Origin of the sequence: Pseudomonas sp. CROZ-RG-20F-R04-15 (genome assembly GCF_022662375.1) — a bacterium.
In the GTDB taxonomy this organism is placed as follows: domain Bacteria; phylum Pseudomonadota; class Gammaproteobacteria; order Pseudomonadales; family Pseudomonadaceae; genus Aquipseudomonas.
In genome coordinates this window covers 1-99,167 of the sequence record NZ_JAKNQL010000022.1, presented here as the reverse complement: position 1 = coordinate 99,167, position 99,167 = coordinate 1, and the positions used below count along the sequence as shown (strand labels likewise).

Annotated in this window: 98 protein-coding genes, 2 tRNA genes, 3 pseudogenes and 1 riboswitch; of the genes and pseudogenes, 47 read left to right on the top strand and 56 right to left on the bottom strand. The window is 59.2% G+C overall.

The features are described 5' to 3' along the window. The 3 genes from L8H52_RS24340 to L8H52_RS24330 all read left to right on the top strand — a co-directional run. Positions 1 to 2,512 (top strand): Ig-like domain-containing protein (locus L8H52_RS24340; RefSeq protein WP_242209066.1); only part of this gene is annotated, 2,512 nt, incomplete at its 5' end. 366 nt (positions 2,513 to 2,878) lie between these two features. Beyond that, positions 2,879 to 3,154, top strand: a complete 276-nt coding sequence (locus L8H52_RS24335; RefSeq protein WP_242209065.1) for a DUF3077 domain-containing protein — start codon at positions 2,879 to 2,881, stop codon at positions 3,152 to 3,154. Next, a complete protein-coding gene (locus L8H52_RS24330; RefSeq protein WP_242209064.1) occupies positions 3,151 to 3,417 on the top strand; it encodes a short-chain dehydrogenase in 267 nt (88 codons plus the stop codon). Before L8H52_RS24335 ends, L8H52_RS24330 begins: the two co-directional genes overlap by 4 nt. Before the next feature lie 106 nt (positions 3,418 to 3,523). Here the strand turns inward: L8H52_RS24330 and L8H52_RS24325 are convergent, their stop codons facing one another. The 15 genes and pseudogenes from L8H52_RS24325 to L8H52_RS24255 form a co-directional block, all read right to left on the bottom strand. Continuing rightward, positions 3,524 to 4,504, bottom strand: a complete 981-nt coding sequence (locus L8H52_RS24325; protein WP_242209063.1) for a LysR family transcriptional regulator — start codon at positions 4,502 to 4,504, stop codon at positions 3,524 to 3,526. A gap of 50 nt (positions 4,505 to 4,554) precedes the next feature. Continuing rightward, positions 4,555 to 4,668 (bottom strand): annotated as a pseudogene (locus L8H52_RS24320) (metal ABC transporter ATP-binding protein); the annotation flags it as partial. Continuing rightward, positions 4,668 to 5,615: a peptidylprolyl isomerase gene (locus L8H52_RS24315; RefSeq protein ID WP_242209062.1), complete on the bottom strand. Its 948-nt coding sequence runs from the start codon at positions 5,613 to 5,615 to the stop codon at positions 4,668 to 4,670. The pseudogene L8H52_RS24320 and the gene L8H52_RS24315, both read right to left, overlap by 1 nt. Then, positions 5,612 to 6,082, bottom strand: a complete 471-nt coding sequence (locus tag L8H52_RS24310) for a YbjN domain-containing protein (protein ID WP_122595734.1) — start codon at positions 6,080 to 6,082, stop codon at positions 5,612 to 5,614. Before L8H52_RS24310 ends, L8H52_RS24315 begins: the two co-directional genes overlap by 4 nt. A gap of 17 nt (positions 6,083 to 6,099) precedes the next feature. Further along, on the bottom strand, positions 6,100 to 6,729 hold the full coding sequence (locus L8H52_RS24305; RefSeq protein WP_242209061.1) for a DNA repair protein: 630 nt from the start codon (positions 6,727 to 6,729) through the stop codon (positions 6,100 to 6,102). Between the two features lie 17 nt (positions 6,730 to 6,746). Beyond that, complete coding sequence (locus L8H52_RS24300; protein ID WP_242209060.1) at positions 6,747 to 8,444, bottom strand: putative porin; 1,698 nt, start codon at positions 8,442 to 8,444, stop codon at positions 6,747 to 6,749. 39 nt (positions 8,445 to 8,483) lie between these two features. After that, positions 8,484 to 9,188 carry an energy transducer TonB gene (locus tag L8H52_RS24295; protein WP_007915486.1) on the bottom strand — a complete coding sequence of 235 codons (705 nt, stop codon included), beginning with the start codon at positions 9,186 to 9,188 and terminating at the stop codon, positions 8,484 to 8,486. Between the two features lie 3 nt (positions 9,189 to 9,191). Next, on the bottom strand, positions 9,192 to 9,617 hold the full coding sequence (locus L8H52_RS24290) for a biopolymer transporter ExbD (RefSeq protein WP_007915482.1): 426 nt from the start codon (positions 9,615 to 9,617) through the stop codon (positions 9,192 to 9,194). Positions 9,618 to 9,628: 11 nt separating this feature from the next. After that, positions 9,629 to 11,425: a MotA/TolQ/ExbB proton channel family protein gene (locus L8H52_RS24285; protein ID WP_242209059.1), complete on the bottom strand. Its 1,797-nt coding sequence runs from the start codon at positions 11,423 to 11,425 to the stop codon at positions 9,629 to 9,631. A 12-nt stretch (positions 11,426 to 11,437) separates the two neighbouring features. Next, positions 11,438 to 13,036: a ShlB/FhaC/HecB family hemolysin secretion/activation protein gene (locus tag L8H52_RS24280; RefSeq protein ID WP_242209058.1), complete on the bottom strand. Its 1,599-nt coding sequence runs from the start codon at positions 13,034 to 13,036 to the stop codon at positions 11,438 to 11,440. Between the two features lie 56 nt (positions 13,037 to 13,092). Further along, a pseudogene (locus L8H52_RS30460) lies at positions 13,093 to 13,422 on the bottom strand (transposase); the annotation flags it as partial. Between the two features lie 565 nt (positions 13,423 to 13,987). Beyond that, positions 13,988 to 14,407 (bottom strand): hypothetical protein, encoded by a 420-nt coding sequence (locus L8H52_RS24270; RefSeq protein ID WP_242209057.1) that lies wholly within the window; start codon positions 14,405 to 14,407, stop codon positions 13,988 to 13,990. Positions 14,408 to 14,662: 255 nt separating this feature from the next. Continuing rightward, on the bottom strand, positions 14,663 to 15,871 hold the full coding sequence (locus L8H52_RS24265; RefSeq protein ID WP_242209069.1) for a DSD1 family PLP-dependent enzyme: 1,209 nt from the start codon (positions 15,869 to 15,871) through the stop codon (positions 14,663 to 14,665). 74 nt (positions 15,872 to 15,945) lie between these two features. Then, on the bottom strand, positions 15,946 to 17,274 hold the full coding sequence (locus L8H52_RS24260; protein WP_242209068.1) for a D-arabinono-1,4-lactone oxidase: 1,329 nt from the start codon (positions 17,272 to 17,274) through the stop codon (positions 15,946 to 15,948). 76 nt (positions 17,275 to 17,350) lie between these two features. Next, positions 17,351 to 17,704 carry a c-type cytochrome gene (locus L8H52_RS24255; RefSeq protein WP_242209056.1) on the bottom strand — a complete coding sequence of 118 codons (354 nt, stop codon included), beginning with the start codon at positions 17,702 to 17,704 and terminating at the stop codon, positions 17,351 to 17,353. A 352-nt stretch (positions 17,705 to 18,056) separates the two neighbouring features. Between L8H52_RS24255 and L8H52_RS24250 the strand changes: the two genes are divergently transcribed. The 4 genes from L8H52_RS24250 (at position 18,057) to L8H52_RS24235 (ending at position 22,218) form a co-directional block, all read left to right on the top strand. After that, a complete protein-coding gene (locus L8H52_RS24250) occupies positions 18,057 to 19,682 on the top strand; it encodes an NADP-dependent glyceraldehyde-3-phosphate dehydrogenase (RefSeq protein ID WP_242209055.1) in 1,626 nt (541 codons plus the stop codon). Positions 19,683 to 19,798: 116 nt separating this feature from the next. Beyond that, a complete protein-coding gene (locus L8H52_RS24245; RefSeq protein WP_242209054.1) occupies positions 19,799 to 20,155 on the top strand; it encodes a DUF3302 domain-containing protein in 357 nt (118 codons plus the stop codon). A 2-nt stretch (positions 20,156 to 20,157) separates the two neighbouring features. Continuing rightward, complete coding sequence (locus L8H52_RS24240) at positions 20,158 to 21,117, top strand: HlyD family secretion protein (RefSeq protein WP_242209053.1); 960 nt, start codon at positions 20,158 to 20,160, stop codon at positions 21,115 to 21,117. A gap of 60 nt (positions 21,118 to 21,177) precedes the next feature. Then, complete coding sequence (locus L8H52_RS24235; protein WP_242209052.1) at positions 21,178 to 22,218, top strand: FUSC family protein; 1,041 nt, start codon at positions 21,178 to 21,180, stop codon at positions 22,216 to 22,218. Between the two features lie 3 nt (positions 22,219 to 22,221). Here L8H52_RS24235 and L8H52_RS24230 read toward each other — a convergent pair whose 3' ends face one another. Continuing rightward, positions 22,222 to 23,115 (bottom strand): DMT family transporter, encoded by an 894-nt coding sequence (locus L8H52_RS24230; RefSeq protein ID WP_242209051.1) that lies wholly within the window; start codon positions 23,113 to 23,115, stop codon positions 22,222 to 22,224. A 137-nt stretch (positions 23,116 to 23,252) separates the two neighbouring features. Here L8H52_RS24230 and L8H52_RS24225 point away from each other — a divergent pair, with 137 nt between their 5' ends. Together L8H52_RS24225 and L8H52_RS24220 are read left to right on the top strand one after the other, a co-directional pair. After that, the gene (locus tag L8H52_RS24225) at positions 23,253 to 23,690 is read left to right on the top strand and encodes an Lrp/AsnC family transcriptional regulator (RefSeq protein ID WP_064381847.1); all 438 of its coding nucleotides are present in this window, start codon (positions 23,253 to 23,255) and stop codon (positions 23,688 to 23,690) included. Positions 23,691 to 23,748: 58 nt separating this feature from the next. Continuing rightward, positions 23,749 to 24,075, top strand: a complete 327-nt coding sequence (locus L8H52_RS24220) for a YceK/YidQ family lipoprotein (protein ID WP_242209050.1) — start codon at positions 23,749 to 23,751, stop codon at positions 24,073 to 24,075. Between the two features lie 78 nt (positions 24,076 to 24,153). Here L8H52_RS24220 and L8H52_RS24215 read toward each other — a convergent pair whose 3' ends face one another. Then, the gene (locus tag L8H52_RS24215; protein ID WP_008081508.1) at positions 24,154 to 24,825 is read right to left on the bottom strand and encodes a Bax inhibitor-1/YccA family protein; all 672 of its coding nucleotides are present in this window, start codon (positions 24,823 to 24,825) and stop codon (positions 24,154 to 24,156) included. A 122-nt stretch (positions 24,826 to 24,947) separates the two neighbouring features. Between L8H52_RS24215 and L8H52_RS24210 the strand changes: the two genes are divergently transcribed. Next, positions 24,948 to 25,035 (top strand) — tRNA-Ser (locus L8H52_RS24210). 154 nt (positions 25,036 to 25,189) lie between these two features. Here the strand turns inward: L8H52_RS24210 and L8H52_RS24205 are convergent. Next, positions 25,190 to 25,570 (bottom strand): hypothetical protein, encoded by a 381-nt coding sequence (locus L8H52_RS24205; protein WP_242209049.1) that lies wholly within the window; start codon positions 25,568 to 25,570, stop codon positions 25,190 to 25,192. A gap of 141 nt (positions 25,571 to 25,711) precedes the next feature. Here L8H52_RS24205 and L8H52_RS24200 point away from each other — a divergent pair, with 141 nt between their 5' ends. Both L8H52_RS24200 and L8H52_RS24195 read left to right on the top strand, forming a co-directional pair. Then, positions 25,712 to 26,923 carry an MFS transporter gene (locus tag L8H52_RS24200; RefSeq protein WP_242209048.1) on the top strand — a complete coding sequence of 404 codons (1,212 nt, stop codon included), beginning with the start codon at positions 25,712 to 25,714 and terminating at the stop codon, positions 26,921 to 26,923. Further along, complete coding sequence (locus L8H52_RS24195) at positions 26,898 to 27,107, top strand: hypothetical protein (RefSeq protein WP_242209047.1); 210 nt, start codon at positions 26,898 to 26,900, stop codon at positions 27,105 to 27,107. The genes L8H52_RS24200 and L8H52_RS24195 overlap by 26 nt, the downstream gene beginning before the upstream one ends. A 9-nt stretch (positions 27,108 to 27,116) precedes the next feature. On the opposite strand, the gene L8H52_RS24190 is transcribed toward L8H52_RS24195, so the two are convergent. Together L8H52_RS24190 and L8H52_RS24185 are read right to left on the bottom strand one after the other, a co-directional pair. After that, positions 27,117 to 27,530 carry a cupin domain-containing protein gene (locus tag L8H52_RS24190; RefSeq protein WP_242209046.1) on the bottom strand — a complete coding sequence of 138 codons (414 nt, stop codon included), beginning with the start codon at positions 27,528 to 27,530 and terminating at the stop codon, positions 27,117 to 27,119. 124 nt (positions 27,531 to 27,654) lie between these two features. Beyond that, entirely contained in the window at positions 27,655 to 28,554 is a 900-nt protein-coding gene (locus L8H52_RS24185) for a transcriptional regulator GcvA (protein ID WP_242209045.1), read from the bottom strand. A 110-nt stretch (positions 28,555 to 28,664) separates the two neighbouring features. Here L8H52_RS24185 and gstA point away from each other — a divergent pair, with 110 nt between their 5' ends. From gstA to L8H52_RS24170, 3 genes are all read left to right on the top strand, one after another. Next, the gene (gene gstA / locus L8H52_RS24180) at positions 28,665 to 29,276 is read left to right on the top strand and encodes a glutathione transferase GstA (RefSeq protein WP_242209044.1); all 612 of its coding nucleotides are present in this window, start codon (positions 28,665 to 28,667) and stop codon (positions 29,274 to 29,276) included. 84 nt (positions 29,277 to 29,360) lie between these two features. After that, complete coding sequence (locus L8H52_RS24175; protein WP_150652891.1) at positions 29,361 to 29,741, top strand: RidA family protein; 381 nt, start codon at positions 29,361 to 29,363, stop codon at positions 29,739 to 29,741. A 212-nt stretch (positions 29,742 to 29,953) separates the two neighbouring features. After that, a complete protein-coding gene (locus L8H52_RS24170) occupies positions 29,954 to 31,942 on the top strand; it encodes a U32 family peptidase (protein ID WP_242209043.1) in 1,989 nt (662 codons plus the stop codon). Between the two features lie 113 nt (positions 31,943 to 32,055). Here the strand turns inward: L8H52_RS24170 and L8H52_RS24165 are convergent. Continuing rightward, a tRNA-Gln gene (locus tag L8H52_RS24165) sits at positions 32,056 to 32,130 on the bottom strand. A gap of 319 nt (positions 32,131 to 32,449) precedes the next feature. Between L8H52_RS24165 and L8H52_RS24160 the strand changes: the two genes are divergently transcribed. Continuing rightward, entirely contained in the window at positions 32,450 to 33,478 is a 1,029-nt protein-coding gene (locus L8H52_RS24160) for an alpha/beta hydrolase (RefSeq protein WP_242209042.1), read from the top strand. A gap of 52 nt (positions 33,479 to 33,530) precedes the next feature. Here the strand turns inward: L8H52_RS24160 and L8H52_RS24155 are convergent, their stop codons facing one another. Then, a complete protein-coding gene (locus L8H52_RS24155; protein ID WP_160040417.1) occupies positions 33,531 to 33,887 on the bottom strand; it encodes a DUF6124 family protein in 357 nt (118 codons plus the stop codon). A 119-nt stretch (positions 33,888 to 34,006) separates the two neighbouring features. Beyond that, positions 34,007 to 34,372: a DUF6124 family protein gene (locus L8H52_RS24150; protein ID WP_242209041.1), complete on the bottom strand. Its 366-nt coding sequence runs from the start codon at positions 34,370 to 34,372 to the stop codon at positions 34,007 to 34,009. A gap of 497 nt (positions 34,373 to 34,869) precedes the next feature. On the opposite strand from L8H52_RS24150, the gene L8H52_RS24145 reads away from it, so the two are divergent. After that, positions 34,870 to 35,775 carry a LysR family transcriptional regulator gene (locus L8H52_RS24145; protein ID WP_242209067.1) on the top strand — a complete coding sequence of 302 codons (906 nt, stop codon included), beginning with the start codon at positions 34,870 to 34,872 and terminating at the stop codon, positions 35,773 to 35,775. A 7-nt stretch (positions 35,776 to 35,782) separates the two neighbouring features. Here L8H52_RS24145 and L8H52_RS24140 read toward each other — a convergent pair whose 3' ends face one another. From L8H52_RS24140 to L8H52_RS24105, 8 genes are all read right to left on the bottom strand, one after another. Next, positions 35,783 to 36,205: a VOC family protein gene (locus L8H52_RS24140; protein ID WP_242209040.1), complete on the bottom strand. Its 423-nt coding sequence runs from the start codon at positions 36,203 to 36,205 to the stop codon at positions 35,783 to 35,785. Between the two features lie 67 nt (positions 36,206 to 36,272). Then, positions 36,273 to 36,992, bottom strand: a complete 720-nt coding sequence (locus L8H52_RS24135) for a hypothetical protein (protein ID WP_242209039.1) — start codon at positions 36,990 to 36,992, stop codon at positions 36,273 to 36,275. Between the two features lie 188 nt (positions 36,993 to 37,180). Further along, a complete protein-coding gene (locus L8H52_RS24130; RefSeq protein ID WP_242209038.1) occupies positions 37,181 to 37,759 on the bottom strand; it encodes a DMT family transporter in 579 nt (192 codons plus the stop codon). Between the two features lie 383 nt (positions 37,760 to 38,142). Next, entirely contained in the window at positions 38,143 to 39,168 is a 1,026-nt protein-coding gene (locus L8H52_RS24125) for a GlxA family transcriptional regulator (RefSeq protein WP_242209037.1), read from the bottom strand. A 50-nt stretch (positions 39,169 to 39,218) separates the two neighbouring features. Next, positions 39,219 to 40,340: an agmatine deiminase family protein gene (locus L8H52_RS24120; RefSeq protein ID WP_242209036.1), complete on the bottom strand. Its 1,122-nt coding sequence runs from the start codon at positions 40,338 to 40,340 to the stop codon at positions 39,219 to 39,221. A 48-nt stretch (positions 40,341 to 40,388) separates the two neighbouring features. Continuing rightward, positions 40,389 to 41,492 (bottom strand): extracellular solute-binding protein, encoded by a 1,104-nt coding sequence (locus L8H52_RS24115; protein ID WP_242209035.1) that lies wholly within the window; start codon positions 41,490 to 41,492, stop codon positions 40,389 to 40,391. 1 nt (position 41,493) lies between these two features. Continuing rightward, entirely contained in the window at positions 41,494 to 42,402 is a 909-nt protein-coding gene (gene aguB, locus L8H52_RS24110; RefSeq protein ID WP_242209034.1) for an N-carbamoylputrescine amidase, read from the bottom strand. Positions 42,403 to 42,406: 4 nt separating this feature from the next. Then, a complete protein-coding gene (locus L8H52_RS24105) occupies positions 42,407 to 43,459 on the bottom strand; it encodes an agmatine deiminase family protein (protein ID WP_242209033.1) in 1,053 nt (350 codons plus the stop codon). A 111-nt stretch (positions 43,460 to 43,570) separates the two neighbouring features. On the opposite strand from L8H52_RS24105, the gene L8H52_RS24100 reads away from it, so the two are divergent. Then, on the top strand, positions 43,571 to 44,479 hold the full coding sequence (locus L8H52_RS24100; RefSeq protein ID WP_242209032.1) for a LysR substrate-binding domain-containing protein: 909 nt from the start codon (positions 43,571 to 43,573) through the stop codon (positions 44,477 to 44,479). Here the strand turns inward: L8H52_RS24100 and L8H52_RS24095 are convergent. Both L8H52_RS24095 and L8H52_RS24090 read right to left on the bottom strand, forming a co-directional pair. After that, positions 44,428 to 45,588, bottom strand: coding sequence for a radical SAM/SPASM domain-containing protein (locus L8H52_RS24095; RefSeq protein ID WP_242209031.1), 1,161 nt, complete (start codon positions 45,586 to 45,588; stop codon positions 44,428 to 44,430). The two genes, L8H52_RS24100 and L8H52_RS24095, sit on opposite strands and share 52 nt — an antisense overlap. A gap of 52 nt (positions 45,589 to 45,640) precedes the next feature. Continuing rightward, on the bottom strand, positions 45,641 to 46,606 hold the full coding sequence (locus L8H52_RS24090; RefSeq protein WP_242209030.1) for a LysR family transcriptional regulator: 966 nt from the start codon (positions 46,604 to 46,606) through the stop codon (positions 45,641 to 45,643). 115 nt (positions 46,607 to 46,721) lie between these two features. On the opposite strand from L8H52_RS24090, the gene L8H52_RS24085 reads away from it, so the two are divergent. From L8H52_RS24085 to L8H52_RS24055, 7 genes are all read left to right on the top strand, one after another. After that, on the top strand, positions 46,722 to 47,114 hold the full coding sequence (locus L8H52_RS24085) for a RidA family protein (protein WP_242209029.1): 393 nt from the start codon (positions 46,722 to 46,724) through the stop codon (positions 47,112 to 47,114). 89 nt (positions 47,115 to 47,203) lie between these two features. Beyond that, positions 47,204 to 47,923: an SDR family oxidoreductase gene (locus L8H52_RS24080; protein WP_242209028.1), complete on the top strand. Its 720-nt coding sequence runs from the start codon at positions 47,204 to 47,206 to the stop codon at positions 47,921 to 47,923. Between the two features lie 129 nt (positions 47,924 to 48,052). Next, positions 48,053 to 48,916 carry a putative selenate ABC transporter substrate-binding protein gene (locus L8H52_RS24075; protein WP_242209027.1) on the top strand — a complete coding sequence of 288 codons (864 nt, stop codon included), beginning with the start codon at positions 48,053 to 48,055 and terminating at the stop codon, positions 48,914 to 48,916. Continuing rightward, entirely contained in the window at positions 48,913 to 49,710 is a 798-nt protein-coding gene (locus L8H52_RS24070) for an ATP-binding cassette domain-containing protein (protein WP_242209026.1), read from the top strand. The genes L8H52_RS24075 and L8H52_RS24070 overlap by 4 nt, the downstream gene beginning before the upstream one ends. Then, positions 49,704 to 50,528, top strand: a complete 825-nt coding sequence (locus tag L8H52_RS24065; RefSeq protein ID WP_242209025.1) for an ABC transporter permease subunit — start codon at positions 49,704 to 49,706, stop codon at positions 50,526 to 50,528. The genes L8H52_RS24070 and L8H52_RS24065 overlap by 7 nt, the downstream gene beginning before the upstream one ends. Continuing rightward, positions 50,525 to 51,292: a phosphonate ABC transporter, permease protein PhnE gene (gene phnE, locus L8H52_RS24060; RefSeq protein ID WP_242209024.1), complete on the top strand. Its 768-nt coding sequence runs from the start codon at positions 50,525 to 50,527 to the stop codon at positions 51,290 to 51,292. The genes L8H52_RS24065 and phnE overlap by 4 nt, the downstream gene beginning before the upstream one ends. A 188-nt stretch (positions 51,293 to 51,480) precedes the next feature. Then, positions 51,481 to 53,160 carry an MFS transporter gene (locus L8H52_RS24055; RefSeq protein WP_242209023.1) on the top strand — a complete coding sequence of 560 codons (1,680 nt, stop codon included), beginning with the start codon at positions 51,481 to 51,483 and terminating at the stop codon, positions 53,158 to 53,160. Positions 53,161 to 53,214: 54 nt separating this feature from the next. On the opposite strand, the gene L8H52_RS24050 is transcribed toward L8H52_RS24055, so the two are convergent. Next, on the bottom strand, positions 53,215 to 53,571 hold the full coding sequence (locus L8H52_RS24050; protein ID WP_242209022.1) for a lysozyme inhibitor LprI family protein: 357 nt from the start codon (positions 53,569 to 53,571) through the stop codon (positions 53,215 to 53,217). Positions 53,572 to 53,723: 152 nt separating this feature from the next. Between L8H52_RS24050 and L8H52_RS24045 the strand changes: the two genes are divergently transcribed. Beyond that, complete coding sequence (locus L8H52_RS24045) at positions 53,724 to 53,942, top strand: hypothetical protein (protein ID WP_175554183.1); 219 nt, start codon at positions 53,724 to 53,726, stop codon at positions 53,940 to 53,942. A 294-nt stretch (positions 53,943 to 54,236) separates the two neighbouring features. Here the strand turns inward: L8H52_RS24045 and L8H52_RS24040 are convergent, their stop codons facing one another. The 6 genes from L8H52_RS24040 to L8H52_RS24015 all read right to left on the bottom strand — a co-directional run bounded on the left by L8H52_RS24040 (position 54,237) and on the right by L8H52_RS24015 (position 59,515). Further along, positions 54,237 to 54,632 (bottom strand): DUF1801 domain-containing protein, encoded by a 396-nt coding sequence (locus L8H52_RS24040; protein WP_242209021.1) that lies wholly within the window; start codon positions 54,630 to 54,632, stop codon positions 54,237 to 54,239. Between the two features lie 69 nt (positions 54,633 to 54,701). After that, the gene (locus tag L8H52_RS24035) at positions 54,702 to 56,729 is read right to left on the bottom strand and encodes an LTA synthase family protein (protein WP_242209020.1); all 2,028 of its coding nucleotides are present in this window, start codon (positions 56,727 to 56,729) and stop codon (positions 54,702 to 54,704) included. Positions 56,730 to 56,749: 20 nt separating this feature from the next. Next, complete coding sequence (locus L8H52_RS24030) at positions 56,750 to 57,361, bottom strand: hypothetical protein (protein ID WP_242209019.1); 612 nt, start codon at positions 57,359 to 57,361, stop codon at positions 56,750 to 56,752. After that, positions 57,358 to 58,653: a sialidase family protein gene (locus L8H52_RS24025; protein ID WP_242209018.1), complete on the bottom strand. Its 1,296-nt coding sequence runs from the start codon at positions 58,651 to 58,653 to the stop codon at positions 57,358 to 57,360. Before L8H52_RS24025 ends, L8H52_RS24030 begins: the two co-directional genes overlap by 4 nt. A 50-nt stretch (positions 58,654 to 58,703) precedes the next feature. Next, entirely contained in the window at positions 58,704 to 59,249 is a 546-nt protein-coding gene (locus L8H52_RS24020) for a cytochrome b/b6 domain-containing protein (RefSeq protein ID WP_242209017.1), read from the bottom strand. Beyond that, entirely contained in the window at positions 59,249 to 59,515 is a 267-nt protein-coding gene (locus tag L8H52_RS24015) for a PepSY domain-containing protein (RefSeq protein ID WP_007960465.1), read from the bottom strand. Before L8H52_RS24015 ends, L8H52_RS24020 begins: the two co-directional genes overlap by 1 nt. Before the next feature lie 169 nt (positions 59,516 to 59,684). Between L8H52_RS24015 and L8H52_RS24010 the strand changes: the two genes are divergently transcribed. From L8H52_RS24010 to mntP, 3 genes are all read left to right on the top strand, one after another. Beyond that, positions 59,685 to 60,347, top strand: a complete 663-nt coding sequence (locus L8H52_RS24010; protein WP_016984482.1) for a response regulator — start codon at positions 59,685 to 59,687, stop codon at positions 60,345 to 60,347. Beyond that, complete coding sequence (locus tag L8H52_RS24005) at positions 60,344 to 61,717, top strand: ATP-binding protein (RefSeq protein ID WP_242209016.1); 1,374 nt, start codon at positions 60,344 to 60,346, stop codon at positions 61,715 to 61,717. The genes L8H52_RS24010 and L8H52_RS24005 overlap by 4 nt, the downstream gene beginning before the upstream one ends. A gap of 65 nt (positions 61,718 to 61,782) precedes the next feature. Next, positions 61,783 to 61,955: riboswitch (yybP-ykoY riboswitch) on the top strand. A gap of 6 nt (positions 61,956 to 61,961) precedes the next feature. After that, on the top strand, positions 61,962 to 62,525 hold the full coding sequence (gene mntP / locus L8H52_RS24000) for a manganese efflux pump MntP (protein WP_016984480.1): 564 nt from the start codon (positions 61,962 to 61,964) through the stop codon (positions 62,523 to 62,525). 1 nt (position 62,526) lies between these two features. On the opposite strand, the gene L8H52_RS23995 is transcribed toward mntP, so the two are convergent. Both L8H52_RS23995 and L8H52_RS23990 read right to left on the bottom strand, forming a co-directional pair. Next, entirely contained in the window at positions 62,527 to 63,243 is a 717-nt protein-coding gene (locus L8H52_RS23995) for a DUF72 domain-containing protein (RefSeq protein ID WP_242209015.1), read from the bottom strand. A 69-nt stretch (positions 63,244 to 63,312) separates the two neighbouring features. Next, the gene (locus L8H52_RS23990) at positions 63,313 to 65,100 is read right to left on the bottom strand and encodes a thiamine pyrophosphate-requiring protein (RefSeq protein ID WP_242209014.1); all 1,788 of its coding nucleotides are present in this window, start codon (positions 65,098 to 65,100) and stop codon (positions 63,313 to 63,315) included. Positions 65,101 to 65,273: 173 nt separating this feature from the next. Between L8H52_RS23990 and L8H52_RS23985 the strand changes: the two are divergent. Then, positions 65,274 to 65,375, top strand: a pseudogene (locus L8H52_RS23985) (APH(3') family aminoglycoside O-phosphotransferase); the annotation flags it as partial. A 138-nt stretch (positions 65,376 to 65,513) separates the two neighbouring features. On the opposite strand, the gene L8H52_RS23980 reads toward L8H52_RS23985, so the two are convergent. Continuing rightward, entirely contained in the window at positions 65,514 to 65,789 is a 276-nt protein-coding gene (locus L8H52_RS23980) for a DUF2798 domain-containing protein (RefSeq protein ID WP_242209013.1), read from the bottom strand. A 123-nt stretch (positions 65,790 to 65,912) separates the two neighbouring features. Here L8H52_RS23980 and L8H52_RS23975 point away from each other — a divergent pair, with 123 nt between their 5' ends. From L8H52_RS23975 to L8H52_RS23945, 7 genes are all read left to right on the top strand, one after another. Beyond that, the gene (locus L8H52_RS23975; RefSeq protein ID WP_242209012.1) at positions 65,913 to 66,830 is read left to right on the top strand and encodes a LysR family transcriptional regulator; all 918 of its coding nucleotides are present in this window, start codon (positions 65,913 to 65,915) and stop codon (positions 66,828 to 66,830) included. Positions 66,831 to 66,908: 78 nt separating this feature from the next. Continuing rightward, on the top strand, positions 66,909 to 67,985 hold the full coding sequence (locus L8H52_RS23970) for an alpha/beta fold hydrolase (RefSeq protein WP_242209011.1): 1,077 nt from the start codon (positions 66,909 to 66,911) through the stop codon (positions 67,983 to 67,985). 2 nt (positions 67,986 to 67,987) lie between these two features. Beyond that, the gene (locus L8H52_RS23965) at positions 67,988 to 68,398 is read left to right on the top strand and encodes a GFA family protein (protein ID WP_242209010.1); all 411 of its coding nucleotides are present in this window, start codon (positions 67,988 to 67,990) and stop codon (positions 68,396 to 68,398) included. A gap of 107 nt (positions 68,399 to 68,505) precedes the next feature. Continuing rightward, a complete protein-coding gene (locus L8H52_RS23960; protein ID WP_242209009.1) occupies positions 68,506 to 68,994 on the top strand; it encodes a hypothetical protein in 489 nt (162 codons plus the stop codon). A gap of 123 nt (positions 68,995 to 69,117) precedes the next feature. Further along, entirely contained in the window at positions 69,118 to 69,957 is an 840-nt protein-coding gene (gene yghU / locus L8H52_RS23955; RefSeq protein WP_242209008.1) for a glutathione-dependent disulfide-bond oxidoreductase, read from the top strand. 274 nt (positions 69,958 to 70,231) lie between these two features. Then, on the top strand, positions 70,232 to 72,409 hold the full coding sequence (locus L8H52_RS23950; protein WP_242209007.1) for a TonB-dependent siderophore receptor: 2,178 nt from the start codon (positions 70,232 to 70,234) through the stop codon (positions 72,407 to 72,409). 130 nt (positions 72,410 to 72,539) lie between these two features. Then, positions 72,540 to 73,733: a GAF domain-containing sensor histidine kinase gene (locus tag L8H52_RS23945; RefSeq protein WP_242209006.1), complete on the top strand. Its 1,194-nt coding sequence runs from the start codon at positions 72,540 to 72,542 to the stop codon at positions 73,731 to 73,733. Here the strand turns inward: L8H52_RS23945 and L8H52_RS23940 are convergent. From L8H52_RS23940 to L8H52_RS23930, 3 genes are all read right to left on the bottom strand, one after another. After that, on the bottom strand, positions 73,730 to 74,371 hold the full coding sequence (locus L8H52_RS23940; protein WP_242209005.1) for a LysE family translocator: 642 nt from the start codon (positions 74,369 to 74,371) through the stop codon (positions 73,730 to 73,732). The genes L8H52_RS23945 and L8H52_RS23940 overlap by 4 nt on opposite strands. Before the next feature lie 838 nt (positions 74,372 to 75,209). Next, a complete protein-coding gene (locus L8H52_RS23935; RefSeq protein ID WP_242209004.1) occupies positions 75,210 to 75,551 on the bottom strand; it encodes a hypothetical protein in 342 nt (113 codons plus the stop codon). An 86-nt stretch (positions 75,552 to 75,637) separates the two neighbouring features. Next, positions 75,638 to 76,282: an ATPase gene (locus L8H52_RS23930; RefSeq protein WP_175554164.1), complete on the bottom strand. Its 645-nt coding sequence runs from the start codon at positions 76,280 to 76,282 to the stop codon at positions 75,638 to 75,640. Positions 76,283 to 76,452: 170 nt separating this feature from the next. Between L8H52_RS23930 and L8H52_RS23925 the strand changes: the two genes are divergently transcribed. The 4 genes from L8H52_RS23925 (at position 76,453) to L8H52_RS23910 (ending at position 79,602) form a co-directional block, all read left to right on the top strand. Next, positions 76,453 to 76,701 carry a hypothetical protein gene (locus tag L8H52_RS23925; protein WP_242209003.1) on the top strand — a complete coding sequence of 83 codons (249 nt, stop codon included), beginning with the start codon at positions 76,453 to 76,455 and terminating at the stop codon, positions 76,699 to 76,701. Positions 76,702 to 76,753: 52 nt separating this feature from the next. Beyond that, entirely contained in the window at positions 76,754 to 77,782 is a 1,029-nt protein-coding gene (locus L8H52_RS23920; protein WP_016983038.1) for an NAD(P)-dependent alcohol dehydrogenase, read from the top strand. Positions 77,783 to 77,920: 138 nt separating this feature from the next. Further along, positions 77,921 to 79,078, top strand: a complete 1,158-nt coding sequence (locus L8H52_RS23915) for a GGDEF domain-containing protein (protein ID WP_242209002.1) — start codon at positions 77,921 to 77,923, stop codon at positions 79,076 to 79,078. An 8-nt stretch (positions 79,079 to 79,086) separates the two neighbouring features. Next, a complete protein-coding gene (locus L8H52_RS23910; RefSeq protein WP_242209001.1) occupies positions 79,087 to 79,602 on the top strand; it encodes a PaaI family thioesterase in 516 nt (171 codons plus the stop codon). Positions 79,603 to 79,871: 269 nt separating this feature from the next. On the opposite strand, the gene L8H52_RS23905 is transcribed toward L8H52_RS23910, so the two are convergent. Next, a complete protein-coding gene (locus tag L8H52_RS23905; protein ID WP_242209000.1) occupies positions 79,872 to 82,070 on the bottom strand; it encodes an OsmC domain/YcaO domain-containing protein in 2,199 nt (732 codons plus the stop codon). 221 nt (positions 82,071 to 82,291) lie between these two features. Here L8H52_RS23905 and L8H52_RS23900 point away from each other — a divergent pair, with 221 nt between their 5' ends. Next, positions 82,292 to 84,904 (top strand): EAL domain-containing protein, encoded by a 2,613-nt coding sequence (locus L8H52_RS23900; protein ID WP_242208999.1) that lies wholly within the window; start codon positions 82,292 to 82,294, stop codon positions 84,902 to 84,904. 25 nt (positions 84,905 to 84,929) lie between these two features. Here the strand turns inward: L8H52_RS23900 and L8H52_RS23895 are convergent, their stop codons facing one another. Beyond that, complete coding sequence (locus tag L8H52_RS23895) at positions 84,930 to 85,145, bottom strand: hypothetical protein (RefSeq protein ID WP_242208998.1); 216 nt, start codon at positions 85,143 to 85,145, stop codon at positions 84,930 to 84,932. A 171-nt stretch (positions 85,146 to 85,316) separates the two neighbouring features. Between L8H52_RS23895 and L8H52_RS23890 the strand changes: the two genes are divergently transcribed. Continuing rightward, entirely contained in the window at positions 85,317 to 86,150 is an 834-nt protein-coding gene (locus tag L8H52_RS23890; protein ID WP_242208997.1) for a suppressor of fused domain protein, read from the top strand. 38 nt (positions 86,151 to 86,188) lie between these two features. Here the strand turns inward: L8H52_RS23890 and ppk2 are convergent, their stop codons facing one another. Further along, positions 86,189 to 87,004 (bottom strand): polyphosphate kinase 2, encoded by an 816-nt coding sequence (gene ppk2, locus L8H52_RS23885; protein ID WP_242208996.1) that lies wholly within the window; start codon positions 87,002 to 87,004, stop codon positions 86,189 to 86,191. Positions 87,005 to 87,192: 188 nt separating this feature from the next. On the opposite strand from ppk2, the gene L8H52_RS23880 reads away from it, so the two are divergent. The 4 genes from L8H52_RS23880 to L8H52_RS23865 all read left to right on the top strand — a co-directional run bounded on the left by L8H52_RS23880 (position 87,193) and on the right by L8H52_RS23865 (position 91,664). After that, entirely contained in the window at positions 87,193 to 89,319 is a 2,127-nt protein-coding gene (locus L8H52_RS23880; RefSeq protein ID WP_242208995.1) for a TonB-dependent receptor, read from the top strand. A gap of 228 nt (positions 89,320 to 89,547) precedes the next feature. Beyond that, the gene (sseB, locus tag L8H52_RS23875) at positions 89,548 to 90,339 is read left to right on the top strand and encodes an enhanced serine sensitivity protein SseB (RefSeq protein ID WP_242208994.1); all 792 of its coding nucleotides are present in this window, start codon (positions 89,548 to 89,550) and stop codon (positions 90,337 to 90,339) included. An 89-nt stretch (positions 90,340 to 90,428) separates the two neighbouring features. Then, positions 90,429 to 91,079, top strand: coding sequence for a hypothetical protein (locus tag L8H52_RS23870; protein ID WP_242208993.1), 651 nt, complete (start codon positions 90,429 to 90,431; stop codon positions 91,077 to 91,079). Between the two features lie 129 nt (positions 91,080 to 91,208). Beyond that, positions 91,209 to 91,664, top strand: a complete 456-nt coding sequence (locus L8H52_RS23865; protein ID WP_242208992.1) for a hypothetical protein — start codon at positions 91,209 to 91,211, stop codon at positions 91,662 to 91,664. A gap of 105 nt (positions 91,665 to 91,769) precedes the next feature. On the opposite strand, the gene msrA is transcribed toward L8H52_RS23865, so the two are convergent. The 7 genes from msrA to L8H52_RS23830 form a co-directional block, all read right to left on the bottom strand. Continuing rightward, positions 91,770 to 92,276 (bottom strand): peptide-methionine (S)-S-oxide reductase MsrA, encoded by a 507-nt coding sequence (gene msrA, locus L8H52_RS23860; RefSeq protein ID WP_242208991.1) that lies wholly within the window; start codon positions 92,274 to 92,276, stop codon positions 91,770 to 91,772. Between the two features lie 178 nt (positions 92,277 to 92,454). Further along, entirely contained in the window at positions 92,455 to 92,850 is a 396-nt protein-coding gene (locus L8H52_RS23855) for a hypothetical protein (protein ID WP_242208990.1), read from the bottom strand. Positions 92,851 to 92,908: 58 nt separating this feature from the next. Continuing rightward, the gene (locus L8H52_RS23850; RefSeq protein WP_077572604.1) at positions 92,909 to 93,172 is read right to left on the bottom strand and encodes a PAAR domain-containing protein; all 264 of its coding nucleotides are present in this window, start codon (positions 93,170 to 93,172) and stop codon (positions 92,909 to 92,911) included. Between the two features lie 92 nt (positions 93,173 to 93,264). Further along, positions 93,265 to 93,606, bottom strand: a complete 342-nt coding sequence (locus L8H52_RS23845) for a hypothetical protein (protein ID WP_242208989.1) — start codon at positions 93,604 to 93,606, stop codon at positions 93,265 to 93,267. A gap of 204 nt (positions 93,607 to 93,810) precedes the next feature. Further along, positions 93,811 to 94,317: a DUF4265 domain-containing protein gene (locus L8H52_RS23840; RefSeq protein WP_242208988.1), complete on the bottom strand. Its 507-nt coding sequence runs from the start codon at positions 94,315 to 94,317 to the stop codon at positions 93,811 to 93,813. An 11-nt stretch (positions 94,318 to 94,328) separates the two neighbouring features. Continuing rightward, positions 94,329 to 98,945 (bottom strand): RHS repeat-associated core domain-containing protein, encoded by a 4,617-nt coding sequence (locus L8H52_RS23835; protein WP_242208987.1) that lies wholly within the window; start codon positions 98,943 to 98,945, stop codon positions 94,329 to 94,331. Further along, a partial coding sequence (locus L8H52_RS23830) for a hypothetical protein (RefSeq protein ID WP_242208986.1) occupies positions 98,942 to 99,167 on the bottom strand: 226 nt, incomplete at its 5' end. The genes L8H52_RS23830 and L8H52_RS23835, both read right to left, overlap by 4 nt.

Below are 99,167 nucleotides of genomic sequence, written 5' to 3'. Positions count from 1 at the left end.
CGTCACCGATCAACTGCTCAACGGGCCCGACCCGGATGCTGTGTGGTCGGTCGTGTTGGCAGTGCCCGAGGATCTCGACGGTACGCTATTGAACAAGGCGATTTTGCTGGAACGCATCGAGGATTATCCGGAACAAGGTAGCGGCAAAATCGAGTTGGACAAGTTGGGCAATAACGACTTGTCGCTGGTCATCCTCACCACTGACGATCGCTTCGTGGTGGATTACACGATCAACGCCACTTACACAGCGAAAATCAACGGGCAGCCAGACCGGGTGGTCCTCGTCGAAGGTAAAGTCGAAGCGGACCCGTTCGGCGCCAAAAAAACCTGCATTATCGAAGTGTTGAACGAGCATGTAATAGACGCCAGCAGCGTGACGGTGACTTACGAACTGCTGGACCTCAACGGCGCACTGGTGGCCAAATCCGCCCCCACTACTGAGCCGGTCGTTGGCACACACCTCGAACTTAAACCACCCAGCGTACTGCAGGCCAACGGCGCGACATTGGCGCCACTAGACGCCCTGACCCAACTCACCATCGTCGTGCCGCCAGGGCCCACGCGGCCCACTGACCTGCTCAGTGTGAGCTGGACTGCCAAACCGGGCACGCACGAGGACGGTTCGATTACCACCCCGCCTCGACCGATCAGCGAAATCGGTCTGAACATCCCGATTGCACCCGCACTGATGGCGTATTGTCTGGGCGACGAAATAACGGTCAGCTACAGCATCACCCGTGATGGCAATTCTCTGCCGTCCGAAACCCTGACCCTCGCGGTGCTCGACCTGCCGCAGTCCGCCCTCATCGCACCACGCCTGAAGGAAGCGGCGAATGCCGGTGAAGGCGCGGAGCTGAACCTCATTGACCTCACTCCCGAAGGCAAAATGTGGTGTCCGGGATTTCCCTTGATTGCTGAGGGTCAGCCTGTCTGGTTGTTGTTCAAAGGCACTAACGCCAATGACACGCCTTATGAACGATATGTGTGGGAGGGATCGTTTGCGTACGTGAATGCTGATTGGGTGAGAGAGAGTTTCTTTGAATCGACTGCGCCTTATGAGGATTTGCAGGGGTTGAAGGATGGGATGCCACTGACCATTGAGATGAGTGTGGGGTTTGGGAAGAGCAAGGACATAGCGCTGGCGAAGCGGTTTGTGGTGCGCAGTTATAGCGTGCGAGCGGTGGAGGATGTTCCGCCGACTATTACTTCAGTCAAAGGATCTTCCAGCGATAACGAAATTGAAGAAGGTGGCGTGACCGTTGAAACCAGCGTGACGCTAAGCGGCACGGCCGCCAATGGCAAGAACGTCGACATACTTGATGGGGCCGAGGTCCAGGGTGAGGCCACGGCGGATCCGGTTTCTGGAATCTGGACATGCACCGTGCGGGGGTTGAGTGTGGCACCTCACAGTTTTATCGCCAGAGAGGCGTTCGGGGAGGAGCGCCCCTCCGCTGCGCGCCGCTTCACTGTCACGGCATTGATTGTCCCGACGTTAGACAATGTGTTGGACGACAAAGGCATGGAGGTGCCTGACTGCCAAGCGACCATTAGCACCACACTGAAACTCAAAGGCACAGCAAGCCACGGCCAGCAGGTCGAGATTTACGATGGTTACGGGTCAAGTGCTGTGTCCAAAGGCATAGCAACGGCCGATGAAAAAACAGGAGTTTGGGAGCGTGAAATCGAAGTCGAAGTGCAGGATGCACTACACCGGCTATATGCACAGTCCCTGTATCACAGCGGCACGACATATTCGAATGTGCGTCATGTGAGCGTGATTGAAGATCTCGCCCCGACTATTGACTCTGTCACAGGCTCGCCGAGTGGCGACGAAATTCCAGAAGGTGGAACAACGGTGGAAACCGCCGTGACCCTGACCGGCAGCGCCGCTAAGGACCAGAACGTTAGGGTGCTTGACGGCACGACATCCAAAGGCGAACCCACTGCCGACGCGGCAACCGGGATCTGGACGTTGACCGTCACCGGTTTGACTGCCACCCCGCACAGCTTTACCGCCAAGGCCTTGTATGGTTCGGGCGCGACCTCGACGCCTCCTTGGAAAATTACCGTCGAAGCTTTTACCTCATTATATGACTTCACTAATTTCAACAATCGCCAACTCAATGGATGGAGAAAAGGACCGGCTGGCAGCGAATTACAATTTATTCAATCTGGATCTGGTTACTATCTTTTCAACAACACGTCTGCAGAGGATGACCATTCAGGGACAGTTTTATCGAAAACGTTCCGAACTTACCCTGGAGTAATATACGAGTTCAGAATCATGGCTAAATATGATAATTATCCACATGCGGGCACAAAGCTGAGGCTCCTTATCGGCAGCAGCTCCTCTCCGGTAAAGTGGATGACTCATAATTTTAAAGAGTACTCACATATAGCTAAAGCCACAGGCCGCGAACTTGTCTTCTTAATTCATAATGACGAAGGGAGAAGAGACGGCAATGATTTTAGCATTGACGATATCTTAGTACGTTCAATTTTACCGCAGTAGCCTTTCGTATGATCGTCTCCGCGAAATGCAGCTGAATCGTCATCGCGAGTAGCCTTTCTCTACAAGAAAGCCCGGCAAACTCAGGAATAATGCGGCGGTTGACTGACCCGTCCTCACTCCCTATCCTCGCGCCTGTCACGACTCATTCGTGATCGGGTTTGACGGCCTGAACAATCCAGGACGCACATTGCTTTCCAACGTGCGCGCGCACTCCTGTGTCCGACGCGCTGCTCAATGGTGACTGTGTGCGGGGCATCTTCGGGTGCGCCGGGTGTCTTGGACCGGTCCGTCAACCTGCACACAGTTGCCACCTATTCGTTTGACGGCGATGAAGTGGCAGTTCTCCGACTTCCAAGAGGCTGCACCATGACCGATCCAACCACAAAGTCCAAACCCTGCGACCAGGTCGCTCACCACCCTTTCAACGTCCGACCCGACATCTCCCTCCTCGACGCCCTAGAACACGCGGCCGTCTACCTCAACTGCGCCGAAACCCTCGCCCACCAGGCCCCGAGCGTTGCTCGCCCGGAACACAGCAGCTCGATGCGCTGGGCCAGCCAGCAAATGCTTGCCAATGCCCGCGCACTGATGCAGGCCGCCATCGCTCGTGTGCACGCCGCGCAGGCCCGGGGTGACGTATGAACCCGCACATTTCGATGACGCACAACGAGGACAGCATTCCGGTCCTCCTCGTTTCCACTCAAGCGCCGCTAGACGTATTGCACAGCAGCGCCGCCAGCCGCTTTCTCGCGGTAACGCAAATGATGGAAAGCCTCGCCAGCCTGGATATCTCCTCGGCCAAAGGCGCCGACGTGCAGCAACTGGCGCACGCGGCGGCGATGTTACTGCGTGATGGTTGTGATGTGATGGATGTGTTGGGGCGGCAGATTCGTTTGCGGGTTTGATCCGGGAATAACGATTCCCTTGCTCGCGAAAGCGGTGTGTCAGGCAACAGAGAAGTTGAATGTCAGATTGCTTTCGCGAGCAGGCTCGCTCCCACAGGAATTGTATTCAGGGCTGGAACCATTCGTGGCGTTCGTTGAAGGTGTGGTGGATGAGGTCGGTCAGGGTTTGGACTTCGCTGATATTTTGTGAGTCCGCGTTGACCGCCAGCCACGCCTGCAATTGCATGGGTTCGGCGAATAATCCGGGCAGTGCGATCAAGCCCCGATCGAAGCGGCTCATGTACGCCGGCAACAACCCGATGCACGCGCTGCAGCGAATCATCTCCAGCATCAATTCATAAGACTGCATCTGCACCACCCCGGCCAGACGCTGTTCAACCAGTTCATTCCACGGGCGAAAGCTGTCGATCTGCCGATCATGTTGCCACTGCACCAGCATGAAGTCGGCGAGGTCGTCGGGGGTGTCCGGGCGGGCGGTGACGCGGGAGTAGCGTTTGGCGATGTGTGGCAGGTAGTCGAGGCGTGCCAGCGCTTGCGGTTCGCTGGTGGCGAACGTCGGGCCGGGGTGTGGGGTTTCGCCGTGGGCGAGCCAGAGGACGATGTCGGCGCTGACGGCGCGCAGGGACAGTTCGCTGTCCAGCGCGATGATTTCCAGGCGCACGCTGGCGTTGCGGCGCAGCAGTGCGATGAGGTCGCGGCCGAGGATGTCGTGGAGGATCGATTCGGCGACGGCGAGGCGAATCAATGGTTGTTCGATCACCGGGAGTTTGCGTTCGTTGGCCAGCGCCACCAGTTTGGCCTGCAGTTGCTGGCCTTCGCGGGTCAGGCTCAGGGCGCTGCCCTGGAAGCTGAACAGGGTGTGTTGCAGTTCTTGCTCAAGCTGCGCCAGTTGTTTGCGCAGCAAGGTCGAGCGCACGTTGAGGCTGCGTGCGGCTTGCATGAAGCAGCCGCAGCGGGCGCTGACCAGAAAGTATTGGGCGACGTCGGCGTCGATGGTCGCGGCGTGTGCGAGCCACGGTTCGCTGTTGTCGTGTGGCCAGCGGTAATCGCTGGTGCCCGGTCGTCCTGCGGGTTCGGTGAATGACATCGATGACTCCCTGTCGATCTTTGTATTTGTCTTGAGTGCACCATGGATCCCTGTGGGAGCGAGCTTGCTCGCGAAAGCGGAGTGTCAGCCAGCGAACATGTTGAATGTGCAGACGCTTTCGCGAGCAGGCTCGCTCCCACAGGGGTTTGTGGTGAAGGTGAGATTAGTGTTTTCCCTCGAGGACTTTGTTGAGTTCAGCGCCGTCGATGCTCAGTGTTGCGGTGTTGAGCATGCCGTCGAGGTAAGCCTGGGCAATCTGCTCCTGGCGCTGTGCACGCAAGGCCTGGGTCAGTTGATCGCGCAGTTCATCGAGGGTCGCGGTGCGTGCCGGTTGCTGTTCGGTGAGTTTGATCACATGGAAACCGGCCGCGCTTTGTACAGGATCGGAAACCGCACCGACCTTGAGGCGCGCCACCGCACCCCGCACTTCCGGAACCAGTTGCTGCAACGGTTGCAGCCCACTGTCGCCGCCACGCTCAGCGGTGACGCGATCCTGCGAATATTGAGTCGCCAGCGCGGCAAACTCCGCTGGCGTCACCTGCGCTTTCTTGCTCAGATCAAGCGCCTGCTTGCGCACCGTTTCAAGATTCTGCGGATCATTTACACCGAGGAAAATCTGGCTGACCCGATACAGCGCTGGCGTCTGCCAATTGGCTTTGCCCGCGTCGTACGCCTGCTGGATATCGGCCGCACTTGGATAATCCGCCGGCACCTGGCTGACCGAACGCAAGTAATCACGGAATACGATCTGCTCAGTCGCCGCACGGGTCTGCCGTGCCACCTCCGGGCGCTGCGCCCAACCCTGCGCATCGGCCTGCTCCAGCACCGCTTTCTCGGCCAGACGCGTGCGAATCCAACGTTCCAGCGCCTCACGGTTGCCGCGCAATTGTTCGCGGGTTTCCGGCGGGACTGTCGCCAGCAACGCCTGCAATTCGTCAGGCGAAACCTGCTGATTACCCAACCGCGCCACCGCCGGCCCCGTTGCAACCGTCGCCAGCGGCGACGATTGCTGGGCGGCGACCGGGTCACTGCCCGGCCGCACCACCAGCGCCACGGCTACCACCAACAACGCCACCGCTGCGGCGCTGATCACCATGGCAGGCTTTTTCACAGCGCGACTTCCTCTTGCTCGGCGACGGCGACTTTGGCGGTCTGCGCGCTGCCGTTCTGGGTGAAATCACGCAGATAAACGATGAACTCCTGCAACAGGCGGTCCCACAATTCGAGGTTGCCGCGCAGGTGATCGTTGCTCACACCTGCCGCCACCACCACATCCATTTCCATCACCAGAAACTCGCCCTGCAACGACAACCGGGCAAAACGACGGCTGGCGTTCCACTGCTCGGCCACACCCTGTGGCAACTCACCCTGCACGCGCAGCGCACAGCTGAAAGTGAAATCGACGTAGCTGCCCTGCTCCACCGCCGGATTACCAAAACGCACGGCGTAACCGATGCCCTGACTGGCGCTGAGCAACTGGACGATGCCGTTCTGCTCGGTTTCGTTGACGCGATAACCGGCCGCTTGCAGGACTTCGGTCAGGGATTTTGGCGATACGTGGCTGATCAATTGAGTCATTGTTTCTTCCTTGTTCATCAGTGCGTGAGCGCAGCTTGCGGCGCGTCGAATTGAGTCTTGTAAAGGTCATCGCCGAACCCCTGGGCCAGTTCATCGAACTTGACCCGGGCGCTGCCCGCGAAGGGCTGGCGGATCTTCATCACCTCGGCCACGTCGATGTTTTCGTAGGCAGTGAGGATCTGTTTGGCGACGCCGTACATCTGCTGATTCTTGACTGAACATTGCTGCACTTGTGTGTCACGTTCAGTCAATTGCGCTTGAAGCTTAGACCGTTCTGCCTCTTTGGCTCGGGCCATCACCAGCAACTCGTCATAGGCCTTTTTGAACTTGCCGGTCTGCTCGGCGCTGGCCGCCACTTGTGCCTGCGCCTGGCTGTGCAGGCTCTGTTGCTGTCCGGCCAGTTGCTCGGCGACGCCTTTGGCCTTGGCCAGTTCGGCAGTCAATTGCTTGATTTGCGCCTGCGCAGCCTTGGCCTCGTTCTGCGCCGCCAGTTGCGCGGCGCTGGCCTGGGCCTGCTGACTTTGCAGGGCTTGCAACTGTTGCGTGGTGCTGCGCAATTGCGTGCGCAGGCGTTCTTCCATGCCTTCGGCATGCGCTCCAGTGGCGATCAAAAGCCCGAGCCCGAGCCACACAAATCGCGTTTTCATAACCCTCTCCCGGCGCCTTAGAAGCGCGTATTGATCTCAAGCTGCAAGACGTCGATGTCGAACGGCGCGCCGTACACCGCTTCGGTGCTCATCCAGCGACCGGTGGCATAAACGTTCTTCGCCAGACCGTAGTTGCCGCCAATGAAATAGCCCTTGGCGTTGGTGCCGCCGAGGTGGAACGACGAGTCGTTGAAGCCGTCCGGCAAGGCGTCGGGCTGGATGTATTTGTAGCCAGCGAACATGTTCCAGTCGCCCTGCTTTTTCAGGTCCAGCGCGCTGCCGAGGGTGAACTGCACCATCCACGCATTGGCGCCGCTTTCGATATCGCCGTTGCTGTCGAGGTTGTTGACGATCTGCCCGGCCGAACGCTTGCGCATGTCGCCTTCGTCGTAGGCGAGGTTGTGGATGTAGTTGCCCTGGCTGCGCAGTTTGAAGTCTTCCGGCAGATCGGCGTCCCACACTACGTTCAGATCCAGCAGATTGAATTCGGAGGCGAGGCCGACGTATTGCGGCTGCGGCGTGGTGGTCGGGTTGAGCGGGTTCGGCGTGATGTCGCGCAGCAGGAACACGCTGTTGCCCTTCTGCATGAACGCCGCACGGCTGCCGTCGCTGTCGCAACCCGGCGCGCCGGCCCACGGTTCGCAAGGGCTGGAACGCTGGCCTTGAATGTCGTCGAAGCGGTAGTAAGCCAGCGCACCTTTCAAGCGGTTGTTGCTGTTGATCGCCCATTTGGCGCCGATCTGCGCGCCGTACAACCACTTGTTGTCGCTCTCTTCCTTGTCGAAGCCGTTGCTGCTGGCGGTGTCGTTGGTGTAATCCACCGGGAACGCACCGACGGTGCCGAACACGCCCCAATCGCGGTTGAGTTTGTGGTCGAAAATCGCTGCGACGCCGTCGAAATTCAAGTCGTTGGAATAGAGCATGTCGGTGGACATGAACGGGTTGGCGAAACGCCCGCCGGTCAAGGTCAGCTCATCGGTAGGCTTCCAGTTCAGGTAACCCTGATCGAGCCAGATGTCCTTTTTGGCGAAGCCGCCGCCGAGGCTTTGTGTGGTGGACACCGGGTTGTTGTCGGAGCCGGTGCCGATGCGAATACCGGCAGTCCATTGCGGCGAGATTTCCGCTTTCATGCCCAGTCGCGCACGGATGCGGAACTGGTTGGTGCGGTCTTCGCGGGTGTTGAGCAGCGGCGGCAGATTGGTGCTGCTGTTGGGGTTTACGTCGTACGGGCCGTTGTTGTTGAGTTTGGCGAAGTCGACGATCTCGTTGCTGTTGCTGTCCGAGTAGTAGCGCGACTCGTCACGCAGACGAATGTCGCCATCGAAACTGATGCGCGCAGCCCATTCCGGGAAGCTGTTGGGCGCGGCCCAGTTTTCCTGTTTGGCGGTGGCCATGACTTCGGCTTTGACCTGATCGCGGATCTGGTCACGCACCGCTGCCGGCACGTATTGCACGCGGACATCGCCCGGCGCCGCCACTGGCCCGGCCGCCACGGCGGTGGATGCCGCAGCCTGTTTAGCCTGGGCCGCTTCGTTCTGCGCCTGAGCGATCAGTGCGTCAGCCTTGTCCTGTTTCAGAATGCCCTGCTCGACCAGCAAGCGGATCAGATTGATCGTGGCGTTCTCCGAGGGCGCAGGCGCTGCCACGGCCTGACCGACCAGGGTCGCAATGACCATGCCGACCGCCAGGGACAATCGATTCACGTTGGAAATCATCTGCACACAACTCCTTTTGGCAAAGCGTAAATAAGTGAATTAACCCGGACGCCGCCCTTGCAGGGACAGGCGCACAGGCAACGTGATGGAGGCCGGTGGCCGTTCGCTGAGGGCCGGGGCACCGCGCAGCGCCGCCAGCACCTGGGTATCGATTTCGGGGTTGCCGCTGGACTTGATCAGCTCGACCCGGGTGATCTCGCCAACGCTGCTCAGCCAGACATCGGCCTGCAGCGAAAACGCGAGGTTGCGCAGCTCAGGGTTCTCACGCAGCAAGCGCTGGAAGGTGAACGCCAGAAACTGGCTGTACGTCCCGGTGCCCAGACGCCCGCCGCCGGTCCCGGCCATGCCGCCACCCTTGCCTGCGCCGATGTTGAAGGCGTCGTTGCCGCTTTGAGCATCACCGTCCATTTGCATCGGGTTGGCCAGATCGTCCGCCGGCGATGGCGGCGCTTCTTCCTCGGGCTTGACCTCTTCGGGTTCCGGCGTCGGTTCTGGCTCGACGACTTTTTCTTCCACCGGGGTTTCCGGTTCCGGCGGCTTTTCCGGCGGCGGAGGTGGCGGTGGCGGCAACGGAATGATCGTCGGCACCTTCGGCGCTTCGCGGCGGATGCCGCTCATGTCGTTGGCCCACTGCCACAGAAACCACGCGGCGAGCGCGCCGATGAGCAATCCGGCGCCCCACTTCGCATAACGCAGCGCTGGTTTTTTCACCGGCAGCGGCTCGATCGGGAGTTGTGCGGTCATGACTCAGCCCTGACTCGGTTTGCCGGTCACAAGACCGACCTGGGACAGTTCGAGCCGGCGCAACAGATCCAGCACTTCGATGACTTTCTGGTACTGCACCGTCGCGTCGCCGCGCACGATCACCGGGAAATCCGGGCTCTGCGCCTTCTCGATGCGCAGGCGCTCTTCCAGCTCGGCCAGGGTCACCGGGTAGGCGTCGAGAAACACCTGGCCGCCGTCGTTGACCGAAATCGCCTTGGTCTTGGCCTCGGACAGCGACACCGAAGCGCTGGCCTTGGGCAGGTTGATCTGGATCCCCGAGACCTGCGCGGTGGCGGTGAGGATGAACATCACCAGCACCACCATCAGCACGTCGACCAGCGGGGTGATGTTGATGCTGTCCACCGCTGCATCTTCGTCATCGTCGTGGGAGGCATTTACAGACGCCATGTCAGTGCTCCTCAGGCCGGTACAGAGTGGTTGGCGTGATGGCCGCGATGCGACGACTCACTGAACTGGCTCTCGCCATGCATCTCCGCCAGACGCGTGATGAACTCGTCGACGAACACGCGCATGTCGGCGCTGACTTCCTTGTTGCGGGTGATCAGGCGGTTGTAGCCAAACAGCGCCGGGATCGCGACGAACAGGCCCATTGCCGTGGCCAGCAACGCAGCAGCCATACCCGGGGCGATGGCGTTGATATTCACGTCACCGGCCATCGCCGTGCCGAGGAACACCACCATGATCCCCAGCACGGTGCCGAGCAGGCCGATGTACGGACCGCCGGCGATGGCGTTGGACAGGGTCGAGAGTTTCGAGCTCAGTTGCTGGTTTTCGCGGGTGCGCACGCCGTCCATGGAGCAGCGAATGGCTTCGATGGTCGCGGCGGAAACCGAGGAGGTATCGGCGCCCTGCTCGCGGCGGGTGCGAATCTCTTTGACCGCCACCAGATACAAGCGCCACAGCGACGAGTGCTGCAGACGCTGCGCGAGTTGGGCGTCGTCGGCGAACATCTCCAGACGCGTGCCGACCTTGGCGAACTGCACGCGGAAGTCTTCGTTGGCGGCAGACACGCGGCTGAGGCTGCGGTTCTTGCGCAGCATGATGATCCACGACTGGAACATCATCAGCACCAGCACGGCGATGATCACCCAAGCGTCGATTGGCACGGCGTTGAGCAGGAAGCCGAGGCTGCCGAAACCGAAACCGGACTGTTCTTCGTCGACACCGTAAGCCACCAGTTTCGACTCGGCACCTTGCGAAGTCGCGTCGGCCAGCAACAGCGCTGCCGGGCGTGAAACCTTCGACAGGCGCAATTCATCGATAGCGCCCACGAACGGCTGGAACGGACCTTCGTGCACGTCAGCGCCGATGGCCATGACCGAGTTGAATGCCGGCATCGCCTGAGCGAGCGTGGCCGCTTCGCGACCGTTGATGAACAGGGTGACTTTGGAACCTTCAGCGGTCAGCGCGACATGCTGCCATTGGCCGGGATTGAGCGCTTGTGTGGCGACGGCACGATGGCCATCGATCTCTACAAACGGCACACCTTGGTTGGCACCGATCAGCAGGCTGTTGGCGCCTTCACGCCGGGCGAGAATCAGTTGTTCGCCGCTGGCCTGATCCAGACGCAGCCAGGCACTGAAGGTAAACGCACTGCCGGCGTTGTGTTGCAGCGAAGGACTGGCCGGTAGGAACAGCGGCTGGCCGCTGAACTGCAACGCACGCCCAACGACGCCGTCAATCGCCGCGCCGGTCGCACTTTGCGCGGTATTGCCGTAAGCGGTGGTGTCTTTGGCCGGGGTGCCGGTGGCGCCGTCGAAGTGATACAGCGCGGTGTAATTCGGGTCGAAAGTCAGCTGGCCGTTGCCGGTCGCCGGGGCCTTCTGATTGCCGTAATACATCCAGATGTCCTGGCGCTGACCGCCCTCGACATTCGGCACATCGACCCAGATCAGCGCCATGCCCATCAGTGCGTCGAAACTCTCGATCTGGTGGTTGAGCACGGTTTTGTCATCGGCAGCGACAAAGCGCAGATCCGCGCCGTCCTCCTTCACCCCGTCAAAGGTGAAGTTGCCGGTGTGCAGGCGTACCAGCAGCGCGGTGCGACCGAGGGCCTGATTGATGCCCGCGCCTTGCGGCGTGGTGTCGACGGCGATCTGTTTGCGGTAGTGCCAGTCGTCCTGCCACCAGGCCTGAGCCGTGGCCGGGAGCACGAAGCCCAGGCAGATCAACAACGAAAGAATGAGGCGCTGCATGAACGTGCTCCTTTAAAAAGTGGCTTGAAGGTTGAAGTGCAGGCGCGATTCCTGCTTCGAGGTGTTCGGCCCTTCGAGTAGCGGGTAGCCCCAGTCGAGGCTGCCGGACAGCCATTTGCTCAGGCTGGCGCGAGTGCCGAGGCCGACGCTGGCCAGGGCGTAATTGGCGTCCTGATCCGGCAGTTCGTCGCGCAGGTACAGTTGCGCACCTTCGGCGAAGGCATAGAAACGCCAGTCCTGCATCCACGTGCCGGCATACTTGGCCAGCGACGGCGTGCGCACTTCCTGACTGAGCAGCAAGCCGTCATCACCGGTGCGTTCAGCGGCCAGATAGCCGCGCACCGAAGTGGCGCCACCGGCGGAGAATTGCTCGTTGGAAACCAGTGGCCCGGACGCCAACTGGAACGCGGCTTTGCTTGCGCTCTGCCAGTCGCTGTCGAAGGTCCAGGTGTAATTGGTGTCGCCCTTGAGCACGGCGAAACTCGGTTTGGCGCGATAGCGTTTGTAGTCGAAATCTTCGTCGGAGCTGCCGTAGCCGAAAATGCTGCGGGTCGCCGCCACGAGGCTCAGGCCGAGGCCGAGCTGGCTCTTCTCGCTGTAGCGATAGCCGTTGTAGGCGAAGGTGAACGGCGCGTATTGCAACGGGACTTTGTCGCTCTCACCGGACAGGGTGAGGCGTTCGTCGAAGTCCTTGAAGTCGATGCCCGCCGACAGCGAGTTCGACCAGTTGCCGCTGGAAGGCAGCGTGTAAATCGCCGAGACGCCGTAGGAATGGCCCTTGCCCAACACGTTGCTGCCGCCGATGGTGGCGACGTTGCTGTCGGACTGGTAACCGGAGAACTGCACGCTCCAGCGCTCGGTCAGCGGCGCGGTGTAGGAGCCCGACCAGACCTTGGCGTTGTCGGTGTCCTGCGGCGCGGTGAAGTACGTCAGCGAGATGCTGTGCCCGAGTTGCCAGAGGTTGTTGTAGCCGAGGCTGGTGACGGTGCGCAGCTTTTCAGTGTCGGCGCTGTAGTCGTTGTTGAGGCCGACGCTGGCGGTCCACGGGTTCTGGTCTTCGACCTGCAGATCGACGTCCATGGTGCCGGGGCGCTGACCTTCGCGCACCAGCGGCATGACTTGCCGGCCCGGGGTTTTGTTGAGTTGCGCCAGTTCGCCCTGGACCTTGGCGAAGTCTGGTACCTCGCCTTCCTTCAGCGCCGGGACGTCGTCGCGGATGTCCAGCGGCGAGTAGTGTTTGGCGCCGACCACACGTACCCGGCCGACCTTGGTTTCGCTGACTTGCAGATAAACGATACCGTCGGCGACGGCTTGCTCCGGCAGCTCGACGAACACCGACTGATAGCCGTGTTCCTGATAGGCCTTTTGCAAGGCATCGCGCGCACCTTCGATATCCGTGAGGGCTTTTTGCGGGCCGAGGAACGGGTACACCGCCTCTTCAATCGCCCGCGCATCGAGCACGGTATTGCCGCGCACGAAGTATTCATTGACGTCGACCAGACGCTGCGCTGCGGTGTTTTGCGCAGCCTCTTCGGCCAACGCCGGCTGCGCGCCCGCCGTCACCAGCAGCCAGCCCCACAGCGCCAGCCGTGACTTGAAAATCGGTTCCACACTACCCCCTGAATTCGCGATGACCTGTTGGCGTTTCGAACGCCGCGTGTATGGCGTCAATTGCTGGCTGTCGAGGCACAGGCGTGTTTGCCCAGCCACGTGTGCAAAAGCGCGAAGTTCAGCGAGAACTCGGGCATTTGCAGCAAGGCACCGCAGAACACTTCGCCGATGATTTTTTGAATGAGCAGCACCGCGCGCGGCTCGTTGAGCAACGTGGCGATGTCACGACTGAGGGCGTTGAAGCTCCAGACTTTCTGGTTCAGGCCAAGGCCGACGAACCAGCGGAACAGCAGGTTGTAATTGAGCTGTTCATACAGTTGTTGCTCGCTGGGCACCGAATAGAGCAGTTGCAGGAGCAGGATGTGCATCACCGTTTGCGCGGGAATCAGCATGCCCGGCTCGGCATTGAGGTCGTGTAGGAGTTCGCGGTGGGCGTCGAGCAAGTCGTCGATCTGCGGGCGCAGCAACACCAGCGAATGGCCCGGCGGAATGTAGCTGGAGACCTCTTTCAAGGCGCCCTGCCAGTCATCCTGCGAGACAATCCAGACCCACGGCGCGCCGTAGCGATACACCGAAACCGGCTTCTTGCGCGCGGCTTCGACGATCTTCGACAGGCGTTGATCGAGTTCCTGCATGCCCACTTTCGAGTAGCGTTCCATAGTCCCCATTGCCTCACTCCCGGCGTCCCGCCTCGGCTTGTGAAAAGCGCCCCGTTGGGCCCCTCAAGCGCGTTACATAGGCATGACCGGACTGGCGATGTGCTACCGAACTTTTGTCATAAAAGCTTCATTACAGGATTGATCGAAAAATCACAGACACCACAAAACACTGTGGGAGCTAGCCTGCTAGCGATGGCGGTGAATCAGCCGAGTTGATGTCGGCTGACGGGACGCCATCGCTAGCAGGCTAGCTCCCACAGGTTTTACCCTTTTATTTGGATTTGGCTTTAAGTCAGCTTGGGGCGGACAGATCAAACCGACCATGCACCGTGATTTTAGGGTGAGGCGCGCCGTCCTGTTCCTTTGCCAGCTTCATATTCATATTGAAGACAGCACTTACTTTATTCGATGACTTTTCAATGAATGTATCGATGCCGCCTGAAGTCGGCTTGTATTCGTAAATGTAAAACTCACCATCTTCATCAAAATACGCCGCAGAAAACTTGTCGTATTCCAAGTGACTACTCTTCAAAGGAAATTTAAACCTGAAGTACTTGCTGATCAGCCTAAGAGTCTTCAGTACGACAACAACCTCAACAGCTTCGTGAGAAAACGCAAGAAAGGACCTGTCAACCTCATACGGCCCTTGTCCCTCAATCTCTACTTTCGCTTCGCCGACAGCGCTTGATTCTGATTTAATATCGATACTCATCTTAAACATCCTTATAAGCGGAGTGACGCACCTAAAGAACAACACTTTTTCGAGCCTTGTCATTGGATTCACAAACAAAGCCTTTTAAGCTTGGCTCTAGCGCAAATTAAATAAGCTCAAAACCTACTCTCGTCTACTGTAAAAGCTGACAGTAGACAGATGCGTCATTCCATGAAACTCGCGCCAGTCGGCTGATCAAGTCATTTATTTACTTCGTATCCATGCCTTTTCAACACACAACCGTCGAGGGCAAAATCAAGAGTAAACCGACCAAACCTCGACAATCCGTCCACCCCGCACCGCCAGTAAATCCCCAAACTGCAACAGCACCGCTTCAGTCTGCGTCGGACGCAGGAAGACTTGATCTTCCACCCCCAAGCCCACGGCATTCGACCCATTGACCATTTCCTGATTGGAGCTGCGTCCATACACGCCGTTGCTTTGCAAACCAGCGGGCGATTCAAACTCGGCCATCCAGTTACCGCCATAGATGAAAAAAGTCTGACGCTGATTCGCGTCCCACCACGAGAACAGCTTCGACTTGTCATCCAGCGCCGGAATATTCACCGCGCCTGTGCTTTTCAAAACAGGCGTGGCGATATAGGTAGCGGGCACATGCTCGCTGAGCGACGGCAAATCATAGTGCGTCGGCTTGAGCATCGCCGTGCCCACGGAAACCTCGCTGCTGAGCTTCTCGTTTTCATGAATCCGATAACTCGGGCTGCCAGCGGTGTTCAAGCACAAACCGTCATGCCACAACGCCGGGAACTGCTGCCGGGTGAAATCGACGCAACGCTGATAAATCACCATGACCTTGGCGAACAGTTCTTCCGGCGAGCCGAGAATCCCCGGCACGCCCATCCCTACGAACGGGTCGTAACCCATGAACCCGGCAAATTCCAGATGCTGCGGATTGGCGCTGATCAACGTGAGCATCTGCCCCAGAGCATTCACATCACTGACGCCGCCGCGATGCAGGCCGACATCCAGCTCGATGTTAATGCGCATCCGCGTGCCTAAACCCTGTGCGAGTTGCAGGTATTGCTGCGAACGTTCAGGACCGTCGAGCAACCATTGCAGTTGTTTCGCGGGATCGAACGGGCCTTTGTGGGATTGATAAAACAGCTCTGCCGAACGCACCGGCAACGGCTTGCCGAGCAGAATGTCGGACTGCGGAAAAACCTGCGCATCGTGATTGAGAAACGGCTGATGAAACGACATCAACTTCTGCGTGCCGGCACGTTGCGCGATGTAGCTCAACAGTCCAGGTGACGGCAGCGACTTCTCCACCAGCCGCAGGTGTTTGCCACCGCGTTTGACCGATTGCATGACGACATCGATGTTGTGATCAAGCCGATCGAGATCGATCAACAGCACCGGGCGCATCGGGCCTTTGTCCTTCAACTCTTTGTTCAGTGCGCGGAAATATTCGCTGTACGGCGCGCCTCGATCGCCCGGTCGCAGCCACGCGCCAACACCCACCAACAACGCTCCGACACCCAACGTACCGAGGAGAAAATCACGTCGATTAACCGCCATCAGCTCACCCCCAGAATCGACGTCAGATGCGCATTGAGAAAACGTCCGCTCGGATCCAGCGCCTGGCGCACGTCGACAAATTCGCGCCAGCGCGGATACAGCGGTTGCAGGTTTTTCGCGTTGAGCGTGTGCAACTTGCCCCAGTGCGGCCGGCCGTTGTACTTCCAGAAAATTGGCTCGACCGCCGCGAAGAAGTTGTGATGATCCATCTGATAATGCTGGTGCACCGAGATCGAACAGCTGTCGCGGCCTTCGAACATGCTCAGCGGAATATCATCGGCCTTGACGTAGCGGTACTCGATGGGAAACCAGGTGCGCAGGTCTTTGTCCTGAATCAACTTGAGAATTTCGCGCAGGCACGCCGGGCCGTGTTCGGCGGGCACCGAGTATTCCATCTCGTTGAAGCGCACCGTGCGCACGTTGGCATAGATGTTGAAAGAGTCGCCGACCCGATCATCGAAACTCGCCAAATGGCGCAGGCTGTTGAGCAGCGTGCGGCGCAGGTCGGGGAAGTCGCTGGCGTACTTGTCGATCTTCTCGATCAGGGTGACGAACTCGTTGCCGCCCTCCTCTTCAGGCGGAATCGGCGGCGTGGCCGGATCGTCGGTTTCGTTGAGGGCGATGGACAACGCGTAGTCGGAGTGAGTGACGACGAGCATTTCCCAGTGCTGGTTTTCACTTGTGTTTTTGTCGAGGTCTTCGAGCAGTTCTTCGGTCTTGGCGATCCATTGGCGCTCGCGCAGGCGATAGGCCGGGCGGTTTTGCAGGCGGATTTTTGTTGCCACACCGAGGGCACCGAGAGAAACCCGTGCGGCGTTGAATACTTCGGGATGGCGCTGGCTGTCACAGTCGAGCACCTCACCACTGGCGGTGACCAATTGCATGCCGCAGACGTGGGCCGAGTAGGACTGGAAGTTTTTGCCGGTGCCGTGGGTGGAGGTCGAAATGGCCCCGGCGAGGGTCTGGTAATCGATGTCAGCCATGTTTTGCAGGGCCTGGCCGATGTCTTTCAGCGGCAGGCCCATGCGTGACATCGGTGTGCCGGCGGCAAACTCGGCTTGCAGGGTTTTCGCATCGTGATCGAGCAGACCGTTGAAATAGCTCAATGACAAGAGCGTGCCGTCGGTGGGCACCAGCGCGCTAAAGGAATGTGCCGAACCGACCGGGCGGATCTTGCCTTGTGCCTGCTGGATAACGGTCACCAGCTCATCGAGATTCTTCGGCGCCAAGCGCGCCGCTGGCAGGCAACTCTGCCCGCCTGACCAGTTGCGCCACGGAATCAAGCGTGGCGCCCGCAGCAATTGGCCCAATGCCGGACTGCTCGCCAACGCACTGAACGCGCCGACAATACTTGCCCGTTGCAACAACTGACGCCGTGTCAGATCCATCGTCATGCCGGGCACCTTATTCTGGGAGGGGCTGGTCGGCCATGAAGCCGATCAATTGCAGGAATTGTTCTTCCGAGCACTCGACGCACTGGCCCATCGGCGGCATGCCGTTGTAGCCGTTGATAGCGTGGTCGAGCAGCGTGTCGGTGCCCTGCCGTATGCGCGGTTCCCAGGCTTTGCGGTCGCCGGTAAGCGGTGCGTTGGCCGCCGGGTTGGCGTGGCAGAGCTGACAACTGTTGGCGTAGATCTGCGCCAGTGCCGGATCCTTGGGGATGGCGTTATTGGTGGTGACCGGGGGTTTGGGGTCTTCGCCGCAGCCGGGCAGCGTCATGGCCAACGCCATCAGTAAAGTCAGTCGGATTGCCCGCATAACGGCCTCGCTTATTGTTGTGCTCACACCTTAAGGCAGCGGCTGCAACGGCTTGAGGGCATTGCGGGACAGCGAGGGGGGCAAACGGGGCCAGCCCTCTCCCCCGGTGATCGTTCCCACGCTCTGCGTGGGAATGCCTCAAGGGACGCTCCGCGTTCCAATGGGACGCAGAGCGTCCCGGGCTGCATTCCCACGCGGAGCGTGGGAATGATCATCATCAAGCACCCCGCTCTGCTCTGCGCCTTTGCGTGACATTCCGGTGACATTTGCGGGTTTAAATGTCGGCGCATTCAGGCGTATAACCTGTGAAGGCTTTTCGATCTGCATACGGACATCAACACGGGGTAGCGACATGACCACAGCAAACATCCTTGGCAATCTGTTCCCTTCTGTCAGCGACATCCCGGAAAAATACCGCCTCGACGCTCAGGTCGAGCAACGCGAATATCTGGTCGACGGCCAGTTGCGCCGCTGGGACGGCCCGCTCGCCACCGTGCGCAGCCCGGTCTATCTGAAAGGTGACAATGGCGACGAACAAGTCATTCTCGGCAGCACGCCGCTGCTTGATGCCGACACCGCCCTCACCGCCCTCGACGCTGCCGTTCGCGCCTACGACCGAGGCCAGGGCCTGTGGCCGACCATGCGCGTAGCCGAACGCATTCAGCACGTCGAAGCCTTCCTCGGCCGCATGCGCCAACAGCGCGATGCCGTGGTGAAGTTGCTGATGTGGGAAATCGGCAAGAACCTCAAGGACTCGGAAAAAGAGTTCGACCGCACCTGCGACTACATCGTCGACACCATCAATGCCCTCAAGGAACTCGACCGCCGCTCCAGCCGTTTCGAGCTGGAGCAGGACACCCTCGGGCAGATCCGCCGCGTGCCGCTCGGCGTAGCGCTGTGCATGGGCCCTTACAACTATCCGCTGAACGAAACCTTCACCACGCTGATTCCGGCGCTGATCATGGGCAACACCGTGGTGTTCAAACCGGCCAAGCTCGGCGTGCTGCTGATTCGCCCGCTGCTCGAAGCGTTCCGGGACAGCTTCCCGACCGGCGTGATCAACGTGATCTACGGCAGCGGCCGCGAAACCGTCAGCGCACTGATGGCCAGCGGCAGGATCGACATCTTCGCCTTTATCGGCACCAACAAGGCTGCCAGCGACCTGAAGAAACTGCACCCCAAACCACACCGCTTGCGTGCGGCGCTGGGGCTGGATGCGAAAAATCCGGGCATCGTCTTGCCGGAAGTCGACCTCGACAATGCCGTCAGCGAGGCTGTCACCGGTTCGCTGTCGTTTAACGGCCAGCGCTGCACCGCGCTGAAAATCCTCTTCGTGCATGAAGACGTGGTCGACAGCTTCATCGAAAAATTCAACGCAAAACTGGCCACGCTGAAACCGGGCATGCCGTGGGACAGCGGCGTGTCGCTGACACCGCTGCCGGAATCGGGGAAGGTCGATTACCTGCACGGGCTAGTCGCTGACGCGCGCAGCAAGGGTGCCGAAGTGGTCAACCCGAATGGCGGCGAATCACGCGAGTCGTTCTTCTACCCAGCGGTGCTGTACCCGGTGAATCCGCAGATGCGCGTCTATCAGGAAGAACAGTTCGGCCCGGTGGTGCCGATCGTCCCGTACCGTCATCTCGATACCGTGATCGATTACGTGCTGGAGTCGGATTTCGGTCAGCAGTTGAGCATCTTCGGCACCAACCCGGTGGCGGTCGGTCGTCTGGTCGACACCTTTGCCAACCAGGTCGGGCGGATCAACCTCAACGCGCAATGCCAGCGCGGCCCGGATACTTACCCGTTCAACGGCCGCAAGAATTCGGCGGAAGGTACGCTGTCGGTGCACGATGCGTTGCGGGTGTTCTCGATCCGTACCCTGGTGGCGACCAAGTTTCAGGACAGCAACAAGGACTTGATCAGCGAGATCATTCGCGGGCGTGATTCGAGCTTCCTGACCACCGACTATATTTTCTGACCGATTGGAAATAACCGAAGAGGACGTCATCAGCTTCGAGTCTAAAATCCTGAAGCCCCCGGCCATTCAGTGTCTACACTGATCCCAGCGCTGCGCTGGATGCCGGGAGGTCGATCATGCTTGATTACTTCGCGTTGGGTTTGTTGGTGTTTGTCGGGCTTGTGCTGTTTTACGGAATCATCGTCTTGCACGACATTCCGTACGAAATCGCTGTTCACCGCAATCACCCGCATCAGGATGCGATCCATGCCACTGGCTGGGTCAGCCTGTTCACTCTGCATGCGCTCTGGCCCTTTTTGTGGATCTGGGCGATGGCCTATCGCGAGGATCGCGGCTGGGGGTTTGGCGACGGCAAGCCTTTGCAGAACCACGTCCTTCGCCTGGAGCAACAAGTCCTTGAGCTACAAAGTCGCCTTGAGCGGCTTGAGACCCAGTCTGCGCTTGCGCCGCCCAACGACACAGAGGGGCGCTGAGCATGGATCTGCTCCTCATCCTCACTTATGCAGCGTTCTGCGTTGCCCTGTTCAAGATCTTCCGTATCCCGTTGAACAAATGGACGGTGCCCACGGCAGTACTGGGCGGGGTTCTGATCATTGGTGCGCTGATTTTCACCATGAACTACAACCACCCTTACTCCGAAGTGGCGCGCTCGTATTTTGTCTCGGTGCCGGTGATCCCCATCGTCAGCGGCCTGGTGATTGACGTACCCGTGCATCCCAACGAGCCGCTGGAAAAAGGCGATGTGCTGTTTCGCATCGACCCCACGCCTTTCGAAAACCGGGTGAAATCACTCAAGGCGCAACTGGTTGCTGCCAAGGGCGATCGCTATCGCATCACCGAGCTGATCAAGCGCAATTTCGGCACCCAACGCGAACTCGATGCAACGATTGCCCGCACCGATGATCTACAGGCGCAACTGGACAATGCCCAGTTCGAACTGGACAACACCATCGTTCGCGCCCCGAGCAAAGGTTTCGTCACGCATGTGTCGCTGCGTCCGGGAGTGATGGCGACCAAGCTGCCGCTGCGCCCGTCGATGGTGTTTATCCCTGAGGAGGGACACTATTTTGCCGCGTGGATGCGCCAGAACAGCCTGCTGCGTTTGACGGTGGGCGATGAAGCGGAAGTCGCGTTCGATGGCATTCCGGGCAAGGTGTTCGAGGGGCGCGTAAAAAGTGTCATTGGGGTGATCGCCGAAGGCCAGGTACAACCTTCCGGCACGCTGATCGGCTATACCGGCTCGCCACCGGCCGGGCGCGTGCCGGTAATCATCGAAATCACCGATCCGGACTTCGCCCAGTACAGCAAGCAAATGCCCGGCGGGGCTTATGGTCAGGCGGCGCTGTACAGCCAGCACTTTCACCATATCGGCGCGATGCGCAAAATCCTGCTGCGCATGTCGGCGTGGATGAATTACATTTTTCCATTCCACTAAACAGCTATTGATGACGAGAGGCCCGCACTGAGTACTTACAGCACCCATCGACTTCCGCCCTTGCTGCGTCGTGTCCTGCGTCCGTTGCTTGATCCTTATCGACGTTACCGGCACGCGCGGTTGATTCATGCGGTGCGCGTGGCCCTCGGGTTACTGGCGACGATCCTGTTGACCACCGGCATCAACCTGCCCCACGGCGAATGGGCCTCGGTGACCATGCTGGTGGTGATCGGCGGTTTGCAGCACCACGGCAACATCGGCAAAAAAGCCGCCGAACGCGCCACCGGCACCTTGATCGGTGCCGGCGTCGGCTTGTTACTGGTGGCGCAGCAAGCGTGGCTCGGCATGCCATGGCTGACGTACTTTGCGATGGCGGTGGTCTGCGGTTTCTTCTCTTATCACGCGATTGGCAAGGGTGGTTATACCGCCCTGCTCTCGGCAATCACCGTGTTCATTGTCGCCGGACATGGCGACAATCCGATCACCGACGGCTTGTGGCGCGGCGTCGATATTTTGATCGGCATCGCCCTGGCCCTGGCGTTTTCTTTCGCCTTGCCGCTGTACGCGGTGTACTCGTGGCGCTACAACCTCGCCGATGCCCTGCGTGATTGCGCCACGGTGTATGGGCGGATCATCAGCGGCCAAACGGTCAGCGCCGATGAGCATTTGAAACTGATGGGGCGCCTCGGCGCGGTGATGGTGCAATTGCGTTCGCTGATGCCGTCGGTGTCCAAGGAAGTGAAGATTTCCATGACCGAACTCGATGCCATCCAGCGCAATCTGCGCATGTGCATCAGCACGCTGGAAATCCTCGGCAACACCCGGCCGGATGCCAACGATCCCGAGGCCATGGCGCATCTGCAAGCGGCATTGAAAGCTGAGCACCGGCAGATTCGCGTGCAACTGATCGGCATGGCCCGGGCATTGAAAACCGGTGCCTCACAACGCCTGGACAGACCGCTGGAGTTGCCGGAAGGCAATCTCGATGCGCCGGTGTACAGCGCGCTGGATGGCTACCGGTTATTGACTCGACAACTGGCGGCGAACGTCGCCGAGATGCGCCAGCGCCTGGCGAAAAGCGCACCGCGCTGGAACATCTGAGGGTTACTGCGTGGCCAGTCGCCGACGCTTCAGGCCCCAGCCCTGTTGCATGCCGGTGGCGGCCAGCAGGATCGCCGCGACACCGATCCATTGCAGTATTTCCAGGCGATGGCCGAACGCAAACCAGTCGACGAAGATCGCCGCAATCGGGTAGATGAACGACAGTGCGCCGGTCAACGCGGTCGGCAATTTCTGGATCGCGCCGTACAGCAACACATACATCAGACCGGTGTGGACGATGCCCAATGTCACCAGACTGGCCCAGGCACTCGGCGCTTGCGGCAGCGCACTGAAATGCGCGAACGGCGCCAGCAGCAAAATCCCGGTGCACACCTGAATCAGCGCAATCAGATGCGGCGGCGTGCCAGTCAGGCGTTTGATGATCAACGCAGCAATCGCATAGAGAAACGCCGCGCCCAACGCCAATGCAATGCCCATCAGATAGTCGTTGCCGCTTTCACCCCGGGTGCCGTGGGCACTGACGATCGCCAGCATGCCCATGAACGAAATCGCCAGCCAGAACAACTTTTGCGGAGTGATTTTTTCGCCGAGAAACAGCGCCGCCAACCCGACCAGCATGAACGGCTGGACGTTGTACACCGCCGTGCCGATGGCAATCGAAGCGCGGGAGTACGAAGCAAACAACAGCACCCAGTTACCGACAATCGCCATCCCGCTGAGCACTGCGAGCAAAAACGTGGTGCGGGTCAGAATTCCCGGGCGTAAAAAGCCGAACGCCGCGCAAATCAACAGCAAGGTGCCGGCGCCAAACACGCAGCGCCAGAACACCACGTCCAGCACCGGTTGCCCGGATATCAGCACGAACCAGCCGATCGTCCCGGAAATCAGCATGGCAGCGGTCATTTCAAATGAGCCGCGACGGATTGTGTTGTCCATCTTCAATCTCCTGTCTTTGTGACAAAAGTATGCCAAGCAAACCCGCAGGCGCTCCAGCGTAAAAAGCAGGCTAAACTCGACATCTGCCTTTTTTATCGTGGGTAGTTTTCACCAATTGCCTAATGCTGGAGTTTTTCATGACTGACGATATTGATCAGATCCTCATCGGCGCATTGATGGAGGATTCGCGACGCTCGCTCAAGGCCTTGGCGCAAATCAGCGGATTGTCGTCGCCAAGCGTGGCTGAACGCTTGCGCCGGCTGGAAGAACGCGGCGTGCTCAAGGGCTACACCGTCGAGATCGACCCGAAATGCTTTGGTTACCAATTGCAGGCCATCGTCCGGGTGCGGCCATTGCCAGGGCAGTTGCAGGAGGTGGAACGACAGATCCTGTCGATTCCGGAGTTCACCGAGTGCGACAAGGTGACGGGCGAAGACTGCTTCATCGCGCGCCTGCATGTACGTTCGATGGAACAACTGGACACCCTGCTCGACCGCCTCAATACACTGGCCGAAACCAACACCGCGATCGTCAAGAAGACGCCGGTCAAGCGTCGTTTGCCGCCGATGGCCTAAATGCTTTTTCCGCACCTTTGGCGTAGATTGAGGTTTTTCCGGCGAAGGATTGGCGGTAATGAGAATTCAGGCAATGATGCTGGCAGCGTTGATGCTTGGTGGTTGCGGAACGGTGCAGACCGTTGTGCGCGGCGATAAGGAAGCCGCAGACAGCCTCAGGGAAGAAAAAACCTACTGCGGTGCCGTGCCACGAATCTATAGCGGCGTAACCTACGACTTCTGCATGATGCACGCCGAGCTGCGCGACGGTGTCGATGCATTCGACTACAACAATGCGAACTTCGGCATGCTGATTGATGCCGCCGCGTCCGGGGTACTCGATACCTTTCTGCTGCCCTACACCATCTACAGGCAGCACGCCGACGGCAGCATTGTGATCAATTAACCACGCGCCTGGCAGCACTTTCACGCAGACAACAAAAAACCCGCCGAGGCGGGTTTTTCGTTATGTCACAGACTGCGATCAGTCGTCGCGGCTCATGATGCCGAAGATCTGCAACAAGCTGATGAACAGGTTGTAGATCGATACATACAGGCTGATGGTCGCCATGATGTAGTTGCGCTCGCCGCCGTGGATGATGGCGCTGGTCTGGAACAGGATGCACACCGACGAGAACAGCACGAAACCTGCGCTGATCGCCAGTTGCAGGCCGCTGATCTGGAAGAAGAAGCTCGCCAGCGTTGCACCCAGCAGCACGAAGAAACCAGCGGTGATGAAACCACCGAGGAAGCTCATGTCCTTGCGGGTGATCAGCACGTAGGCCGACAGACCACCGAACACCAGCGCGGTCATCGCGAACGCCGAACTGACCACTTCAGCGCCGCCCTGCATGCCCAGGTAACGGTTGAGGATCGGGCCGAGCAGGAAACCCATGAAACCGGTCAACGCAAAAGCGGACACCAGGCCCCACGCGGAATCACGCAGCTTGTTGGTGAGGAAGAACAGCCCGTAGAAGCCGATCAGCACCACGAAAATATTCGGGTAGCCAACGCGCATCTGCTGAGCGACGAAAGCCATGACGCCGCTGAATGCGAGGGTCAGAGCCAGTAGGCCATAAGTGTTGCGCAGGACGCGGCTAACCTCTAGCTGCTCAGCCTGCACGCTGTTATTAACTGCGTAATCCTGTTCGCGCATGGCGACACTCCTGTTGGTTTGAAACGTTCAGTCGCAAAGATCATAACAGACGCTCTGTAACAAGCCATGCAGAGAGTTTGACAGTGTGTTTCATTCAGGTATTATGGCGCCCGCAACGCAACGGAGGTGTGGCCGAGTGGTTTAAGGCAACGGTCTTGAAAACCGTCGACTGTAACAGGTCCATGAGTTCGAATCCCATCGCCTCCGCCATCTTATGTACGACAAAGCCCTGATTATTCAGGGCTTTGTCGTATCTGGGGTTCACGAAAGCTTCCGCCCTTCTCATCGCGCTCCATGACTTCAATGGAGGTGAAGACGAAGATCGCACGATGCACCAGTCGTGTTTTCAGATCAGCACCCGCTATCACTCCGCCGAACGCCGCATCTCCTCCCGTGTAGGCATGGTCCAATCCGAGGCGCGTCGTTCATAAATAGAGTCGGGCTTCTGCTCTTCGTAGCTGAACATCAATAAATAAAGCCCCAGCGCCACTGCAGCCAATAGTGCCCTGCCGATTGGGTTGGCATCCTTCGGCAGTCCACCGGGGCCGATTGCTACCCAGCCCCCGCGAAGGTAAGCAAACACGGCTTGGGTAAACCACGCTTGCGCCACTACGCATGTCCAAAACTGACTCCACCCGCCTGTAAAGCGCCAGAACGCGTTTCCCAGTGACGCGATCACCATGACCGCCAGGATCAAAGAACGAAAACGTTTGAGAGCGCTCAGAATGCGGCCGTCCTGCTCCATGTTTGCCCTGTCCCACTTCAAGAAAAAAGATCCGATTATACCGTCGAGATTGCAAATACCGGCCAGCCGCCGGCAAACAGCTCGTTAAAATTGCTGTCACTCAGGCCGCGCGGCCAGACCGTCAATAACAAGGAGTTCACCTTGCGCAAGGATTACCTGGCATTTTTCACCTCGCTGTTCCTCTCGCGACTGGCGGATCAGATTCTGTTGTTCATCGTGCCGCTGGTGGTGTTCCAGACCACCAACAGTGCTTCTTGGGCTGGTTTGGCGTTTTTCGTCGAATCGCTGCCGCGCTTTCTCGCGTTTCCGCTGTGCGGCGCCTTGTGTGACAAGTTTTCGCCCATCAGGATTCTGCACATCAGCCAGATCTACCGCGCGCTGCTTTGCCTGCTGGCGGTTGGCATGTTTGCCCTCTTCGGCGGCATCGCCTGGGTAGTGGTGTTGTCGGCGCTGTGCGGCGTACTGACCACTCAGGGCATCATGGCCCGAGAGGTGCTGATGCCGCATATTTTCCAGCACTACAGCTACACCAAAACCTTGTCCTATTCGCAGATCGCCGATCAGACCGGGCTGGTGCTCGGACCGCTGGTGGCAGCGTTACTGCTGGAAATCTGGGCCTGGCACTGGGTGGTGCTGTGGGTCGCTGGTCTGTTCCTGTTGGCGGACCTGAGCATGCTGGTCTGGCAACGCCTCAGCCGTATCACACTGGAAGTGTTCGAGCAGCATCAGGACATCTGGCTGCAACCTCTGCGTATCGCTTTTGGCCACATCCGCGAACTGGCAGAACTGAAGAAAATCATCCTGCTGGCGGTCGGGGTCAACCTGATCGTCGGCGTCACCCTCGCCACTTCGGCGGCGATGGTGATCGGCGAGTTCAGTGCCGGCAAGGATGCGTACGCCGGACTGCAAGCCGCTGGCGCGGTGACCACCATCATCATTCTGTTCTTCCTCGCCCGGGTTGAACTGCCGCAACGGATACTGGGCGGGCTCGCTTATTCGATGATTGCCGCAGGCGCTTTGGTCAGTGCATTAAGTCCGAATATGGCGGGCTATGTGCTGGGGTTTCTGCTGATCGTGGGTTTCGACAAGATGTTCAACATCTACATGCGCAGCATCCGTCAGCGGGTGATTCCGGCCAAGGACTTCGGCAAGACCGTGGGCGTGATGACCTTGCTCAACAACCTGTCGCAACCCCTGGCTGGTTTGCTGGTGGCTTTGTTGGCGTCGAGCCTGGGCACACAAGGCGTAATCCTGATTCTGGCCGTGCTGACTATGCTGCTGGGCGCCGCAGCGGTATGGTGGTTTGCCGTCAGCAGAGGAACCCTGAATGCCGAAAAAACCACCGGTCCCTAAAGACAACGCAACCGCCGCCGACATCGAACGCTCGATCCAGGCCTTGAACAGAATGGCCGAGCGCTTGTGGGGCGAAGGTCGCGAAGCTGAGGCCAAAGCCCTTCTCGATGCCCTCGATGCGTTGAACCGGGCGCTCGACCGCATCCGGATTGGCGAAAGCCGCCGAGCGGCGACGCTCCACTGAGGCGCGGGCCTACGGTTTGAGTATGAGCAACGGCTCGCCTTTCTTCACGATATACGTCGCCAATTCCGAACCCTTGTCCGCACCAATGTTTTTGGCGACGTGCGCCACACCTTCAGGAATGAACAGCGAATTCCCCGCTTTCAGCGTCACCGGCACCCTGCCCTCCAGTTGATACTCGAACGTGCCGCTGATCACATACGCGACTTCAACACCGGGGTGCGCGTGTCTTGGCGAGGTCACGCCCGGTTCGAAATCGACACGTGCCTGAATCACTTCACGCTCGGCGGCCCCGAGATCCTGACGGACCAGATCGGTGCGGCTCAAGCCTTGTTGCCAACTCTTGGGCGGCGCGTCAGCCGCGTGGGTGATGCCGATCATTGAAGCGAGTAGCGCGGCGCTGGCCAGTAACAATGGACGATGCATGGTGTTGCCCTCTCGAACGTCGTGGTGTGGTGGCCTCTACCTTGAGCGGTGCATGTAGGGGGGATGTGTCGTAAACCCCAGGGTTTGTTGTTCACGTGTGTATCCACGGCAGATTGATACACGTTTATACAAAGGTTTCTCTGGCTGGCGGCTGCGCCAACAGCCATGCCCTGAAGGCGACGATTTTCTTCGCCTGCGCCGTTTCATGAGGCGTCACCAGATAAAAGCCCAATTCATCTTTCAAGCGCAGATCGAAGGGTACGACCAGACGCCCGGCCCGCAGATCGTCTTCGACATAGGTCGAACGGCCAATGCACACGCCCTGTCCGTCAACCGCCGCCTGTACCGCCATCATCGCCAGATCAAAGGTCAACCGTGGCCCCTCGGCGAGTTGCAGCGGTTGGCCCGCAGCGCTGAGCCAAGTGCTCCAGTCATTAGCTGTCACACCGCTGACCTGCAGCATTGTGTGCCTCGCCAGATCTGCAGGCGTGCTCAATGTCTTCGCCAGTGCGGGGCTGCACACCGGAAAGATTTCATCGGACATCAAAAAATCGGCCTGCAAACCCTTCCAGTCACCACGCCCGTAACGAATCGCCGCATCGATAGCGCCCTTGCGAAAGTCGACCAGCTCAGTGGACGCACTGATCCGCACATCGATGCCAGGGAACGCCTGCTGAAAGGATGGCAAGCGCGGCAACAACCACTTCGACGCCACGGACACCAGGGTGCTGATAGTCAGTACGCTTTTGTGGCGACCTTCGAGTAACTGTTCAGTCGAATAGCGCAGCTCCTGAAACGCCGCACGAACGCCCGGCAGATAGGCCTGCCCTTCTTCGCTGAGCGCCAACCCTTCGGCGAGCCGCAGAAACAGATGCACACCCAACTCCGCTTCGAGGCGGCGAATCTGGTGGCTGACAGCCGTTTGGGTGACGTTGAGTTCTTCGGCGGCCCTAGTAAAGCTCATGTGTCGGGCAGCCGCTTCAAAGGCTCGCAGGCCGTTGAGCGAAGGCAGTAAGACGGTCATGGAATTAAGGGTGCTCATGAGATTTTGTCATAAGCTAGCACCGTAAATGACCTTTGCGAAAGCTGCGCGGGTGCACGATTGTGGCGCCTTCGACATTGCAAGGAAGTGCCATGAAACTGTATTTCGCGCCGATGACCTGTTCGCTTTCCCCGCATATTGTGCTGCGAGAACTGGGTTTGCCCTTCGAACTGGTTCGCGTCAACAACCAAAGCAAACGCACCAGCGACGGGCGCGACTTTCGCGAGATCAACCCGAAGGGCTATGTCGCCGCGCTGTTATTGGATAACGGGGAAGTGCTGACGGAGGGCCCGGCGATCCTGCAGTTTCTGGTCGATCAGGTGCCCGGTAACACACTGGCGCCAGCACTTGGCACCTGGGAGCGCACGCGTCTGCAGGAGCATCTGAACTTCATCAGTTCGGAGATTCATGGTGGTAGTGCACCGCTGTTCAATGCCGACATTGCGCAATCGGTGAAAGCGATCTTCCGGGAGAGGCTGTTCAAGCGCCTGGACTACCTGAACCGGCAACTGGCGAATCAGGACTACCTCACCGGCACATTCGGCATCGCCGATGCCTATCTGTTTACCGTACTGACGTGGCTGCCCGTCTTCCACATCGACATCGCAGACTGGCCCGCCCTTGCCGCCTACAGTCGTCGCATCGCCGCCCGCCCCTGCGTCATTGCAGCGCTGGCGGCAGAAGCGGCGACGCTGCCGGTCTGACCATCATCAGGGCGTCGAGCGGGCCATCTCGTCCCTGAAGCTGTAAACTGCCGCGATCTTCACTCTCTCAAACAAGGGACCAGCATGGCCAACCAAGACATCATTTTCACTCCGGACCCGGACGCAGACTCGATCTCTTCGGACGTCACCACGTTCAACGGCATCATGGTCTCCACGCAGATCCCGACCCGCGCCGATGGCAGCCTGGAACTGGGCGACATCACCCTGCAAAGCGAATGCACCCTGCAAGCGCTGAAAGTTGCGCTGGAACGTGCCGGCAGTTCGATGGATCGGGTGATGCATCTGACCATTTACCTGACCGATATGGCCGATCGCGCGGCATTCAATGAGGTTTATAAACGTTACTTCGCCAAGCCGTGGCCGGTGCGTGCGGCGGTGGGTGTGGCGTCGCTGGCGGTTGAAGGGATGCGCGTGGAAGTGACTGCGATGGCGGCGAAGGCCTGATTTCACACCGCTAAACCCTGTGGGAGCGAGCCTGCTCGCGAAGGCTTCAGTTCAGGCGCCATTGATGCTGAATGTGATGGCCTCTTCGCGAGCAGGCTCGCTCCCACAGGGGGTTGTGCAGTGTCAGCCGCCATCGGGCAGCACGGACGTGCCGGGCGCGCGTTTCAGGGGTAGAATGCGCGCCTAACCGTGACAGCCTGACTAAAAAAACTATGTCCTTGCCCAAGCATCATCTGGAATTGCTCAGCCCTGCCCGCGATGTCGCCATCGCCCGTGAGGCGATCCTCCACGGCGCCGACGCCGTGTACATCGGCGGCCCGAGCTTCGGTGCGCGCCACAACGCCTGCAACGAAGTCGGCGAAATCGCTGAACTGGTGGAGTTCGCCCGCAAGTATCACGCGCGCATCTTCACCACCATCAACACCATCCTGCACGACAACGAACTGGAACCGGCGCGCAAGCTGATCCATCAGTTGTACGACGCTGGTGTCGACGCGCTGATCGTTCAGGATCTGGGCGTGATGGAGCTGGACATTCCGCCGATCGAGCTGCACGCCTCGACGCAAACCGACATCCGCACCCTTGAGCGAGCGAAGTTTCTCGATCAGGCCGGTTTCTCGCAGCTTGTTCTGGCCCGAGAGCTGAACCTGCAGGAAATCCGCGCGATCGCCGACGAAACCGACGCAGCCATCGAGTTCTTCATCCATGGCGCGTTGTGCGTGGCCTTCTCCGGCCAGTGCAATATTTCCCACGCGCAGACCGGGCGCAGCGCCAACCGTGGCGACTGCTCGCAGGCTTGCCGCTTGCCGTACACCCTGAAAGATGAAAAGGGTGGCGTGATCGCTTACGAAAAACACCTGCTGTCGATGAAAGACAACAACCAGAGCGCCAACATCCGCGCCCTGGTTGAAGCCGGTGTGCGCTCGTTCAAGATCGAAGGTCGCTACAAGGACATGGGCTATGTGAAGAACATCACCGCCTATTACCGCCAGCGCCTCGACGACGTGCTCGAAGACCGCCCGGATCTGGCCCGCGCCTCCAGCGGCCGCACCGCGCACTTCTTCCTGCCCGACCCGGAAAAGACTTTCCACCGTGGCAGCACCGATTACTTCGTCACCGACCGCAAGATCGACATCGGCGCTTTCGACTCGCCGACCTTCACCGGTCTGCCAGTCGGCATCGTCGAGAAAGTCGGCAAACGCGACATGCAGGTCGTCACCCAGGAGCCGCTGTCCAACGGCGACGGTTTGAACGTGCTGGTCAAGCGCGAAGTGGTCGGTTTCCGCGCCAACATCGCTGAAGCCAAAGGCGAGTTCGAAGAAGACGGCGAGAAGCGCTACCGCTACCGCGTCGAACCGAACGAAATGCCCGAAGGCCTGTACAAGCTGCGCCCGAATCACCCGCTCAATCGCAACCTCGATCACAACTGGCAACAAGCGCTGCAGAAGACTTCTTCCGAACGTCGCGTGGCCCTGAGCTGGGTCGCGCGTTTGCGTGAAGAACAACTGGAAGTGACCGCTACCAGCGAAGAAGGCATCAGCGCCAGCGTCACCCTGCCCGGTCCGTTCGGTGTGGCCAACAAACCTGAGCAAGCGCTGGAGCAATTGCGCGATCTGCTCGGCCAGCTCGGCACCACGCAGTACCACGCCACCGACATCAAACTGGATGCGCCACAGGCGTTCTTCATCCCCAACTCGCAGCTCAAAGCCCTGCGCCGTGAAGTGATCGAGAACCTGACCGCCGCCCGTGTCGCCGCTCATCCGCGTGGCGGCCGTAAAGCTGAAACCAGCCCGCCGCCGGTGTACCCGGATTCGCACCTGACCTTCCTCGCCAACGTCTATAACCAGAAGGCGCGCGACTTCTACCACCGTCACGGCGTCAAGCTGATCGACGCCGCGTATGAAGCCCACGAAGAGCCGGGCGAAGTGCCGGTGATGATCACCAAGCACTGCCTGCGCTTCTCCTTCAACCTGTGCCCGAAACAGGCGAAAGGCGTGACCGGCGTGCGCACCAAGGTTGCACCGATGCAGTTGATCCACGGCGATGAAGTGCTGACGCTGAAGTTCGATTGCAAGCCGTGCGAGATGCACATCATCGGCAAGATGAAAGGCCACATCCTCAACCTGCCGCAACCGGGCAGCGTGGTTGGCCACATCAGCCCCGAAGACCTGATGAAAACCATTCCGCGCGCACCGCACTGAGTGGATGACGTGCGCGGCGTTTCGGCGCCGCGCACGTCTGCCTTACCAAGCCTGGCCAAATCGCAGGCATAAAAAAACGCCAACTTCTTGCGAAGTTGGCGTTTTTTCGAATATGGCAGGGGCGGCTGGATTCGAACCAACGCATGGCAGGATCAAAACCTGCTGCCTTACCGCTTGGCGACGCCCCTACTGCTCTTTCCAGCTACTTCGTTAGGTTCGCTGTGAGAACGGGGCGCAATTTACCAAGGTTTTTTGCCTTTGGGAAGCGCGAAGTGAAATATTTTTTGTTTTAAAACAGCGACTTATTATTTTGGCCTGAATCGGGTCCAGGGTGGGTCGGTTTATCCGCTGTGTATCACACTGTGTACGAACCCCACCGCGACACATCGACTTTCAACAAAGCCGTTTTACGACACAGGCCAGATACGTCCCGACGCTCAAATGCACTCAAGGTTTCAAGGGTTCACCAAGCCCCCTCGGCCAACAGTTCGCAAAGGAGACGTCATCATGAAAAAGGCACTGCACACCCGCAACACCGCATTCGGCTTGTCGATTCTGGCTTTGTCGTTGTTCGGCGCTTTTGGCACTACTCAAGCGCAAACCAATGAGCCTGCGGCCGCCAATTATTCCGCGCCCTCGCCCTTCGGCCCGCTGAAACATGTGAAGGCTGGCGTGCTCGATGTCGCCTACGCCGAAACCGGCCCGGCGAATGGCCCGGTGGTTATCCTGCTGCACGGCTGGCCCTACGACATTCACAGCTACGACGACGTCGCGCCGTTGCTCGCAGCCAAGGGTTATCGGGTGTTGATGCCGTATGCGCGGGGTTATGGCGATACGCAGTTCCTCTCCAAAGACACCCTGCGCAATGGTCAACCGGCGGCGCTGGCGAGTGATGTCATCGACTTCATGGACGCGTTGAAGATCAAGCAAGCGGTGCTCGGCGGTTATGACTGGGGCGCACGGTCGGCGGACATCGTTTCGGCGTTGTGGCCGGAACGTGTGAAAGCGCTGGTGTCGGTCAGCGGTTATCTGATCGGCAATCAGGCCGCCGGGCAGAACCCGTTGCCGCCCAAGGCTGAGTTGCAGTGGTGGTACCAGTTCTACTTCGCGACGGACCGTGGCCGCGCCGGCTATGCGAAGAACACCCACGACTTCGCCAAGCTGATCTGGCAAACCGCTTCACCGCAGTGGAAATTCGACGACGCCACGTTCGACCGCAGCGCCAAAGCGCTGGAGAACCCCGATCATGTCGACATTACGGTGTTCAACTACCGCTGGCGTCTAGGCTTGGTCCAAGGCGAAGAGAAGTACGCAGCGCTGGAGCAGAAACTCGCTACCGCGCCGTCAATCAGCGTGCCGACCATTACCCTTGAAGGCGATGCCAACGGTGCGCCGCATCCGGCGCCTGAGGATTACGCCAAGCGCTTTACCGGCAAGTATCAGTTCCGTTTGATCAATGGCGGGATTGGCCACAACTTGCCGCAGGAAGATCCGCAGGCGTTTGCCAAGGCTGTGATCGACGCTGACCACCTGTAAAAACAAAAAGCAGTCAGCCGCAAAGGCTGACTGCTTGATCGTCAACGTGCGACTACTCGGTTGGCACAACCAGATCCAACGCCTTGTTCACCGCCAACTCCCCCAACATGACCACTTGCGCAATACCCAGCAGCGTATGGCGGTTCGATCCCTCCAGCACACCGGCAAAATTGCCGAGCATGACCGTGGCAGACGCGAGGGAACCGCTGGCATTGCTCAGCAAAGACTCGACGTCGGATTGCGGGTTGACCATGAACATCGTGCTGGGCGTGTAGGGTGTGGCCATGATTGCGGCAGGCAACAGGTAATGGTCAAGCGCACGCTCTGCTGCTTCGTGGAGCTTTCTTGAATTGGGCGAGGCGTACGGCGATACCAGGTCAGTGACCGGTGGTTCGGGTGGCTGAGACATCAGATGAAACTCCAGACAAGAACCGTTGGCGGCTCTTTGATAGAAGGCGTGAAGCGCCGCGAGCGCGGACGCTTCTGTGCAAATGAGGGGGCACGCCCCCTCACCCATCTGCATCGCGACTAGTGCGGCAAGCGCTGGTTATCCAGGACTCGGCCGACCACCAGTTCACTGAGCATGATCACCTGTTGCAGGATCAGCATCTTTTTACGCTGTGAAGGATCAATCGAATCGGCGAGATCGCGGGCCATGTCAGTGGCTGAGGACAAGGTTTCAGTGGCTTCGACGAGCAGGGTTTCGTTATCCACTGTGGGGTCGATGAGGTAGATCTTGCTGGTCTTGCGGGTGGGGGTTGAAGTCTTCAGCGCGGAAGGATTGAGGTAGAAGTTGATCGCGCGGTCGGAGGCCTCTTTGATGTTTTGAGGTTCGAGCGCGGCGTCGTAGGGGATTGGATCGGTTTCTGGCGGGTTTGGCGTAATTTTGAACATAGATGACACTCGCTTAGCAAAAAATAAGGAGCCATCACTCACGCTACCAAACGAGGTGGTGACCATTGCGCAGGTTGGTAGACCGGTCTAAGCGAGTAAACCCCGGCGCTCCCGAAGGAGCCCCACGCATGGCCACCATAAAAAACCGAGCCCCGAAAAGAGACTGCATATAGCGGCGCATAACGCTTAGAAAACGGGCTACCAAACCCGATCACTGTTTTGCAGTGACAGGGAAACGATACAGCCCGCCTCAAGGCGCGTAAGCCGGCGGATTCTGGCGTACGCGTAGGCAACGGCGCAAGGTGTTGTAGCCGTTATGGCGTAACAGTGCGTGTAAGTTAAACGTGTGTGCGGAATGGTGTTTACGCACTGTAGCGGTTGGAGACCCTTCACACCTATTTGATGAAAGTCTCAAATGCATCGTTTGATGCTGATCTGTCACCAACCAAAACGGTCTGATACGCTCCCCTGATAAATCATGCAGATCCGAGCCAATGCTGGAAGAGCTACGAAGAATCGACCTGAATCTATTGCTGACTCTCCACGCATTGCTTTTGGAGCGCCACGTAACCCGAGCATCGGTTCGTCTTCACAAAAGTCAGCCAGCGGTCAGTCATGCCCTCGCTCAGCTTCGCGCGCATTTTGACGATCAGTTGCTTATCCGCCGCGACGGGAGAATGGCGCTCACCGCCAGAGCGCAAGGCTTGCTAGCACCACTTGAGCAGGCACTCAGACACCTCAACGACTTGTTAGGGGCTTCTGACTTCGATCCCGGAAAGTCCCAAGCACGTTTCCGCTTATCACTGTCGGACTATGCCACTCGCCGAATACTGCCAAGACTGGTACGTCACGTTCGCAGCATCGCACCCGGCGTGGATCTAGCTGTGAGTCAAGCGAGCCGCGAAAGCATGATGGCCCAGCTTGCAGATGGTGAACTGGATGTTGCGCTGGGCATTTTTCCGGAATATCCAGAGGGCATCCATGTGCAGCGGCTATTCCCGGAGCACTTTGTCAGCCTTGCCGACGAAAAGGCCCTGCCGGAGTGTGGCCGCCTGACGCTGGAGGAATGGCTGGAGCGTCCACATGTAATGCTCGCGTTGCGGCCCGACGCTAATGACGAGATTGAAAGAGTGCTGGCAAGCATGGGGCTGCGCCGAAGAATCGCCGTGGCATTGCCTCACTGGAGTGCGGCAATCGAGCTGATTGCCGGTACGGATCTTATTCTCACCGTTGCCAGTTGGGCGGCTAGCGGGCTGGACAACTATCCGACGCTTCGAACATTCGATGCCCCGCTAGACCTGCCCGTTCTGTCGTATCAACAAGCTTGGCATACCCGTAAAGACGCGGACCCTGCCAATCGGTGGATCCGCCAAGCGATCCTGGACTGCAGCAAGGATACGTGACTCAGAGTTACAGGGTGACTGATTGCGCTGGGCCTTTCAGTTCGACTTGATTACCGTCTGGGTCAAAGCAGTAAATCGACGGGCCAACTCCCTCTGCTCCATACCGGGTCACTGCCTTCTCAGCGGCGACGCCATGATTGTGAAGGTGGGCGAGGATCGCCTTCTCATCGAACGGTTCGACACGAAGGCAAAAGTGATCGACGTTGCGTCGCTCTTTCCCAGGTGCCCCGCCGCCCATGGCACCCAGAGGGCCATCGATATCTACCAGATCTATCATTGAGCTTCCTGCTGCAAGGTGGATCATCGCGTACTGATCGTTGCGTTTCTTCACCAAGCACCCGAGAACCTCAATGTAAAACTCCAGACTTTTTTCCATGTCCTTAACGCGCAGGACAACGTGATCGATATGCTGAACTTTAAAAATGGACATTCGGTTTTCTCCTGAGGCAGAGACCGACCCTTCGTACCGAAGCGCGCGAAGGGTCGCTAAGGACGACTTAGTTGATGTTGTCAAACAAGGTCGGCATGTCGCCGGAGAAGTCCACCCAAGGGTTGGTGTTTAACAGTTGCGGATTCGGCGCAGTCGGCTCGTCGTAGTGCATGTCGAACTCTTCAGGGCCATGGGCATACGCCACGACCAATCCCTGTTTGGCATCCATGTAGCCTGCGTGGATACCCATGCCTGGGTAGCTCAAGCGAATCGCGGTTTCTTCAGTAGCCGGGCCAACAGTCAGTCGAACCACTACAGCGTCCGGGAGAACAAACATCCAGGTGAAGGGGCCGCCAGATACGACGGTCATCACTTCATCAATGCCTACACCGTTGCGCGCCATGTTGACGTGGAAGCGGCCGAAGGTTTCCAGGACCGTAGCGCGGTAATCATCCGGAATCGCCAGCATGTCGTAGACCTTGGGATAAGGGGCTATGCCAGGCTGACGCGTATTGAGCAGGCCTCCCCGCGGGGTTTCGGGCACACGGCCTGCCAGTTCGATCTGTTCCAGAAGCTGGGCGCGGTCCAGGCTGAACAGCTTGATCAGTTCTTCTTGCTCCGCCTCAGTGATGGTGCGGGACTGCGATGCCTTCAAGATGGGTTTGGCTGCGTCCGGAATGCTCAGAGTACTTGCACGGACACCTACGCTTCGCAGTACGGCGTTCACGTCTTCAAGGCCGACAGCGCTCGGACGGCCATCACTGAATTGCAGTTTAACGATATTCATAAATTCACCTGAATCAGTTAACGAAAATTGAGTGCTGAACGATCGTTCATATGCACCTCTTGCCACACGAGAACAACTTCTCGGCTTTTCGCACGCAAGCCGCATGCGTTGGTACGACTCATTGAGTCGACCGGAATAAAAAGGGCTAGCGCTTGGGAGCAAAAACCAGCCAAAAGGGAGGATTGGGTTTACTTCAGGCCCACGTTCGCGGTAGTGGCTTGAACCACGCTGTCGGAACTGGCAGGAGCTTTGTTTGAGCCGGCTTGAACCACGATCAGGCCGAGGAGGATGATCAGCACCCCTGTAATCCGGACTAAATTGATTGGCTTTGCAGTTAGGCCCAAGAGGCCAAAGTGGTCGATAAGCATTGCGGCTATGACCTGACCCACCATCACGAACAGGATGTAGTTCGAAGCCCCAAGTTTTGGCGGCAGGAAGGTGGCCATTGCCACATAAATGGCACCACTGAATCCGCCGATCCAAAGCCACCAGGGCCCCTGTAAGGCGCCCGCAATGTTGGGCTGCGGCAGACGAAGAACGACGATTGTTGCGCTCAATACAGCAGAGCTGACGATCAGCGAGGTGAGAGCAGCCCACAGCGGATGTCCAAGCTCACGGCCAAGGGCGCCATTGCTGGAGGCTTGAAGAGGAATCAAGGCACCGGCTAAAAGAGCCAGTCCCATTGGAACACTTGCGAGAATCGTTATTTTCCCAAACATGACCGTAACCTCTGGTGTTTCGGTGTCGATGAGGAAATATTGATTCATCCGGTATATGAATGGAAATCACATATATGCACATGCGGAATTCGTCTTACGAATAACTCCTTCGACCGCCTCAGCGCCCATGACCGGATCAAGGTTTCGATCCGGTTATTTTCGATGGGCACAGAATCATGTTCCGATTGTGGGTCAGTAAGTGCCCCTCACCCTAGCCCTCTCCCAGAGGGAGAGGGAACTGACCGTGGTGTTTGGGAGAGGTACGCCGACGTGGGATATCGAGGTGAACTCAGGTGAGGAAGCGGTTAGTGCAGCCTACCAATTCCCTCACCCTAGCCCTCTCCCAGAGGGAGAGGGGACTGACCGTGGTGTTTGGGGGAGGTACGCCGACGTGGGATACCGATGTGAACTCAGGTGGGTGACGGCTTGGGTTATTTGACCAGGCGTTTTTCTTTGGAAGGTCTGTAGCCGAAATATGAGCTGTAGCATTTGCTGAAATGACTCGGCGAGACGAAGCCGCATGCGACCAGCACTTCCACTTGCGAAAGCTCAGTGTGTTGCAACAACCGTCGCGCTTCGGTGATGCGCAGTTCCAGGTAATAGCGCTGCGGCGTGGTGCCCAGTTGTTCCTTGAACAAGCGCTCCAACTGGCGACGTGAGCGCCCCGCGTACACGGCCAGTTGCTCCAGCTCCAGCGGCTCTTCCAGATTGGCATCCATCAGCTTCACCACTTCACGCAGCGGCGCACTGACGCAAATGTTCTCGTCCGGTTTGATCCGGCGGTAACGCGACTCTTCGAAGGCGAGGATGTCTTCGATACCTTCGACCAGGGCTTTACCGTGCAGGCTCTTGATCCAGTCCAATGCCATGTGGAAAGCGCCGGACGGACTGGATGCCGTGAGCCGGTCGCGGTCGATCACGTAAGGCTCGCTGCTGACATGGGTGGTTTTAGCGATTTCGGTGAGTGCCGGGCGATGTTCCGGGTGGATCGCGCAGCGATAGCCGTCGAGCAATCCGGCGCGGCCGAGAAACCACGAACCGTTCCACAACCCCGCGAGGCTGATGCCGCGCTCCGCTGCCGATCTGAGCAGACCAATAAACTCCTCACTCGCCCGCAACTCGGTGCGATACCCGCCACACACCACCAGCAGATCCAGTTGCTGAAGCGCGGCCGAATCCAGACGTGCGTCAGGGCGGATCACCAGCCCCAGATCACTGATGACTTCGCCGTCGCCCAAACCAAACGTGCGCGAGGAAAACAACCCCGGACGCAGCAGGTTGGTGGTGACAACGGTGTCCAGCGCTTGGGTAAACGCCGGTAGCGAAAAGTGTTCAAGCAGCAGAAAACCGGTGCGGGTGATGCGCGGGTCTTCCGCGCTTTGCTCATTCAGATAGCGGAGGTTTTTCCCCTTCATGCCTCCGCTGAATTGGCGTCGTTCGATCAAGTTGTGGTCCATCGGTCATGTTGTTGTGCGCCGATAGTTGGCTTGATCCGCGTCAGAGTCAATCACGCCTGTGGTTGATGGCTGGTGACGCAGTGAATTCCGCCCCCGCCAGCGGCGATTGCATCGATGTTGAGCTGGACGATTTCGCGCTCCGGATACAGTTGCGACAACAGATCGAAAGCCTTCTTGTCCGCCGCTTTATCGCCAAATTCCGGGGCGATGATCGCGCCGTTGATCACGAAGTAATTGATGTAACCGGCGGCAAAGTCCGGATTGTTTTTGTTGAACTTGCTCTGGCGCGGCTTCAGCGGCGGCGACATCGTGTGGATCTGCAATTTGCGGCCATCAGCATCGGTGGCGTTCTTGAGGATTTCCAGGTGCGCCAGGGTGACCTTGTGGTCGTAGGATTGAGGGTCGGTGTCGAGGTTGGCGATGACCACGCCGGGCTTGATAAAGCGTGCGTAGAAATCGACGTGAGCATCGGTGATGTCCTTGCCCTTGATGCCCGGCAGCCAGATGATTTTGCGCAGGCCCAGGCGTTCCTTCAGTTCGGCTTCGACGTCAGCTTTGCTCCAGTCCGGATTGCGGTTGCTGTTGATCCAGCTGCTCTCGGTCATGATCCCGGTGCCGTGACCGTCAACCTCGATGCCGCCGCCCTCGCCCACCAGATCGGTGCGGATGTACGTGGCTTGCGCGTCGTCGGCGACCAGTGCGGCGATCTTCGAGTCTTTACTGTGCTGTTGTTTGCCACCCCAACCGTTGAAGTTGAAGTCCACCGCGCCCAGGCCACCCTTGTCGTCGATGACGAAGTTGGCGCCGATGTCGCGCATCCAGATGTCGTCGAGCGCGGCGGTGACGTAAGTGATGTTGTGCGTGCCGCAGAATTCTTCGGCGATGCTGCGTTCGTTCTTGCGGCAGAACACGGTGACCGGTTCAAACCGGGCAATGGCGCGGGCGATGCGGCCGAGGGCTTCCTGGACGTCTTCGGTGAAGTCTTCCCAAATCGCATCCTGCGCGCCGAAAGCGATATAGGCGCGCTCATGTTTGTCGCCTTCGTCGGGCATGAACCAGCGGCCTTGCGCAGCGGCGAGCACTTTGCCCGGCGACAGGCCAAGGCCCATAAATGCCGCGCCGACACCGGCGGCGACCGTGACTTGTTTGATGAACTCGCGACGAGTCGACATGTTGCTTTTCCTGTAAAAAAAGGGCCGGCGCAACACGCCGGCCATTGATCATTTGCCAGTGGCAGTCTTGAATTTGGTCCAGGTGCGCATCCGCGCGCGCATGTCGGCCTGAGGAATGTCCTTGCCCGGAATCAATCGAGCATAGGTTGCTTCGTCGAGGTAGATATCCGGGTTGTCGCGCATGCTTTCATCGACACTCGCCCGCGCCTTGGCGTTGGAGGTCGGGTAACCGGTGAAATTGCTGATCGCTGCCATGTTCTCGGGGCGCATGACGAAGTTGATAAACGCGTAGGCGTATTCCGGGTGTTTCGCGTCGACCGGAATGGCAATGGTGTCCATCCACACAGTGGTGCCTTCGCGGGGTACGCGATACTGAAACCTGGTGTGCTTGCCGGCACTGTCCGAGGTGCGCTGGGCCTGGGTCATGTCGCCGCTATAGCCGAGCGACAGGCACAGGTTGCCATTGACCAGATCGGTCACCGGTTGCGACTGGAACTTGCGGATGTACGGCCGCAACTTCATCAACAACTCGCTGGCCGCTGCGAGATCCTCGGCTTTGCCGCTGCGCGGATCGCGACCGAGGTAATTGAGCACCACCGCCAATGCCTCATCCGGCGAGTCGATCATCGAGATGCCGCAATCGGCAAACTTCGCCGCCAGTTCCGGTTTGAACAGCATGTCGAGGCTGCTGACCGGCGCGTCGGCCATGCGTTTTTTGATCTGCTCTTCGTTGTAGGTCAGGCCAATGGTGCCCCAGGTGTAAGGCACCGTGGCTTTAGCGGAGTGCTCGTAATGGCCGCGCAGCTTCTGCAAACCGGGTTCGATGTCGGCCAGTTCGGTCAGCTTCGCTTGATCCAGCGGCATCAGGCTGCCGGCGCGCATCAAGCGCTCGGCGACGGTGTCACCGGGGAAGATCAGGTCGTAGCCACTGCCGCCGGAGAGCATCTTGGCTTCCAGGGTTTCGCTGCCGTCCATGACGTCGTAGATCACCTTGATCCCGGTTTCGGCGGTGAAGCGACTCAAGGTGTCTTCGGCAAAATAGTCGGCCCAGTTATACAGCCGCAGGGTTTTGTCTTCGGCGTGCAGCGACGGTATCAAGCAGATCAGCGCCAGGCCGATCGCGCCGCGCAAGCGTTTGTAATGGATAGCCATGTCAAACCCCTTGGGTATTCCAGCGTGCATGAAGGTGGCGACCGTCCTGACTGAGTAGCGGCCCGTACATGTCCGGACGACGATCGCGATAGATGCCCCAGCTCAAGCGCTCTTCGCGCATGGCCGCCAGATCGAGGCGCTGCACCAGCACACCGCTGCTGTCGCGGTCAGCGCTGGCGAGCAATTGGCCTTTGTGGTCGCTGATGAACGACGAGCCGTAGAAGCTCATTTGCAGGCTCGGATCGGTGGTCGCGATTTCTCGACCGACACGGTTCGACGCTACCACTGGCAGCAGATTGGCAGCGGCATGGCCGCGCATGGTCATCTGCCAGTGATCGCGGGAATCCAGCGCCGCGCAGCCCGGTTCCGAGCCAATGGCGGTCGGGTACAGCAGCACTTCAGCGCCCATCAACGCCAGGCAACGGGCAGTTTCCGGGAACCACTGATCCCAACAGATGCCGACGCCGAGGCGGCCGAACGCGGTGTCCCAGACTTTGAAACCGGTGTCGCCGGGGCTGAAATATTCCTTTTCCTGATAGCCGATGGCGTTGGGGATATGGGTCTTGCGATACACACCCAACAGGCGCCCGTCAGCATCGGCCACGCTCAGCGAATTGAAGTAGGCGTTGCCGGCCTTTTCGAACCAGCTCAGCGGCAATACCACGCCCAACTCGCGGGCCAGTGCGGCGAAGCGCGCGAGCACACGGCTGTCGCGATACTCCTCGGCCAACGCCATGTGTTTATGGCTTTGTTCGATGCAGAAGTACGGTGTGGCGAACAGCTCCTGCAACAGGATCACTTGCGCGCCCTGCTGCGCTGCGTCACGGACGAGTTGCTCGGCGCGATCAAGGTTGCCGGGTAAATCCCAGGTGCACGGCATCTGGGTGCTGGCGATGGTCAGAATACTCATGCGTTCAACCTCTCAGCGGCCAAGCTGGCTGCTGCTGCGTGATGCAATGCACCCCGCCGCCGCCATGGGCCAGATGATTGATGCGTACCGGCACCACTTCGCGGCCGGGGAAGGCTTGCTCCAGCACTTTGGCGGCGACGTTGTCAGCCTCGATGCCATAGGCCGGCATGATGATCGCGCCGTTGGCGATGTAGAAATTGGTGTAGGACGCGCAGAACACTTCGGCTTCGGTGTCGACCGCATCGGTGGCTTCGAACAGTTCGATCAGCTCGAATTTGCGTCCTTGTGCATCGGTGGCCAGTTCCAGCGCACGGCGGTTTTCCCGCGCCACTTCGGCGTAGACCGAAGATTTGTCGTGGGTGGCGTCAACCAGCAACACACCCGGACGGGCAAAGGCGCAGACGCCATCAACGTGGCCGTCCGTCATGTCGCCAGTGACGTAATCAGGATCACCCGGCAACCAGATGGTTTTCTTCACGCCGAGCAAACGGCTGAAGATTTCTTCCATTTCGGCTTTGCCAATGCCGGGGTTGCGATTGGGGTTGAGCAGCACCGATTCGGTGGTGATCAGCGTGCCTTCACCGTCGACATGAATCGCCCCGCCCTCGTTGCTCAGCGGCGTGCCGAAGCATTCCAGGCCGAGGTGATTGAGCGCGCGGCGCGCCAGGCTTTCGTCCAGATCATGCGCCGACTTGCCGCCCCAGGCGTTGAAGCGCCAGCTCACACCGGCCAGCCCTTGCTGCGGATGACAGACAAAGGTCGGGCCGGAATCGCGGCACCAACTGTCATTCACTGCCAGCGGAATCAATTCAATGTTCGGCCCGCACAAGGCTTTGGCGCTGGCGATGGCCGACGGGTCGACCACCAGTTTCACCGGTTCGAAACGGGCGATGGCGTTGGCGACGCGAGCGAAATCTTCCTGCACCTGCGCCAGCGTCACGCGCCAACCGGATTCCCACAACGTCTGGTTGTGCGGCCAGACCATCCACGTCGCGGCGTGAGTTACCCACTCTGCCGGCATCATCCAGGCGCTGTTTTTATTGTCGTTGTGCTGCATGATAAGCCTCGTTAGTTAAGCCGTTGTGTTCAATGGGCTTATGCTACGGCCCATAAAAACGGCAAACAAACGATGGATTTTGCGGATAACTGATTAGAGGAGCTTATCGATATGCTTAAACACTGGCCGCCGCTCAGTTCCTTGCGTGGCTTCGAAGCCGCCGCCCGACTCGGCAGTTTTCACAAGGCTGCCGAGGAGTTGAGCCTCACGCAGTCGGCGATCAGTCAGCAGATCCGCAGCCTTGAGGCCTATCTGGAACAGCCGCTGTTCTTCCGCAGCGGTCGCAGCGTGGCGTTGACCGATGCCGGCCACGATTTGCTCAGCACCACGCAAGCGATGCTGCAGCAACTGGCGGTGGGGATTCGGCGTCTGGGCCAATATCAGAAACCCAATCAACTGGTGCTCAACACCACGCCAGCGTTTGCCCGGCATTGGTTGCTGCCACGCTTGGCGGACTTTCGCGCGCAGCATCCTGAGGTCGATCTATGGATTTACAGCACCGATGAAGTGCCGGACATGGCCACGCAGACCATCGACATCGCCGTGCGCGACGACATCAGTTCACAGGCCGAATGCAGCTTCAAAGTGCTGCACGCCGACCGGCTCTATCCAGCCTGCCATCCGAGGGTTTTAGCGTTGCCGGCGGCACAACGAACCACCTTGCATGGCGAGCGGGAAATGGACTGGAGTCATTGGGCGGTCGAGGCCGGGATCGACGTCGGCCAGCAGGATCAGGGGCTGAACTTCTCCGATCCAGGCTTGCTGCTCGACGCCGCGTGTTCGGGGCTGGGCATCGCGCTGGTCAGCCAATTGCTAAGCCGTCAGGCGCGCGCTGACGGCTTGTTGCAAGCCTTGGTCGAGGACACCATTCGTGGACCGAACTGGGCTTTGCTGACACACCGCGACAGTGAGCATGATCCGCTGGCGAAAAGCTTTATCGCCTGGTTATCAGCCCATCTGAGCCCAGATCAGACCACCGAGAACACACCGGCGCCCAATCTTCCTTCCAATCGACCGTGAAGCACATAGTGCTGGTAACCACTTGAGAATTCACCGGTCGACACTGCGCGCCTGACATCCTCGTTCAATTGGAAATACTGGGCCTCGTCGAAGTTTTCGGCACTGACTTCACCCGCACGCCCCAGCAACTCGCTGTCCACAGCAAGTCCCATGCTGCTGAGATTCTCGAAATCAATGATGCGATTGACCGCGTGTCGCTCCAGAACTCCCTGGTTGGGGAACATCGAGTAGATATGCATGCCCTTCTTGGCGCAGCGGCTGCACATGTCGACACAGTTTTTCTGGGTGTTTTTGCGCTGCATCAGTTCCGCGACCGGCATGTCGAGGTACTTGCCGACCTGATATTCGTTCTGATTGAAGATCGTGCAGCACAAGATCGTGTTGCCATTGCAGTCGATCACCAGCCAGTCATCCTTGAGCAGGCAATCCTGCTGATGGTACTGCTGGGCAACATTGACAATATCGTCGTAGGGCGGCAAAGCGAGTCTTTTCAGGGTTTCATAATCGGTATCGGTGACAGAAGGGGCGCGTTCGATAATGGCCAGCGTTTTCTCCAATGGCATCATCACCGAATAACCGGTGGTGAACTTGAAGCCGAGGCGCTCACTGAACTCACGCATCAGCGCTTCCTCTTCGATGTTATCGAGGTAGCGGTGATAGTAGACGTCGACACGGGTTTTCAAACCCAATCGTTGTTTGATCTCGTGCAGGGCAATCATGTTCTGTTTTACAACTTCGATATCACCGCCTACATGGCCCTTTTCGTAGGTTTCCTGGTAAAAGCCTGACAGCGAAATACGGAAGTAACCCGGCTCGGCCAGCAACGCCTTTTCCATATTCTTGGCGAGATTCAGATTGGTGCTGATACCGCTGCCCATACCGGCAGCGTTGATGATTTCGATAAATTCGCCAATTTTTGGATGAACCAAAGGCTCAGTCCAGTTGTACAGATAAATCGACTTGACCCCTTCTGTGCGGGCCTTCTCGACGATCTGTTTGAACATGTCGATCTGCATGGCTTTTTTGAAGTTGAGGTTTTCCGAGTTGCCCATTGGACAAGAGGGGCAGCTCAGGTTACAGGCGCCGACAATATCGATGTACATATTCATTGCGAGTGAAGCTCCTGGGTTCGAAAGCCGTGCATCTCATCACTGCACGCTTTCAGATCGCCGATCGAGTTGGTTTTTTGACGGCATTACCGCGCAGGGAAGCAATAACCGCACCACTTTTCTGATGTTCCATCAACGCCACCACCCAATCGATAAACACTCGCAACTTCAGGCTGACATGCCGGTTTGGCGGGTACGCGACGTAGAGCGGCATCGGCTCGAGTTTCCAGTCCGCGAACAGCGGCACCAACTCGCCGCGCGCCTCGTGTTCGGCAGACATGTATTTGGGCAGCCACAGCACGCCCAAGCCCGCCAGACCTGCCGCGAGGTAGGCATTACCGTCGTCGACGGCGAGCACGTGACGCCCTTTGATTTGCAGGTTTTCACTGGCGTTGTGCAAGGCGTACGGCACCGGTTTGCCGGTGCGGGCCCAAAGGAAACCGACCACCCGATGATGGCTGTCTTCCAGTTCCCGTGGATGCGCAGGTGTGCCCGCACGTGCCAGGTATTGCGGTGCGGCAAATACACCCAACGGCAGATCGGCGACCTTGCGCGCCATCAGCGACAAGTCCATAAGCTCGCCGCCACGCACCACGCAATCGACATTCTCATCAATGATGTCGACGATGCGGTCGCTGACGCCCATGTCGATCTGGATATCCGGATAACGCGCGTGAAACTCAGGCAGGGCCGGCACCAGAATCAACCGCGCCAGCGGGCTCGGCACGTCCACGCGCAGCCGGCCCTTGGGCAACGCCGCCGCGCCGGGCAAGCTGGTTTCAGCATCGTCCATGTCGGCCAACAGTTTGATCACCCGTTCGTAATAAACCGCGCCGTCGTTGGTGACGTTGACCTTCCGCGTGGTGCGATTGAGCAACTTGACCCGCAGGCGCGCCTCCAGTTGCTGCACCAGTTGGGTCACGGTGGTCTTGCTCATGTGCAAGGTTTCCGCTGCTTTGGTGAAACTCCCCGCCTCGACCACCCGGGCGAAGGCCTGCATTGCGTCAAAACGGTCCAAGGTGCGCCCTCGATTGTTTGGATTTCACAAACAGTGAACGCCAAGCTTGCGCGTTTATCCCCTGCCTGCAAATACCTACAGTGGCTCCATCAACTCAAATGAAGGAGACACCCCCATGACTCAGCGCGATGTTGTTTTCCCACCCGCACGCCGCACCCTCTATGAGCGCCATCGCTACTCGCCAGCCATTCGCTCCAACGGTTTTCTGTTTGTCTCGGGACAGGTCGGCAGTACCGAGGACGGCACGCCAGAGCCGGATCTGAAAAACCAGGTGCGTCAGGCTTTCACTAACCTCAATGCAATCCTTGCAGAGGCCGGTGCCAGCTTCGATGACGTGGTCGATGTCACCGTATTCATCGTTGACCCCCCGTCGAAATTCGAGACGATCTGGGATGTGGTGCTGACCGAGTTCTGGGGCGAGGCACCGCATCCGACGGTGACGGCGGTTGGGGTGACCTGGCTGCATGGGTTTGATTTCGAGATCAAGGTGATCGCCAGGTTGCCGTAAATATCCAGACACACCCATTCGTTTGCCATTTCAGAGGTCGTCTGTTTGCATGCTGCCCCACATCAGCATTCAGATCAGGGAGAGGATCGATGAACATTTTGGTGGTGGGAGCCAGTAAAGGCTTGGGTCGAGCGCTTATCGAAGGCTTGGGTAACGCGGGAGACACGTTGATTGGTGTGTCCCGCACGCGTCCCGAAGGTTTGGTGTCCGAGGCAGAGCGTCCTGTACGCTGGGTGGAAGCCGATCTGATGAACCCGGCCAAAGCCGCGCACGCCATCGAGCAGGCGGTCGTCGACGATGGGCTGGATACGCTGATCTACAACCTTGGCATCTGGGAAGAGTCGGCGTTCGATCCAGCCTATGACTTTCTCGACAGCCCGGACGACGAATTGCAAGCCATCGTCAGTTGCAACATCAGCGCAACGATCCTGTTGATCAAACGCCTGCTTCCCCTTCTGCTGAAAAGCGCCCATCCCAGAATCATCCTCACCGGATCAACCTCGGGCCTGCCACAAAGCGGGCGCCCGGAAGTCGCTTTCGGCGCCTCGAAATTCGCCCTGCGCGGGATCGCCGAAACGTTGCGCGAAGGCTACCGGCATCAGCGTCTGGCAGTCACCAGCCTCAATCTTGGCTATCTGAACACCGAAGACCTGCTGAGCACGCCACGGGACGTGGCGTCGCAGCGTGGCGAGGGTCAATTGATTCCCGTGCACGATGTCGTCGATGTGGTGCGCATGATCCTCAGTCTGTCCTCGGCCAGCTACATCAAGGAGCTCACGCTTCCGGCGATACTCGACGAACGTTTTTGACCCCTGCAGCCCTGATGGCGCTGGCCTTTGCGCGTGGGAATACGTATAACCTCGCCGATTCGTCTACCCTCACGTAGCGCCCTGGTTCAGCACTTCACACATTTTGACGCTCACGAAACGGAGAATTCCATGCTCAAACGAACACTGGCACTGACCGCCGGCCTGGCCCTGTCCTTTTCTGCATTCATGGCCCAGGCGGCCGACGTTTTGCGCGTCAGCGCGATTCCCGATGAAGCGCCGACCGAACTGCTGCGCAAGTTCGAACCGCTGGGCGCGTATCTGGAACAACAACTGGGCATGAAAGTGCAATTCGTGCCGGTAGCCGACTACCCGGCAGTGGTTGAAGCCCTGGCGACCGATCGCCTCGACATGGCCTGGCTCGGCGGTTTTACCTTTGTGCAGGCGCGTTTGAAGACGGATGCAACGACGCCTGTCATTCCGCTGGTTCAGCGCGAGCAGGACGCGCAGTTCACCAGCAAATTCATCACTGCCGACCCGAACGTACATAGCCTCGCCGACCTCAAGGGCAAGACCTTCGCTTTCGGTTCGGTGTCGTCGACCTCCGGCAGCCTGATGCCGCGTTACTTCATGCTGAAAAACGATGGCATCAAGCCTGAAGCGTATTTCAGCCGTGTCGCCTACTCCGGCGCCCATGACGCCACCGTGGCTTGGGTGCAGGCTGGCAAGGTTGACGCCGGTGTGCTGAACGCCAGCGTCTGGCAGAAACTGGTGGATGCCGGCAAGGTCGACACCAACAAAGTGAAAGTCTTCGCCACCACCCCGACCTACTTCGATTACAACTGGACCGTGCGCGGCACCCTCGACCCAGCGCTCGCGGCGAAGATCAAAAAAGCCTTCCTTGATCTGGACCCGGCCAACCCTGAGCAGAAAAAGATTCTTGATCTGCAAGCCGCCAGCCGCTTCATCGACACCAAACCCGAGAACTACAAGGGTATCGAGGAAGCCGCCCGCGCTGCCGAACTGCTGAAATGACCCTGAGCCTCAACCAGGGCAGCCTGCGCCACGCCAATGGAGTCGACGCCCTGCGCGGTGTCGATTTGCAGATTGGCGTCGGCGAACAGGTCGCCATCATTGGCCCGTCCGGGGCCGGCAAATCGAGTTTGCTCAACCTGCTGGCGACCGCGTTGCGGCCCAGCAGCGGTGAAATTGAAGTGTTGGGTGAGCGCGCCTGGCACTTGTCCGCCCGCCAGCGCCAACGCTTGCGCGCACGAATCGGTCTGGTGCATCAGGCACCGCCGTTGCCGCCGCGTCAGCGCGTGGTCACGGCGGTGCTGGCCGGCAAGCTCGGCCAATGGAGTCTGGGTAAAAGTCTTCTGAACCTGTTGCATCCACTGGATGTGGCGGGTGCGCGCGCGGCGTTGGCGCGGCTGGATCTGGGCGACAAACTCTTCGCCCATTGTCAGCAACTGTCTGGCGGCCAGTTACAGCGTGTCGGCATCGCCCGCGTGTTGTATCAGGCGCCGAAGATTCTGCTGGCTGATGAACCGGTGTCGGCGATGGACCCGGTGATGGCCGGGCACACGCTGTCGATCCTCTCGCGCCACGCTCGCGAGCACAACGTCACGCTGGTGGCGAGCCTGCACGCGGTCGATCTGGCGCTGTCGCACTTCCCACGGATCATCGGTCTGCGCGACGGGCAGGTTCTGTTCGACAGCCCTTCCGGGCAAGTCAGCCACGAGATGCTCGACGCGCTGTACGCCAACGAAAAACTGCAATCGCCGACCGCTGCGGTGGCGCCTCTGACTGTGCAGATCCCCCGATGCTGAAGGCTGATTCACGCGATCCGGCGGCGTGGCCACGACTGCTGCTGACGCTGTTGGCGATTGCCTTGCTGTGGCCGGGCGTTCAGCTCAGCGAGCTGAATCTGGGTGTGTTGCTGCCCGACAGCCAGAATGAAATGGGCCGTTTTGTCGCGCAATTCTGGCCACCGGCGCACGACGAAGCGTTTCTCCAGCTACTGCTCAAAGCCACCCTGCAGACCCTCGCTATCGCCACCGCTGGCATGGCCTTGGCGTTGTTGTTGGCGATACCGGCCGGCCTGATTGCCAGCCGCGCGCTGTCGCTGTCCGCTGCCTCGCGCGGTGGCGTGCCGAGCCGATTGGGACGTCTGCTGCGCTGGCCAGTTCGCGGTTTGCTGATCTTTTTGCGCAGCGTGCCGGAGATTGTCTGGGCACTGTTGTTTGTCCGCGCGGTTGGCCTTGGCCCGGCGGCCGGTGTGCTGGCCATCGCCATTACTTACAGCGGCATGCTCGGCAAGGTTTACGCGGAGATTTTCGAATCCACCGACCAGCGTCCGGCGCACGCGTTGTTGCAGGCTGGCAGCGGCCGGCTGGCGGCGTTTGCTTACGGCACCTTGCCCAATGTCGCGTCGGAACTGCTGTCGTATACGGTCTATCGCTGGGAGTGCGCGATCCGCGCATCGGTGGTGATGGGCTTTGTTGGCGCCGGAGGGCTGGGTCAGCAGATCGACCTGTCGATTCGCATGTTCGCCGGCGGTGAAGTCGCCAGTATTCTGTTGTGCTTCCTAATTCTGGTATTGGCCGCCGATCAACTCAGCCGCTTGCTGCGCTGGAGGCTGACATGAATCGCTTGATCAACCTGCTGCTGATCGCCGGCATTGCGCTGGCGGTGATCGCTTCCTTCGTCTATCTGGGGCTGGATCTTGGCGAACTCGGCAGCGCCACCAGCCTCAAGCAGATGGGCGCTTACGTGCAGCGCTTTCTCAGCCCGGACCTGAGCGCCGATTACCTCAAGGCAATCTTCCACGGCTCACTGGAAACCTTGGCCATGTCGGCCCTCGGCACGCTACTCGCCGCCGTGTTCGGCATCGTCCTGGCGCTGCCCGCCGCCGGGCGTTTCGGCTGGCCGCTGCAAAGTGCCTCGCGCTTGCTGCTCAACGCCTTGCGGGCGATTCCGGAACTGGTCTGGGCAGCGCTGATGGTGCTTGCCGCCGGTCTCGGCCCGAACGCCGGCACCCTCGCCCTCGCCCTGCACACCACCGGCGTGCTTGGCCGGTTGTTTGCCGAAGCGCTGGAAAATACCCCGCCGCAACCGGCCGAAGCGATTCGATTGCAGGGCGGCAATCCGATCCTGGCCTTCTGCTACGGCACCCTGCCGAACCTGGCGCCGCAACTGCTCGCCTACATTCTGTATCGCTGGGAAAACAACATCCGCATGGCCAGCGTGCTGGGTTTTGTCGGTGCCGGCGGGCTGGGTCAGATGCTCTATGTGAGCCTCAGCCTGTTTCAGGAAGCCCAGGCCAGCACGGTGATTCTGGCAATGCTGGTGCTGGTGTTTGTGGTCGACTGGTTGAGTGCGTGGAGTCGGCAGCGCTGGGTCAAGGCCTGATGCGCAGGCCGGCAAGTGGATATCTGGCAAAAGCTGATTATGCTCAAGGAAACCTTGCACACCTGCGAGGCGGTCAGACTGTGCAAGTTTCACGCGAGAGCAGTTGCGGCATTTGCCACAAGGCCAGAGTGCGATAAGCAGTAACGGGGGACTCCGGCCTACAACAATAAGCACGACGGAGAACACCCATGGCCACAATCGACACAGCATCCACCGGCAGTCCACCGCGCAGCGGCGGCATCACCAAGGAGGAGCGCAAGGTCATCTTCGCTTCGTCCCTGGGCACGGTTTTCGAGTGGTACGACTTTTACCTTTACGGTTCACTGGCGGCGATCATCGCCAAGCACTTCTTTGCCGGTGTCAACGAAACCACCGCGTTCATCTTTGCCCTGCTGGCTTTCGCGGCGGGGTTTGCGGTGCGGCCATTCGGGGCGATTGTGTTTGGCCGGCTCGGCGACATGATCGGGCGCAAACACACGTTCCTCATCACCATCGTGATCATGGGTGTGTCGACCGCGATTGTCGGTCTGCTGCCCGGCTACGCGACCATCGGCGTCGCCGCACCGGTCATCCTGATCACCCTGCGCTTGCTGCAAGGCCTGGCGCTCGGCGGCGAGTATGGCGGCGCAGCAACCTACGTGGCCGAGCACGCGCCACGCAACAGACGCGGGTTCTTCACCTCGTGGATTCAAACCACCGCGACCCTCGGTCTGTTTCTGTCGCTGTTGGTGATCCTCGCCTGCCGCACGGCGCTGGGCACGGAAGCCTTCGAAGCATGGGGCTGGCGGATTCCGTTTCTGCTGTCGATCCTGCTGCTGATCGTCTCGGTGTATATCCGCCTGCAACTGAGCGAGTCGCCGGTATTCCAGAAGATGAAGGCCGAAGGCAAGGCGTCGAAAGCACCGCTGACCGAATCCTTCGCCCGCTGGGACAACCTCAAAGTGGTGATCATGTCGCTGCTCGGCGGTACTGCCGGGCAAGCGGTGGTCTGGTACACCGGGCAGTTCTACGCGCTGTTCTTCCTGCTGCAGACGCTGAAGATCGACCCGCAGACCGCTAACTTGCTGATCGCCGGTTCATTGCTGATCGGCACGCCGTTCTTCGTGATTTTCGGCAGCCTCTCCGATCGCATCGGGCGCAAGCCGATCATCATGGTCGGCTGCATGCTGGCGGCGCTGACCTACTTTCCGATCTTCCACGCGCTGACCCAGTACGGTAACCCCGACGTGTTCATCGCTCAGGAGAAAAACCCGGTCAAAGTCATCGCCAACCCCGACCAGTGCTCGTTCCAGTTCGACCCGGTGGGCAAGGCCAAATTCACCAGCTCCTGTGACCTGGCGAAGACCCTGCTGGCAAAACGGGCGATCCCCTATGAGAACGTGATCGCCGAACACGGCACCGTCGCGCAAGTGCGCATCGGCGACAAAGTCGTCGAGAGTTTCGAAGGCAGCGCGCTGCCGGCCGCCGACTTCAAGACCCGCAACGATGCCTTTACCGCGACCCTCGGCAGTGCGCTCAAGGACGCCGGTTATCCGGAGAAAGCCGACCCGGCGAAAACCAACTATCCGATGGTGCTGCTCCTGCTCACCGTGCTGGTGATCTACGTGACCATGGTCTACGGCCCGATTGCCGCGTGGCTGGTCGAACTGTTCCCGACCCGCATCCGCTACACCTCGATGTCGCTGCCCTATCACATTGGCAACGGCTGGTTCGGTGGTTTCCTGCCGACGGTGGCGTTTGCCATGGTCGCCGCGACCGGGGATATCTATTACGGTTTGTGGTACCCGATCGTCATTGCAGTGATGACGGCGATACTCGGTACGTTCTTCCTGCCGGAAACCAAGGATCGCGACATTCTCAAGGACTGAACCTGAACCTTGCAGGAGCGGTTTACGGCCGCTCCTGCAAGGGCATCGCTGGTGTCAAAACGGGCCTTGGGTGACCACGCGGGTGTCGATGATTTGCTGCAGCACTTGAATGCGCTGCTGGTAGATATCCGTCAGGCATTTCACATCAGCGGCGCATTGGCTGCGCTTTTTCAGCCAGGCTTGTTGCTGCCCGATCAACGCATCACGCCCGCCCATCGGCAGAAAGCGCCGATCGAGTTTGTACAGCAGCTCCATGCTCACATCGAGGTCGTTGAGCGTGCGATTGGCGCACACCGCTTTTTCGTCGGGAACCTTGGCCTTGTCGCAGTCGAAACTGGCGGCGTGGCTGGCCTCGCCGATTATCAGAACAGCCACGCCGAGCAAGGCTGCAAACAGGGTTTTCTGGTGCATGGTGGCAAGCATCCGGGCAAAGGTGGATTGAATCAGCTTGGGCTCGTTTTCCGGCGCAAAGTTTCTGCACCGTTCATTCCACTGAGCCACAGAATTATCGAACGCTTACCGTACCGCCACCTCCAACGTTTACACCACTGGAGGTCAGCACAATGAACAACGATGACAACAAAACCCCGAATGCCCCACCAACCGACACGTCCGGTAAACCGGTGAATGTGGTCGAGCGCGATCTTGAAGACCGGGACGATGACACCAAAGCCGTGGATGAGGTCATCACGCCCTCGTCCACCCGAGTGAAAGAACAGGACGCCGAGGCGCTGCAACGCAAGGTCGATGAGATCGAACGTAAAGTGGCTGATGGTAATTAGTGTTTTGCAGGCGATCGCAACAGTCTGCGGGATCTACCCCCTCACCCCAGCCCTCTCCCCCAAGGGGGCGAGGGGGAAAGGGAGCCGATTTGTGTGCTTTTCACGATCTGAGTTCGACGCGCAATTGCACATCGGTAACTTGCATGAACACCTCGGTGAGTTCCCCCACCGTCCGGGAGAAGGGGAATGGGAGCCGATCTGTGTGCTTTTTGAATCTTCAGTTCCCCTCGGTATTTCAGGTCGGCGTAACTTGCATGATCACCCCGGTCAGTCCCCTCTCCCCCTGGGAGAGGGCTAGGGTGAGGGCTTCTTCGCCATATTGAGTTTCACGGCCGCCCGAATCAGCGCAATCAACGCTTTCTCATCAATCCGGTCACCCTCGTGGAAATCAATCGCCCGTCGCGTATTGCCCTCCAGACTGGCATTGAACAACCCCGCCGGATCGTCCAGTGACGCACCCTTGGCAAAGGTCATTTTCACCGCAGCCTTGTACGTCTCGCCGGTGCTGATAATTCCATTGTGCGACCACGTCGGCACACCCCGCCACTTCCATTCCTCAACCACTTCGGGATCAGCCCTATGCACGATCACGCGAATCTGCGCCAGCGTTTCACCGCGCCAGTCCCCCAGTTCGGCGATGCGTTGATCAATCAGAAGGGAAGCGGATTCGGTGCCCTCGGCTTTTTTCATCGCAGGATTCTCGACGGACAGGAGACCCACAACTCTAGTCCGCGCCCTTCCCCCTCGCCAGTGCAGCCCTCACCGCACATTCCGATACAACATCAATCGCGCACTTTCATGCAGCCCCCGCGTCAGCTCCACCAGCCGCTGAAACTCCTGTGGATGTTGCTCGGCGACGTTGTCCCGTGGCGTGGCGGAGCGCAGGTCGTGCAAGGTCGGCGCGCTGCCGTCGTGTTGCATTTGCAGCAGATGATGCTGGGTCACGCCGCCAATCAACGGGAACGTGCCTTCGCGCAACACCAGCGGCACCACGCGCTCACCTTCCGGCGCCGGCTGCTGAATATCGCGGCCCATCGCGCCGTTGCTGAACGGGATGCCGGCCATGCCTGCCACCGTCGGCAGCAAATCCACCAACCCCACCGCCTCATCGATCACCTTGGCTTTGAGCATGCCCGGCGCATGGATCAGCATCGGCACATGGTTGCTTTCCAGCCCCAATTGTTCGAAGGCTGGTGGCATGTGCGGGATCTGGCTGATGCGGGTGTTGTGGTCGCCGAAGAACACGAAAATCGTGTTGTCGTAGTAGCCGCCGGCCTTGGCCAGCTCCATCAGCTTGCCGATGTTGAAGTCCAGCAGGCGCACCGCGTTGTATTGCTCGACGCTGCGCGAGCCGGCGGCTTGCACTTGTTCCAGCGACAGATGACTGACCTGGAAGCCGTCGTTGTCCTTGGGAATGGTGAACGGCCGGTGGTTGCCCGAGGTTTGCACATAAGCAAAGAACGGTCGGTCCTTGGGCAGATCGCGCAGGATGCGGTCGCTTTCCTTGAACAGATCCAGGTCAGAAATGCCCCAGACATCCACCAGCGGCGAACGCCAGTCGCTCTCCTGATACAGCTTTACGCCCTCGATGCTTTGCTGGATCAGCGCATTGATATTCGCCCAGCCGGCATTGCCGCCGATCATGTAGAGCTTTTGATAATCGCTGAACGCGTTGATCAGTGTGTGCTGACGGGTGATCAACGGATGCCGAGTAGCGGTTTCCTGACGTGTGACGTCCGGCACCCCGGTGATGCTGGCCCAGACGGTTTTGGCGGTCCCGGTGACCGGCACGTAGAAGTGTCGGAAGAACCAACTCTCGGTGGCCAGTTGATCGAGGTTCGGCGTCGGGTTCAGCGGGTTGCCATAGGCGCCCACCGCGCTGGTGCCCAACGATTCGAGCATGACGAACATCACGTTCGGCGCGCCGGCGACCCGGTACGGTTGCACCGCTTGCTGGCGCTCGAATGTCAGGGTTTGCGCGTCCGCTTGTTCCACGCCCAGATAACGCGCAATCAGCGGGTAATGCTCGCGCACCTGCGCCTCATCGAACTGCGCCTGCCCGGCCTTGAGCGTGTCATAGAGGAACAGCACCGGGTTGAGGCCGACGGCGGCAATCTGCGCATTGCCCGAGAAAAACGCATCGCTCCAACGCAGCGGCACCGGGTTTTCCAGATTGAGATTTTCGACACGACCGAGCAACGCCAGCAACACGGCGACCAGGCCGAAAGCGCTGCCCACGACCAGCGAGGTACGGCGGATGGCGCGAGGTTCCCGCGCCAGTGTCGCGCGCTCCAGCCGCACGAATCCGTAGAACCACACACCGAGCACCGCCAGCCAGCCGAGGGCAATCCATAGCACTGGATAGCTTTCCCGGACCATTTGCTGCGAGATCTGCGCATCCTCCAGATAACGCAGTACCGTCGCGTTGATGCGCACGCCGAGGTAGGCGTAATGGCCGAAGTCGATGATGTAAATCAGACCGACCACGCCCAGCACCAGCAACCAATAACCCCGCGCCAGATGCCGCAGCAACGGCAGCTTCGTCAGATTCCAGCGAGGCAGCCATGCCAGAACGGCCAGCGGCAACATCAGCAACACTGCCAGACGCAGGTCGAAACGCAGACCGATGCCGAGGGTTTCGCGCAGTTGCGGGTCGTTGGCAAATGCGCTGATGTCGAGACCGGAAAAACCCAGCACGAACACCAGCCGCAGCAGGGCCAACAGTAAAAACACCAAACCTGCCGCGCCGACGCCGTAGCGCAGGCGCCGCGATTGCAACCAACCCATCGTAAACCTCTGTGTGGTGATCAGATTGAAGACGTCGGCACGGCCCGGACCGGCCGCAGCAGGCGCCAGACTTCGCGCACGCACAGCGCGGCACCGGCCACCAGGCAGTAACCCACCAGCAGCGGATCGATCAGGTAATCCCAATAGTTTTCCGAGGCTTTGAGGCGTAGCGCGAAGGCCAGCGTGCCGAGTGCCAACATCGCCACGCCCAAGCCATTGCGCAGCCACAACAGGGCCAATGTGCTCAGCCCGATCAGCACAATCATCGGCCGTGGATTAAAGCCCCAGCGATAAGGATCGACGTAAGTCAGGCCCATCGTTGCCGGATACAGAATCAGCGCCAACACGGTAAACAACACCAGCACCTGAGCGCGCTTGACCGTTGGCAACGGCTGAACCACGCCCAGGCGCAGCAGACAGACCCAGCCCAGCAACACCAGCGTGGTGATCGCCAGATCATCGGTAAAGCTGCGCACATAGGCCGCCAGCGGCAAATCGTTGACCGGAATAAAACCGGCCAGCGCCAACAACGGCAACAGCCACGGGCGCCATGGCCGGGTGAAATTAAATGTACTCAGCAGAACAAAACCGAGCAGGACAAAACTCAAATGGGCTTGCCAAAGAAACATCACAGACGCTCCGCCAGCCAGGCATCGTTGAAGCTGACATGTTTGATAAAGGTGTTATTCCACGAATACACCAGGTGATAGAGACCGTCCGAACCCCGGCTGAAATACGGATATTCGTACTCGAAATCACAGCCGCGCGGTTTGCACACGCGGTAGTCGAGATTGCTCAGAAAGCGCTGTTCCAACGGCAGGCGGCGCGCGCCACTGGAGGCCCGGAAGCCTTCGCCGATGATCGCTTTGTAGGCTTCAGGGGCGAACGGCTGGCCGAACGGATCGGGCGATTGATCGAGGTCGATGACGGCGCGCCAGTCATTGAGATTGGCATCGGTGCCGTACAGGCTCAATTTGAAACGCCCGTCGCGCAAATCGTTGAGCGCCACCAGCAAACCGTCGTCAGCCGTGCCTACCGCTGCCAGCGAGGAGTTGGGGTTGGCCGGTTCCAGCGGATACGGTTCGCTCCAGGTCTGGCCGGCATCGTCGGTGCGGCTGGCCAACACGCGATGATGGGTGTCACCGGCATAACGCAGCATCGCCACGGCGCGGCGGCCATCCAGCGGCACGATGGTCGGCTGCAACGAGTGCTTGCCGCGACTGATGCGGAATTTGTCGATGACTGCACCGTCGGCGCTCAGGTACAGGTACTCGGCGAACTTGCCCATGAACTCGTGATACACCGGCAAGCCGATCGAGCCGTCGGCATGGAACACCGGCGCCGCGCGTACCAGTGTGCTGATGTTGAAAAACGGCGAGGTGATCAACTGGCGCGGCGTCGACCATTCACGGCCCATGTCGGCAGAGACCATCACGTTGATCGCACTGGTGGCCCAACCGCCTACGGACACCGAGACGTAGAACATCCACAAGCGCCCGTCCGGCGCGAGCGCGATCACCGGGTTACCGAGCTTGCGGATATAGCGCTGGGTGCCGTCGCGGGTTTGCTCGCGGGTGGCCAGCACCTGTTCGGCGCCCCACTCCGCCGTTTTTGCATCAAAGCGCGCGGTGCGGATCTGCACGTCGGCAGCGCCTTCGCGCGAGCCGGCAAACCACACGGCCATCAGGTCCCCGCCAGGCAGCGCGGTGACCGAAGAGGAATGCACAAAATCATCCAGCTGCGAGGAAACGAAACGGCTGCTGTACATCGGCTCCGACGCTTGCAGCGCGCCATCGACCGGCGCTGTCGACAGCGCAAAGGGCGCCAGCACATGGGGTGGATGACTGCGCCACGCGGCCAGAAAGATCAGGCACACCGCGAGGCTGCCGAGAATGAACGTCAAGCGAAAGGACAACGCACGCATAAGGGGCTCGCGGCAAGGACAGGAGGATTAACAATGGGCAGACGTCCTTGTCAGCGCGTCGAATCATTTGGCAATCGGCGACGGCGCCCGGTGAGCATCGACAACGGCAAGTTGTCGCGAACCTGAAAGCTTTCAAACACGGCAGCAGCGATGTGAATGCACACCAGCACCAGCAGACTGTCGGCCGCCGTTTCGTGAACCGACAACGGCCAATCGGCACCCCACAAGGCGTCGACTTCTGCCATCGCCCAGCCACTGAGACCCACGGTGAACAACGCCAACAACATCAGGATCATCACCAGCGCACCGATCGGCGAATGGCCGAGGCGATGTTCGGGCCGCCCGGCGAGCAGTGAGCGCGCATGGGCCAGCAGGCGCGTCGGGGTCGGCCAGAAGTCCGCCCAACGGGCACTGCGCGGCCCGATAAATCCCCACACCGTGCGTACCAGCAACCAGCCCATGGCGTAATAACCGAGCCAGACATGCCAGTCGTCACCCGCTTCATTGAAGAAATAATTGGCGACGAAGACGCCCGCAATCGACAGATGAAACAGCCGCACTACGGGATCCCACAGGTGCAGGGACGCGCTCGGCATCAGCCCTTGATCTCGGTCTTGACCGCTTTACCGCTGACCGGGTCGTGGTAGATCTCGACCTTGCGCTTGTCTTTGTCGAAGCCGTAGATCTCGTAGCAGTTGCCGTCGGTAACCTTGAACTTGCTGATCTCGTAACCCTGGGCTTTCAGTTGTTCCTGAAAGGCCTTCTGGTCTTGCCATTGCGAACGCTCGGCGGTGGTGCATTGCGGGCCGGCGACGGCCAACGGGCTGGCGACGATCAAAGACAACAGCAGCAGTTTGCGCATGGAATCACTCTCGCTGGATGAGGAAGACCTCACTGTGCAAAAGCAACCTTAGTGAAAGCTTAGTTGGCAACGAGTCGTTACATCTTTCCCGTCGGGTGGCCTGCCACGACGCTCGGCGTGGCGGCATGATGCCGTCCATTCCAACCCGTTCCGCCAACAGAGAACCGCCATGCGCCTGCTTCTGGTCGAAGATGATCGTGCCCTCGGACAAGGCATTCGCGTTGCCCTGAGCAACGAAGGTTATACCCTCGACTGGTTGCAGGACGGGGTCAGTGCCCTGCATGCCCTGCGCAGTGAAAGCTTCGATCTGCTGCTGCTTGACCTCGGCCTGCCACGGCTCGACGGTCTGGCCTTGCTGCAACAACTGCGCAGCGAACAACAGGACTTGCCGGTGCTGATCCTCACCGCCCGCGATGGCACCGCCGAGCGCATCGCCGGCCTCGATGCCGGCGCCGACGACTACCTGATCAAACCGTTCGATGTCGATGAGTTGAAGGCGCGCATCCGCGCGTTGCTGCGGCGCAGTCAGGGCCGCGCGCAACCGGTGCTTGAACATGCCGGCGTATGCCTCGATCCGCTCAGCCAGCAAGTCACCTGGCTGGGCAACGAGGTAGTGATGACGCCGATGGAATATCAGCTGCTGCATCAACTGATGGCCCGGCCCGGCAAAGTCGTCACCCGCGAGCGCCTGTCCGGCGCGCTGTACGGCTGGCAGGAACGGGTCGAGAGCAACACCCTCGAAGTGCTGATTCACAACCTGCGCAAAAAACTTGCGAGCGAGTTGATCCGCACTGTGCGCGGGGTGGGTTACGTGATGGCGGTCAAACCATGATCTCGATACGTGCGCGAATTCTGGTGCCGGTATTGATCCTGGTATTGATGGGCGATCTACTGATCAGTTGGCTGGTGCTGCGCGACAGCCATCACGAAATCGAAGAAGTCTACGACGCGCAACTGGCGCAGAGCGCACGCCTGCTGCAGGGTGTGCTGGCGCAACGCGCTCCGGGCGATAACGACTGGCAGCGGCTGCATCAGGCCTTCGATGAAGCGATGAGCCGGGTCGGTGATGGCGAGGCGGCACACCCCTACGAAACCCGTTTGACGTTTCAGGTCTGGCGCAGCGATGGGCAATTGTTGATGCGCTCGGCCGAAGCGCCGGAACTCCCGGCGCCGCCGACTACTTTCGGTTCTCACGACCTGATGGAAAACGGCCGCGACTGGTGCGCGTTTCTGCTCAAGGACTCGCAGCAAGGGCTGCTGATCTGGGTCGGTGAGCGCGATGACATGCGCCAGGATTTGATCGAGCGCATCGTCGGTCACACGTTGTGGCCGAGCGTGATCGGCGTGCCAGTGCTGACGATGCTGATCTGGCTGGCCATCGGCTGGGGCCTGCAACCGCTGCGGACCATGGCGCAGACCATTCGCGGGCGCAACACCGACACCCTCAAACCGCTGAATCTGCGCCCCCTGCCCCACGACCTCGAACCGATGCAAACCGCGCTCAATCGCCTGCTGCAGCAGATCGACAACCTGCTGGCGCGCGAGCGACGTTTCATCGCCGACGCCGCCCACGAGTTGCGCACGCCGTTGGCGATTCTGCGCATCCATGCGCAAAACGCGCAGCTCGCCAGTACCGCGCAACAGCGTGAGGAAGCGCTGGAGTTTCTGGTCAGTGCGGTGGACCGTGCCACCCGTATCGCCAGCCAGTTGCTGACCATGGCGCGCATTGAGCCACGCCTGGCCAACCCGGAAAAAAGCCCGGTGGAGCTGACTGCGCTGGTGCGTGAAGAACTCGCCGAACTGGCGCCGCTGGCGCTGGAGAAAGACGTCGACCTGATCCTCGACAGCGACCACCACTGCCCCGTCGACACCGACCCGGTCGCACTCGCCATTGCCTTGCAAAACCTGGTCACCAACGCCTTGAACTTCGCCCCGCCCGGCAGCGAAGTGCGCGTACAGGTCCAACCGCAGGCATCCGGCGCGGTGTACATCAGCGTCGAAGATGCTGGGCCCGGCATCAAAGAAGAAGATTACGCACGGCTGTTCGAGCGTTTCTACAGCCACGGTCACGCCAATGGCGCCGGACTGGGACTGGCGATTGTGCAAATGATCGTCAGCAAGATCGACAGCACCTTGCAGCTGTACAACCTGCCCCGGGGTGGCTTGTGCGCAGAACTGCGCATCAACGAGCGTCCGGCGTGACGTGTCAAACCTGATTGCCAATGTCGTGGTTTTGACGAAATTTTCATGTTTGCCCGCATAAGATCCGCAGCCTCGTTGGGGAGTAGCCTGTTTCCGAGCCTTTCGGAAGCGTTCGTATCAACATTCTCGGCAACATGCCGTGGTGCGAACACCTTTTGGTTGGTGAGACCGACGACACATCCATGCCTAAAGTCGGGCGTGTGGTTGTGTCGTTGACTCATAGCCCGACTGGAAGTGTGCCCCCGTGAATCCTGTTTCCCTCATATTCCTCGCTCTGGCCATGTCCACGGATGCGTTCGCCGCCGCCATCGGCAAAGGCTCCAGCCTGCACAAACCGCGTCTCACTGAAGCCCTGCGTACCGGTCTGATCTTCGGTGTGATCGAAGCCATCACGCCCATCATCGGCTGGCTGATCGGCCAGGCGGCCACCCGCTGGGTCGCCGAATGGGACCACTGGATCGCCTTCACCCTGCTGGTGATTCTCGGCCTGCACATGATCTACAACGGCCTGAAACACGAAGAAGAGCAAGAAGAAAAACCCGGCTCGCACTCCTTCCTGATTCTCGCCGTCACCGCGTTTGCCACCAGCATCGACGCACTCGCCGTTGGCGTCGGTCTGGCGTTTGTCGACGTGAATATCTGGGTCGCGGCGGCAGCGATCGGTCTGGCGACCATGACCATGGTGACCCTTGGCGTGATGCTCGGCCGAGTGCTCGGCGCGGTCGTCGGCAAGCGTGCGGAAATCGTCGGTGGCGTGGTGCTGATGATTGTCGGTGCGACGATTCTGTATGAGCACCTGGCGGTCTGATTCAACCTGAAGTCAGCGCGGTCAGTGCCAAGGCGTTGCCCAGCGCTGCGCCGCTGGCGGTGTTGTCGAAAATGCACCAGGTCGCGGCACCTGCCGCGGCTGCTGATTGCAGGGCTTGCGCGAGGTTTTGCAGATAAGTGGAATCGTAGGCGCTGTAGTAAATGCGCGGTGAGCCGTGCAGTCGCCAGTATTTCGTTTGTGTCCAGCCGATTGGCGAAGCATCGGTGCTGATGCGCGAGGGATCGACTGCCGCTTGGGCAATCTGATGCGTCATTAGCATCGGCTCGGCGCTGACCCAAGATTCATGTCTTGGCTCAAGCACCACAGAACCGGAAAAACGCTGACGCAATGTCGTGAAAAAGGCTTCGGCGGCGACTTCGTCGAACACCAGTGACGGTGGCAACTGCACCAGCAAACAGCCCAGGCGCTCGCCCAGACCTGCGCACTCGGCGAGGAATTTATCCAGCGCTGGTTCACAACCCACCAAGCGCAATTCATGGCTGATGTGTTTGGGCATTTTCACCGAAAAGCGGAAGGCTTCCGGTACGCTATCCGCCCAGCGTGCATAGGTTTGCCGACGATGCGGACGGTAGAACGAGCTGTTGATTTCCACGCCGTTGAGACGCCCGGCGTAGCGCTGCAAGTGCGTGCCTTCTGCCGCAAATGCCGGCCAGTGTTCGCGCCCCAGACTCCAGCCTGCACAGCCAATGAAAATCATCAGTGCACCTTCCGATCATTGATCGTTCCCCACGCGGAGCGCGGGAACGATCAACCTGTGCGTGAACCGTCATTTCTTGCCGGGCAACACAGCGCCGAGTACCTGCTTCGCAGTTTGCATGATCACCCCGGCTTCATCCGGATCGCCCTTGAGCAAGGTCGTGGCGAATTTTTTCGCCTGCTCAAGCTTGATGTGCGGCGGCAACGGTGGCACGTTCGGGTCGGTCTTGAACTCGATCAGCACCGGCACCTCCGAGGCCAGCGCCTGCTCCCAGGCAGCGGCGACGTCTTCTTCGCGATCGACAAAAATGCCTTTCAGGCCAATGGAAATGGCGAACAAGTGGTACGGCACATCGGGAATGCTTTGCGAGGCTTCGAACTTCGGATCGCCCTCCATTACCCGCTGCTCCCACGTCACCTGATTGAGGTCCTCATTGTTGAACACCGCGCAGATCCACTTGGGGCTCGTCCACTGGCGCCAGTACTTGGCGACGGTGATCAGCTCGGCCATGTTGTTCATCTGCATCGCGCCATCGCCCACCAGCGCAATGACCGAACGCTCGGGGTGAGCAAACTTGGCGGCGATCGCATAAGGCACAGCGGCGCCCATGGACGCGAGGCCACCGGACAATGAGCACTGCATGCCACGGCGGATTTTCAGGTCACGGGCAAACCAGTTGGCGCAGGAGCCGGAGTCGCTGGTGATGATTGCGTTATTGGGCAGGCGCGGCGACAACTCGTACACCACTCTTTGCGGGTTGACCGGATCGGCTTTGGCCATGGCGCGTTTTTCCAGGGTTTTCTCCCAGCTACCGCGCCAGCCCTCGACTTTCTTGCGCCACTTGTTTGAGGTTTTCTGTTCAAGTAGCGGCAACAACGCGGCGAGGGTTTCCGCCGAATCGCCGACAAGATTGACCTCCATCGGATAGCGCAGGCTGAGCATGTCGGGTTGCAAATCGATCTGCACACCGCGCGCCTGGCCTTCCTTGGGCAGAAATTCAGCGTAGGGAAAGCCTGAACCGATCATCAGCAAGGTGTCGCATTCGTTCATCAGCTTGTAGCTCGGTTCGGTGCCGAGCAGGCCGATGCTGCCGGTGACCCATGGCAGATCATCCGGCAATACGGCTTTACCCAACAGGGCCTTGGCGACGCCGGCGCCGAGTTTTTCGGCGATGGCGATAACTTGCTCGGTTGCCTGCAAAGCCCCCGCTCCGACCAAAATCGCGACCTTTTCCCCGGCATTCAAAACCTCGGCGGCCCGCTGCAGATCCACGTCATAAGGCAGCACTTTGGGTTTCGTGTAACCGACCCCGGAATGCGCGGTGCCATGTTCGCGAGCCGGCGCTTCGTATTTCAGGTCCTGCAAATCGTTGGGCAGGATCAGCGCGGTTACCCTGCGCTCACCCACTGCCGTGCGCACTGCACGATCAAGCAGATGCCGTACCTGCGAAGGCACCGAGGCCTGTTGCACAAAAGCCCCGGCGACGTCCTTGAACATCGACACCAGATCCAGCTCTTGCTGGTAATGACTGCCGAGCGCTGTGCGCGCCTGTTGGCCGACAATGGCCAGTACCGGCATGTGGTCCATGCGCGCGTCGTAGAGGCCGGTGATCAGGTGCGAAGCGCCGGGGCCGGAAGTGGCGATGCACACCCCCAACTCGCCAGTGAACTTGGCATGCGCCGAGGCCATGAACGCAGCCATTTCTTCATGCCGCGCCTGAACGAATTCGATTTTGCCCTTGGCCCGGCTGAGCGCGCCGAACACGCCGTTGATGCCGTCACCCGGATAGCCAAAAATCCGTGTGACGCCCCATTGGCTGAGCCGCTCAACCAGAAAGTCTCCTACGGTCATCGTCATCTTGATCCTCGTCGTTTGCTGGTGCATGACGTATTCCCGACCGTGCCTGGGCCGGGAGCTGTAGAGGTCTGGACAATGACGGCGAAGGCGAAGTTTCGATTGTTTTCACCACCTGGACCCTTTGCGGTGAAGTCCGCCCGGACGGCAAACTGCGCATTTCGGGCACGGGCAAGGACCTTGGCGAGCAGTGGCTGCCGCTGTTTTTCGAGGTGTACGGCGTGGAACCGGATCAGCAGCGGATCGCTTTTTATCAGCTACTCGATGAGTTTTTCTGATTGCCTTTCACAAGACCTCTCGGTCGGCGGTGAGGCCATTCGCGAGCAGGCTCGCTCCCACAGGGAGCTTGCGTCGCAAATGTGGGAGCGAGCCTGCTCGCGAAGACGTCAGAACAGTCACTACTGACGTGAAGGCTTTCAACGATGCGGATGCACCGTCCACGCCACCAGTTTGATCACGATCGGCCGCACGACCAGGATGCACATAAACGCCGCAGGCATCGCCAGCTTGTAAGCGTGCAAGGCATTACCCAGATAATCGTTATCAATGCCGGAGTTGGCAGCGGTAATCACCAGCGACATCAAAAACGCCATGATCGTCGCCATGTACAGCGCAAACACATACGGCGTGGCGCGCGGTGACAGCTTGCGGCGGCTGATGATCAAGGCTTCGGCGTTGGTTCTTTGATTCATATCGCTTTTCCATCCAGTGACAGGGAGACCGCACGTTAGCAAGGCCGCCCTCGCGCAACTAGACGCTCAATCGCAGGTACTTTATAAAGCAGATCTTACGAATCAATCCTCAACGGGACATGGATGAATCTGTTAGCGGCGATTGCCAGTTTTATCAAAGTGGTCGAAGCCGGCTCGATTGTCGGCGCCGCCAGGATTCTCGGCGTCAGCGCAGCGGCGGTCAGCCAGACGATCAATCGACTGGAAGCGCACCTCGGCGTACGCCTGCTGCAACGCACCACGCGCAGCATGGCGCTGACCGAAAATGGCGCGGCGTACTACGAGAAAGTCCGGCGCATCGCTGCCGATCTGGAAGCCGCGCAAAGCTCGATCAGCCACGATGAAACCGAGCTGCAAGGCCGGCTGAGCATTGCCTCCACCTCAGCGTTCGGCCGCCATGTGCTGGCCTCGCTGATCGCCAGTTTCGGCGAGCTGCACCCGCGCCTGCTGATCGAGCTCTCGACCACCAACGGCAAGATCAACCACATCCAGGACGGCATCGATCTGAGCCTGCGGATCAAGCCACAACTGGAGGACGGCATCGTTGCGCGCAAGATCGTTTCGCTGCCCTTCATCATGTGCGCCGCGCCGGCCTATCTGCAGCGCGCCGGGTGGCCGCAATCACCCGATGACCTGCAAAACCATGCCTGCCTGGCGTTTCGTTACCCGTTGGACGGACGTTTTCTGCGCTGGAGTTTTGTTCGCGACGGCCAGCGTTTCGACGCCAATATCAATGCCACGGCCATCAGCGATGACATCGACGCGCTGGCGCAGATGGCGGTCCATGGCGCCGGGGTCACCCGTTTGGCGGAGTTCGTCGCCGCACCTTTTCTGGCGAGCGGGCAATTGGTGCAGTTGCTGGAACACAGCGACGCCGTCATCGAACCGATGGACATCTACGCCTGCGTGCAGGAACGCGCGGCGATGACGCCGAAGGTCAAAGCCTTTCTGGATTATCTGAGCGCGCATCTGGCCGCGCGCTGGCCGCTGGAAAATGTTTAAGACGCAGGGCTCGCTGAAGCGCGCGAAATCGGTCAAAGTCCACCTCGCCAAATCGCCCCGTCATGGAAGATTACAACAATGAAAAAGACTCTCGGCGCTCTGCTTCTGTTCTGCCTTAGCAGCCACGTATTCGCTGATGCCCAACCCGTTGGTTTCCAGTACGCCACGCTGGCGGATCCGCGCAACGAACGCCCGCTGGAAATGGTCGTCTGGTACCCGAGCTCGACCACCTCGACGACAACCAGACTGTTCGGCGACAACCCGGTCTTCGTCGGCGCTCCTGCGGTGCTCGATGCCCCCGCCGCCAGCGGCGCGCATCCATTGGTGGTGCTTTCCCACGGCAACGGCGGAAGCTGGATCAACCAGACCTGGCTGGCCAGTGCGCTGGCCCATCAGGGTTACATCGTCGCAGCGGTCAACCACCCCGGCACCACCAGCCGCGATCGCAGCCCACAAGCGGCGGCACAACTGTGGCAACGTCCGGTCGACCTCAGCCGGGCCATTGATGCTGTGACGGCGCAACCGGAAAAATTCGGCGCGGTGGCCAAGGATCGAATTGCCGTTATCGGCCACTCTCTCGGCGGCTGGACCGTGCTCGAAACCGGCGGCGCGCGCTTCGACCCCGAACGTTTTGTCACAGACTGCAAAGTCCATCCGCAACTGGCCAGTTGCACCGCCTACCAACAAATGAACACTGCAAGCACCGCGCAAGCGAAAGCACAATTGGCCGCCGACTGGCGTGACAAACGCGTCACCGCCGTGGTTTCTCTGGATCTGGGCCTGTCGCGCGGGATGACCGATGCCAGCCTTGCGACCTATCCCGTGCCGATTCTGGTGATTGCCGCCGGCGTACCGTCGAAAGATCTGCCCGCGCAACTGGAATCGGTCGACCTCGCCAAACGCTTGCCGAAAACTTCGTCGCGTTACGTCGAAATCAGCGATGCCAGTCACTTCACGTTCATGGCGATCTGCAAACCTGGCGCCGTGGCCATGCTTGACGAGGATGTGCCGGGTGACAGCATCATCTGCACCGATGGCGTCGGCGGTCGTCCGCGCGCGGTGATTCAACAACAAGTGATTTCCCTGATCAGCGATTTTCTGAAGCAATCACCCGGCAACCTGAAACCAGCCATCGCCTACAAGGACTCCCAATAATAATGCTCACGCCCTCCCCTCAGACCTTCCGGGGCAGTTGCCTGTGCGGCGCCGTGAAATACCAGATTCGCTCACGGCCCAAAGCGCTTTCGCACTGCCACTGCAGCCAATGCCGCAAAAGCCACGGCGCGGCATTCGCCAGCTACGGCAGCGTGCTGCGCCAGAACCTCGAATTGCTGGAAGGCGCTGACCAGGTCAAGTCGTATCAGTCGTCTGAATCGGTGCAACGCCAGTTCTGCACGCACTGCGGCTCGTCGCTGTTCTGGGCACGCAATCAGGGTGAATACAGCGACTGGATTTCGGTAGCGCTGGGCACACTCGACACGACGTTCACCACGGAAAAACAGCAGCATGTCGAAGTCACGTCGAAAGCACCGTGGTTTGAAATCAAGGATCAATGGCCGCAGCGCTGAGCCTGAAACCGCAATCGCGCGCCAATCTGCGCTGTCCACGGCGCACAACGGCTAAATTCTTCTGCTTAACTGGTTCGTTGCAGTTCTTGTATTTCAGGAGGCCAGCGATGACACCGGCAAAACTCACTGTCGTGCTCTTGGCCGCCAGCCTGCTCGGCTGTGCGGGCTCTTCGAACCCCGGGACCAACGTGCCGTTGACCGCCACCCGGCAAAACAGCGGGCAAATCGGCAATGTCACACTGGCCGACTGGGGCAAGGACACCGGATTCAGTTTCTTCATCAGTGGCGCACCCAACGGCGCCTCGCTGCCGCTGCGTCTGTACGCGTTCGTCTACAAGGGCAGTTGCGCGCAGCCCGGGCCAGTGGCCTACGCGATGAACGACAAGGTCACCACCGAACGCCAACCGGTGCGCGGCTGGGCCTTCTCGCGCACCGCGCCGGTGAGCCTGTCGACGTTGTTGACTGGCGAGTACGCCATCGTGGTGCGCACCGCAGCGACCGATGGCAACGTGGATATTTTCTGCGGCGATATCCCCCAGGCGGACAAGATGAATGACACGGCTAATCAAGCGCTGGCGAAACCGCCATCCAGCTGACGACTGCCAGCGCTCATCGCTTCGCTCAACCCATCGCCCTCTGGAATACACAGCGGGTTCTGTGGTGTCCTGTCTATTATCAGCGAGGTATTTTTTCCACTTGCCAACGATGAGGCCCCTTACATGAGCAAAGCGCCATACGTTCCGCCCCAGGTCTGGACAAACGAAGCACCGTCCGGCGGCCAGTTCGCCAGCATCAATCGACCGATTGCCGGGCCGACCCATGACAAAACCCTGCCGGTCGGCAAGCATCCCTTGCAGCTGTATTCACTGGCCACGCCCAACGGCGTCAAAGTGACCATTCTGCTCGAAGAGCTGCTGGCGCTGGGGCACAGCGCTGCCGAGTACGATGCGTGGTTGATCCGCATTGGCGAGGGCGATCAGTTCTCCAGCGGGTTTGTCGAGATCAATCCGAACTCGAAAATCCCCGCGCTGCTGGATCGCAGCGTCGAGCCGCCGATCCGTGTGTTCGAATCGGGCTCGATCCTGCTGTATCTGGCGGAAAAGTTCGGCGCCTTCCTGCCGAAAGACCCGGCCGGCCGCACTGAAACGTTGAACTGGCTGTTCTGGCAGATGGGCTCGGCGCCGTATCTGGGTGGCGGTTTCGGACATTTCTACGCCTATGCGCCGGAGAAGCTGGAATACCCGATCAACCGTTTCACCATGGAAGCCAAGCGGCAACTGGATGTGCTCGATCGGCGTTTGGCCGAAAGTGCTTATCTGGCCGGCGACAGTTACACCATTGCCGACATCGCGGTCTGGCCGTGGTACGGGCAATTGGTGCGCAACAATGTCTACTCGGCGGCCGAGTTTCTGGCGGCTCACGAATACACCCATGTGCAGCGCTGGGCAGAGGACATCGCTCAACGGCCGGCGGTGATTCGCGGGCAGCGGGTCAACCGTACGTGGGGCGATGAGGCCACTCAAGTGCCCGAGCGGCACGACGCCAGCGATCTGAACTGACAGCGCTTTTCGCCACATGCATCCACTGAGCAAGACCGTCAGCAGCGCCGATCACAGATATTTGTGAGCGGTCTGCTGCAGCTCATTCGCCCCGCCAGAAACCACGACTCTGCGCCAACCCGCGACGCAGAGCGATCGCACAAATGTGAAAAATTCGTTAACTAACTGAGCCGTACGGCTTTCTTCACCCGGAATGATCTGACAGACTAATGCGAATAATTCCTACATGCACTCGCACTAGATTCGTTTTCGTATCATTTGGGGAAGCAAATTGATGTCGTTTCACACCATTTACCGTCGCTCGAACCTTTCACCGAACCTTCTCGCGCTCGCCGTCTGCATGGCCAGCATCGCACCGGCGCTGGCCGATGAGGTAACGCCCGCCACGCCTGCCAAAGCCGCCCCGGCCACGCTGGAACTGGACGCCACCGAAATCGGCGCCACCCAGATGAGCAGCACCACCGAAGACACCCAGTCCTACACCACCGGCCCGATGCGCACGGCGACCAAGCTGTCGCTGACCATGCGCGAAACGCCTCAGGCGGTGACGGTGATTACCCGTCAACGGATGGACGACCAGAACATGACCAGCATCAACGACGTGGTGAAAGGCACGCCGGGGTTGTTCCTCAGCCAGGCCAGCGGCCCGGGTCGGCAGACGTACAGCTCGCGCGGTTTCGACATCGACACCATCATGTACGACGGCCTGCCGAGTTCGTACTCGCCGTTCTCGATGGCAGTGCAACCCAATCTGGCGATGTTTGACCGCGTCGAAATCGTCCGTGGTGCGACCGGTCTGGTCACCGGTGCCGGCAATCCTTCGGCGGCGATCAACCTTGTGCGCAAACGCCCGACTGCCGATCAACGCGTGACCCTCACCGGCGCCGCCGGCAGTTGGGATGACTACCGTGGCGAAATCGACGCCTCCAGCCCGTTGAACGAAAGCGGCACCTTGCGCGGCCGCGTGGTCAGCTCCTATCAAGGGGCCGACAGTTTCCGCGACAAGGAAGAAAACGACCATGGCTTGTTCTACGCCATCGGTGAAGCCGACCTGAGCGACAGCACCACCGCGACCCTCGGTTTCTCGCGGCAGAATGAACAGACCAACTATTTCTGGGGCGGCTTGCCGATCGGCACCAACGGCCATCACCTCGACCTGCCCCGCTCCACCTATCCGGGCACCGATTGGGAAAACCGCAAGCTGCAAATCGACACGGTGTTCGGTGAAGTGGAACATCGTTTCGACAACGACTGGAAACTGCACGTCGCCGGCTCGACCTCGACCCTCGACGGCGAGTTCTCCGGGACTTACCTGTCGCGTTACGCCGGCCCGCTGGAAACCACCGCCTATCAATCCCATAACACCGACAAGCAGCGCTCGCTCGACGTATTCGCCAGCGGCCCGTTCGAAGCGTTCGGCCGCAGCCACGAACTGGTCGTCGGCGCCAGCAACCGCGTGTATGACGCGACCACCAAGGAATACGACCCGTACACCACGGCCTGGCCGATTGGCGCACCAAAACCTGACTTCGTGCGGGACGGCAAAACCCGCACCGTCACCACTCAGGACGCCGTGTACCTGACCACCCGCCTGAGCCTGGCCGACCCGCTGACGCTGATCCTCGGCGGCCGCCTCGATTGGTACGACTACGATGACCGCACCGGCGATGGCGACTACAAGGTCACCAAGAACCTCACCCGCTATGCCGGTCTGATCTACAAGCTCGACGACCACTACTCGGTGTACGCCAGCTACACCGATATCTTCACCCCGCAGACCCAGAAAGATCTCGGCGGCAAAGTGCTCGAGCCGATCGTCGGTGAAAACTACGAAGTCGGCATCAAGGGCGAGTACTTCGACGGTGCCCTCAACGCCAGTCTGGCAGTGTTCCAGATGGACCAGACCGGCCGCGCCACCCAGGCCGACACTCAGTTCGGCTGCCCGGTCCTGACCTGCTACGGGTCATCGGGCAAAGTGCGCAGCCAAGGCGTCGACATGGAATTGCAAGGCGCCCTGACCGACAACTGGCAGGTCGGCGCTGGCTACACCTACACTCGCGCGCACTACATCAAGGACGAAAACCCGGCCAACAACAATCAGCGCTTCGAGACCGACACGCCTGAGCATCTGTTCAAGGTCTCCACCGTGTATCGCTTCCAGGGTCCGCTGCAACACCTGCGCGTGGGTGGCAACGTTTACTGGCAGAGCCGGATGTACAACGATGTCGCCCTGGCCAATAACGGCAGCTATCGCCTCGAACAGGGTGGCTACGCGGTGACCGACTTGATGGCCGGGTACGAAGTCAACAAACACCTGGATCTGCAAGTCAACGCGAACAATATCTTTGACCGCGTCTACTACTCCGCCATCGGCTCCAATGTCACCTGGGGGGCCAACGACAACTACGGCAACCCGCGCAGTTATATGCTGACGGCCAAGTACAAGTTCTGAGTCGCACCGGCAATAAAACACAAGGGCGCCCGAGAAATCCGTGGCGCCCATGTTCTTTCTTGATTACCGCATTAGTCATGCCTGGCAATAACAGATAGTCTCTGAGCGAACTCTTCAAGAAGCATCGCCCATGACCAATCCGGCATTCACCCCCGACATCGACGCCATCCGCAGCATAGATGCAGTGCCGGTCATCCTGAGCATGGTCAAGCACCTCACCGGCATGCGTTTCGCTGCAGTTGCCCGCGTCACTGACCGAAACTGGGTGGCCTGCGCCGTCGATGATTCGATTGATTTCGGGCTCAAACCCGGTGGCGAACTGGTGCTTGAGTCGACCATTTGCCATGAGATCCGCCAGCATCAGCAGCCGGTGATTTTCGGTCACGCCAGCGCTCATCCGATCTTTTCCCTGCACCACACACCGAAAACCTATGGACTGGAGAGTTACATCTCCATCCCGATCGTCAAAGCCAATGGCGACTTCTTCGGCACCCTCTGCGCCATCGACTCCGTGCCCGCCAATCTGGACGAACCGGCTATCGCCAAGACGCTCACCCTCTTCGCCCAACTGATTGCCATGAGCCTCGATACGCAAACTCATCTTGAGGCAACCAAGGTCGAACTGAGCAACGCCAATGAGCTGGGCCGCCTGCGCGAGCAGTTCATCGCCGTGCTCGGGCATGACCTGCGCACACCGCTGAGTGCGATTCGCATGAGCGCCGACCTGCTGGAAAGCAAAACCGCAGAAAAGCGCTCACTCAATCTGATTTCGGCGATCCGCAACAGCTCGGTGCGCATGGGCGTGCTGATCGAAAACATCCTCGACTTTGCCCGTGGACGCCTGGGCGGCGGGATTCCCGTGCAGCGTACGCTGGTCGACGACTTGCAACACACGCTGCAACTGACCCTTGCCGAGGTGCAAGCCTCGCATCCACAGGCAATGCTAATCGCGGAGCTGGATGTGCCGGCGGGCGTCTATTGCGATGCATTGCGCATCAGCCAATTGCTCTCCAACCTGCTGGGGAACGCCGTCACCCACGGCTCGAACGCCACGCCGATCATTTTCAAGGCTTACGCCGAGCGCGACGAAATTGTCCTCTCGCTGACCAATCAGGGCACGCCGATTCCCGCACAACTGATGCCACTGCTGTTCGAACCCTTCTCCCGCGCCGAAGCCGGGCAACGTTGCGAAGGCTTGGGCCTGGGGCTTTACATCGCCTCGCAGATCGCCACGGCGCACAACGGCACCTTGAGCGTGTCCTCAAACAGCGAGTCGGGGACCTGCTTTGTGGCGAGATTCCCGGCCAGGTTCAAATGGGTTTAAACCGTCTGCCGACGCATCGTCAGAATCGCCGCGCCAAAACCGATGAACGTTGAACCGACCACACGACTGACCCAACGCGACAAGGCCGGTCGGGTCAGCACGCCCTTGGCGCGCGAAGCCAACGCGGCGTACACGCTCAGCGACGACACCGACAACGCCATGAAAATCGAAGTCAGGATCAGAAATTGCGGCAGCAGCGCGGCGCCCTGATCGATGAACTGCGGAAACAACGCAGTAAAAAACATCGTCGCCTTGGGATTGGTCACCGCCGTCAGAAACGCCGACTTGTACAGCTTGCCGCGAGTCGGCCGCACCTTGCTCGCCTCCCCTTCCACGCCCTCCGGGAGCATCGGACCCTTTTTGAACAGCTGCTTGACGCCGAGGTAGAACAAATACCCGGCGCCGACGATCTTCACTGCGTTAAACAGAATTTCCGAACTGGCGAGCAATGCCCCCAACCCCAACATCGCCGCCGCCGACAGACAGAACAGACCACTGGCATTACCCAGCGACGACCAGATCGTACTGCGCTGCCCGTGTGCCAGACTATTGTTGATCGCCATCAAAGTCGCCGGCCCCGGGCTGGCAATGGCAATTGCCGCGACCAAAGTGAAGGTCAGAATCGAGTGAGAATCCATTTTCGCTGCTCGCCAATGTGAAGTTGCTGCATGTTACAGCAACCTGCGCGATAGCCCAGATCAAAAGCCCCTCACCCTGGCCCTCTCCCAGAGGTAGCGGGGACTGACCGAGTTGTTTGAGGGAGATACGCCGACGTGGAATATCGAGCTGAAATCACGCTCAGCAGCGGATCAGATCAAAAGCCCCTCACCCTAGCCCTCTCCCGGAGGGAGAGGGGACTGACCGAGGTGATTGTGAGAGGTACGCCGACGTGAAATACCGAGTCGAACTCAGGCATTGAAAAGCCCACAAATCGGCTCCCTCTCCTTGGGGAGAGGGCTGGGGTGAGGGGCAAATCCACCACAACCCCAAAGCCGACCGCACGCTCTTCACCACTCAACAGGATGAGCGTTAGCTCGGCTGCAGCTGTTGATCTTGATTCACAGGCCGCGTCGGCAGGCTGAGTGGAGGGATTGATCCGGGGGTGGGAGCGCAGCGACCGTTTGGCGAAGCCAAACACAGCGAGAGGAGGTGCAGCGAAGCAAACCGTAGGCGCTGCGCCCGGATCGATCCCGGAGCGAAGGAACCCCGAGCCCCAGCGAGCGGGCCGAACGCTGCGGCAAGCCTTTTTGGGTACTTTTTCGGCGTCTGGAAAAAGTGCCTCGCCGTAAGGGCGAAACCGCCAGCAGCACCACCCGAAGCAACAGATATACCCCCAAAACCCAGGAACATGGTCGGCCCAAAGGCCGCCAAGCCCAAACAAAAAAAAGCCCCGCAACCACACAAGGGCGCGAGGCAAAAAATTGGTTGGTTGCGGCCAACCAAAGGAGCTCAGTCAAATACGTACAAAAGCCAGAATCAGATGCAATCCTGCGCAGCCCGCTCAAAACTCGAAGGCAACAGATTCGAAGCCAACAAATGCCGCTCGTAGATAAACACCTTGCCGCCATTCCCGGCTTTATAAGCCTCAAGCACGTTGTCAGCCGAAATCTTGCTCGGCACCACAATCCGATAACTGCGCTGAGTCTGCGAAACCGTCGGGTTCAACGCACTGCCCTGCAACTTCGGCACCACACAATCGGCGTACTGCGCAGGCGTCTTGCTGGTCTGCAAAATCAGGCTCGGATTGTTCGGCGCCGAAGCGCAACCAGCGAGCAGCAAAGAGGCAAAGGCCAGAGCAGGCACAAAGAAAAGACGCATCGGTGTCATCCTGAAAATAAAAGTTCGGTTCAACCGGCAACGGTTCAGCCTCACGGAGCCGCCGTCGCCATTCATGTTTCAAGTGTTCAGCTCGACGCCACCAGCGCCTTGAGCGACACATCGAATTGCTTCAAGGCGTTGAGTTGCAGGTCACGCTGTTTATCGATCTGCGCAGCGATGGCCGGTGCTGCCTGGTTATGCACCCAGACCGATGGCAACTGTTTCTCGACAGCACCTTCAGCCTTGCCGATGTATTGCAGGTCGGCGTCGTAGAAACGCGCGGTAAAGCGTGCTTCGACCAGGCTGTTTTGCTGCGTCAGCAAGCGATTGAAGGTGTCGAGTTTCACCACCACGTCGGGATGCGCCTGCACCAATGCATCGAGGTTGTCGTAAACGGTCACCGACAAGAACTGTTGTTGCAGCGAACTCACCAGCCAGTCGATGGCCAGTTCCGGATCGGAACTGCTGACAAAGGCTTCACGAATTCGCGAGTCAAGCGCATCTTTCGCGCCGTTGACCGCCATGTCGTGGTAACGCTCAAGGTATTGCAGGTTGTCCAGGGTGTTCTCGCTGAGCAACACGCCGACGGTTTGCGAATGCTGCAATGTCGCGCTGCTGCCGGTGAGGGTCTGGAAGTGACACGACCCGGCGTCGGCCGCGAACGTCGGTGCAGTGAAGAGTGCTCCGCCCGTCAGCAGGGCGACCAAAGCCAGTCGAGTCAATGTGTTCATCGCGCAAATTCCTTAAGTGCGTGTTCGATGAAGGCGATTTTCCGCCGTTTACCGACAAAGCAGAACTTGCGTTTCTTGATGGTCACTATTACTTCTAGCAATAGTTGCGCGACATGCAGACTGGTACACACTCAACCACAACGAGAAAAACATGAAATGAGGAGTTCGCCTTGAGAACGTTTGACCTGATCCGTGACGCCGTTCTGCCCGATTTCCGCGAGCGTGTGGCCGATTATCTGGTTCAGTACGAAAGTGTCTTGTTGGACAAAGAAATCACCGACCCGCAGCTCATCAAAGACACCGCCAACCAGTTGCGCGGTTACCTGCGCGGGCTCAACACCACGCGAGTGCTGGGCATGGCCTACTGGGAAGAACTCGATCGCCGGGTCGTCGACACCTGGCTCGCGCCCAAGCCATGACCGACTAGACTTGCCGGGCTGCTGTCCCCGTCAGTCGAACCGGAGGTGCCTCATGAGCAACACCGAACCCACTACTTTCAACGGTTGGGCCGCCACTGCGGCCGGTGCACCACTGGAGCGTTACAGCTTTGATCCCGGCACGTTGGGCGAAGAAGACGTGGAAATCGCCGTGGAATACTGCGGTGTCTGCCACTCCGACCAATCGCTGATCGACAACGACTGGGGCATCAGCCGCTATCCGTTTGTGCCGGGTCACGAAGCGGTCGGCAAAATCGTGCGCATGGGCCCGCAAGTGCGCGGCCTGAAGATGGGTCAGCGCGTGGGCATCGGCTGGTACAAGGGCAGCTGCATGCACTGCTCGTCGTGCATCTCCGGCTCGCAACAACTGTGCGGCACTGCGCAACCAACGATCATTGGTAGCAACGGCGGTTTTGCCGACCGCTTGCGCTCGCATTGGGCCTGGGCGATTCCGGTGCCGGACAATCTCGACCCGGCCATGGTCGGGCCTTTGTTTTGCGCCGGTTCCACGGTGTTCAATCCGCTGCTGCAGTTCGGCGTCAAACCCACTGACCGCGTCGGCGTGGTCGGGATTGGCGGCCTCGGCCATCTGGCTTTGCGCTTTCTCAATGCCTGGGGCTGTGAAGTCACCGCATTCACTTCATCGTTGAACAAGCAGGACGAAGCCAAACGCCTCGGCGCGCACAACGTTGTGGCTTCGACCGACAGCAACGCGCTGAATGCGATCGCCGGTACGCTGGACTTCCTGCTGGTCAGCGCCAACGCCGACCTCGACTGGACCGCCATGCTCGCCACGTTGCGCGCCAACGGCCGTCTGCACTTCGTCGGCATCGTGCCCAGCGCGATTCCGGTGCACGTGTTCAATCTGATTCCCCAACAGAAATCCCTCTCCGCCTCCCCGGTGGGTTCGCCGGCGACCATGGCAACCATGCTCGAGTTTTGCGCGCGGCATCAGATTCTGCCGCAGGTCGAGATGTTTCCCATGAGCAAGGTCAACGAGGCCGTCGACCATTTGCGCAGCGGCAAGGCGCGCTATCGCGTGGTGCTCGACGCCAGTCAATAACGGTTCGGCGCGGCGGAGGATGTCTGCCGCGCCCTCCCCGCTGCCAGCGGTCTGCGCGGCAACGCGACCTCTGCGAAAAAACCGCCCGAACGCTTACAATCGCCGGTCTCACTGCCAATCAGACAGGCGCATCAAGAAATGCCGCTCGACCCACCTACGATGTTGACCATTTCCATCGCCCTCGCAGCCGCTGCCGCGCTGTATCTGGCGATCGAATGGCGCAGCATTCGGGAGCCTTCGCTACTGTTCTGGAGCGCCGGTTTCGCCACCATCACTGTCGGTTCTACCCTGGCCCTGCTGCGCAGCAGCGGCTTTCTGCTGATCGGCATCTGGTTCGCCAACGGCTTGCTGGTGACCGCGCATTTCCTGTTTCTGCTCGGTGTGGCGCGCTTCACCCAGATACGCCTGTCGCCGGCCTGGTACCTGATCTTCGTCAGTTGGCTGGTCATGCTGTTGTTGCCGGACGGGCCGCTGTGGTCGAAGGTGATGCTGGCGGCCAATTCGTTGCTGGTGGCGCTGTCGACCCTCAAGGCCAGCTCGCTGCTGCGCCCTCACGGCAAATCATTGAGCGTCGGCGCAGTGCAACTGCGTTACGTGCTGCTCGGTCACGGGATTTTCTATGTCGCCAAAGCCTTGACCGTGGTGATCCCCGGCACGCTGATCGATCTGGCGGCGTTTCGTGGCGAGATCATCCAGATTTCTCTGGTTGAGGGCGCGATGGCAATCATGTTGATCGCCTTGTCGATGACCGGCACCGAACGTTATCGCCGGGAAAAGCAGATCGCCCGCCTCGCCGAACGCGACCCGCTGACGGCGCTGTACAACCGTCGGGCCTTGGAAAAGCGCGCGCCGCGCCTGCTCGAACACGTTTCGCCGGAGCATCCCGGCGCCTTGTTGCTGATCGACATCGACAATTTCAAACTGGTCAACGACCAGTATGGCCACACCGCTGGGGATCGTTTGCTGATCGCCCTGAGCGAGATGATCCGCTCGCTGCTGCCGCGCAATGCGCTGACGGCGCGCCTGGGCGGTGACGAGTTTGTCATTCTGTTAAACAGCGCATCGAGTGAGCGTGTCATGGAACTGGGCAACGCCTTGCGCGAGCAGTTTATGAGCATGACCGCACAGACATTCCCCACCACCGCAGCCGTGACCCTGAGCATCGGCGCCAACCTGTTCGACAAAGCGCCTGCCACCCTGACCGCGCTGATCGAACAAGGCGATGCCGCCCTCTACGAATCGAAACGCGGCGGACGCAATCGCCTGCGCCTGACCGGACTCACCACTCCAGGATAATAAAAAGCATGTCCAGCATCGGAACACCTCTGCAAGACCTCGCCGCGCCCGAAGGCGTTTGTTACGGCTGCGGCGGCCGTAACCCGCACGGCCTGCACGTCAAAAGCCACTGGCATGAAGACGGCGTGCACGTTATCGCCGAACACCTGCCCGAGGCCAAATACTGCGGCTGGCCGGACCTGGTCTACGGCGGTTTGATCGCGATGCTGATCGACTGCCATTCCAACTGGACAGTCATGGCCTACCACTACCGCGCAGAGAACCGCGAACCCGGCAGCCTGCCGCGCATTGACTGCGTTACTGGCAACCTCGGCATCAAGTTCATCAAACCGACGCCGATGGGCGTGCCGCTGGTTTTGCGGGCGAAAGTCGAGGGTGAGGTTGGGCGCAAGACGCGGGTGATTTGCGAGGTGTATGCGGGAGATGTACTGACGGCGGTGGGTGATTCGGTGTTTGTGCGGGTCGATACCGGGCAACTGGCGGATGCGGCGCATGGGCGTAAAAGCCAAAGCCCCTCACCCTAACCCTCTCCCAGAGGGAGAGGGGACTGACCGCGGTGTTTGGTTGAAATACACAGACCTGAGATATCGAGTCGACCTCTGTTTTTGAAAAAACCTCACCCCAGCCCTCTCCTTGTGGAGAAGAGACTGACCGGGGGGGTTGGTTGAAATACACCGAACTGAGATTTCGAACCGGTCTCTGGTCTTGAAAAGCCCACAGATCGGCTCCCTCTCCCTGGGGAGAGGGCTGGGGTGAGGGGTGAATTCACCACCGAACCCCATGTGAAACAGGCTTAGCCCTGTTTCACCTTCGCCCGCGCCGAATGCAGCTTCTTATAGCTCTCGATCAAGCGCAAATGCCGATCCAGCCCTTCCAGCTTCATGCTCGTCGGCGTCAAACCGTAGAAGCGCACACTGCCGTTAACCGAACCGATCGCCGCATCCATGCGCTCGTCGCCAAACATGCGACGGAAGTTGGCTTCGTAGTCTTCCAGCTGCAGATCCTCGTCCAGTTCCATCTCCAGCACGACGTTGACCGCTTGATAGAACAAGCCGCGCTCGACGGTGTTGTCGTTGTACTGCAGGAACGCTTCAACCAGATCCTTGGCTTGCTCGTACTTCTGCAACGCGAGGCAGATCAGCAAGCGCAGTTCCAGAATCGTCAGCTTGCCCCACGGCGTGTTGTCGTCGAACTCGATGCCGATCAGCGTGGTGATCTCGGTGTAATCGTCCTGCTCGCTGTTTTCCAGGCCTTGGGCGAGGTTGCGCAGGCCGACCTTGCTCAGGGTGTGCAGGTTGAGGATGTCGGCACGGAATTGTAGGGCTTTGTTGGTGTTGTCCCAGATCAGGTCTTCGACCGGGTAGATCTCCGAGTAGTCCGGCACCAGAATGCGGCAAGCTTTGGCGCCGATGTGCTCGTAGACCGCCATGTAGACTTCTTTGCCCATGTCTTCGAGGATGCCGAACAGCGTCGCGGCTTCTTCGGCGTTGGAGTTTTCGCCCTGGCCTGAGAAGTCCCACTCGACGAATTCGAAATCTGGCTTGGCGCTGAAGAAACGCCACGACACCACACCGCTGGAGTCGATGAAGTGCTCGACAAAATTGTTCGGCTCGGTGACCGCCTGACCGGAGAACGTCGGCTGCGGCAAGTCATTGAGGCCTTCGAAACTGCGGCCCTGCAACAGTTCGGTGAGGCTGCGTTCCAGCGCCACTTCCAGGCTCGGGTGCGCGCCGAACGAGGCAAACACGCCGCCAGTGCGCGGGTTCATCAGGGTCACGCACATCACCGGGAATTCACCGCCCAGCGACGCATCCTTGACCAGCACCGGGAAGCCCTGCTCTTCCAGGCCTTTGATGCCGGCGAGGATGCTCGGGTATTTTTCCAGCACTTCCTGTGGCACGTCCGGCAGGGCCATTTCGCCTTCGAGGATTTCGCGTTTGACTGCGCGCTCGAAGATCTCCGACAGGCACTGCACCTGCGCTTCGGCCAAGGTGTTGCCGGCGCTCATGCCGTTGCTGAGGTAGAGGTTTTCGATCAGGTTGGACGGGAAGTACACCACTTCACCGTCGGACTGGCGTACAAACGGCAGCGAGCAAATGCCGCGCTGGGTGTTGCCGGAGTTGGTGTCGAACAGGTTCGAACCACGCAATTCGCCGTCACGGTTGTAAATCTTCCGGGTGTAGTCGTCGAGAATCTCGCTCGGCAACTCATCTTTCGGTCCCGGCTTGAACCATTGTTCGTCCGGGTAATGGACGAACTCGGCGTTGGCGATTTCTTCGCCCCAGAACTGGTCGTTGTAGAAGAAGTTGCAGTTCAGGCGCTCGATGAACTCGCCCAATGCCGAGGCCAGTGCGCCCTCTTTGGTCGCGCCCTTGCCGTTGGTGAAACACATTGGCGAATGGGCATCGCGGATGTGCAGCGACCAGACGTTGGGCACAATATTGCGCCACGAAGCGATTTCGATCTTCATGCCCAGATCGGCCAGAATGCCCGACATGTTGGCGATGGTCTGCTCCAGCGGCAGGTCCTTGCCGGCGATGAAGGTGCCTGCGTCCGAACCGGCTACCGGCATCAACAGCGCCTGAGCATCGGCGTCGAGATTCTCGACTTCCTCGATGATGAATTCCGGACCGGTCTGCACAACCTTCTTTACCGTGCAGCGATCGATGGAACGCAGGATGCCCAGGCGATCCTTCTCGGAGATGTCCGCCGGCAACTCCACCTGGATCTTGAAGATCTGGTTGTAGCGGTTTTCCGGGTCGACGATGTTGTTTTGCGACAGACGAATGTTTTCAGTCGGAATGTTGCGGGTGTCGCAGTACAACTTCACAAAGTACGCCGCACACAACGCCGACGACGCCAGAAAATAGTCGAACGGCCCCGGTGCCGAGCCATCGCCCTTGTAGCGAATGGGCTGATCGGCGATCACCGTGAAGTCGTCGAACTTGGCTTCAAGTCGAAGGTTGTCGAGAAAATTGACCTTGATTTCCATGCGGGATTACCAGAATACGGCTAAACGAATGGCCGCCATTATCCGGTTTTTGCGCGGGAAGTCTTGCCCTTTCGGGAATCGCCGCTGATCGGCGTCCTGCACTTGGGGAGGCAATTCACGCCGGGTTCACTACGCTTTCATTGCAGTCGCCGAGAAGAATCTGAACATTGCGCCCGCGCCGTGGTTCTAGATTCAGAAGACAGCGGATCAAGGACGAGCACATGGACATTTCCAGCTATGCAGCCCCTCTTCCTCCCCGCCAAAGCGCCGTCACCCGGCGCCTGGCCATCGCCGTGGGTGCGCTGTTCGTCAGCGGCGTGATTGCCGCGACGGTGGCTTTGCTGGGGATTGCCAATGCGCTGGATAGCGAGGAAATCAACAAAACCCGCTTCTACTCAGCCCGCGCCCTGGAAAACCGCATCACCGCGTCGAAAAACTACATCACCAGCTACGCCTACTGGACCACGGCTTACGAGCATTTGAACGATCAGGTCGACACCAACTGGGCCTATACCGAGCAGAACATCGGCAAGACCCTGTTCACCAGTGACGGCTATGACGGCGTGTTCGTACTCGACCGCGAGCGCACTAAATACGCCGTGGTACGAGGGCAACTACTCGATGCCGATCTGTCGGCGTATCTGCAGGTCAGTGCGGCATCGCTGCTGGATCAGGTTCAGGGGCAGAGCGATCTGAGCAAACCGGTCAGCACCTACTCGCTGTTCGAAGGCTGGCCGGCGCTGGTGTCGGCGGCGGCGATCATTCCCAATGATGAGCGGCCGCTGGACGCCGCGCAGAAAACCTCGGTGCTGGTGTTCGTCGATAAACTCACCCCGACCAAATTGCGCCTGATCGGCAGCGGCTACGGCTTGCGCAATCTGACCCTGGCGCCGGACGAAACCCTTGCGCCCGACCGCCCGCGAGTGGCGCTGGACAACACCGGTTACAGCCTGATCGCCGACCTGGAACGGCCCGGACAACATTTATTGTGGTCGTTGCTGCCGCCTCTCGGCGCGACGATGGTGGTGCTGATGCTGCTGACCGCCTATTTCTTTCGGCACGCCTTGCGCTCATCGCAATACGTCGACCAGAGTTTTGCCGTCATGCAGAGCTCCAACCAGGCGCTGGAAGCCGCCAACCGTGGCCTGGAGGCCAGCGAAGAGCGCTTTCGCGCGGTGGCCGAAGCCGCGTCGGACTGGATCTGGGAAGTCGACCGCAACCTGGCGCTGACGTATCTGTCGGCGCGCTTCAGCGAAGTGACCGGTTACCCGCAAACCCTGTGGCTGGGGCAAGATATCGGCCACCTGTTGAATTGCGACACCACGCCACTGGAACTGTGGCTGAGAAACCTCACCGAGGAGAACAGCGCCAGTGACTTGCGTTGCACCTACCGTGACCACTCCGGCCAGACGCGCCACTGTCGGCTGTCCGCCCGGCCGATCTTCGACAAACACACGGTGATCGGCTATCGCGGTACCGCCAGCGACATCACCGACGAAGTCGCCGCCCATGCACAGATTCAACATCTATCGATGCACGACGCCCTGACCGGTCTGCCCAATCGCAACAAACTCGCGCGATATCTCGATGAAGCACTGCTGCTCAAGGAACATGCGCCGCCGCTGTCGCTGCTGATGATCGACCTCGACAACTTCAAACCGATCAACGATTCGCTCGGCCATCCGGCCGGTGATGCGGTGCTGCAGGAAGTCGCCGCGCGCCTGCGTGAATGCACCCGCGAACACGACCTCGTCGCACGACTGGGCGGCGATGAGTTCATCGTGGTGCTCAACGGCATGGACAGCCACAACGAAATCGACAAGTTCTGCAGCCGCCTGATCGGCAGCCTGCATCAGCCGGTGGTGTTCGAGCATCATCCGCTGCACATCGGCGCGAGCATCGGCATTTCGCTCAGTCGTCGCCACGGTTACGTGCCCAGCGACCTGATCCGCTATGCCGACATCGCCCTGTATCAGGCCAAATCCGAGGGCAAGAATACTTGGTGCTATTTCGAAGCGCACATGAGCGACCAGATCCAGACCCGCCGGCAAATGGAAGATGATTTGCGCCATGCGCTCAAACACAACGAATTCATCCTGCACTATCAACCGCGCTACAAGGTCGATGGCAAGCACATCGTTTCGGTCGAAGCGCTGGTGCGCTGGCAGCATCCCACCAAAGGCTTGCTCGGCCCGGATCTGTTCATACCGCTGGCGGAGCAGACCGATCTGATCGTGCCGCTGGGGCGCTGGGTGTTGCGCGAGGCATGCGAAACTGCGCTGGGCTGGCCGGAAGACATTCTGCTGTCGGTCAATCTGTCGCCCGCGCAGTTTGCCGTCAGCGATGTGGTCGAGGATGTTCGCGAAGTCCTGGTGCAAACCCGCTTCCCGGCCAGTCGCCTGGAACTGGAGATCACCGAGAACGTAATGCTCAACGACACCGACGGTGCGCTGACCACCATGAATGCCCTGAAAGAGCTCGGCGTGCGCCTGAACATGGATGACTTCGGCACCGGGTATTCATCGCTGGGTTACTTGCGTGCTTATCCGTTCGACGGGATCAAGATCGACAAGCGCTTCATCGCCTCGATCAACAGCGGCACCAATGATCGCGCGGTGGTGCAGGCGATCATCGGCCTGGGCAAAGCCATGGGCCTGACCGTCACCGCCGAAGGGGTCGAGACCGAAGAGCAACTGGATATTCTCGGTGCCGATCAATGCAACGAAGTGCAGGGTTATTTCATGAGCCGGCCGATTGACAAAGTCGCCTTTGCGCGACTTTTGCGCGATTCCAGAGGTGCGCAACTGAAGCTGAAGAAAGGCCGGGTGATATGAGGGTATTGAAACGTCCGCCGACTGATCAGCCGTGTGTTCGACCCGATTCACCAGTAAACACATTGCCCGCATCGCGCACCAACTGCCGCCACTCGGCGCTGGTGATCAGCCCCTGCTCCTCCATTTCATCGGCGGCCTTGAGCAGTTCGTCGTACTGCTCCTCCGGGTCCAGACGCATCTGCGCTTGCGTCGCCAGTTTTCGCCATGCCGCCAGTTTTGCTTGTTTGCGCTGATCGAACATCGGGGATGATCTCGTGAAGGACTCCACGGGTAGAAAGAAACGAGATCGCGATGGTTCAGGGCAATCGACAGAAGGAACGCTGAAATCAATTGGCCATCATTCTAAACCAATGCGAGAATCTGCCCGCGCCCGCCATTTGGCAGAACCATTACGACCGTGCAAGGAATGCCTGTGCAATTTTTTAAAAAACTTTTCGCCTCATTGAAAAAACCGGTCGCCGGGCCAGCTCAAACTCCAGAACCCACCGAAGAACACTACGAAACATTCTCCTATGACGATTTGAGCGAGGCGGAAAAGGCCAATCTGGCAGTCAGAGAAGCCACTCAAAAGTGCCTTGATCAGCACTGGAACACGATCGGTGTCAGTGAGCGCGATGTACTGGGCTATGCGTTCAGTCCGAGTTTCATGGGCGGCCCGGACTGGCCATCGACGCGACAGGCCTATCGCGTGGTGCGCCGCGGCGACTCGATCATCTTTGCCACCGAAGGCATGTCAGACCCTTTCGATGGTGTCGAGGGTCTGGGCAACGGGTTCGAGATGGAACTGTTCATCGAAACTGCCGACATCCCCGAGCATGCGCGCGGTGCAGTGGGTGACGTTGATCCGTTCACCCGCAGTTGGGCCTTCGAGTTATTGAAGCACCTCGCAAGGGAGGTCGCCTACGCCGGCGGTCTCACCGAGCGTCTGGAAAAATACGGTTCGTTGTCATTCGAGATCCCTGGTTTCAGCAAATCGGACTACATGTGCGATCAGTTGCCGGAGCAGTTCGTCACCGAAGACGACATGACCGGCATGCTCCTCGGCGCGCCTGAAGCGGATTTCCCGACGCTAATCGAGGACATGCCACTGTCCCCCGTTAAACTGGTCAGCGTGATGTTGATCACCGCAGCCGAATTGGAATACATCCGTGCGGGCGGACAAAGCGCGCGGGACGATCTGATCGCCCGTTTGAAGTCAGCCGGTTTTGGCCCCGCCAGCAGCCTGACTCGCGCAAGCGTCGTTTAATCCCAGGTGGCGCTTGCCCAGCGGTAAGCGCCACCGCCTCAGAACTTTTCCGCTACACGTTTATACGGATAATCCGGATCACGGTACTTGCCCGGCTTCTGCCGTTTGGGCAACTCGACCTTCTCGCGCTTCACATCCTCATACGGAATGCGACTGAGCACATCGGTGATGATATTCAGGCGTGCGCGGCGTTTGTCGTTGGAGTCGGCCACCAGCCATGGCGCGTGTTCGGTGTCGGAGTGCTTGAACATTTCATCCCGCGCCCGTGAGTAGTCGTACCAGCGGCTGTAGGACTTGAGGTCCATCGGTGTGAGTTTCCAGGTCTTGCGCCCGTCGTTGATCCGCGCCTCAAGCCGGCGGGTCTGCTCTTCGGGGCTGACCTCCAGCCAGTACTTGAGCAGGATCACCCCGGACTGGACGATCGCGTGCTCGACCCAGGGAATCGATCTGAGGAATTTGTCGGCCTGCTCATCGGTGCAGAACCCCATCACCCGCTCGACACCCGCGCGGTTGTACCAACTGCGATCGAAGATCACCACTTCGCCTGCCGCCGGTAGATACGGCAGATAACGCTGCACATGCATCTGGCTTTTCTCGCGATCGGTCGGTGCCGGCAGCGCCACTACGCGGAAGACTCGCGGGCTGACGCGCTCGGTCAACGCCTTGATCGTACCGCCCTTGCCCGCGCCATCACGTCCCTCGAAGACGATGCAGACCTTGACGCCCTTGGCGATCACCCACTCCTGCAACTTGACCAGTTCAACGTGCAATTTGCGTAGTTGATCGAGGTAATCCTTGTTTTTCAGCTTGGGACTTTCAGGCGCCGTGGCGGCCTTCTTTTTGCCTTTTGCCATGACCTTGGCCTCTCTCCAATAAATGCAGAAACAGAGTGTTGATTGACGGGACAAACCAGACACGTGAGGTTAGTCCATGCCGTGCTGATTGCCATTGCCGGGCAAAAAGCCAAATTGCCATGTGTTTCGTTCGTTCTTTGTTACGTCGCACTGTTCATTGCCCGTTCTTGCCTGCCTGGAGTTTTTTGATGCCGTCGCCCAAATCCCTGCCCACCGCCCTGCTCGGCCTGGCCCTCGCCTGCCCGGCCATGGCCGAGACTCAAGGTCTGGAGTTGGGGCAAGTACTGATTTCGGCAGATGAGCAACGGGGTTCCGACGCCAGTGTTGAAGAAGCCAGGGCCCGCCTGGAACAAGTGCCCGGCGGCACCAACGTGGTCGACATGCGTCAGCCGTTGCAGGGCCGCGTGGCGAGCAATCAGGATGTGCTGGCGTATCAGCCAGGGGTTTATGCGCAGTCGGCGGGCAATGAAGGCGTGAAAATCTCGGTGCGTGGCTCAGGCATCAACCGCGCGCCGGGCGCCCACGCGTCGGGGCTGTACACGATGCTCGACGGTCTGCCGCTGAGCGGTCCGGGCGGCACGCCGTACGAATTGCTCGAACCGCTGTGGGTCGATCACGTTGAAGTGCTGCGCGGCGCCAACGGTTTTGATCGTGGCTCGCTGGCGCTCGGCGGCGCCATCGACTACGTCAGCCACACCGGCTACACCGCGCCGAAACTGCAAGTGCGCTACGCCACCGGCAGCCACGGCTATCAGCAGCGTCAGGTCAGCTCCGGGCAAGTGCTCGGCGATTTCGATTACTACGTGTCGCTCACCGACTCCAACGCCGACGGCTACCAGGATCACACCGCCAGCGAAAGCAAAGGCGTGATCGCCAATTTCGGCTATCGCTTCAACCCGAATCTGGAAACCCGCTTCTATATCCGCTACCGCGAGACCGACAACGACCTCGCCGGCCGCGTGACCAAGCACTCCATCGAACACTCGCCGCGGGCGGCCAATCCGTCTTACGTGGCGCGCGACGACAGCCGCAAACAACCGGGCAGCACCTTCATCGGCAACAAGACCACCTATTACATCGACGACGATTCGAGCATCCAGACCGGCCTCGTCTACCACGACTACCCGATGGACCTGCGCGAAGGCCCGAACCGCTTGAAAGTCGCCTACACCGACGTCAGCGGCACTTTCGACTACAAACGCCGCGACACGATTTTCGGCATGGAAAGCCGCAGCAACGTCGGCCTGCGCGTGACCAAACACCTGCCGAACGACGGCGCCAGTGAGTTTGTGCGCATCCCCAGCGGCAACACCGCCAATTACCTGCCGGGCACGCGCATGCGTAACTTCACCTATCAGGGTTCGGACACCGTTCTGCACTTCGGCAACGACCTGGAAATCGCCGACGACCTGTGGCTGACCACCGGCCTCGCCGCCATCTACACCCGCCGCGAAAGCGACGTGACCTACCCGCAAAGCGGCGGCAAAACCAGCATGAACGACTGGGATTACGCGCCGCGCCTGGGTCTGCGTTACCAGATCACCCCGGACCTGCAAGTGTTCGGCAACCTCAGCCGCTCGGTTGAAGCGCCGCACCCGTGGTCGCTGATCTACAGCTCCAACGTGCGCTTCCCGGCGGGTAATGGCGCCGCGACCGGCACGCAAAAAGACCCGATCAAACTGCAGAACCAGACCGCCACCACACTGGAACTGGGTGGCCGTGGCGACAGCGCTGTCGGCGAATGGAGTCTGGCGTGGTACTACGCGCAGGTTCGGCATGAGTTGCTGTCGGTGTTGCCGGATGCCAATGCCGTCACGCCGTATGAGTTGAACGCCAGCCCGACCGTGCACCAAGGTGTTGAAGCCAGCCTGAACAGCAAACTCTGGTCGGCGGCTGATGGCCGTCAGTTGAGCTTGCGACAGGCGTATACCTTCAGTGATTTCCACTATCGCGATGATGATCGTTTTGGCGACAACCGCCTGCCCGGTCTGCCGATGCATTACTACCAGGGCGAATTGCGTTACGACTGGCCGCAGGGGTTCTTTGCGGCGGTGAATACGCAACTGGTGTCGAAAGTTGCCGTGGATTACGCCAACAGTTATTACGCCGATCCTTACGCATTGTTTGGCGCGACACTGGGCTACAACGCGCCGAAGGGTGACTGGCAGGGTTGGGTGGATATGCGCAATCTGACCAACAAGCACTACGCGGCGACGGTTACACCGGGGTATGACGACAAGGGACTGGATGCAGCGCGGTCAACGCCGGGTGAAGGGATGGGGGTTTATGTTGGGGTTTCGTGGAGTTTGCTCTGATATCTTCTCCCTGCTGGCGATGGCGCACTGGCTGTGCCGAATGGTTTGACTGAGCCACCGGAATCGCTTGCAGGCAAGCTCCCACAATGATTTGCGCTGTACCGCGACTTTGTGAGCAACCCGAAAACCTGTGGGAGCGGGCTTGCCCGCGAAGGCGTCAGTCGAGCCAGCGTCGATGTAACTGATCTACGCTTCGCCCTGTTTTTGACCGAATCACGGATGAATACCATGGATACCCAACCAGAAAACCTGCTGGAAAAAAGCCTCAAACGGGCCGCCGACGAACCGGCACATCGTCCGGAGTTTTTCAACACCCTGTTGAATTCGAACGTTTACATCCTCGGCACCGCCGGAGAGGCAGACGGCCACGTCAATCTCCAAGCTGGCAGCAACATCAGCATTGCCCACTGGCAAAAACCGGACGGCACCCCGGTCATCCCGTTTTTCTCGTCACTGCAAACACTGCAACAGTCCATCGACAGCGAGCAGACCTACCTCGAAATACCCGCCCGATCGTTGTTCGAAATCACACTGGGCGCCCTGCTCTGCCTGAATCCCAAGTCGCCGTACGGCAAAGAGTTTTTCCCGCAAGAGGTGCACAATTTGCTCGCCGACGCCGTTGGCCAGACCGCCACGCAACGCACGGTCGAGAAAGAAACCAACGTGCTGCTCGGACAGCCTGCCGAATACCCGTCACAAATGGTCCACTCGCTCACGCAATTGCTCGCCAAACATTCCAATGTGAAGCGCGCGTTTCTGGCATTGATGCATGACACCTCGGTCGATGAAAAACCGCACTTGATCGTGGGTATCGAGGCGGACGGCGATATTGAGCGGGTTATGCGTGAGGCGGGCAATGTTGCAGGAGATACCGCGCCGCAGGGAGAGCCGGTTGATTTGTGCCGGGTATCCCAAGGTGAAGCTGGCCTGAGTGATTACTTTCTCAGGGAAACCACGCCGTTCTATGAGCGCAAGTGGGGCAATAAACTGCGTTCTTTTCTGGGGTTTGGTAAAGCGTGATTGAACATACACCGGGACATTGGGTTTTGGACGAGACGACGTTTGAACCGGACCGCGCCCACTCCAATGCCCACCGAGTCAGGAAATGAATGAACTTCACCGATGAAATGGCGGCCGCTTTTCCTGCGGGCAATCCGATGCCCGCGCGCCTTCGCCAAGCGCTTGAGTTGTTGGAAAAACATGGCTGCGTGCGCAGTCACCGCGATGGCACGCGCTATATGACGCTGCATCCGGACCCTGCACACAGCGATGTGGCGACAACCGCATTTTACCTGCCAGTGCCTGCCGACACCGCCCGCTGGACTAACAGCGATGATCCTGACGTAAACCAGCGCCTGACCCTGTTCCTCAGAACCGGTGGAGACGGCTCGTGGGCCGGACTGTGGCTTGACGCCAGCGGGCAACAGCGATTCGTTCATCTGGGATCAGGATCCGGGTCAACGATGCTTTGCGTCCTGACGGACACGATTGAAGACTTGTTGAGGCTGTTGGCTATCGGTTACGACGAGCTCTGCTGGCCGGAGCAGTTTCAACTGACCCCGGATGAAGTACGCGAAAAAGAATACGCCGAAGACGATTACCCTCCTCCGCCTTTTCTGTTGCGAAGCCACGTCGAGCGAACGCTCGGGCTGAGCATACCCGCGCGCGCAGCGGAACTGGTCCGCGGTACAGAGTGCATGGATGTGAGCGAATCGAACGACCCCTTCTGGAACTGGCTCAAGCAGGTCAGTCGGCATTAATGGCGACACTGCTCGATCACTTCCACATTACCCTTGAACACTGTTTGGAGTGAGAGACAGGGAGACTTGCGGCGCCCGCTGTACCTACAGATCATTCAAGGAAAAATGCTCATGAGCATGAGAAAAATAATGCTGCCCGTATTGGCGGCAGCGGCGCTGGCGGGTTGTGGGGGTAGCAAGGACAAGGCGCAGGCGTTTGTCGAGTCCAGTGGCATGACCAAGCAATACGCCAGCATGGTCGAGACCGCGTCCAACGGTTATGCCTCTCGCTACCCGATGCTCGAACGCGAGCAAATTCGCAATGTCGTGCGAGAGAAAATCGATCCTGACGACTTGAAGGACATGGTCGTGGAAATCTACGCCAACCACTTCAACAACGATGAACTTGACCTGCTGATACGCGCCAACCAGCATCCCGAGCAGGCGATGACGATCATCCTGAGTTCGAAAAAGGGCCGCGATCTGGCCGAAAAATTCATGGCCATCCAGAGCACCCTCGCTAAAGACATGCGAGACGCAATGGCCGACAGCGATGAGGCGATCATCGATGCGCTGGATGATTTGAAGGATCAAGCGCAGGGCTAAAACGGCGCCATGAGCGCTCCCCACTTCGCGGGCTTGCCCGCGAAGTCGGAAATTCACTCAGCCTCGCAACCAGTGAAGTCGCGCTGAGTGAGCGGCGTGCAACCCTCACCCGCGTTTCGGCAGCTTCCAGTTCGGCCGAATGAAATGGCAGGTGTAGCCATTCGGAATACGCTCAAGGTAATCCTGATGCTCCGGCTCAGCCTCCCAGAATGGCCCCGCCGGTTCGATCTCGGTCACCACGCGACCCGGCCACAGTTTTGAGGCGTCGACATCGGCAGCGGTGTCCTCGGCAATGTCGCGTTGCGCTTCGCTGAGGTAATAAATCGCCGAACGATAGCTGCGACCGAGGTCGTTGCCCTGACGATTAGGCGTGCTCGGGTCGTGGATCTGGAAGAAAAACTCGAGGATCTGTCGATAGCTGATCACCGCCGGATCGAAGACAATTTCGATAGCTTCGGCATGGTCGCCATGGTTGCGATAAGTAGCATTCGGCACATCACCGCCGGTGTAACCGACGCGAGTCTGCAACACGCCGGGATAGCGCCGCAGCAGATCCTGCATGCCCCAGAAGCAGCCGCCGGCGAGGATGGCGGTTTCGGTTTGAGTGGTCATGGCGTGTCGTTCCTCTTCGGGGTGTTGGGGATAGCAATGGTTATGAGGGCGGGTTGGCGGATTCCAAGGGGCTGAGCCAATAGAACGACAAAATCCGGACCATCAAGCACCAGCAGTGGAATAAAAACGCTCGCAATCAGCGAGCGTTTTTCGAACAAGGCCACAGCGTCGGATTCACTTACAAACCTGCTTGCTCCAGACCATTACGCATGCCTTGATCCGCCTGCTGGCACCACTGCTTGAGACTGAGCGTCGGCGGCAGGTTACCTTCGAGCTTCTGGTATTCACCATTTACCAATACTTCGCCTTTGCGTCCCTGAGCTTCGATCTTGTCGCCGTCACTTTTGTTCACCTGCCCCGGCATGCCCGCCATAAACGCGGCCATCTTGTTAGCGTTTTTTGTACTGTCAGCTTTCAAGAAACCCTTGTCGACGCAGTGGTTGATCAAACCCACCGAGTTGCGCCCCATGTCGTAGGCATTTTTCAGCGCTGCAGGATCAATCTCTTCCGCCTGGGCGAAACTGGCAGTGCCCAGGGCTGCGGTCATGGCGAGGATCAAAGCGGTGTATTTCATGTTTAGTCCTTTAAGGTTTACAGCGGGGGTATTGATTGAATCCAGAATGATTAAGTGCCTAGCTGATCACGGCGCCTTTCGGCCCGCTCGCAATCAGCGCAGCGCCGCAGGCGGTTTTCATGCCGTCGAGGGCGATGGGCGTGCCGTCGACGGTGTAGGTGCTGCTGCCCTCGGCGATCGGAAATATGCCTTTGCACAATGGGCAACTGACCTTGTGACCGACACCGGCAATCGGTTTGCCGTTGAGGTCGGTCTGAGAGAAGGCTTCGAGCACCTTGCCACCGTGCGTGGTGGAGTCGCCCAACCGAATGGCGTCTTTCATGTTGTCACTCCTTTGACCAAACCGCTGATATTCCAATTGTTCCACGGGATCAATCAAACGCGAGACCGGTGGTGAACCGGCTTCAATATTTCTTACTCAGCCATCCAGACATCTTCATAGCCGGCTGTATCGATGATGAATTTTGTGCCAGTGGGCAGACAAAGATAATTCACAACCTGAGGCAACATTTCACTTAGGTGGTGAACATGGACAGGCTTGTAAAAGTCATCCGCCGTCGAGTACTCACCGCAGTGAATGAACCAACTGATGTTACCGTCCTCGGGCAATTGCACTCTGGTGCCGTAGATCGGCGACTGGCCAAGCGAATCAATAGCAACCGTGACCATCTCTTCGGGCGGTTGCACAGACATTCCATACTTGCTACAGATTTCTGTCTGCGCCTGGTCCGGATAAACAGCTTCAGCCTTTTGCATTAATCAGATCCCCAGCTTGGTTTCCATACATTTTGAATAAGACGATACATGCCAACCCTGTTCTCTTGAGCAGACAGGGCAATGTGACTGCACAGCCAACAATGAGGACTGCGTAACATCGTCAGGATATTAATAGGGACAGACTACGATTAATAAACTCCAGATCGCGGCCTGTCTCCACTCCCCCCCTCAGGGCTTACTCAATCAATGAGCTAGTAGTGGTAAAGAAGCCAATGACAGGCACTCCCCTAGACGAGATGACTCAATATCTGAGTGCTGCAGACAAGCATCCTCATATGCAATATTTTCCCCATCAGCAATATCGGACAAATATCTGTCGATTGCGAAAAAATCACAATCTGAGGGAATATCCACTGTAAACAGCGACATTTCCTGACTAACTGAGCACGAGGCACCGAACTGATGAAGATCAGCGATTATTTTACTTTTCTCTTCAGTATCACTGGCAAAAACTCTGACAGTCGAATGGCCACCCTGTTTTGCGACACGCACAGCTATCATCTCATCGCCACTGGACTTTACCTGCACGGAATCTCCCTTACTCACGCCATAAACGTAATAGGGAGTATTGTCTAAGGTATAGGTGCCATCACCGGCATAGATACCCCAAATCGACTCAGCAGATACAGGAGGATAATCATCCTCGTCAGGCGTTAACTCAAAGACAATCTTGTGAAAAATATCTTTCATATTTTATACGCTCAAGGTGGGGAGCCGCCTAGACGGTTGATTGTTTTGTAATCCGGCTTGATTGAATCAGAAGCTTCACGATTACAACGGCGACATAGAATCTGGGTATTACCCTCATCGTTTGCGCCTCCCAATGAATCAGGTTGAATATGATCGAATTGTCGTTCATTCGGTGGCGGAGTTACACCCCTCTGGCTCTTTTGACCAGGAACTACTGTGATCAAGCACTTCTCACATGATTCCACTCCGTGAAATTGCTTGTTCTCGATAGCTACCTTCGTTTTCACCGACTTCGGAATACGCGCTAGACCTAACGGGTCGATCCATTGCACCGGATTTGGTGCATATTCGTAGGCGTTCAATCCCCCTGCGAGACCGATCGGATCTTGATTTATAAAACGTCCGACCGAAGGATCGTAATAACGATATCTATTGTAATGTAGCCCTGTCTCATGATCGTGATACTGCCCCTGGAACCGAATTGGGTTCATCACACCATGCTGCCGCGCCCACTCCGAGCGCTGCTCCGTCACCTGCCCCCACGCCTTGTACTGCGCGGTCCAGGCCATGTTGCCTTGGGAGTCGGTCAGCTCCTGCGGCGTTCCGAGGTGATCACACTGGTACCACGCCAACGCATCAAACGGTAATGCCATTACCTTGTGATTCCACACCGGATCTTCATCAAGGCTATATTCACCGCTGTAATCCGGCAAACCGATCAGATCGATTGGCGCATGCCGTACAGCCTGAGCGATCGGGACGAAGGTGTCTGGCTCGAAGACATAATGAACCGTGCGACCCGGCTCGCCTTCGCTTTGCGCCGGGTTGCTTTCCCAAGCGAGGTTGTCGCCATCCCAACCATACAAGGTGAAACCGCAGCCGAGTTCGCGCTGTTTGCGGGCGTGTTCGTTTCTGTTCCAAAGAGAGCCGGCTTCCGGACGCTGTTTGTAGTGCGCGCGAGAATTTTTGTGCAGGCGGCGTCCCAGTGCGTCGTAGGCGAAATCCACGCTCAGGCGCGGATCTTCGAAATGCACCAGTCGATCAAACAGATCCCAGCGCAGATCGCTTCGTTGGCCGTTGTGCCAGCGCTGAATCTGGTTGCCGCGTTCGTCGTAGTCGTAGTGGGTGCCCGCGTATTCGCGCAGCAGGTTATCGACGAGTTTGCTGCGCTGTGGCGTCTGATCCAGTGGTCGGCGAATTTCTGTCGCCTTGTCGTCGAGCAGGTTGCCGGCCGGGTCGAAGGCAAAGGTTTCCACGCCTTGACGCGTCACGGCGCTGAGCAGTCGGCCAACGGGATCGTAGCGATAGGCGAGCGGGCCACGGCGGCTGTCGTTGATGTTAGTCAGTTGGCCGGCGGCGTCGTAGGTGTATTCGCGTTTGAGCAGCGTGGATTTGTCGTCGCTGCGTCCCAGCAATTGCTCCTGCAAGCGACCAACCGGATCCCAGCTTTGGGTTTGCACCAGGTGGTTGCCTTGATGGCGGGCGATTTCGCGGTGCATGTCGTCGCGCTCGTAGCCAACCAGTTCATGATTGTCCAGTCGTAGACCTAGCAAGTGTCCACTGCCGTAAGTCAACCAACTAACACGGTGGCCGTCTGGACGGGTCGTGGCAATACACTGGTTTAGTATGTCGTATTCGTGCCGCCAGACCGCGACCACCGGGCTGTCCAACCCCAGATAGTGTTGGTGCTCACGCAGAATATTTCCTGCCGGATCATAAAACCATTGCAGGCGGCTGTCGGCGTTGTCGGCCAGCACCATGTTGCCGTTGCCATCGTAGGCAAAGGTTTCGCTTTGCGACTGGTCGCCCAAGGTCGCGCGACGTTCGGTCAAACGGCCCATCGGGTCGAAGCTCAACGAGATGACACGTTGGCCATTGATCGATTGGGCCAGGCGACCGGTCAGTGGGTCGTACTGATAACGCGTGCTGCGCCCGTCAAAGCGGCGTTCTTCCAGCAGGCGTCCGACCGGATCGTAGTGAAAGAGCGCGCGTTGTTCGTTTTCGTTTTCCAGGGCCGTTAGCCGTCCGAGACGGTCCCGACGATAGCGCAGTGTTTGTTCCGCGGCATCGACACGCTCGGTGATCAAACCGGCCGCGCTGTAGCTCCAGGTGGTGCAGCGATCGAGACCGTCGACATGCGCCAACAGCCGACCTTCGGCGTCACGATCAAAGCGTTCTTCGGTCTTGTCCGGGTGCTTGATCAGCACCAGTTGGCCGGCCTTGTATTCGTATTCGGTGGCGTTGCCGGCGGCGTCGGTGAAGCAGATCATCTGCCCCAGATCGTTGTACTCCCATGTGCTGGTTTTGCCCGAGCAATCGACGTACTCGACCAGTTGCCCGGCATCGTTGTAGTCGAGGGTTTTTTCGTTGCCGTTGGCGTCCTTGATCGCGGTGGGCAGGCCGGATTTGTTGTAGGCGTATTCGGTTTTGTTGCCCAGCGGATCGAGCGCTTCGACCAGATTGCCTTGGTCGTCATAGGCGCGCTGCCACTGACCGCCCTCGGCATCGCTGATCTTGATCAGCAGGTCCTGATCGTCGTAGGCGTAATGCATCACGGTATGGTCGGCGCGGATGTGTTCGAGCAGGTTGCTGCGTTCATCGTAGCTGTAGCGATCGGTGCTGCCGTCAGCATTGACGCGGCGCACGATGTTCTTCGCCTCGTCGCGGAAGAACCATTCCGAACGCTCGTCGGCGTAGCGAATGCGATAGGTGTAGCCAAGGATGTCGTAGTAGTGCCAGGTCTCGTTGCCGAGGGCATCGGTGACGTAGGTCAGACGAATGTTTTCGTCCCATTCCAGACGCGTGTCGAAACTGCCGTCGTCGGCCCATTCGCGCACGGCTTTGGCCTTGGCGCTTGAACCGTCCCACTGCAGGTTCATGCCGCGCCCGGTGCGGTCGGTGTAGCGGGTGATCAGGTGATGCTGGAACTGATACGCCCAGACGGCGCCGTTCTCGTCCTGCGCCTGAATCAGGTCGCCAAAGGCGTCGTACTGGTAGGCGCAGAGCTGGCGCAGTGGTTCGCCGTCAACGATCTGCCAAAGGCCGATAAACCGGCCGTTATCGTCGATCATCGTGCCGAGGTGCAAATGGACTTTGGTGAAGTCGTTTTCCTGATAGGTGATCAGGTCGGAGAGCAGCGAGTGTTCGCCGTGACGGTGCTCGTAATGCAGCATGATCCCGGCGCCGTTGCGCAGCGAAATATTGCTCAGCACAAAGCGCTGGCCACGACGGACGTAGGTTTCCTTGCGCTCGAAACCACGGCACAGCAACAACTGATCTTCGCTGTTGCGGACCAGGGTGATGTCTTCGATGGCGTCGTAGTGGAACAGGCCGACTTTTGGCAGTGGATAGCTGTGGTCGCGGCCGTCAGCGCCGCAGAACGTCAGGCCATCGTCCACGCAGTCAAAGCGTGTGGTGAATTCGTTGATCCAGCGAGCGCCGAGTTCGCTCTGATCGTAGGCGTCGAGGCGGGAGTTGTAAGTGCGCGTCCATTCGATCGGGAAGGGGCCGGGCAGGCTGAAATCGGTATGGCTGAGGCTTTCCGAACCCAAGGCAAAGTTGATGCTGTATGGCGTGGCGCATTTACAGGGACCTTTCTCTGGATTGGGCGCCCCTTTCGCTGGCGCCTGTTGGCCGTTGGAGGCCAACTGACCCTCGGATGCCGTACGCTTCGCCTGACCAGTCTTCTCCGGGTGGACGGCGGCGTTCTGCCCATGGGCATTGCGCTTGCGCCACAAGGTCACGGCACTGGAGAGGATCAGCAGCAACCAGCCGATCGAGTTCTGCACCGACTCATCGTCGAGCTTGCTCAACTGCGTACGCAGCTCCGGGCCCATCGCGCGCAGTTTTTTGGTTTCGTCAGAAACGGTTTTTTTGAAGTCATCGGGGACAAGGTTTTGCACCACGCTGTTGGCCAGGCCTTTGCCTGCCGACTTCAGGGCGCTGTTGGCAGCCCCAAAAACATTGCTGAATGACGCCAGCGGATCATTCTTGAATTGATCGGCTGCGGCGCTCGCCTGGGCGCTGGCTGCATTCAGATCACCTTTGGCATCCAGATTGCCGAACGCCACCGCTTCGATGCCTATTGCAATCTGATCAATGATTTCTTCGCCGAGCTTGCCAGCGTCCGCCAAAATGCCCGGTAACTTGCCTTTGGCTTGCTCAACAAAATCATCAAGCGTGCCGATAATCGAGGCGTTCAGGTGGCCGACCAGCACCTCGATCACGGAAGTGCTGAGCAACACCTTGCTGCTGGCCCTCATTTCCTGACGCACCAGAAACAGCGTCGGGCGCAGGGTCATCCGCGCCGCGGCCATCGACGGCGGCAACGGCAAGACGCCGATCAGGTTGATGCCAAGACTGGCCCAAGCGAGCAAGTCGCGTTGCTTGCCGTTCGACAGGGTGACGATGTCACCCAGCGCATCGACTAGCGCCATGATGTTGCCCACCACCGGCAGGAAGCCGGCGTAGTTCTTGATTCGATCAAGCGTGACCACGCCATCCGTAGCCGATTGCAGCCAAGCATCGAAGGTTGCCGCACTGCTGGCGACGTCCTGAATGTCGATGGCGTTCAGTGGAACGATGGCAACCTGAGGTTCACGTTTTACAGCAGCTACTTCATTGGTCATGACAGCATCTCACCCGCCAACAGGCCCGGGGTTTTCAAGGAAGGTTTTGGCAGACTCGGTGCAGGCAGGCTCGGCAAGTTGCCCGCCTTGCTCGCCGCCCCAAGAACCCCCGACGCACTTGGCAACACCGCACTCGCCAGCTTCGGCAACACCGCCACCTCGCCCTGCACCACACCTTTCACTCGCTGCGCTGTTTGCATCGCACCTTGCGCCGTCTGCATC

Bases quoted from the DNA above. Each gene is read 5' to 3' on its own strand.
- L8H52_RS24255 (WP_242209056.1), bottom strand. From the start codon at position 17,704: ATGCGGGCAATCCGACTGACTTTACTGATGGCGTTGGCCATGACGCTG.
- L8H52_RS24005 (WP_242209016.1), top strand. From the start codon at position 60,344: ATGATCTCGATACGTGCGCGAATTCTGGTGCCGGTATTGATCCTGGTA.
- L8H52_RS24070 (WP_242209026.1), top strand. From the start codon at position 48,913: ATGACCCTGAGCCTCAACCAGGGCAGCCTGCGCCACGCCAATGGAGTC.
- L8H52_RS24250 (WP_242209055.1), top strand. From the start codon at position 18,057: ATGACCACAGCAAACATCCTTGGCAATCTGTTCCCTTCTGTCAGCGAC.
- L8H52_RS23935 (WP_242209004.1), bottom strand. From the start codon at position 75,551: ATGCGTCTTTTCTTTGTGCCTGCTCTGGCCTTTGCCTCTTTGCTGCTC.
- L8H52_RS24015 (WP_007960465.1), bottom strand. From the start codon at position 59,515: ATGCGCAAACTGCTGCTGTTGTCTTTGATCGTCGCCAGCCCGTTGGCC.
- yghU (WP_242209008.1), top strand. From the start codon at position 69,118: ATGAGCAAAGCGCCATACGTTCCGCCCCAGGTCTGGACAAACGAAGCA.
- L8H52_RS24020 (WP_242209017.1), bottom strand. From the start codon at position 59,249: ATGCCGAGCGCGTCCCTGCACCTGTGGGATCCCGTAGTGCGGCTGTTT.
- L8H52_RS24080 (WP_242209028.1), top strand. From the start codon at position 47,204: ATGAACATTTTGGTGGTGGGAGCCAGTAAAGGCTTGGGTCGAGCGCTT.
- L8H52_RS24035 (WP_242209020.1), bottom strand. From the start codon at position 56,729: ATGGGTTGGTTGCAATCGCGGCGCCTGCGCTACGGCGTCGGCGCGGCA.
- aguB (WP_242209034.1), bottom strand. From the start codon at position 42,402: ATGAGTATTCTGACCATCGCCAGCACCCAGATGCCGTGCACCTGGGAT.
- L8H52_RS24205 (WP_242209049.1), bottom strand. From the start codon at position 25,570: ATGGAGCAGGACGGCCGCATTCTGAGCGCTCTCAAACGTTTTCGTTCT.
- L8H52_RS23980 (WP_242209013.1), bottom strand. From the start codon at position 65,789: ATGAATCAAAGAACCAACGCCGAAGCCTTGATCATCAGCCGCCGCAAG.
- L8H52_RS24050 (WP_242209022.1), bottom strand. From the start codon at position 53,571: ATGCACCAGAAAACCCTGTTTGCAGCCTTGCTCGGCGTGGCTGTTCTG.
- L8H52_RS24150 (WP_242209041.1), bottom strand. From the start codon at position 34,372: ATGTTCAAAATTACGCCAAACCCGCCAGAAACCGATCCAATCCCCTAC.
- L8H52_RS24160 (WP_242209042.1), top strand. From the start codon at position 32,450: ATGAAAAAGGCACTGCACACCCGCAACACCGCATTCGGCTTGTCGATT.
- L8H52_RS24195 (WP_242209047.1), top strand. From the start codon at position 26,898: ATGCCGAAAAAACCACCGGTCCCTAAAGACAACGCAACCGCCGCCGAC.
- L8H52_RS23870 (WP_242208993.1), top strand. From the start codon at position 90,429: ATGAACTTCACCGATGAAATGGCGGCCGCTTTTCCTGCGGGCAATCCG.
- L8H52_RS24335 (WP_242209065.1), top strand. From the start codon at position 2,879: ATGACCGATCCAACCACAAAGTCCAAACCCTGCGACCAGGTCGCTCAC.
- L8H52_RS23950 (WP_242209007.1), top strand. From the start codon at position 70,232: ATGTCGTTTCACACCATTTACCGTCGCTCGAACCTTTCACCGAACCTT.
- L8H52_RS24040 (WP_242209021.1), bottom strand. From the start codon at position 54,632: ATGAAAAAAGCCGAGGGCACCGAATCCGCTTCCCTTCTGATTGATCAA.
- L8H52_RS23865 (WP_242208992.1), top strand. From the start codon at position 91,209: ATGCTGCCCGTATTGGCGGCAGCGGCGCTGGCGGGTTGTGGGGGTAGC.
- L8H52_RS24330 (WP_242209064.1), top strand. From the start codon at position 3,151: ATGAACCCGCACATTTCGATGACGCACAACGAGGACAGCATTCCGGTC.
- L8H52_RS23840 (WP_242208988.1), bottom strand. From the start codon at position 94,317: ATGAAAGATATTTTTCACAAGATTGTCTTTGAGTTAACGCCTGACGAG.
- L8H52_RS24075 (WP_242209027.1), top strand. From the start codon at position 48,053: ATGCTCAAACGAACACTGGCACTGACCGCCGGCCTGGCCCTGTCCTTT.
- L8H52_RS24325 (WP_242209063.1), bottom strand. From the start codon at position 4,504: ATGTCATTCACCGAACCCGCAGGACGACCGGGCACCAGCGATTACCGC.
- L8H52_RS24170 (WP_242209043.1), top strand. From the start codon at position 29,954: ATGTCCTTGCCCAAGCATCATCTGGAATTGCTCAGCCCTGCCCGCGAT.
- L8H52_RS23850 (WP_077572604.1), bottom strand. From the start codon at position 93,172: ATGAAAGACGCCATTCGGTTGGGCGACTCCACCACGCACGGTGGCAAG.
- L8H52_RS24095 (WP_242209031.1), bottom strand. From the start codon at position 45,588: ATGAATATGTACATCGATATTGTCGGCGCCTGTAACCTGAGCTGCCCC.
- L8H52_RS23995 (WP_242209015.1), bottom strand. From the start codon at position 63,243: ATGATTTTCATTGGCTGTGCAGGCTGGAGTCTGGGGCGCGAACACTGG.
- L8H52_RS24185 (WP_242209045.1), bottom strand. From the start codon at position 28,554: ATGACCGTCTTACTGCCTTCGCTCAACGGCCTGCGAGCCTTTGAAGCG.
- L8H52_RS24285 (WP_242209059.1), bottom strand. From the start codon at position 11,425: ATGCAGCGCCTCATTCTTTCGTTGTTGATCTGCCTGGGCTTCGTGCTC.
- L8H52_RS24300 (WP_242209060.1), bottom strand. From the start codon at position 8,444: ATGATTTCCAACGTGAATCGATTGTCCCTGGCGGTCGGCATGGTCATT.
- sseB (WP_242208994.1), top strand. From the start codon at position 89,548: ATGGATACCCAACCAGAAAACCTGCTGGAAAAAAGCCTCAAACGGGCC.
- L8H52_RS24230 (WP_242209051.1), bottom strand. From the start codon at position 23,115: ATGGACAACACAATCCGTCGCGGCTCATTTGAAATGACCGCTGCCATG.
- L8H52_RS23965 (WP_242209010.1), top strand. From the start codon at position 67,988: ATGCTCACGCCCTCCCCTCAGACCTTCCGGGGCAGTTGCCTGTGCGGC.
- L8H52_RS23915 (WP_242209002.1), top strand. From the start codon at position 77,921: ATGCCGCTCGACCCACCTACGATGTTGACCATTTCCATCGCCCTCGCA.
- L8H52_RS24190 (WP_242209046.1), bottom strand. From the start codon at position 27,530: ATGCATCGTCCATTGTTACTGGCCAGCGCCGCGCTACTCGCTTCAATG.
- L8H52_RS24105 (WP_242209033.1), bottom strand. From the start codon at position 43,459: ATGCAGCACAACGACAATAAAAACAGCGCCTGGATGATGCCGGCAGAG.
- L8H52_RS24220 (WP_242209050.1), top strand. From the start codon at position 23,749: ATGAGAATTCAGGCAATGATGCTGGCAGCGTTGATGCTTGGTGGTTGC.
- ppk2 (WP_242208996.1), bottom strand. From the start codon at position 87,004: ATGGCAAAAGGCAAAAAGAAGGCCGCCACGGCGCCTGAAAGTCCCAAG.
- L8H52_RS24270 (WP_242209057.1), bottom strand. From the start codon at position 14,407: ATGAGTATCGATATTAAATCAGAATCAAGCGCTGTCGGCGAAGCGAAA.
- L8H52_RS24295 (WP_007915486.1), bottom strand. From the start codon at position 9,188: ATGACCGCACAACTCCCGATCGAGCCGCTGCCGGTGAAAAAACCAGCG.
- L8H52_RS24140 (WP_242209040.1), bottom strand. From the start codon at position 36,205: ATGTCCATTTTTAAAGTTCAGCATATCGATCACGTTGTCCTGCGCGTT.
- L8H52_RS24225 (WP_064381847.1), top strand. From the start codon at position 23,253: ATGACTGACGATATTGATCAGATCCTCATCGGCGCATTGATGGAGGAT.
- L8H52_RS23880 (WP_242208995.1), top strand. From the start codon at position 87,193: ATGCCGTCGCCCAAATCCCTGCCCACCGCCCTGCTCGGCCTGGCCCTC.
- L8H52_RS23835 (WP_242208987.1), bottom strand. From the start codon at position 98,945: ATGACCAATGAAGTAGCTGCTGTAAAACGTGAACCTCAGGTTGCCATC.
- L8H52_RS23970 (WP_242209011.1), top strand. From the start codon at position 66,909: ATGAAAAAGACTCTCGGCGCTCTGCTTCTGTTCTGCCTTAGCAGCCAC.
- L8H52_RS23975 (WP_242209012.1), top strand. From the start codon at position 65,913: ATGAATCTGTTAGCGGCGATTGCCAGTTTTATCAAAGTGGTCGAAGCC.
- L8H52_RS23855 (WP_242208990.1), bottom strand. From the start codon at position 92,850: ATGAAATACACCGCTTTGATCCTCGCCATGACCGCAGCCCTGGGCACT.
- L8H52_RS23945 (WP_242209006.1), top strand. From the start codon at position 72,540: ATGACCAATCCGGCATTCACCCCCGACATCGACGCCATCCGCAGCATA.
- L8H52_RS23895 (WP_242208998.1), bottom strand. From the start codon at position 85,145: ATGTTCGATCAGCGCAAACAAGCAAAACTGGCGGCATGGCGAAAACTG.
- L8H52_RS23960 (WP_242209009.1), top strand. From the start codon at position 68,506: ATGACACCGGCAAAACTCACTGTCGTGCTCTTGGCCGCCAGCCTGCTC.
- L8H52_RS24240 (WP_242209053.1), top strand. From the start codon at position 20,158: ATGGATCTGCTCCTCATCCTCACTTATGCAGCGTTCTGCGTTGCCCTG.
- L8H52_RS24175 (WP_150652891.1), top strand. From the start codon at position 29,361: ATGGCCAACCAAGACATCATTTTCACTCCGGACCCGGACGCAGACTCG.
- L8H52_RS24125 (WP_242209037.1), bottom strand. From the start codon at position 39,168: ATGGACCACAACTTGATCGAACGACGCCAATTCAGCGGAGGCATGAAG.
- L8H52_RS23900 (WP_242208999.1), top strand. From the start codon at position 82,292: ATGGACATTTCCAGCTATGCAGCCCCTCTTCCTCCCCGCCAAAGCGCC.
- L8H52_RS23920 (WP_016983038.1), top strand. From the start codon at position 76,754: ATGAGCAACACCGAACCCACTACTTTCAACGGTTGGGCCGCCACTGCG.
- L8H52_RS24010 (WP_016984482.1), top strand. From the start codon at position 59,685: ATGCGCCTGCTTCTGGTCGAAGATGATCGTGCCCTCGGACAAGGCATT.
- L8H52_RS23940 (WP_242209005.1), bottom strand. From the start codon at position 74,371: ATGGATTCTCACTCGATTCTGACCTTCACTTTGGTCGCGGCAATTGCC.
- L8H52_RS24130 (WP_242209038.1), bottom strand. From the start codon at position 37,759: ATGAATCAATATTTCCTCATCGACACCGAAACACCAGAGGTTACGGTC.
- L8H52_RS23990 (WP_242209014.1), bottom strand. From the start codon at position 65,100: ATGACGATGACCGTAGGAGACTTTCTGGTTGAGCGGCTCAGCCAATGG.
- L8H52_RS24135 (WP_242209039.1), bottom strand. From the start codon at position 36,992: ATGAATATCGTTAAACTGCAATTCAGTGATGGCCGTCCGAGCGCTGTC.
- L8H52_RS23930 (WP_175554164.1), bottom strand. From the start codon at position 76,282: ATGAACACATTGACTCGACTGGCTTTGGTCGCCCTGCTGACGGGCGGA.
- L8H52_RS24155 (WP_160040417.1), bottom strand. From the start codon at position 33,887: ATGTCTCAGCCACCCGAACCACCGGTCACTGACCTGGTATCGCCGTAC.
- L8H52_RS24055 (WP_242209023.1), top strand. From the start codon at position 51,481: ATGGCCACAATCGACACAGCATCCACCGGCAGTCCACCGCGCAGCGGC.
- L8H52_RS24290 (WP_007915482.1), bottom strand. From the start codon at position 9,617: ATGGCGTCTGTAAATGCCTCCCACGACGATGACGAAGATGCAGCGGTG.
- L8H52_RS24245 (WP_242209054.1), top strand. From the start codon at position 19,799: ATGCTTGATTACTTCGCGTTGGGTTTGTTGGTGTTTGTCGGGCTTGTG.
- gstA (WP_242209044.1), top strand. From the start codon at position 28,665: ATGAAACTGTATTTCGCGCCGATGACCTGTTCGCTTTCCCCGCATATT.
- L8H52_RS24120 (WP_242209036.1), bottom strand. From the start codon at position 40,340: ATGTCGACTCGTCGCGAGTTCATCAAACAAGTCACGGTCGCCGCCGGT.
- L8H52_RS24215 (WP_008081508.1), bottom strand. From the start codon at position 24,825: ATGCGCGAACAGGATTACGCAGTTAATAACAGCGTGCAGGCTGAGCAG.
- L8H52_RS23910 (WP_242209001.1), top strand. From the start codon at position 79,087: ATGTCCAGCATCGGAACACCTCTGCAAGACCTCGCCGCGCCCGAAGGC.
- phnE (WP_242209024.1), top strand. From the start codon at position 50,525: ATGAATCGCTTGATCAACCTGCTGCTGATCGCCGGCATTGCGCTGGCG.
- L8H52_RS23845 (WP_242208989.1), bottom strand. From the start codon at position 93,606: ATGCAAAAGGCTGAAGCTGTTTATCCGGACCAGGCGCAGACAGAAATC.
- L8H52_RS23905 (WP_242209000.1), bottom strand. From the start codon at position 82,070: ATGGAAATCAAGGTCAATTTTCTCGACAACCTTCGACTTGAAGCCAAG.
- msrA (WP_242208991.1), bottom strand. From the start codon at position 92,276: ATGACCACTCAAACCGAAACCGCCATCCTCGCCGGCGGCTGCTTCTGG.
- L8H52_RS24085 (WP_242209029.1), top strand. From the start codon at position 46,722: ATGACTCAGCGCGATGTTGTTTTCCCACCCGCACGCCGCACCCTCTAT.
- L8H52_RS24045 (WP_175554183.1), top strand. From the start codon at position 53,724: ATGAACAACGATGACAACAAAACCCCGAATGCCCCACCAACCGACACG.
- L8H52_RS24310 (WP_122595734.1), bottom strand. From the start codon at position 6,082: ATGACTCAATTGATCAGCCACGTATCGCCAAAATCCCTGACCGAAGTC.
- L8H52_RS24100 (WP_242209032.1), top strand. From the start codon at position 43,571: ATGCTTAAACACTGGCCGCCGCTCAGTTCCTTGCGTGGCTTCGAAGCC.
- L8H52_RS24065 (WP_242209025.1), top strand. From the start codon at position 49,704: ATGCTGAAGGCTGATTCACGCGATCCGGCGGCGTGGCCACGACTGCTG.
- L8H52_RS24025 (WP_242209018.1), bottom strand. From the start codon at position 58,653: ATGCGTGCGTTGTCCTTTCGCTTGACGTTCATTCTCGGCAGCCTCGCG.
- L8H52_RS24115 (WP_242209035.1), bottom strand. From the start codon at position 41,492: ATGGCTATCCATTACAAACGCTTGCGCGGCGCGATCGGCCTGGCGCTG.
- L8H52_RS24305 (WP_242209061.1), bottom strand. From the start codon at position 6,729: ATGAAAACGCGATTTGTGTGGCTCGGGCTCGGGCTTTTGATCGCCACT.